The organism is Streptomyces sp. NPDC096311 (assembly GCF_044763085.1).
GTDB lineage: Bacteria > Actinomycetota > Actinomycetes > Streptomycetales > Streptomycetaceae > Streptomyces.
Genome location: NZ_JBIWFN010000016.1, coordinates 115,344 through 226,103, shown reverse-complemented (window position 1 = coordinate 226,103; position 110,760 = coordinate 115,344). Strand labels below are relative to the sequence as shown.

At 69.6% G+C, this 110,760-nt stretch carries 107 protein-coding genes and 11 pseudogenes (2 of these 118 running past the window's edge); 68 read left to right on the top strand and 50 right to left on the bottom strand.

Going from position 1 to position 110,760, the window contains the following annotated elements:
* The 5 genes from ACIRA5_RS35830 to ACIRA5_RS35810 form a co-directional block, all read right to left on the bottom strand.
* On the bottom strand, positions 1-58 hold the 5' portion of the coding sequence (locus ACIRA5_RS35830) for a hypothetical protein (RefSeq protein ID WP_403698110.1). Its footprint begins 287 nt before the window's first position; only the first 58 of its 345 coding nucleotides appear in the window; the start codon lies at positions 56-58; its stop codon lies off the left edge, out of view.
* Positions 59-117: 59 nt separating this feature from the next.
* Positions 118-615: a transposase gene (locus ACIRA5_RS35825; RefSeq protein WP_403698109.1), complete on the bottom strand. Its 498-nt coding sequence runs from the start codon at positions 613-615 to the stop codon at positions 118-120.
* Positions 612-1,346 (bottom strand): UDP-N-acetylglucosamine--N-acetylmuramyl-(pentapeptide) pyrophosphoryl-undecaprenol N-acetylglucosamine transferase, encoded by a 735-nt coding sequence (locus ACIRA5_RS35820; RefSeq protein ID WP_403698108.1) that lies wholly within the window; start codon positions 1,344-1,346, stop codon positions 612-614. The genes ACIRA5_RS35825 and ACIRA5_RS35820 overlap by 4 nt, the downstream gene beginning before the upstream one ends.
* 463 nt (positions 1,347-1,809) lie before the next feature.
* Positions 1,810-2,826, bottom strand: coding sequence for a DUF1963 domain-containing protein (locus ACIRA5_RS35815; RefSeq protein ID WP_403698106.1), 1,017 nt, complete (start codon positions 2,824-2,826; stop codon positions 1,810-1,812).
* A gap of 12 nt (positions 2,827-2,838) precedes the next feature.
* Complete coding sequence (locus ACIRA5_RS35810) at positions 2,839-3,315, bottom strand: hypothetical protein (RefSeq protein ID WP_403698104.1); 477 nt, start codon at positions 3,313-3,315, stop codon at positions 2,839-2,841.
* Positions 3,316-3,437: 122 nt separating this feature from the next.
* Between ACIRA5_RS35810 and ACIRA5_RS35805 the strand changes: the two genes are divergently transcribed.
* Entirely contained in the window at positions 3,438-3,968 is a 531-nt protein-coding gene (locus ACIRA5_RS35805) for a hypothetical protein (RefSeq protein WP_403698103.1), read from the top strand.
* Here ACIRA5_RS35805 and ACIRA5_RS35800 read toward each other — a convergent pair.
* The 9 genes from ACIRA5_RS35800 to ACIRA5_RS35760 form a co-directional block, all read right to left on the bottom strand.
* Positions 3,868-6,549 carry a discoidin domain-containing protein gene (locus tag ACIRA5_RS35800; protein ID WP_403698101.1) on the bottom strand — a complete coding sequence of 894 codons (2,682 nt, stop codon included), beginning with the start codon at positions 6,547-6,549 and terminating at the stop codon, positions 3,868-3,870. The two genes, ACIRA5_RS35805 and ACIRA5_RS35800, sit on opposite strands and share 101 nt — an antisense overlap.
* 22 nt (positions 6,550-6,571) lie before the next feature.
* Entirely contained in the window at positions 6,572-7,093 is a 522-nt protein-coding gene (locus ACIRA5_RS35795) for a DUF2264 domain-containing protein (protein WP_403698100.1), read from the bottom strand.
* Between the two features lie 103 nt (positions 7,094-7,196).
* On the bottom strand, positions 7,197-7,955 hold the full coding sequence (locus ACIRA5_RS35790) for a sugar phosphate isomerase/epimerase family protein (RefSeq protein WP_403698098.1): 759 nt from the start codon (positions 7,953-7,955) through the stop codon (positions 7,197-7,199).
* Positions 7,952-9,895 carry a DUF2264 domain-containing protein gene (locus ACIRA5_RS35785; RefSeq protein ID WP_403698097.1) on the bottom strand — a complete coding sequence of 648 codons (1,944 nt, stop codon included), beginning with the start codon at positions 9,893-9,895 and terminating at the stop codon, positions 7,952-7,954. Before ACIRA5_RS35785 ends, ACIRA5_RS35790 begins: the two co-directional genes overlap by 4 nt.
* A gap of 55 nt (positions 9,896-9,950) precedes the next feature.
* Positions 9,951-10,931: a hydroxyacid dehydrogenase gene (locus ACIRA5_RS35780; RefSeq protein WP_403698161.1), complete on the bottom strand. Its 981-nt coding sequence runs from the start codon at positions 10,929-10,931 to the stop codon at positions 9,951-9,953.
* A 47-nt stretch (positions 10,932-10,978) separates the two neighbouring features.
* Entirely contained in the window at positions 10,979-11,875 is an 897-nt protein-coding gene (locus ACIRA5_RS35775) for a carbohydrate ABC transporter permease (protein WP_403698095.1), read from the bottom strand.
* Complete coding sequence (locus tag ACIRA5_RS35770; protein WP_403698159.1) at positions 11,872-12,840, bottom strand: carbohydrate ABC transporter permease; 969 nt, start codon at positions 12,838-12,840, stop codon at positions 11,872-11,874. The genes ACIRA5_RS35775 and ACIRA5_RS35770 overlap by 4 nt, the downstream gene beginning before the upstream one ends.
* An 18-nt stretch (positions 12,841-12,858) precedes the next feature.
* Positions 12,859-14,172, bottom strand: coding sequence for an ABC transporter substrate-binding protein (locus ACIRA5_RS35765; protein ID WP_403698093.1), 1,314 nt, complete (start codon positions 14,170-14,172; stop codon positions 12,859-12,861).
* Between the two features lie 136 nt (positions 14,173-14,308).
* The gene (locus ACIRA5_RS35760) at positions 14,309-15,397 is read right to left on the bottom strand and encodes a LacI family DNA-binding transcriptional regulator (RefSeq protein WP_403698158.1); all 1,089 of its coding nucleotides are present in this window, start codon (positions 15,395-15,397) and stop codon (positions 14,309-14,311) included.
* A 289-nt stretch (positions 15,398-15,686) separates the two neighbouring features.
* On the opposite strand from ACIRA5_RS35760, the pseudogene ACIRA5_RS35755 reads away from it, so the two are divergent.
* A pseudogene (locus ACIRA5_RS35755) lies at positions 15,687-15,836 on the top strand (aromatic ring-hydroxylating dioxygenase subunit alpha); the annotation flags it as partial.
* A gap of 113 nt (positions 15,837-15,949) precedes the next feature.
* Here ACIRA5_RS35755 and ACIRA5_RS35750 read toward each other — a convergent pair.
* The gene (locus ACIRA5_RS35750; RefSeq protein WP_403698156.1) at positions 15,950-16,087 is read right to left on the bottom strand and encodes a transposase; all 138 of its coding nucleotides are present in this window, start codon (positions 16,085-16,087) and stop codon (positions 15,950-15,952) included.
* A gap of 402 nt (positions 16,088-16,489) precedes the next feature.
* Between ACIRA5_RS35750 and ACIRA5_RS35745 the strand changes: the two genes are divergently transcribed.
* The 7 genes and pseudogenes from ACIRA5_RS35745 to ACIRA5_RS35715 all read left to right on the top strand — a co-directional run.
* Positions 16,490-16,945 carry a hypothetical protein gene (locus ACIRA5_RS35745; RefSeq protein WP_403698092.1) on the top strand — a complete coding sequence of 152 codons (456 nt, stop codon included), beginning with the start codon at positions 16,490-16,492 and terminating at the stop codon, positions 16,943-16,945.
* Between the two features lie 259 nt (positions 16,946-17,204).
* On the top strand, positions 17,205-17,717 hold the full coding sequence (locus ACIRA5_RS35740) for a nitroreductase family protein (protein ID WP_403698154.1): 513 nt from the start codon (positions 17,205-17,207) through the stop codon (positions 17,715-17,717).
* On the top strand, positions 17,695-18,540 hold the full coding sequence (locus ACIRA5_RS35735) for a nitroreductase family protein (protein WP_403698090.1): 846 nt from the start codon (positions 17,695-17,697) through the stop codon (positions 18,538-18,540). The genes ACIRA5_RS35740 and ACIRA5_RS35735 overlap by 23 nt, the downstream gene beginning before the upstream one ends.
* Positions 18,503-18,889, top strand: a complete 387-nt coding sequence (locus tag ACIRA5_RS35730) for a hypothetical protein (protein WP_403698088.1) — start codon at positions 18,503-18,505, stop codon at positions 18,887-18,889. Before ACIRA5_RS35735 ends, ACIRA5_RS35730 begins: the two co-directional genes overlap by 38 nt.
* A 40-nt stretch (positions 18,890-18,929) precedes the next feature.
* Positions 18,930-19,652, top strand: a pseudogene (locus ACIRA5_RS35725) (YcaO-like family protein); the annotation flags it as partial.
* A gap of 84 nt (positions 19,653-19,736) precedes the next feature.
* Entirely contained in the window at positions 19,737-21,026 is a 1,290-nt protein-coding gene (locus ACIRA5_RS35720) for a TfuA-like protein (protein WP_403698086.1), read from the top strand.
* A 167-nt stretch (positions 21,027-21,193) separates the two neighbouring features.
* Positions 21,194-21,610 (top strand): annotated as a pseudogene (locus ACIRA5_RS35715) (hypothetical protein); the annotation flags it as partial.
* Between the two features lie 21 nt (positions 21,611-21,631).
* On the opposite strand, the gene ACIRA5_RS35710 reads toward ACIRA5_RS35715, so the two are convergent.
* The 4 genes from ACIRA5_RS35710 to ACIRA5_RS35695 form a co-directional block, all read right to left on the bottom strand.
* Positions 21,632-22,528, bottom strand: a complete 897-nt coding sequence (locus ACIRA5_RS35710; RefSeq protein ID WP_403698085.1) for an aminoglycoside phosphotransferase family protein — start codon at positions 22,526-22,528, stop codon at positions 21,632-21,634.
* Positions 22,529-22,684: 156 nt separating this feature from the next.
* Positions 22,685-22,861, bottom strand: a complete 177-nt coding sequence (locus ACIRA5_RS35705) for a hypothetical protein (RefSeq protein WP_403698083.1) — start codon at positions 22,859-22,861, stop codon at positions 22,685-22,687.
* Positions 22,862-22,968: 107 nt separating this feature from the next.
* Complete coding sequence (locus tag ACIRA5_RS35700; protein ID WP_403698082.1) at positions 22,969-23,817, bottom strand: class I SAM-dependent methyltransferase; 849 nt, start codon at positions 23,815-23,817, stop codon at positions 22,969-22,971.
* Between the two features lie 76 nt (positions 23,818-23,893).
* Positions 23,894-24,163 carry a hypothetical protein gene (locus ACIRA5_RS35695; RefSeq protein WP_403698080.1) on the bottom strand — a complete coding sequence of 90 codons (270 nt, stop codon included), beginning with the start codon at positions 24,161-24,163 and terminating at the stop codon, positions 23,894-23,896.
* Between the two features lie 347 nt (positions 24,164-24,510).
* On the opposite strand from ACIRA5_RS35695, the gene ACIRA5_RS35690 reads away from it, so the two are divergent.
* Positions 24,511-24,714 carry a hypothetical protein gene (locus ACIRA5_RS35690; RefSeq protein ID WP_403698078.1) on the top strand — a complete coding sequence of 68 codons (204 nt, stop codon included), beginning with the start codon at positions 24,511-24,513 and terminating at the stop codon, positions 24,712-24,714.
* A gap of 45 nt (positions 24,715-24,759) precedes the next feature.
* On the opposite strand, the gene ACIRA5_RS35685 is transcribed toward ACIRA5_RS35690, so the two are convergent.
* Positions 24,760-25,221 (bottom strand): hypothetical protein, encoded by a 462-nt coding sequence (locus ACIRA5_RS35685; RefSeq protein ID WP_403698076.1) that lies wholly within the window; start codon positions 25,219-25,221, stop codon positions 24,760-24,762.
* A complete protein-coding gene (locus tag ACIRA5_RS35680) occupies positions 25,214-25,960 on the bottom strand; it encodes a hypothetical protein (RefSeq protein ID WP_403698074.1) in 747 nt (248 codons plus the stop codon). The genes ACIRA5_RS35685 and ACIRA5_RS35680 overlap by 8 nt, the downstream gene beginning before the upstream one ends.
* Before the next feature lie 557 nt (positions 25,961-26,517).
* Here ACIRA5_RS35680 and ACIRA5_RS35675 point away from each other — a divergent pair.
* A complete protein-coding gene (locus ACIRA5_RS35675; protein WP_403698072.1) occupies positions 26,518-26,997 on the top strand; it encodes a hypothetical protein in 480 nt (159 codons plus the stop codon).
* Positions 26,998-27,060: 63 nt separating this feature from the next.
* On the top strand, positions 27,061-27,243 hold the full coding sequence (locus tag ACIRA5_RS35670) for a hypothetical protein (protein WP_403698071.1): 183 nt from the start codon (positions 27,061-27,063) through the stop codon (positions 27,241-27,243).
* A gap of 59 nt (positions 27,244-27,302) precedes the next feature.
* Here the strand turns inward: ACIRA5_RS35670 and ACIRA5_RS35665 are convergent, their stop codons facing one another.
* Complete coding sequence (locus ACIRA5_RS35665) at positions 27,303-28,148, bottom strand: DUF3626 domain-containing protein (protein ID WP_403698152.1); 846 nt, start codon at positions 28,146-28,148, stop codon at positions 27,303-27,305.
* Between the two features lie 371 nt (positions 28,149-28,519).
* On the opposite strand from ACIRA5_RS35665, the gene ACIRA5_RS35660 reads away from it, so the two are divergent.
* Both ACIRA5_RS35660 and ACIRA5_RS35655 read left to right on the top strand, forming a co-directional pair.
* Positions 28,520-28,651 carry a hypothetical protein gene (locus ACIRA5_RS35660; protein WP_403698069.1) on the top strand — a complete coding sequence of 44 codons (132 nt, stop codon included), beginning with the start codon at positions 28,520-28,522 and terminating at the stop codon, positions 28,649-28,651.
* A gap of 787 nt (positions 28,652-29,438) precedes the next feature.
* Positions 29,439-29,582, top strand: a pseudogene (locus tag ACIRA5_RS35655) (transposase); the annotation flags it as partial.
* 19 nt (positions 29,583-29,601) lie between these two features.
* Here ACIRA5_RS35655 and ACIRA5_RS35650 read toward each other — a convergent pair.
* Positions 29,602-29,788 (bottom strand): annotated as a pseudogene (locus ACIRA5_RS35650) (transposase); the annotation flags it as partial.
* Positions 29,789-30,023: 235 nt separating this feature from the next.
* Here ACIRA5_RS35650 and ACIRA5_RS35645 point away from each other — a divergent pair.
* The 3 genes and pseudogenes from ACIRA5_RS35645 (at position 30,024) to ACIRA5_RS35635 (ending at position 32,557) form a co-directional block, all read left to right on the top strand.
* Positions 30,024-31,550, top strand: coding sequence for an FAD-dependent monooxygenase (locus ACIRA5_RS35645; RefSeq protein ID WP_403698067.1), 1,527 nt, complete (start codon positions 30,024-30,026; stop codon positions 31,548-31,550).
* A 283-nt stretch (positions 31,551-31,833) separates the two neighbouring features.
* Positions 31,834-31,965 (top strand): annotated as a pseudogene (locus ACIRA5_RS35640) (IS5/IS1182 family transposase); the annotation flags it as partial.
* Complete coding sequence (locus ACIRA5_RS35635) at positions 31,928-32,557, top strand: transposase (RefSeq protein WP_403698151.1); 630 nt, start codon at positions 31,928-31,930, stop codon at positions 32,555-32,557. The pseudogene ACIRA5_RS35640 and the gene ACIRA5_RS35635, both read left to right, overlap by 38 nt.
* Positions 32,558-32,563: 6 nt before the next feature.
* On the opposite strand, the pseudogene ACIRA5_RS35630 reads toward ACIRA5_RS35635, so the two are convergent.
* Positions 32,564-33,101 (bottom strand): annotated as a pseudogene (locus ACIRA5_RS35630) (hypothetical protein).
* A 151-nt stretch (positions 33,102-33,252) separates the two neighbouring features.
* Here ACIRA5_RS35630 and ACIRA5_RS35625 point away from each other — a divergent pair.
* Positions 33,253-33,944 (top strand): annotated as a pseudogene (locus ACIRA5_RS35625) (IS5 family transposase); the annotation flags it as partial.
* 828 nt (positions 33,945-34,772) lie between these two features.
* Here ACIRA5_RS35625 and ACIRA5_RS35620 read toward each other — a convergent pair.
* Entirely contained in the window at positions 34,773-35,276 is a 504-nt protein-coding gene (locus ACIRA5_RS35620; RefSeq protein ID WP_403698065.1) for a hypothetical protein, read from the bottom strand.
* Positions 35,277-35,472: 196 nt separating this feature from the next.
* Between ACIRA5_RS35620 and ACIRA5_RS35615 the strand changes: the two are divergent.
* Both ACIRA5_RS35615 and ACIRA5_RS35610 read left to right on the top strand, forming a co-directional pair.
* Positions 35,473-35,568 (top strand): annotated as a pseudogene (locus tag ACIRA5_RS35615) (IS5/IS1182 family transposase); the annotation flags it as partial.
* A 766-nt stretch (positions 35,569-36,334) separates the two neighbouring features.
* Positions 36,335-37,147, top strand: coding sequence for a PaaX family transcriptional regulator C-terminal domain-containing protein (locus ACIRA5_RS35610; protein ID WP_403698063.1), 813 nt, complete (start codon positions 36,335-36,337; stop codon positions 37,145-37,147).
* 60 nt (positions 37,148-37,207) lie between these two features.
* Here the strand turns inward: ACIRA5_RS35610 and ACIRA5_RS35605 are convergent, their stop codons facing one another.
* The 7 genes from ACIRA5_RS35605 to ACIRA5_RS35575 form a co-directional block, all read right to left on the bottom strand.
* On the bottom strand, positions 37,208-37,930 hold the full coding sequence (locus ACIRA5_RS35605) for a maleylpyruvate isomerase family mycothiol-dependent enzyme (RefSeq protein WP_403698061.1): 723 nt from the start codon (positions 37,928-37,930) through the stop codon (positions 37,208-37,210).
* Positions 37,931-37,937: 7 nt separating this feature from the next.
* Positions 37,938-39,038 carry a cupin domain-containing protein gene (locus ACIRA5_RS35600; RefSeq protein WP_403698059.1) on the bottom strand — a complete coding sequence of 367 codons (1,101 nt, stop codon included), beginning with the start codon at positions 39,036-39,038 and terminating at the stop codon, positions 37,938-37,940.
* A gap of 45 nt (positions 39,039-39,083) precedes the next feature.
* On the bottom strand, positions 39,084-40,049 hold the full coding sequence (locus tag ACIRA5_RS35595; protein WP_403698058.1) for a VOC family protein: 966 nt from the start codon (positions 40,047-40,049) through the stop codon (positions 39,084-39,086).
* A 10-nt stretch (positions 40,050-40,059) separates the two neighbouring features.
* Positions 40,060-40,980, bottom strand: a complete 921-nt coding sequence (locus ACIRA5_RS35590; RefSeq protein ID WP_403698056.1) for a 3-keto-5-aminohexanoate cleavage protein — start codon at positions 40,978-40,980, stop codon at positions 40,060-40,062.
* Positions 40,981-41,026: 46 nt separating this feature from the next.
* Complete coding sequence (locus ACIRA5_RS35585) at positions 41,027-41,881, bottom strand: fumarylacetoacetate hydrolase family protein (protein WP_403698055.1); 855 nt, start codon at positions 41,879-41,881, stop codon at positions 41,027-41,029.
* A gap of 10 nt (positions 41,882-41,891) precedes the next feature.
* Positions 41,892-43,685 carry an FAD-dependent monooxygenase gene (locus ACIRA5_RS35580; protein WP_403698053.1) on the bottom strand — a complete coding sequence of 598 codons (1,794 nt, stop codon included), beginning with the start codon at positions 43,683-43,685 and terminating at the stop codon, positions 41,892-41,894.
* Positions 43,686-43,867: 182 nt separating this feature from the next.
* The gene (locus tag ACIRA5_RS35575; protein WP_403698051.1) at positions 43,868-45,883 is read right to left on the bottom strand and encodes an acetate--CoA ligase family protein; all 2,016 of its coding nucleotides are present in this window, start codon (positions 45,881-45,883) and stop codon (positions 43,868-43,870) included.
* Between the two features lie 546 nt (positions 45,884-46,429).
* On the opposite strand from ACIRA5_RS35575, the gene ACIRA5_RS35570 reads away from it, so the two are divergent.
* From ACIRA5_RS35570 to ACIRA5_RS35550, 5 genes and pseudogenes are all read left to right on the top strand, one after another.
* A complete protein-coding gene (locus ACIRA5_RS35570; protein WP_403698049.1) occupies positions 46,430-48,703 on the top strand; it encodes an FAD-dependent monooxygenase in 2,274 nt (757 codons plus the stop codon).
* A gap of 83 nt (positions 48,704-48,786) precedes the next feature.
* Positions 48,787-49,242, top strand: coding sequence for an NAD(P)(+) transhydrogenase (Re/Si-specific) subunit beta (locus tag ACIRA5_RS35565; RefSeq protein WP_403698047.1), 456 nt, complete (start codon positions 48,787-48,789; stop codon positions 49,240-49,242).
* An 84-nt stretch (positions 49,243-49,326) separates the two neighbouring features.
* Complete coding sequence (locus tag ACIRA5_RS35560; RefSeq protein WP_403698045.1) at positions 49,327-50,055, top strand: SDR family NAD(P)-dependent oxidoreductase; 729 nt, start codon at positions 49,327-49,329, stop codon at positions 50,053-50,055.
* 82 nt (positions 50,056-50,137) lie between these two features.
* On the top strand, positions 50,138-51,016 hold the full coding sequence (locus tag ACIRA5_RS35555) for an ABC transporter substrate-binding protein (RefSeq protein ID WP_403698043.1): 879 nt from the start codon (positions 50,138-50,140) through the stop codon (positions 51,014-51,016).
* A gap of 102 nt (positions 51,017-51,118) precedes the next feature.
* Positions 51,119-51,328, top strand: a pseudogene (locus ACIRA5_RS35550) (IS1380 family transposase); the annotation flags it as partial.
* 45 nt (positions 51,329-51,373) lie between these two features.
* On the opposite strand, the gene ACIRA5_RS35545 reads toward ACIRA5_RS35550, so the two are convergent.
* Positions 51,374-51,994 carry a TetR/AcrR family transcriptional regulator gene (locus ACIRA5_RS35545; RefSeq protein ID WP_403698041.1) on the bottom strand — a complete coding sequence of 207 codons (621 nt, stop codon included), beginning with the start codon at positions 51,992-51,994 and terminating at the stop codon, positions 51,374-51,376.
* A 104-nt stretch (positions 51,995-52,098) separates the two neighbouring features.
* On the opposite strand from ACIRA5_RS35545, the gene ACIRA5_RS35540 reads away from it, so the two are divergent.
* Positions 52,099-53,661: an MFS transporter gene (locus ACIRA5_RS35540; protein WP_403698040.1), complete on the top strand. Its 1,563-nt coding sequence runs from the start codon at positions 52,099-52,101 to the stop codon at positions 53,659-53,661.
* 538 nt (positions 53,662-54,199) lie between these two features.
* On the opposite strand, the gene ACIRA5_RS35535 is transcribed toward ACIRA5_RS35540, so the two are convergent.
* The gene (locus ACIRA5_RS35535) at positions 54,200-54,793 is read right to left on the bottom strand and encodes a TetR family transcriptional regulator (protein ID WP_403698038.1); all 594 of its coding nucleotides are present in this window, start codon (positions 54,791-54,793) and stop codon (positions 54,200-54,202) included.
* Positions 54,794-54,906: 113 nt separating this feature from the next.
* Between ACIRA5_RS35535 and ACIRA5_RS35530 the strand changes: the two genes are divergently transcribed.
* From ACIRA5_RS35530 to ACIRA5_RS35510, 5 genes are all read left to right on the top strand, one after another.
* A complete protein-coding gene (locus tag ACIRA5_RS35530; protein WP_403698036.1) occupies positions 54,907-55,290 on the top strand; it encodes an FAD-dependent monooxygenase in 384 nt (127 codons plus the stop codon).
* A 168-nt stretch (positions 55,291-55,458) separates the two neighbouring features.
* On the top strand, positions 55,459-55,644 hold the full coding sequence (locus tag ACIRA5_RS35525; protein WP_403698034.1) for a hypothetical protein: 186 nt from the start codon (positions 55,459-55,461) through the stop codon (positions 55,642-55,644).
* On the top strand, positions 55,641-56,399 hold the full coding sequence (locus tag ACIRA5_RS35520) for an SDR family NAD(P)-dependent oxidoreductase (RefSeq protein WP_403698032.1): 759 nt from the start codon (positions 55,641-55,643) through the stop codon (positions 56,397-56,399). Before ACIRA5_RS35525 ends, ACIRA5_RS35520 begins: the two co-directional genes overlap by 4 nt.
* A gap of 127 nt (positions 56,400-56,526) precedes the next feature.
* Positions 56,527-57,426, top strand: coding sequence for an ABC transporter substrate-binding protein (locus ACIRA5_RS35515; protein ID WP_403698030.1), 900 nt, complete (start codon positions 56,527-56,529; stop codon positions 57,424-57,426).
* A gap of 189 nt (positions 57,427-57,615) precedes the next feature.
* Complete coding sequence (locus tag ACIRA5_RS35510; protein ID WP_403698028.1) at positions 57,616-57,774, top strand: hypothetical protein; 159 nt, start codon at positions 57,616-57,618, stop codon at positions 57,772-57,774.
* Positions 57,775-57,990: 216 nt separating this feature from the next.
* On the opposite strand, the gene ACIRA5_RS35505 is transcribed toward ACIRA5_RS35510, so the two are convergent.
* The 3 genes from ACIRA5_RS35505 to ACIRA5_RS35495 are packed head-to-tail and all read right to left on the bottom strand — an operon-like array spanning position 57,991 to position 62,913.
* Complete coding sequence (locus ACIRA5_RS35505; protein ID WP_403698027.1) at positions 57,991-59,427, bottom strand: aldehyde dehydrogenase family protein; 1,437 nt, start codon at positions 59,425-59,427, stop codon at positions 57,991-57,993.
* Positions 59,428-59,476: 49 nt separating this feature from the next.
* Complete coding sequence (locus ACIRA5_RS35500; protein WP_403698025.1) at positions 59,477-60,511, bottom strand: alcohol dehydrogenase; 1,035 nt, start codon at positions 60,509-60,511, stop codon at positions 59,477-59,479.
* Positions 60,512-60,513: 2 nt separating this feature from the next.
* Positions 60,514-62,913, bottom strand: coding sequence for a CaiB/BaiF CoA transferase family protein (locus tag ACIRA5_RS35495; protein WP_403698023.1), 2,400 nt, complete (start codon positions 62,911-62,913; stop codon positions 60,514-60,516).
* Positions 62,914-63,272: 359 nt separating this feature from the next.
* On the opposite strand from ACIRA5_RS35495, the gene ACIRA5_RS35490 reads away from it, so the two are divergent.
* Positions 63,273-64,193, top strand: coding sequence for a LysR family transcriptional regulator (locus tag ACIRA5_RS35490; RefSeq protein ID WP_403698021.1), 921 nt, complete (start codon positions 63,273-63,275; stop codon positions 64,191-64,193).
* Positions 64,194-64,217: 24 nt separating this feature from the next.
* Here ACIRA5_RS35490 and ACIRA5_RS35485 read toward each other — a convergent pair whose 3' ends face one another.
* Positions 64,218-64,826, bottom strand: a complete 609-nt coding sequence (locus ACIRA5_RS35485) for a TetR/AcrR family transcriptional regulator (RefSeq protein WP_403698019.1) — start codon at positions 64,824-64,826, stop codon at positions 64,218-64,220.
* 236 nt (positions 64,827-65,062) lie between these two features.
* Between ACIRA5_RS35485 and ACIRA5_RS35480 the strand changes: the two genes are divergently transcribed.
* Positions 65,063-67,465 carry an acetyl-CoA acetyltransferase gene (locus tag ACIRA5_RS35480; protein ID WP_403698017.1) on the top strand — a complete coding sequence of 801 codons (2,403 nt, stop codon included), beginning with the start codon at positions 65,063-65,065 and terminating at the stop codon, positions 67,463-67,465.
* Between the two features lie 456 nt (positions 67,466-67,921).
* Here the strand turns inward: ACIRA5_RS35480 and ACIRA5_RS35475 are convergent.
* Positions 67,922-68,154 (bottom strand): annotated as a pseudogene (locus ACIRA5_RS35475) (helix-turn-helix domain-containing protein); the annotation flags it as partial.
* A gap of 244 nt (positions 68,155-68,398) precedes the next feature.
* Between ACIRA5_RS35475 and ACIRA5_RS35470 the strand changes: the two are divergent.
* Positions 68,399-69,262 carry a helix-turn-helix domain-containing protein gene (locus tag ACIRA5_RS35470; protein ID WP_403698016.1) on the top strand — a complete coding sequence of 288 codons (864 nt, stop codon included), beginning with the start codon at positions 68,399-68,401 and terminating at the stop codon, positions 69,260-69,262.
* 15 nt (positions 69,263-69,277) lie between these two features.
* Here ACIRA5_RS35470 and ACIRA5_RS35465 read toward each other — a convergent pair whose 3' ends face one another.
* Positions 69,278-70,156, bottom strand: a complete 879-nt coding sequence (locus ACIRA5_RS35465) for a helix-turn-helix transcriptional regulator (RefSeq protein ID WP_403698015.1) — start codon at positions 70,154-70,156, stop codon at positions 69,278-69,280.
* A 235-nt stretch (positions 70,157-70,391) separates the two neighbouring features.
* On the opposite strand from ACIRA5_RS35465, the gene ACIRA5_RS35460 reads away from it, so the two are divergent.
* The 12 genes from ACIRA5_RS35460 (at position 70,392) to ACIRA5_RS35405 (ending at position 78,140) form a co-directional block, all read left to right on the top strand.
* The gene (locus tag ACIRA5_RS35460) at positions 70,392-70,712 is read left to right on the top strand and encodes a carboxymuconolactone decarboxylase family protein (protein ID WP_403698013.1); all 321 of its coding nucleotides are present in this window, start codon (positions 70,392-70,394) and stop codon (positions 70,710-70,712) included.
* Positions 70,713-70,781: 69 nt separating this feature from the next.
* The gene (locus ACIRA5_RS35455) at positions 70,782-71,216 is read left to right on the top strand and encodes a cupin domain-containing protein (RefSeq protein ID WP_403698011.1); all 435 of its coding nucleotides are present in this window, start codon (positions 70,782-70,784) and stop codon (positions 71,214-71,216) included.
* A complete protein-coding gene (locus ACIRA5_RS35450) occupies positions 71,213-72,070 on the top strand; it encodes an aldo/keto reductase (RefSeq protein WP_403698009.1) in 858 nt (285 codons plus the stop codon). The genes ACIRA5_RS35455 and ACIRA5_RS35450 overlap by 4 nt, the downstream gene beginning before the upstream one ends.
* Before the next feature lie 153 nt (positions 72,071-72,223).
* Positions 72,224-73,246 carry a zinc-dependent alcohol dehydrogenase family protein gene (locus ACIRA5_RS35445; protein WP_403698007.1) on the top strand — a complete coding sequence of 341 codons (1,023 nt, stop codon included), beginning with the start codon at positions 72,224-72,226 and terminating at the stop codon, positions 73,244-73,246.
* A gap of 111 nt (positions 73,247-73,357) precedes the next feature.
* Entirely contained in the window at positions 73,358-74,314 is a 957-nt protein-coding gene (locus tag ACIRA5_RS35440) for an NADP-dependent oxidoreductase (protein ID WP_403698006.1), read from the top strand.
* Between the two features lie 86 nt (positions 74,315-74,400).
* Positions 74,401-75,168 (top strand): glucose 1-dehydrogenase, encoded by a 768-nt coding sequence (locus ACIRA5_RS35435; RefSeq protein WP_403698004.1) that lies wholly within the window; start codon positions 74,401-74,403, stop codon positions 75,166-75,168.
* Between the two features lie 35 nt (positions 75,169-75,203).
* Complete coding sequence (locus tag ACIRA5_RS35430; RefSeq protein ID WP_403698003.1) at positions 75,204-76,190, top strand: aldo/keto reductase; 987 nt, start codon at positions 75,204-75,206, stop codon at positions 76,188-76,190.
* 123 nt (positions 76,191-76,313) lie between these two features.
* Positions 76,314-76,622, top strand: a complete 309-nt coding sequence (locus ACIRA5_RS35425) for a DUF2255 family protein (protein ID WP_403698149.1) — start codon at positions 76,314-76,316, stop codon at positions 76,620-76,622.
* On the top strand, positions 76,532-77,197 hold the full coding sequence (locus ACIRA5_RS35420; RefSeq protein WP_403698002.1) for an SDR family NAD(P)-dependent oxidoreductase: 666 nt from the start codon (positions 76,532-76,534) through the stop codon (positions 77,195-77,197). Before ACIRA5_RS35425 ends, ACIRA5_RS35420 begins: the two co-directional genes overlap by 91 nt.
* A gap of 171 nt (positions 77,198-77,368) precedes the next feature.
* Positions 77,369-77,722, top strand: coding sequence for a cyclophilin-like fold protein (locus tag ACIRA5_RS35415; protein ID WP_403698000.1), 354 nt, complete (start codon positions 77,369-77,371; stop codon positions 77,720-77,722).
* 35 nt (positions 77,723-77,757) lie between these two features.
* On the top strand, positions 77,758-77,919 hold the full coding sequence (locus ACIRA5_RS35410; protein ID WP_403697998.1) for a hypothetical protein: 162 nt from the start codon (positions 77,758-77,760) through the stop codon (positions 77,917-77,919).
* 47 nt (positions 77,920-77,966) lie between these two features.
* Positions 77,967-78,140: a hypothetical protein gene (locus tag ACIRA5_RS35405; RefSeq protein ID WP_403697996.1), complete on the top strand. Its 174-nt coding sequence runs from the start codon at positions 77,967-77,969 to the stop codon at positions 78,138-78,140.
* A gap of 147 nt (positions 78,141-78,287) precedes the next feature.
* Here ACIRA5_RS35405 and ACIRA5_RS35400 read toward each other — a convergent pair whose 3' ends face one another.
* Positions 78,288-78,557 (bottom strand): alpha/beta fold hydrolase, encoded by a 270-nt coding sequence (locus tag ACIRA5_RS35400; protein WP_403697994.1) that lies wholly within the window; start codon positions 78,555-78,557, stop codon positions 78,288-78,290.
* A 53-nt stretch (positions 78,558-78,610) separates the two neighbouring features.
* Between ACIRA5_RS35400 and ACIRA5_RS35395 the strand changes: the two genes are divergently transcribed.
* The 6 genes from ACIRA5_RS35395 (at position 78,611) to ACIRA5_RS35370 (ending at position 84,835) form a co-directional block, all read left to right on the top strand.
* A complete protein-coding gene (locus ACIRA5_RS35395) occupies positions 78,611-78,760 on the top strand; it encodes a hypothetical protein (protein ID WP_403697992.1) in 150 nt (49 codons plus the stop codon).
* Between the two features lie 186 nt (positions 78,761-78,946).
* Complete coding sequence (gene tcuA, locus ACIRA5_RS35390; RefSeq protein ID WP_403697990.1) at positions 78,947-80,431, top strand: FAD-dependent tricarballylate dehydrogenase TcuA; 1,485 nt, start codon at positions 78,947-78,949, stop codon at positions 80,429-80,431.
* A 12-nt stretch (positions 80,432-80,443) separates the two neighbouring features.
* Positions 80,444-81,946: an aldehyde dehydrogenase family protein gene (locus tag ACIRA5_RS35385; RefSeq protein WP_403697988.1), complete on the top strand. Its 1,503-nt coding sequence runs from the start codon at positions 80,444-80,446 to the stop codon at positions 81,944-81,946.
* Positions 81,939-82,778, top strand: a complete 840-nt coding sequence (locus ACIRA5_RS35380) for an N-acyl homoserine lactonase family protein (protein ID WP_403697986.1) — start codon at positions 81,939-81,941, stop codon at positions 82,776-82,778. Before ACIRA5_RS35385 ends, ACIRA5_RS35380 begins: the two co-directional genes overlap by 8 nt.
* Positions 82,775-83,905, top strand: a complete 1,131-nt coding sequence (locus tag ACIRA5_RS35375) for an alcohol dehydrogenase catalytic domain-containing protein (RefSeq protein ID WP_403697984.1) — start codon at positions 82,775-82,777, stop codon at positions 83,903-83,905. Before ACIRA5_RS35380 ends, ACIRA5_RS35375 begins: the two co-directional genes overlap by 4 nt.
* Positions 83,906-83,971: 66 nt before the next feature.
* Positions 83,972-84,835 carry an enoyl-CoA hydratase/isomerase family protein gene (locus tag ACIRA5_RS35370; RefSeq protein ID WP_403697982.1) on the top strand — a complete coding sequence of 288 codons (864 nt, stop codon included), beginning with the start codon at positions 83,972-83,974 and terminating at the stop codon, positions 84,833-84,835.
* Here the strand turns inward: ACIRA5_RS35370 and ACIRA5_RS35365 are convergent.
* On the bottom strand, positions 84,826-85,653 hold the full coding sequence (locus tag ACIRA5_RS35365) for an SDR family NAD(P)-dependent oxidoreductase (protein WP_403697981.1): 828 nt from the start codon (positions 85,651-85,653) through the stop codon (positions 84,826-84,828). The two genes, ACIRA5_RS35370 and ACIRA5_RS35365, sit on opposite strands and share 10 nt — an antisense overlap.
* Before the next feature lie 80 nt (positions 85,654-85,733).
* On the opposite strand from ACIRA5_RS35365, the gene ACIRA5_RS35360 reads away from it, so the two are divergent.
* The gene (locus ACIRA5_RS35360; RefSeq protein WP_403697980.1) at positions 85,734-86,504 is read left to right on the top strand and encodes an SDR family NAD(P)-dependent oxidoreductase; all 771 of its coding nucleotides are present in this window, start codon (positions 85,734-85,736) and stop codon (positions 86,502-86,504) included.
* A gap of 10 nt (positions 86,505-86,514) precedes the next feature.
* Here the strand turns inward: ACIRA5_RS35360 and ACIRA5_RS35355 are convergent, their stop codons facing one another.
* Positions 86,515-87,279 carry a crotonase/enoyl-CoA hydratase family protein gene (locus ACIRA5_RS35355; protein ID WP_403697978.1) on the bottom strand — a complete coding sequence of 255 codons (765 nt, stop codon included), beginning with the start codon at positions 87,277-87,279 and terminating at the stop codon, positions 86,515-86,517.
* A gap of 94 nt (positions 87,280-87,373) precedes the next feature.
* Here ACIRA5_RS35355 and ACIRA5_RS35350 point away from each other — a divergent pair, with 94 nt between their 5' ends.
* The gene (locus ACIRA5_RS35350; protein ID WP_403697976.1) at positions 87,374-88,138 is read left to right on the top strand and encodes an SDR family NAD(P)-dependent oxidoreductase; all 765 of its coding nucleotides are present in this window, start codon (positions 87,374-87,376) and stop codon (positions 88,136-88,138) included.
* A 3-nt stretch (positions 88,139-88,141) separates the two neighbouring features.
* Here ACIRA5_RS35350 and ACIRA5_RS35345 read toward each other — a convergent pair whose 3' ends face one another.
* Positions 88,142-89,284: a CaiB/BaiF CoA transferase family protein gene (locus ACIRA5_RS35345; RefSeq protein WP_403697974.1), complete on the bottom strand. Its 1,143-nt coding sequence runs from the start codon at positions 89,282-89,284 to the stop codon at positions 88,142-88,144.
* A gap of 100 nt (positions 89,285-89,384) precedes the next feature.
* Here ACIRA5_RS35345 and ACIRA5_RS35340 point away from each other — a divergent pair, with 100 nt between their 5' ends.
* From ACIRA5_RS35340 to ACIRA5_RS35315, 6 genes are all read left to right on the top strand, one after another.
* Positions 89,385-89,831 carry a Zn-ribbon domain-containing OB-fold protein gene (locus ACIRA5_RS35340; protein ID WP_403697973.1) on the top strand — a complete coding sequence of 149 codons (447 nt, stop codon included), beginning with the start codon at positions 89,385-89,387 and terminating at the stop codon, positions 89,829-89,831.
* Positions 89,828-91,036, top strand: coding sequence for a thiolase family protein (locus ACIRA5_RS35335; protein ID WP_403697971.1), 1,209 nt, complete (start codon positions 89,828-89,830; stop codon positions 91,034-91,036). The genes ACIRA5_RS35340 and ACIRA5_RS35335 overlap by 4 nt, the downstream gene beginning before the upstream one ends.
* A 105-nt stretch (positions 91,037-91,141) precedes the next feature.
* Positions 91,142-91,888, top strand: coding sequence for a nuclear transport factor 2 family protein (locus ACIRA5_RS35330; protein ID WP_403697970.1), 747 nt, complete (start codon positions 91,142-91,144; stop codon positions 91,886-91,888).
* Positions 91,885-93,363: an aldehyde dehydrogenase gene (locus ACIRA5_RS35325; RefSeq protein ID WP_403697969.1), complete on the top strand. Its 1,479-nt coding sequence runs from the start codon at positions 91,885-91,887 to the stop codon at positions 93,361-93,363. The genes ACIRA5_RS35330 and ACIRA5_RS35325 overlap by 4 nt, the downstream gene beginning before the upstream one ends.
* Positions 93,364-93,390: 27 nt before the next feature.
* Positions 93,391-94,626, top strand: a complete 1,236-nt coding sequence (locus tag ACIRA5_RS35320; protein WP_403697967.1) for a cytochrome P450 — start codon at positions 93,391-93,393, stop codon at positions 94,624-94,626.
* Positions 94,623-96,161, top strand: a complete 1,539-nt coding sequence (locus ACIRA5_RS35315; protein ID WP_403697965.1) for a class I adenylate-forming enzyme family protein — start codon at positions 94,623-94,625, stop codon at positions 96,159-96,161. The genes ACIRA5_RS35320 and ACIRA5_RS35315 overlap by 4 nt, the downstream gene beginning before the upstream one ends.
* A gap of 50 nt (positions 96,162-96,211) precedes the next feature.
* Here the strand turns inward: ACIRA5_RS35315 and ACIRA5_RS35310 are convergent, their stop codons facing one another.
* Entirely contained in the window at positions 96,212-97,255 is a 1,044-nt protein-coding gene (locus ACIRA5_RS35310; RefSeq protein ID WP_403697964.1) for an alcohol dehydrogenase catalytic domain-containing protein, read from the bottom strand.
* 68 nt (positions 97,256-97,323) lie between these two features.
* Here ACIRA5_RS35310 and ACIRA5_RS35305 point away from each other — a divergent pair, with 68 nt between their 5' ends.
* Positions 97,324-98,316: an alpha/beta hydrolase gene (locus tag ACIRA5_RS35305; protein ID WP_403697962.1), complete on the top strand. Its 993-nt coding sequence runs from the start codon at positions 97,324-97,326 to the stop codon at positions 98,314-98,316.
* Between the two features lie 20 nt (positions 98,317-98,336).
* Entirely contained in the window at positions 98,337-99,422 is a 1,086-nt protein-coding gene (locus ACIRA5_RS35300) for a hypothetical protein (RefSeq protein WP_403697960.1), read from the top strand.
* 16 nt (positions 99,423-99,438) lie between these two features.
* Here the strand turns inward: ACIRA5_RS35300 and ACIRA5_RS35295 are convergent, their stop codons facing one another.
* Positions 99,439-100,677 carry a CaiB/BaiF CoA transferase family protein gene (locus tag ACIRA5_RS35295; protein WP_403697958.1) on the bottom strand — a complete coding sequence of 413 codons (1,239 nt, stop codon included), beginning with the start codon at positions 100,675-100,677 and terminating at the stop codon, positions 99,439-99,441.
* Between the two features lie 43 nt (positions 100,678-100,720).
* Entirely contained in the window at positions 100,721-102,169 is a 1,449-nt protein-coding gene (locus ACIRA5_RS35290; protein WP_403697956.1) for an acyl-CoA carboxylase subunit beta, read from the bottom strand.
* 88 nt (positions 102,170-102,257) lie between these two features.
* On the opposite strand from ACIRA5_RS35290, the gene ACIRA5_RS35285 reads away from it, so the two are divergent.
* The gene (locus ACIRA5_RS35285) at positions 102,258-103,988 is read left to right on the top strand and encodes an acetyl/propionyl/methylcrotonyl-CoA carboxylase subunit alpha (protein ID WP_403697955.1); all 1,731 of its coding nucleotides are present in this window, start codon (positions 102,258-102,260) and stop codon (positions 103,986-103,988) included.
* Positions 103,989-104,048: 60 nt separating this feature from the next.
* Entirely contained in the window at positions 104,049-104,810 is a 762-nt protein-coding gene (locus ACIRA5_RS35280) for a FadR/GntR family transcriptional regulator (RefSeq protein ID WP_403697953.1), read from the top strand.
* A 3-nt stretch (positions 104,811-104,813) separates the two neighbouring features.
* Here ACIRA5_RS35280 and ACIRA5_RS35275 read toward each other — a convergent pair whose 3' ends face one another.
* The 3 genes from ACIRA5_RS35275 to ACIRA5_RS35265 are packed head-to-tail and all read right to left on the bottom strand — an operon-like array spanning position 104,814 to position 107,022.
* The gene (locus ACIRA5_RS35275) at positions 104,814-105,938 is read right to left on the bottom strand and encodes a hypothetical protein (RefSeq protein WP_403697952.1); all 1,125 of its coding nucleotides are present in this window, start codon (positions 105,936-105,938) and stop codon (positions 104,814-104,816) included.
* A gap of 2 nt (positions 105,939-105,940) precedes the next feature.
* Positions 105,941-106,399 (bottom strand): acyl dehydratase, encoded by a 459-nt coding sequence (locus ACIRA5_RS35270; RefSeq protein ID WP_403697951.1) that lies wholly within the window; start codon positions 106,397-106,399, stop codon positions 105,941-105,943.
* The gene (locus tag ACIRA5_RS35265) at positions 106,396-107,022 is read right to left on the bottom strand and encodes a MaoC family dehydratase N-terminal domain-containing protein (protein WP_403697949.1); all 627 of its coding nucleotides are present in this window, start codon (positions 107,020-107,022) and stop codon (positions 106,396-106,398) included. The genes ACIRA5_RS35270 and ACIRA5_RS35265 overlap by 4 nt, the downstream gene beginning before the upstream one ends.
* A 232-nt stretch (positions 107,023-107,254) precedes the next feature.
* On the opposite strand from ACIRA5_RS35265, the gene ACIRA5_RS35260 reads away from it, so the two are divergent.
* The 4 genes in view from ACIRA5_RS35260 to ACIRA5_RS35245 are tightly spaced (at most 32 nt apart) and all read left to right on the top strand, a layout consistent with a single transcriptional unit that may run on beyond the window.
* The gene (locus tag ACIRA5_RS35260) at positions 107,255-108,877 is read left to right on the top strand and encodes an AMP-binding protein (RefSeq protein ID WP_403697948.1); all 1,623 of its coding nucleotides are present in this window, start codon (positions 107,255-107,257) and stop codon (positions 108,875-108,877) included.
* Between the two features lie 32 nt (positions 108,878-108,909).
* Positions 108,910-109,650, top strand: coding sequence for a CoA transferase subunit A (locus ACIRA5_RS35255; RefSeq protein ID WP_403697946.1), 741 nt, complete (start codon positions 108,910-108,912; stop codon positions 109,648-109,650).
* On the top strand, positions 109,647-110,303 hold the full coding sequence (locus ACIRA5_RS35250; protein ID WP_403697945.1) for a 3-oxoacid CoA-transferase subunit B: 657 nt from the start codon (positions 109,647-109,649) through the stop codon (positions 110,301-110,303). Before ACIRA5_RS35255 ends, ACIRA5_RS35250 begins: the two co-directional genes overlap by 4 nt.
* Positions 110,300-110,760, top strand: the beginning of a protein-coding gene (locus tag ACIRA5_RS35245) for a class I adenylate-forming enzyme family protein (protein WP_403697943.1). 1,084 nt of this gene lie beyond the right edge of the window; 461 of the gene's 1,545 nt are visible here — the first part of the coding sequence; its start codon is at positions 110,300-110,302; its stop codon lies off the right edge, out of view. The genes ACIRA5_RS35250 and ACIRA5_RS35245 overlap by 4 nt, the downstream gene beginning before the upstream one ends.

The window sequence follows — 110,760 nt, the reverse complement described above, 5'->3', positions numbered from 1 at the left end:
CGCCGGCTTCGTCGCCGCGCGGCAGCTCTCCATCCCACACGGCCAGGTCGTAGCTCATGTGCGAATGATCTCAGGCGCCAACCTGGCTTGGGCCGGAAGCCCCAGCGCCGGACCGGTTCACACTCGCGAGGGGCGTGGCTGGGCAAGGCGGCGGGTCATGAGCAGGGTCATCGACCAGTAGATCATCGCCTCGGCGCTGCTGGTGCGGCGCTCGAAGTCGCGCACCAGTCGGCGGGTGCGCATCAGGTGGCTGAAGAACCGCTCGACGATCCCTCGCTTGGGCAGGACCACCAAGCCGCGCATGTCGTCGCTGCGTTTGACGACCGCGATGACCAGGGTGAGAGCGGTGAGGCAGTACTCGATGAGGCTGCCGGTGTAGCCGCCGTCGGCCGAGACCAGCTCCAGCCGGTGGTGCGCGTCCACGACCCGGGCGAGCAGGGTCTGCGCGGCCGCGCGGTCGCCGGTGTCCGCAGCAGTGACCTGCACCGCGAGCAGCAGGCCGAGGGTGTCCACGACGGCGTGGCGCTTGCGTCCGTTGGTCAGTTTTCCGCCGTCGAAGCCGCGGCTGTCCGCACCGACGACGGCGTCCGCCTTGACCGACTGCGAGTCGGTCACGCCTGCGCTCGGCTCCGGGTCCAGCCTGCCTGCCGGCGGACCTTCCCTCGTAGCCGGTCGTGGAACTCGGTGGCCAAGCCGTGGTCGCGCCAGCGGACCGCGGGCTTGTCCAGGGCTTCCAGCTCGGCCAGGGTGGTGGCCCCCGCCCTGCCGATCACCAGGTCAGCCAGCCACAGAGCGTCCACCATCTCCTCGTGCAGGTACTCCAGCTGCCAGTAACGCGGTGCGGAGGCCAGGTCCGGGTCGAGGTTTCCGAGCCCGCAGATGTGGATGACGGCGAACCTGCCGGTGAGTGCGGGCAGTTGGCGACGGACGGCGTCGTTGATGCGCTGCGACCCGCTGCTGCCGCAGAAGATGAGCAGGACCGGCCGGCCGTGTGGGACACCCAGGTGTGCGCGCAGCTGTTCCGGCTGGCCGTCGTCTAGGTCGTCGCGCATGGGCAGGCCGGTGACCACCGCTGTGCGCCGCAGGCGCCGGGGTAGTTCCTGTCCGGGTTCGGCCAGGAAGAGCGCGGCGGCGAACCGGGCCAGGATCCGGTTGGCCAGCCCGAGGCTGTGATCGGACGCGTGGATGGCGAGCGGGACGCGGTTCATCCAGGCGGCGATCCCCACGGGCACCGAGACGTAGGAGCCTTTGGAGAAGATCACGTCGGGCTTCGCGCGGCGCATCGCGCGCCAAGCCGCGTAGACCCCGCGCACTACAGTGAAGGGCATCATGATGTCCTGCCCCACGACCGGAAGCGTTGAAGCCCCGCCGAGGGAACCGGCGCGAGACGGATACCGGCCTTGTCCGCCAGTTTGTGCTCGATGCTGTTCGCCCGGCCGAAGAACACCAGTTCTTCTACGCCGGCCCGGCGTAGTTCGGCGGCGACTGCCACGGCGGGCAGACCCGACCTGGTGGCCTGATCCTTACGACCATCGGTGGCTGGCTCGGCTCGTCGGAACTCGCACGCCTGACCCTCCACGACGACGGCACGGCAACCGGGCCACTGCTGAACGGTCAGGTCAGCTTTATGCTCGCACGCCCGCACATGCCATCCGCGCTGGGCTTGCTCCCCGACCTCAGCGAGGGCCTGCGACGACGGCCCGGACGACCGCGGTAACTACTCACCACACCCTTCGGGGCGTGGAGCCCGTCAGCCAGTGGCGGACACACCCAGGTCCGCCCACACGGCCCATGACTGCCTGACCTCGGTCAGGAGTCTTGTACGAGCAACCGTCCCTGCTTGGCGTCCGGCGAGACGAACGCGAACGCTGTCGGCGCAGCGCCGAGATTGAGGTAGAACGGCTGGAAGTTCGGGTTCAGCTGCAACGTCAGATGCCAGGGGCCGCCGTCGGGCCAGTCATCGCCTTGAAAGAACGCGGGCGTTCCGCCGATCTTGTCGCCGCTGATCTGCTCCCAGTAGAGATCGTGATCGTCGGGCGGCTGCCTCCCGTGGTCGCGCTGAGGACGGAAGTCGGGGTCCTCGTCCAGCTGGAGCCGGGCGGTGTACTCCGCGTCGGACCCATCCTCGGTGTGGTACAGACTGGGCCCGGTAGCCATCGGGAGCGTTGAACCGCCGTAGACACCACCCGGCTGCACGATGACCGCGTTCGCGCCCTCGTCGGGAAAGATGATGTCGGGGTCGAAGAACATCTCGTCGCCGTGCTCCGCGTGAGTCACAAAGACGTACGCGAGTTTGCCTCGCCCCGCGTCGCCGAGCACCGACCCGAGCTCGATCTGGCAGATGAAACGCATCGGCTCGTCCCATGCGTCGTTGACCGGCCACTGCGGCTCGGAAAGCCACACCGGCTGGCCCCCGAACTTGGTGACCGGGGTGGTGATCGGCACGCTCGCGGGCACGAACGCCTCGATCCTCAACGTCGGAACCATGAGCACTCTCCTCCTCGCAACGGCCCAGGAGACGGGGCACCTGGCCAGCCCAGACTGCTGACTTGCCAGCATGACTACATTCGAACTCACGTTCAAAATACCATTGGCGCTTGCTGATCCGCTTGACCGCAGGCACACCGCCGACGGAGGCAGGAGCTGCCGCGGCCGACAGAGCTGCTCCCCCGTGATCCCCAGCAGGTGTCGGCTGGTCGCCAGGATGTGCAGGTCGGGAGCGGCGCGCAGGAGCGCCTTCGCCGGCCGGGCGCACGTGTCGGTCAGATGCTCGCAGTTGTACAGCACGATCAGCGCCCGCCGGATCGGACTGCAGGACAGTTGCACGCGCGCCGTTCTTCACCCGAGTCCGACGCTGCTGAGGGCCGTGCTCCAGTCGGTGACAATGGCCTTCTGCGCGGCCGTAAGAGTGACCTTGCCGGCGCAGACCGCGGTGTGCAGCTTCGTCTCCACCGGGTCCTTCGCGTCGTTGACCCCGCCGCCCGCCTTGTGTCCCGGGTCCGGCGGCTCGACCCACAGATTCCGGGGATCGTTCGGATCGCCGCCCAGCTGCAGGCTGATCGGGTGGTCATACTCAGCATCGCCCATGCGGCCCTTGTAGCCGTACGAGGCCGCGTTCAGCGCCTTCTCCTTGCCGGTGACGGACGTGGACGGCCGGATACCGGAGGTGTAGCCGCCCTTGCGGCAAATCGTCGACTTCAGATTCTCCTGCGTGACCGCCGGAGAGACCGCGCCCGGCGTACACGCCCGATCCTCCAGCGGCTCCCCCTTCTCCTGGCGGAAGTGGCAACTGCCCGCCTGGGGCTGCTTCTGCACGGTGTACGTACTCTGCGGACCGGCCCCCACCGCGATCGCCCGCCCGGGACCCCCGCCATCCCGCGCGCCCGTACCCGACGACCCCGCCGACATCCCAGCCGGGGACACGGTCGAACCGCCCGATGAAGCAGCCGAGCCCCGGCAACCTCTCCACCGTTGCCGCCGACGGCATCGACCGCCCCTTCCTGCTGATCGGCAAGGACGGCAACGACCTGACTGCGGTGCCGTCCTGGGACGCCCTGTGGCGGCACAGCCGCGGCCGGCACCGGGGCCTGAGCCTGCGGGGTGCGGAACACGCGACGTACACCGACGCCGAAGCGCGTGCCCCGCAGATCGCCCGTCAGCTGGGACTCCCGCGGAAGACCGTCGTCGAGAACATCGGCACGATCATGCCGCGGCACGCGATGGCCGCCGAACGCGCCTACCTCGCGGCCTTCTTCGACCGCTGGCTGCGCGGCTGGGACGACGACTGCCTGTTGGACGGGCCGTCGGGCTGCTGCCCGCAGGCGCGCTTCTTCTGCCTTCCCGGCGTCCGGCGCGGAGTGGAGAGCATCATGGCCGGATCGTCAGCCAGTCCAGGGATGCGACGCGAGGGCCTCCCTTCGCGACGAGGTAGAGGGTGTGAACGCCGGTCAGGCGGTGGGGCAGGGTGATCGACTGCTCCTGCCAGGTGGTGGAGCCGGTCGCGTGCACGGGGAGGGTCGCGGCCACCGGGCCGTGCGGGGTGTCGAGCCGGAGTTGGAGCGAGCACCCGGTGGAACAGGTGGAGGCGAGCCGTACGGTGAGGTGGTCGCCGTTCACGCCGGCGCGGCGGAAGGCGATCCAGTCGCCGGAGCCCAGCACCCCGGTGGTGGCCGTAGTGCGTGCGGTCCCGTGCACGGACGTCGCCTGCTCGGTCTGAAGTGTGGCGGAGGCGTCGGGCCCGTCGCCGTACAGGCGCAGGTCGTTGACCACCCAGGGGACGGGGCCGCTCGCGGTGAGGGTGATGCGGACGAACCGGGCCGTCCGGGTCGGGAAGACCGCGTCCTGGGTGAAGGACCGGCCAAAGACCCGGGCGAGGCTGCTGCTCCAGTGCGTGCCGTCGCGGCTGACCGACACCGAGAAGCCGTTCGGCTGTCCGCTTGTGTCACGGCCCGCGTCGAGCGAGAGCCGGTCGAAGGTCTTCGGCTCGCCCAGGTCGACGGTCAGGGACTGGCCCAGGGCCTGTGCTGCGGCGGCCGTCCAGCGGGTGTTGATGTCTCCGTCGATGGCGGCGGAGGCGTCGGAGCCGTCGCTCGCGGTCGCGGTCGCGGTCGCGGTCCAGGCTCCGTGCCGGACGCGCTGTTGGCAGCCGGGGAGGTCACAGCCCGTCGACCAGATCGGCTCGCCGTGTTCGTAGGCGCCGATGTCGGGAGCGGTGCCGCGAACTTCGGTGGTGATGCCGTTGATCGTCTCGCCGGCGTCGATGGCGGGTGAGCCGTCGGTGAGCCACAGTTCACCGTTGACGGGGTCCGTGTAGCCGGCCTTGTCGGTGATGAGGTTGGAGCGGACGACCGGCAGCGGGTCGCCGATGCTGGTCGCGCTGACCGGCACCGGTCCGACGATGTTGCTGAGGTACGAGCCGGAGGCATCGGTCGCACCGCTCAGCAGCGTGGAGTTGCCGTTGATGCCCACGCCGTAGCTGGAGTTGTGGTCCTGGTTGGCGATGCTCGGGCCGGTGTGGCCGTTGAAGAAGGTGCCTCGGGTGCCAGTGTTCCAGGCGACGTTGTGGTGCAGGAGGAAGTGGCCCGAGTAGTTGTCGACGTAGAAGCCGACCTGACCGTCGGCGTCGTGCGAGGTGTTGTGGTCGACGGAGGTACCGGTGCCGTCCAGGCTGCAGCAGACGTAGAAGGGTGAGCCGTCGCGGGAGGTGCGCATCGCCTCGGACAGGTCGTTGTAGGCGATGCGGTTGCCGTGGAACTCGGTGCCGTTGAGCTGCCAGGCCGTGTCGATGGAGGCGCGTCCCGTGCGGCGGATCGTGTTGTGCGTGACCGTGTGGTCGTTGCCGTTGATCTCGATGCCTGGCGTGTAGCTGCCCATCCAGCCGACGTCGTGGATGTAGTTGTCGGTGACCGTGTTGCCGGTGCCGCGCACCAGGACGCCGTCGCCCGCGGACTGCGAGATCTCGCTGTTCTTCAGGGTGTTGCCCGTGCCGAGGATCTGCACGCCGGAGTCGAGGATACGGGAGGCGACGATGTGCCCCTCGGAGGGCGGGATCGCGAGGTCGCTGTCCGGCGGCATGGGGAGTGTCGAGAACTCGGAGATGTACGTGGCGTGCAGTGCGTCGACCACAACTCCCGTACTCGTCGCGCCCGTTCGCAGGGACGTGCCCCACAGGTCCAGGCCACGGACGGTGACGTACGAGGCCTTGGACAGATCCACTCCCCACAGGCGGTGTTTGGCGGTCGCCGTGTGTCCGGCCATGCCGCCCTTGGGCGGGACGAGGTAGAGCCGGTGGGCGGACTTGTCGTAGTACCACTCCCCCGGCTGGTCGAGGGCGGCCTTGGAGCCCACGAGGTAGTAGTTGCGGTAGTTCTGGTTGCCCATGCACAGGGGCGGACAGCGGTAGTTGCCGCCCTTGAAGTCCAGCTTGCCGGGCGAGCCGGCGGTGACCGTGCCGGTCTGCTGGGCCCAGGGGTTGGAGCCGGCCCACAGGTGCACGGTCGCGCCGGCCCAGTCGGCGTCCGGCAGGTCGGTGTCGTCGATGTGCTGGTCGGTGGAGGTGCGGTCGGCCTCGGCCCAGGCGGCGTTGAGCGGATCGGAGCCGGAGTTGGGCCAACGCCCTTCGGCCGCCCGGTCGTTGTCCAGGAACACCGCGTTGAAGTCGGGGTCGGGCGGCAGGTTCGTGTCGGCGGCGACCAGTCCGCCGCCGGCGTCCTTCCAGCCGGTCACCGGCTCGGTCCCGTCGACGGTCACCGGGCCGTCACCATACGCGGCGAGGGTGATCGGGGCCCCCTTCGTGCCGGAGGGCGGGGTCACCTGTTCGCGGTAGGTACCGCGGTGAATGAGGCAGGTGTCGCCCGGCCGAACGCGGGAGAGGCAGTCTCCGATGGTGCGCAGAGGCTTCGAGGAGGAGCCGTACGCCTGGTCGCTCCCCCAAGGGGCGACATGGTAGGTGCGGCCCTGGTCCGCTGCCTGTGGTTGTGCCTGCGCCTGCGCCGGGAAGGCCAACAGCGCTGTCACAGCGGCCAGTACCGACAGATGTCTCAGTCTCATGTCCCGTCTCCACTGATCGGTCTCAAGTCCAGGTCCCCGGTCGTCGGGGGTTGAACTGCTTGGGTGCGAACGCGAGGGCGAAGCCGCTCGCGGCCATCTCGACGATCCGCTGGTCGCGGTCACCGGGCTCGCCCCAGTACTCGGGGTGGTCGGGGTCGCTGCCGGAGGCCGGTCCACGCAACCAGAGCTCCGCGTACGGGACGTCGCCCCGGCCCGTGGCCAGCGGCGCCGGGCCCCACAGCGGGCGAGCGAGGGACACCACTTCGGTGGCGGTGTCGTCGTGGATGACGGAGTTGCCGGGCCACAGGGTGATCTCGGCGTCTTTGTACGACGTCAGGTGCGACCAGACCTCGTCGACGTTGCCGAGCGCGCCGAAGCCGAGCGGGGTGCCGGTGGTCGGGTCGTCGGCAGTGCGGGCGGGTGCCAACAGCAGCCAGGGCAGGGGCAGTCCGAAGAAGACGGCGGCGCCGGCCAGTAACAGCGCGGCGGTGACGGTGACCGGTGAGGCGGTGCGCCGACTCCGGCCCGGACGTCGTCTCTTCATCGAGAACCACCTGTCACCTCTACGCTGGAGGATTGGATTGCGATAGTTTTCGCAATCTGCGATCGCTCGGTGTGGTGCGTCAATGGGATGCGAGAGGTCCGATCTATCGGGCTGAGAGTGACCGAAGAGTACGGGCCTCTCGGGCGAGCACCCTCTCGTCGTCGTCGGGGACGAACTCCAGGAGGACGTCCAGGGGTTGGCCCGGTCCGCGCAGGCGGTCGAGGGCCGCCCGCCACAGTGCGGCGCGAAAGGAGAGCGGGTGCTGGGTGGTTGCGGGCCACCAGGAGAAGGCGTGCGCCGCAGCGACACGGTCGATCAGGCTGTCGAGGCCGGCCAGCGCGTCCACGTCGTGTACGTCGAGCGGCGGTTGCCAGTAGGTGCGGACATCGGGGCGGCCGATCTCGTCGAGCAGCCGGAGGGTCCGGTCGGCGCCGTCGGTGAGGGTGTTGCGGTGGAATTCGTACGCGAGCTGGATGCCCGCGTCGGCCGCGAGCGCCGCCGCGCGACGGGTGTCCGCGACGACCGCCGCCCTCCCCTCGGGCGCCGTCTCCTCGGTGCCCGTGGCGCCCGCCCAGATCCGGATGCGGGGCGCACCGAGCCGCACGGCCGAGCGGAGGACGCCGCCGAAGGCAGCCGGGTCGGTGTGTCCGGCCCGGTAGTAGGAGCCGTACGAGGCGACCGCGAGGCCCGCCTTCTCGGTAGCGGCGCGGACATCGGCGGCGACGGCCTCGTCTCCGGCGGGCACGTGGACGTCGCCGCCCCACTCGACGCACTCCAGCCCCGCGTCGGCCGCGGCCTTGAGGACGCCGGCCACGTCGAGGTGGCGCAGGGTGACGGAGCACAGCCCCAGGCGGAGTGTCATGACGGCACCTCGGTGACCGAGGGACTGTCCTGGGTGCCGAAGTCGATGACCGTACGGGCTCCGTCGGCCCAGCTGATCGTGACGGCGAGGCCGTTCGCCTCGGCGGTGGCCTGTCCGGCGAGGGGGGCCGGGTCGGGTTCACCCGTGAGGGAGGCGAGCGCGACGAACACCGTGTCGGAGTCCGACTCGCCGACGGTGCCGGTGAGTTCGGGGACCAGGGCCCAAGGGCCGTAAGCGGTGCCCTGAGGGGCGCGGACCGTGCGCTGCGCAGGCCAGCCGTGCAGGCCGAGCAACTGACTTGTCACCTCTGACCCGTTAAGCCGTGTCTCCGGTGTCTGTTCTGCTTCGGCTGCTGGCTCGGGTGACAGGGCGACGGCCCAGCCAGTGTGGTGGATCGGCGTTCCCGGCGGGACGCCGACCGTGCGGTGGACGCGCACTTCCAGCCTGCCTCGGGTCAGTGTGAGGCTCTCGATCCGCGTCGAGGGCAGGACGGGGCCGCCCTCGGGGAAGACCGGCCGGTGCCAGGAGGCGAGCCAGTCGGGGCCTGCGGCAAGGGGGTTGATGCGCACGCGGGCGCTGCGGGTACCGCGCGCCTGGAGCGCGATGTGGTTGTCGGGGATGTTGGCGGCACTGGTGGGGCCGGTGCGGGTGGAGTAGGCGAGACGGGCGTAGAGCGGGTTGCCGGGAGCGCGCTCCGGCTCGCGGGAGTCGAGCTTGTAACTGCCGTGGTTGTGCAGGCGGGTGAGGCCGTCCGCTCCGGTGGTCTGGATGAGCAGTCCGGGCCCGGGAAGGGCGAGCGTGCGGTCGGGCCCCTCGACGGGTGCCTTCTCCTCGGTGGCCGTCCACACCGGATGCTCGGACGGGAGCAGCAGGGCGAGGAAGCCCTTGGAGGCCCAGTACGGGGAGCCGGGTCCCGAGTAGTTCTGGAGGGTCGCCGCGTGCGGGCCATACCAGCCGAGGCCGAGGATGCCGTCCGCGCTCAGCACGCCGCGGTCGAGGAAGTGCCGCAGTGCCCCGCTGAGGATGCGGCGGGTGGCGCCGGGGGCGAGCGGGGTTTCGCCGGTGAGGGCGCCGAGGGCCACGGCGGTGCCGGCGGCGAACCGGTAGGTCAGGGAGCGTCCGTGGTGGATCGGGGCGCCGTTCGCGTCGAAGAGCAGGGCGAAGCCGTCGAGGAATTCCCGCAGCCGCGGGCCCAGTCGGCCGAGCAGGGTCCGGTCTCCGGCGAGGTGGGCGTGCAGCAGCGGGTAGAAGTGCAGGGCCCAGCCGTTGTAGTGGTCGAAGGAGCGGCCGTCGCCGTCGGAGTACCAGCCCTGTCCCTGGTACCAGCCCTCCAGCAGGCCGAGCCCGCGCTCGATCGCGTGCTGTGTCTCGGCGTCGCCCCGCCCCACGGATTCGAGGAATCCCGCGACGGTCAGCGGGAAGAGGTACCAGTTGTTGGGGGCGGGCGTGTGCCGCAGCGCGCCACGCAGCCACTGCTCGACGCGGTCCTGGTCGGCGGCGGGCAGGGTGTCCCAGGTCCAGGGCGCGGTCAGGCGCAGGGCCAGCGCCACGGATGCGGATTCCACCATGGGCTGGCCCTGGATGCCGTGGTGTCCGATCTCCGGCCAGGACTCGGCGTCGTCGCGGCCGGGGGTGCGGGTGCCGCGCGCGAGGCCGGCGGTGTAGCGCTCCAGGAAGCCGTGCGGGTCCTTGCCGGACGCGCCGGCGGTGCGGAACGCGGCGAGCAGGAACGTACGGGCGAAGCCTTCCAGGCCGTCCGAGCGCACCCCGGACTTGGACGGCGGGCCGGGCAGGTCGATCAGGGCGTGGCCGGGGGTGGTGTAGCGGAGGGCGGCGGTCAGCAGCCCGTCGGCGGCGGCTTCCCAGTGGGCGCGGGTGTAGCCGGTGTGGGGGCTGAGGGTGCTGTCCCCCGCGGGGAGGACGAGTGGACGGTCGGGCATGGCGGGGCCACGTCTCCTGTTCGTTGCGGCGGACTTCGTCAGCGGCTGCGGCGCGTCAGGCGAGGCGGGCCAGGGTTTCGGGCCGGACGGGATGGGCGAAGGGCCGACCGCGGACATACGACTCGACCTCGGCCAGCGCCAGGTCGGCGAGGCGTCGTAGCTCTCCGCCCTTCGAGCCGGCGATGTGCGGGGTGATGAGGACGTTGGCGCAGTCGAACAGGGGTGAGTCGGCGGGCAGTACCTCCGGCTCGGTGACGTCCAGGATCGCGTTCAGGCGACCGGACAGCACCTCGGCCGTGAGGGCCTTCTGGTCCACGACGGCGCCGCGCGCGGTGTTGATCAGTGTGCCGCCGGTGCGCAGCCGGGCCAGCAGCTCGCGGCTGACCAGGCCGCGGGTCTCGGGCAGCAGCGGCGTGTGCACGCTGACGACGTCGCTCTCGGCGAACAGCTCCGACAGGCCGGCCGGCTCCGCTCCGAGCGCGCGCGCCTCGGTGTCCGAGACGTAGGGGTCGTGCAGCAGCACGTTCAGTTCGTGGTGGCGCAGCAGGTCGATGACGCGGCGTCCGATGATCGAGGCGCTCAGGATGCCCACGGTGCGGCGGTAGTTGCCGGCGTCCGGGTAGCGTTCGTTCCAGTCGATGCGGCGGCGTTCGGTGCGGTAGACGCGGGCGGTGTCGAGGACGCGTTTGCCCGCGAGCAGGATCATGGCGAGGGTGTATTCGGCGACCGGCACGGCGTTGGCCGCGGCGGCGGAGGACACCGCGAGGTCGCGTTCCCAGCAGGCGGGGGTGATGTGGTTGCGTACGGTGCCGGCGGTGTGGACGACCGCGCGCAGCCGGGGCGCGGCGTCCAGCACCGCCTGGTCGACGGGCGGGCAGCCCCAGCCGGTGATGAGCAGTTCGGCGTCGGCGAGCGCGCGGTGTGCGACGGGGGTGGTGAAATCGTCCAGGACGAGCTGCGGGTCGATGTCGGTGAGGTCGGCCAGCCGGGCCCGTACGTCCGGGTCGAGGACCTGTCGTGCGGTCCTGTGCGCCATGGCTAGCACGGCGCGCGGGCGGCGACGGAACTGGTGGTCGGGGTGGGTCACTTGACGCTCCCTGCGGTCAGGCCGGACTTCCAGTAGCGCTGCAGCGTGAGGAACGCGACGATCAGCGGGACGATGGCGAGCAGCGAGCCGATGACGACGAGCGGGTAGTACTCGGGCGAGACGGTCGCCGAGCTGTTCCAGGTGTAGAGCCCCAGGCTGAGCGGATACAGGTGCTGGTTGGAGAGCATCGCCATCGGCAGGAAGAAGTTGTTCCAGATGGCTGTGAGCTGGAACAGGAAGACGGTGACGAAGCCGGGGCCGAGCATGCGCAGGCTGACCCGGACATACGTCTGCAGTTCGCCCGCGCCGTCCACCCGGGAGGCCTCCAGCACCTCGTTGGGCACGTACCCGCTGCTGAGCAGACGGGCGAGGTAGACGCCGAAGGGGTTGAACAGGACGGGGATGAAGACCGCCCAGAAGGTGTTGACCAGGCCGATGTCCGAGGCCACCAGGTACAGCGGGAGGGCCAGTACGGTCGGCGGGACCATGACGCCGGTCAGGACGAGCCCGAACATCTTCTCCTTGTGCGGGAACTCGTACTTGTCGAAGGCGTAGCCGGCGGCGACGCTGATCAGCGAGCCGATGAGGGCGCCGAGGACCGCGTACAACAGGCTGTTGAGGTACCAGCGGCCGTAGACCCCGTCCTCCATGGTGAACAGGTCGGTGAGGTTGTGCCAGAGGGAGAAGTTCCCGAGGGAGAGGATGTCGCTGCCGAAGAGCGCGTCGGCGTTCTTGGTCGAGGCGAGCAGCAGCCACAGGCCGGGCAGCACGGTGTAGAGGGCCGCGAGGACGATGACGGTGTTGGCGACGGCACGGCTGGTCAGCTTGCTCGTGTTCCTCGGACTGCTCGTGGCGATCGGCCTGTTGGCGGTGGTCAGCTGGTTCGTGGTCATCGCTTGCTCCGTTCCCGGCGGCCGGCCCAGCGCGTCACGGCGAACGACAGCGCGCAGGTGACGATGAGGAGGATGACGGAAGCCGCGGAGGCCAGGCCGTAGTTGTTACGGCGGAACGCGGCGTCGTAGATGTACATGTTCGGGGTGAAGCGGGAGTTGACCATCGGGGTGGCCTGGTTCATCAGCATGGGCTCGGTGAATAGCTGCAGCGCACCGATCAGGGCGAACATGCACACCATCACGACCGAGCCCTTGATGATGGGCACCTTCACCATGAGGGCGGTACGGATGCCGCCGGCGCCGTCGATCCGCGCCGCCTCGATCACCTCGCGGGGCAGGGCCTGCAGAGCGGCGTAGAAGATCACCATGTTGTAGCCGAGGCCGCTCCACAGAGCGATGTTGACGATCGACGGCAGGACGCTGTGCAGTCCGAGGAAGTCGATGGTGATGTCGGCCTGGGCGAAGAGCTTGATGACCGGGCTGAGGCCGGGGGTGTACAGGTACAGCCAGATCACGGCGGCGATGATGCCGGGCACGGCGTGCGGCACGTACAGCAGCATCTGCGCGGTGCGCCGCAGCCGGATCAGTCCGGAGTCGAGGAGCAGGGCGAGCGCGAGGGCGCCGACCACGACGACCGGCACGAAGATGACGCAGTAGAGGGCGATGACGCCGAACCCGGAGACGAAGCTCGGGTCGGTCAGTACCGCGAGGTAGCTGCGCAGTCCGGTGAAGACGGTCGTGCCGCCGCCGAAGCCGAGGCCCTCGTGGTCCTCGGAGAAGAGGCTGAGGCCGATGGCGTAGCCGACGGGGACGAGGAACACGGCGACGAGCAGTGCCGTGAACGGAGCCAGGAGGGTGACGCAGGCGAAAGCCTGCTGTCGGCGTCCGGCCTTGCGGGGGCGAGCCCCGCTCGCGGTCCGTGGTGTCGTCCCCGTCCGCTTTCGCGTTTTCCCTGGAGAGATCAATGTGCTCACGGGTGCACCTCAGTTGGTAGTGACCGACAGGCCGAGGCTCTTGAGGTCGGGCAGCGTCCGGCGTTCTCCTTCGCGGAGCCCGCCGATGATGGTGCCGCTGCCGGCACCGGCCTTGGCGAAGCCGTCCTCGACGGACGTGATGGTGGAGGTCATGCGCGGCCCCCACTTCCAGCGGGGAGAGATCAGCTTCGCCTGCTGCTGGAAGAGGCCGAAGATGTCCTGGCCGGAGTAGTAGCCGGTGTCCATCTCCTTGCGGGCGACGGGGACGAGGGAGGGGACGGCCGGGTAGGCGCTGCTGATGCCGCTGGAGAGCTTGGCGCGCAGGGCGTCCGGGCTGGTGACCATCCAGGTGATGAAGTCCAGCGCCTCCTTGGGGTGCCCGCTGTCCTTGGTGACGACGAAGGTCGAACCGCCCTGGGTGCCGAGCGACGGCTTGGCCGGATCCCACTGCGGGAGCGGCGCGATGGCCCACTTGCCCTTGCCTCCGGGAGTGGAGTTCATCAGCGAGCCGGCCGCCCAGGCGCCCGCGGTGTAGCCGACGGTCTCGCCGCTCTGCAGGTGCGCCCGCCACTGCTGGCTGTCCACCGGCTCGACGCGCACCAGGTCCTGGTCCACCAGGTGCTGCCAGTACGCGGCGACCTTGCGCGTCGGGGCGTCGGCCATGGAGATGCGCCAGGTGTCGTCGGAGGTCTGGTACCACTGGGCACCGGCCTGCCAGGCGAACCCGGCCATGTGCAGGGAGCCGTTGGTGAAGAAGCTGGCGATACGGGAGTGGGGTTGCGCCTTCTTCAGCTTGCGGGCCGAACTCTCGAACTCCGCCCAGGTCTTGGGGACGGGGATGCCGTACTTCGTGAACAGGTCCTTGCGGTAGAAGAACATCATCGGCTCGATGTCCACCGGCACGGCGTAGGTGTGCCCGTCGAGGGTGGTGAGGTCCAGCGCCTGCGGGAGGATCTTGCGGCGCACCGAGTCGGGCAGCAGCTTGGTGAGGTCGCGCGGCACGCCGTCGATGGCGAAGCCGGGCAGCTGGGGGTATTCGATGGTGGCGACGTCGGGGGCGTTGCCCGCGCGGGCGGCGTTGCTGAGCTTGGCGTAGCCGCCCTGGGCCCCGGAGGGGACCTGCTGGAAGTCGACCCTGACCTTGTTCTGGATGCGGTTGTACTCGTCGACGACCTGCTGGGTGCCCCGCAGCGCCGACCAGAAGGTCAGGTGGACCGGTTGTCCGGCCTGGGCCGTCCCGCTGCCACCGGTGGCGGAGCAGGCCGTGAGCAGCATGGCGAGGATCGTGAGCAGCGCCGGTACGGCGTTGCGGGTATGTCGCATGGGCCCTCCCGCTTCTTTTTACTGGGGTACGGGCATCCTGGGCGCCAAGCGAAAAAGACGTCAATAGATCGAACAGAAGAAACTCAAACGGTCAAACGAACATTCTTGCCGATGAACGGTGGCCCCTGGATCGGATTCAGACCGCGTGTGGTGCGGTGGATGCCCTGACCACGAGGTCGGGCAGCAGCTCCACGTGGCGCGTGGCACCGGGGCGCAGCCCGCCCTGCGCCATGTCGAGCCGCCGCAGCAGCAGGTCGACTCCGGTGCGGCCGAGTTCCGCCTTGGGCGGCGCGACGGCCGTGAGCGGGACCGACCCCATGTCGGCGACGACGTCGTTGTACGCGACCACCGAACAGCGGCCCGGGACGGAGATGCCCGCCGCCTGCAGCCCCCGCACCAGCACCAGCGCGTCCATGTCGCTGTGGATCAGCACCGCCGTGGCACCGCACCGCGCGACCGTCTCGGCCAGGTCGACAGCGCGCGGGTCGGCGACGAGCGGGTCGGGGCCCGCGGTGGGCGAACTGAGCATCACGCGGCACCCGTCGGCCAGTCCCCGAGCAGCCGTCTGCTCGGCGAACTCGGCACGGATGACCCGCGCGGTGGGGCTGTCGTCGCGCGCCGCCAGCACGATCCGCCGGTGGCCGAGGCCGACCAGGTGCCCGAGGGCGAGGTGGACGCCGTAGGCGTGGTCCGTGCGCACGCAGTCCACCTGGTAGATCGCGCTGGTCCGTGCGGGGCGCCGTTCGACGAGGACCGTGGGAACGTCCAGGCCGGCCAGCCACGACTGGTCCGCGTCCGCCTCGTCCTGCGTACGCCAGTGCGGTGACAGGAGCAGTCCGCGGGCCCCGTCGTCCAGCGCCTGCCGCACCGCCTCGCGCTCCGCCCCGCCGTGGCCGGCGGTGATGTGCAGGGCGAGCCGCAGGCCGGCCTTCTCCGCGGCCTCCCGCGCACCCTGCACGGCCTCGGTGAGGTAGGTGTTGCTCTCGGGAACGATCATGGCGACGGCGTCGGAGCCGGAGGCCGCCTCCTCGGGCATCGGGCGCAGCGAACGCGCCACCCCGTGCCCGCGGCGCACCTCCCCGCGCTGGGCGAGTTCCTCGACGTCGCGGCGCACGGTCACGACGGACACGCCGAGTTCGTCGGCGAGATCCGTGATGCGCGCGACCCCCCGCTCCCGCACCACCGCCGCGATCCGGGCCTGCCGTGTTTCCGCCGACTCCCGCATGTCCCCACCGTTCCCGTCCGTGTCGGCCGCCCGCTTGGGCACGGCCGCACGGCAACTCCCACGTTCGTTTTTCGCACGATCGATTTACGCGCGACGAACCCCATGATAGCGATCAATCGATCAGTGTGGGGCGGCGCCGTGATCCTCCCCGTTCCGACGCGCCAGACAGGGCGCGGGTGGCCAGGGGCCACCAGGATGGACTGAGCCATGCCTGCCGGATCGGCGGGTCGCCACCGTCCGGCACGACGCGGAACTGTCCGCGCTCATACCCCACGTGCTAAGGAAAGGGATGACCGAGACCGAACCCGTCACAACAGGGAGCGATCACCTCTCCAGGCTTCGCGATCCGCATCCCGGCACGGCCGATCTTCGGCGTATCGGGGCGCACCCTGATCACTGGTATCCCGTCGCACTGTCCCGGAGTGTGCGCAGCGGGCGGCGCGGGTCGTTGACTTGCTGTGACTTGGGGACGCCGACCACGTGGGAAAGCTCGGCATCCTCCAGGAAGCGCCGGAAGCGCGAGTCCTGTCCGTAGGCGGAATCCGCCGTCACTCAGGCGATGGGGAGCGGGGAGGCCAGGGCGCGCAGAATCATGTCGCGGGCCAGTTCGCCCTTGGTGGCGAAGACGCGCCCGTCGGGGATGCGGGCCGCTCGGCAGCGTTTCCGGTCCTCGGTCCAGGACTTCGGCAGGTAGAGCTCGCGGTCGACCAGGGCGGGGCCACGGGTGGTGGGCCTTTGTGGCCCGTTCGGCCCGCTCGGCCGGGGTCAGCAGTGTCTCAGCGAGGCGGGCGAGCTTCCTCGGGGATACGGACGTTGGCATCGGGCACTGGTGTGCTCCTCCCCACCTCTGAGGGTACGGGTACGTACCCGTACCCGTCATGCGGCGGATTCCCGTCACAACCCTGCCGCCTGACCGAATCCAGTGCCACGCCGGGACCGCGGTGATCCTCTTCCTCCCCCAAGCGGAGGTCCCCGCCCCCTCGCGGCACGCAGCTCGGTCGTAGACGTCCCATCCCGAAACGTCGGTGAGGACCGGCAGCACTCCAGGGGGGCGATCGGGGTGTGTCGGCGCCGAGGGACATAATTCAGGCTGTGGACCTGAGACCGGAGTTGTTGCCCCCGCCCGTGAGTCGGCAACGGCTGGACGAGTTGTGTCAGGAGGTCGAGCGAATCGCTGACCTGCTGACATCCCGCCCGGAGGCAGCGGACGAGGCGATCACGGCCTTCAACGCGATGACCGGTCACGATTACGAGGCTCTCGACTTCGCCGAGTACGACGGCAGCAGGAGCCTGGAGGAGTTCGCGAGGGAGGCGGCCCGGCCGGCTCGCCCCGTGGTCGCGGACATCTCCCGGGACGAGCTCGTTGAGATCGTTCGCAGACTTCTGATGGCCTCCCCGGAGAGCGACCACTATCTGCGGCTCCTGGAGTCGAACGTGTCGCATCCGCGGATGAGTGACCTGGTCTTCCACCCCGCAGACACCCTTAAGGATGCGTCTGCGGAACAGATTGTCGACGAGGCTCTGAAGTACCGCCCGATCGCGCTCTGAGCCGCAGGTCCAGACCGACGACAACGCCTTCTGCACCGTCAGTAGCTGTCTTTCAACGTGAGCGGATAAGCGCAGACGCCCGGGTCTGCGGGGCTGATGCAGAGCCCGCCGGACGACGTCTTCCAGGAAAACAGCGCAGCCACAGCGTGGCCCGGCCCACCCGACGTCCTCGACCTCACCACCAGCCCGCGACGCCGACTGACCACTCCGGACAGCGCCGCATGCACCCCCGGACTGCTCGACGAACAGGCGGTCAGTCCTGCTGTCCCACACGGCGGGCCCCCGCGAAGCCGCCGAAACAGACGGCGGCTCTCCGTCGCGCTGGTCCCCCAGCGGCGGCAACCGCGCCTCGGTCCAGCTCTTCCTGCTCACCGAGGAGCACTGGCCGGAACTGCCGGGCACCGTCTTCAAGTACGACGACGGCACCCTGATCGCGGCTCGCGCGGACAAACCGTCTCTGCCCGAACTCCTTGCAGGCACCGGCCTGGACGGACGGCCGGTGCGGGCCGCGGTGGTCGTCACCGGAGCGGTGCACCGGCTGCGGAACAAATACGGTGACTTCGCCTTCCGACTGACCCACCTCGACGCCGGCTGCGCTCTGGCACAGGCGGCGCTGGTCGCGGCTGAACTGGGCCTGAGAGCCGAGCTGGTGACCGGCGACATCGGTGACCTTGCCGGGCGGCTGGACCTCCATCCCGCCGATCAACTGGCGATCGGAATCATCGGACTCTACGGAAGGGACACCGGCGATGCCGCTGCTGGATCAGCATGACGTGATGGACGAGTTCGTCTCGCAACTCGCCGCTGCCCGGCCGGTGCCGGTGATCGGCTCGGCGGCCCGGGCGGTGCCGCTGCCGACCGATTCAGTGGGGGAGGTGCTGGCGGGCCGCCGATCGGTACGGTCCTTCGCCGACCGCCCGATCGCCGCCACCGACCTGTCCGAACTGCTGGGCACCGTACTGGCCGCCGAGCGCGACCGTTGGCCAGTACGACCGACGGACGATCTGACGGTGCTGGTGCAGGTCTACCGTGTGCGGGGGCTGGCCACCGGGTGGTACGAGGCCGCTACCGATGGAAGCCTCACCGTGGTCGCCGGGATGCCGCAGTTGCCCGATACGGCAGCGCAATTCGACGACGCCCCAGCGGTGTTGTCGTTCGGCGGCGGCCTGCGGACCGCGGTGCGTCACGCGGGTGTCGCCGGATACTCCGACCTGCTGGTGCGAGCGGCTGCACTGGCCCACAACTGCTGGCTGCTGGCGATCGCTCGCGGACTGGGCGGATGCCCGCGCGGCCGCGCGCAGTACGTGTCCACCGCCGCGTTCGTCGCCGGACACCCTGGTCATCGACACCTCCTCAGCCTGACCCTCGGCCATCCCGGACCGGAACCGGCCCGGCCCGGCCCGGCCCGGAATCCTCCGCCGATGACCGGGCAGCGGCTCGTTGAGAGCGACCGAAGCCGGGGCCGTTGGGGCAGCCACGACGGCCGACGCGCCCGGTGTCACCGAAACCGGTGTCACTGCGCCGGGTGTCGCCGTATCCGGTGTCACCGCGACCGGTATGCCCCCCCCCCCCCCCGCAAGCCCAGTATCCGATGACGAGTCCGGCAAGAAGGCGTACTTCGCGGGCACGCACCGTACGTGTCCTCCCGCGCAGACCTGGGCCCGGATCGCCCCACTGCTGACCGCCGCAGGTGTCACCCGGATCGCCGATGTGACCTGGCTGGACGACATCGGCATCCCGGTCTATCAGGCCATCAGCCCGGCGAACAACCACCTCTCGGTGTACCAGGGCAAGGGCCTGGACCACATCTCCGCGAAGGTGTCGGCGGCCATGGAAGCGATCGAACGCTGGCACGGCGCGAACCTGGACACCCGGCCCGACCACACCGTACCGCCGAAGATGTGGAGCCCGAACTGGGCTACCGGCTCGACGAACTCGCGCTGAACCGCGGCACTGCCTCAACCCGGCCACCCGGCTCGCGTGGCGTACCGCGGTACGGCTCGACGACGGTGGCCGGTCACTGGTGCCGCTGGAATGCCTGAGCCTGGACCGCCGAGTCGGGACACGCTGGCGACCGCCGCGGTTCGCCGCCACCAGCAACGGCCTGGCCAGCGGAAACACTCGCGACGAGGCGGTGGCGCACGGTCTGTACGAGGTGATCGAACGGGACGCGATCCACCGCAGCACCTCTGCCGTGCCCATGCCCGCCGTCGACCCGGCCACCGTCCCGCCGCTGGCGGCCGGGCAGCTGGAGCAGTACCGGGCAGCCGGGGTACGGGTCACGATCACCGTCCTGGCGACGCCCCTGCGCGTCCCCTGCTTCAGTGTGACCATCGTGAGCGACGGCTTCCCACTGCCGGTCTACGGCTACGGCTGCCACCTCGACGCACGGGTCGCCTTGTGCCGGGCGCTCACCGAAGCCGCCCAGGTCCGGGGGTCGGTGATCGCCGGTGCCCGCGACGATCTGGACGACCACCTCTACGCGAGGCTGCGCCGGGCCATGGCCGGTATGGCCGTGCCGGTGCCGCTGACGGGGCCGCCGGGAGAATGGCCGGTGGTCGACTTCCGCACCGTCGTTTCCGAGGTGGTGCCCGGCCACCGGGCGGAGTCCGCCCTGCTCGCCGACCGGATCAAGGCCGTCACCCGCGCAGTCCGCTCATGGTCGAGCACACCCGCCACGAAGTTGGCGTCCCGGTCGTGCAGGTGATCTGCCCAGGACTGTCGATGCCTGCCGCTCTGTGAGGCCACCTGTGTCCAAGCGCTATCTGTTCTCGGCCCCTCGGCACCCGATGTGGTGCCACCGCCCGGGATCGAGCTGCGACCGCCGGTCGCCGCCGGTGATCTGCTGGCCCTCCCGCTCGCCGCCGGCGACACCGTCGGCATCGTCGACGGCTTGTTCCACCAGGTCCGGGCGGTGCCGCACAAGGAGATCCTCGCCGTACTCGGCCGTGGTGTCTCGGTGCTGGGCGCGGCGAGCATGGGGGCCCTGCGCACCGCCGAACTCGACGTCTTCGGCATGCGCGGAGTGGGCCAGATCTACCAGGATTTCCGCCGCAGGCGCCTGGAGGCCGACGACGAGGTCGCTCTGCTGCACGGGCCGCCCGCAAGCGGCTACCGCGCCATGTCCGAACCCCTGGTCACCATACGTGCCGGTCTCGCGGCGGCGGTATGGGAAGGGGCGTGCGCACGGACAGCGGCCGAGCAGATCGTCACAGCCCTGCGCTCACTCCCCTGTGCACTGCGCTCCTACCGGCGGTTCCCCGGGCTCGCTGCGGCAACCGGCCTTGACCCGGACGAACTGGGCCGCTACCGCGCACGCAACCGTCAGGACATCAAACGCGCCGATGCGCTCACCTTGATTGAGCGACTGCGCACCGCCGACCCGAGCGGCGAGCCGCGCGTCGGCCCAGTGCCCCGTACTGTGCTCCTGGCCGAGTGGGAGAACCGGGCGCGCCGCCCGCCCGGCGTGCCCGCGGACTATCCCGACAGTCTGGCGGCGTCGCGTGTGCTGCAACTGTTCTCGCCCGGCTTTCCCGCGGTCCGCCGCGACCAGGTCCTGGCGCTACTGGCGCGTGAATGCGCCGGCTCCTGCGGTCTCCCGCCCACGGGGGACGACGCCGCGGTCACCCACGGAGTGCATCGCAGGGTCTACCCGGACCCGCACGAGCACCCGGACGGTTTCGGATTCCTGCGTTCATGGCTCACCGACGAGGAGGCGGCCTGCGGCGACCGGCACCATCAGCTGCTGCTGTTCCTGTCGCACAGCCTCGGAACCGGTCCCGGGTCCGGCTGCGACTCGGTCCTTCTCGACCTGCTGGAACCCACCGACGAATTCGCCGGGGCGATACGCACAGCCGCCTCCTGTCACCAATTCACCGACGAACTGTGCAGGAGCAGACCGGAGTTCACTCCGGATCGGATCTCGCCTCAACGGATCACTGAACTGCTGCTCGAGCGATGGGGCGTCAGCCGCACCGCCACCGATCTCCCCGCGCTAGACCGCGGGTTCAGCTCCTTCGCGGACGCGATAGACGCCGCCCGCCCGTACTACCCGCTGGGCAGGCTCACGCCGAAGACCTGACGACAGGGACGGACGTGCTGCACTGTGTCTCGCTGGGCTGTGGCCGACGATCTCTGCGCTGCTTGGCCAATGCTCCTTGAGGTCGAGGTTCTCGTGGTACAGGTTGACCGTCACACTCCGACCATGGCCCGCTCGCGGGCAGCGCCGCAACCTTCGACTGTCGCGAGCGCGTGATCAAGCAGACGCTCGGCTGGACCGCGCCTGGCTGGGTGTTTCCGCTGTGGCGTTGGGAGGCCAGGTAGGCGACGAGGTGTGTCCGTCACCCCGCCGCGGCCGACTTGTGGACCTGGCTGATCATCGCCGCGCACACCCAGCTCCGCCTCGCCCGCCCCCTTACCGAGGACCTACGCCGCCCCTGGGAACGCTCCGTGAAGACCGAACGGCTGTCCCCAGCCCGCGTCCGGCGAGGGTTTCGCAACCTCCGCCGGAGGGCGGCCCGTCCCGCAGCCGCACCGAAACCGGGCAGGCGCGGCCCTGGGCGTCCACCCGGCAGCCGCAACCAGCACAAGGCCCGCATCCAGGACGTCGGTAAGACTGCGAAACGCGTCGAAACGATCAAGGAACACGAACAGCAGCGAGGTTAAACGGCAAGCAAAGAGCGCGCATCAAACGCCCTTCAGAACACGATCAAGTGCCGCCCGGCCTACAGGTCCCCAGTTCGGCTTGCCGCCGGGAAGACCCCGATCTCCGTTCTGCCCCATGAGCATCAGGAAGAGACTCTTCATCGCGGCCAGCCCGCGGGCACGCCGGATCGCCTCCTCGTCTGCATGCGCGTACACGTCGAAGAACCGTGAGGCCGTGCCCGCGGGTAGCAGCACCCATGCGGCGGCGAGGTCCCACGCCGGGTCGCCGGCGAACATGTCACCGAAGTCGACGATGCCGGAGAGCGTTCCGTCCGAGACGACGACGTTCGCGGGATGGAGGTCGCCATGCACCCACACAGGCGGGCCCTCCCACGCCTGGGCCGCAACCGCGTCGTCCCAGACGGCCCGCACGTCGGCAGCAATGTCGTCGGGGGCAACGGCCTGGAAGAAGTTCTCGAAGCCGTCCATGCAGTTCCTGGGATGGGCACCACGGTCCGTAGCGATCGGCGCCTCGGCGGGCGCCTCCACATGGAGCGCCCGGAGGAAGCCCGCCAGCGTGTCGGTCGCGTGGGCGCCGCGGCTGATCGAGCCGTGGTCCAGCGGCTCGCCGGGAACCCACGTCATCACGGTCCAGTGCTTGGGGAAGCGCTCGGACGGTTCGCCGAACCGCACCGGAGTCGGCACCGGGAGCGGCAGGCGCGGAGCCAGCACGGGGAGCCACCGCCTCTCCTTGAGCTGGAGCTCCGGGGTGGGGTCCATGCGCTGCATGCGCACGGCCAACTCGTCCCCGAGACGCCACATCTGGTTGCCCCAGCCGCCCGCCACCTCGCGGATGGCCAGCCCTGCAAGGTCTGGATGTTGCTCCTGCAGCAGGTTGCGGACCAGGTCTGCGGTGATCTCGATCTCGGTGTCGGTCATGCGAAGTCACAGTACTGAGGCGGCAGGCGGAGCGGCTCTCGCTCCGGAACATCTCGCTGTGATTCCTTTGGCATCACCGATTCGGTTGCAGAGAGCTGCAGATCAGAGGCTTTGGGACGCCCGGCCCCCAAGTTCAGAGAAGCCTGTGTCAGATGCTCACTCCTTCGACCCGATCCGGCCCAACGGGCACGGCTCATCGACATCCGCGACAACCTCGTCGCCCGCATCACCGAGGCCGGGCGCGAAGGCTGGCTCGGCGAGGTAGAGGGCCTGCAGGTCAGCCTCGCCGACGCCCAGGACAAGCTCGAGCAGCTCAATGCCGAGGCGGCCCACCGATCCAGTGCGGTCAACGCCGCATGCCAGCCTTCGGCCAGATCGCCCTCGGCACCCGGAAGCCGAAAAAGCACTCCACAGCTGCTGACTAGGCCGCGGCCGGCAGTTCAGAGATCGGTCCCTGGCCCGCACTCGGCACGCTGTCCGACACGCAGGACACTCAGATAGCGACGTGCTGCTCGATCGCCCATCCGCGTGCGGATGCGCTCGGCGATGGCGTCGAGCAGCGGCTCACGGACATCCCGGTCGAGCCTGCGATACAGCGACAACGAGCGAAGATGATCGGCAAAGCCGTCCCCGTCGAACCACTGATCGGTTGGATACCAGCGCACGATCGTCGGGCCGAACAATCCTCCGGGATTGTCGACCAGGCCCCACCCCTCGTCGGTGGTGCGCACGTCGTCCTCCAACGGCGGATGACCCCAGCCGGGGTTCCCCGGGCAGAACCGCTCGTGGAGATCGGCGGTCTCGGCGTACACCTCAGGCTCTCCCGGCCGGCGGACAACGACGTGGCCGAGCAACGCCGTCCACCCTCCGGGACGGAGCACGTCGTGCGCTCGCCACCAGCCGATCGACGGGTCGACCCAGTGCCACGAGGACGCGGCCACAAGAACATCGAAGCGCCGACCGCGGTCGTCCCACTCCTCAAACGTCGACGTCTCAACTTCGACGTTGCGGAAGGAGGCGATCCGCTGGCGAGCAAGTGCAGCCATGTCCGCGCCCGGCTCGACGGCGGTCACAGAGCATCCGAGCGCTGCCAGCGAGCGCGTCGCCTGTCCGGTACCGCAGCCCACCTCCAGTACCGACGACCCTTCGTCCGTGCCGGTGACGGCGACAAGGTCCGCGAACAGCTCGTCGGGGTACCCGGGCCTGACACGGTCGTAGAGTTGCGGCACCTCATTGAACACCCGGCCGAGGTTCCGTGGATTCGGGTGCGCCTTCGGGTCATCAGTCACGAGCGCACAACCTATGAGGCTCGTCCATGAAGACGCCACTGGTTTGCCGGCAGCCGCTGACGTTGCCGCCGGTAGTTCAGAGAAGGTCGGTGTACAGCTTGGTGGTCAGCTGAAGCCCGCAGCCTCCGAGCAGCAGCCCGCACCAGAACGTGTCGCTCCCGTGACGGCGACGGAAGGCATCCAGCTCGATCGCCTCCAACGGCAGCATCAGCGGCTCCTCTGAGTCCGCAGCGCCCAGAACCGCCGTCTCTATCTGCCGCCTGTCACCACGCACGAAACCCCGCCTTTCATCCCAACTCAGGGTGCTACCCACGCCGTTGGCCTCGCAGACGATCGACGTGCTCACCCCGTCGTACGTAGCGGGGCAGGATGTTGCCCGCACCCGAGGGCGCGAAGTTGGGACCATCCCCGCGGGTGCGGGGAGCAGGAGCCGCTCATCGCGGGTGAACCACCCCATCGCAGCCGCCTCACCTCTCTCCGGCCTGTCGCTCATAGCTTGGCCCACTCGCACGCTCCGTGAACATCGCATCGACAACAAGGAGTTGCCCCGTGCAGTCCAACGACAACACCGGCCGTAGCCGCCAGGAGCTCGCCTACGTGCCGTTCCCGAAGGCGCCGCCCAAGAAGCCGCGGTTCACCGTGCCGCGCACCTGGTGAACGAAGGCGTGGGAAAAGGACGGAGTTCTGAGCACCATGTGGGAGGACCTCCTCAGCACCCTCGACGGCGGCTTCCGGTACATGGCCCGCTGGCTGCGGACCGTCCTCGCGGTCGCCGGGATTCCCTTCGTCGTGCTGCTGGCCAGGGGCGCCGTCGAAGTCGTCTTCCAGACGCTGCACCAGCTGCTCACCGCCGTGCCCAAAGTGCAGGTCGGCGTCGACACCTCCAATGGCGTGTAGCAGCCGATCCCGACGTCGCTGACACACCTCGGCCAAGCTGCAGCCCTACACAACCTCGGGCCCGTCAGTGGTGCCATCGGGATTCCGTCCGAAGGCGCCCGCAAGAACGGCAGGTACATCCGTCCCGGGGACGGCAGCACGCACCTGCGCCAGGACTGGCGGGAAATCCTCATCATCGACAGCGCCCTGGTACTCCTGGCGCAGCCGGTGGATGACCTCGACCAGCTCGGGTCGCAGTTGCATCCAGGCGCGAGACGTGCGGATTTCCTCCTCGACCCGGTCTATGAACCAGCGCATGACCTCACATGGAATATCCAGGTGCCGCCCGTGCGGATCGAAACAGACCGTCGGCTCCCGCGCCGGGTCCTCGTCGGGAACGACCGCGGTCACCAAGGTCCGTTGATTGCGGACGAGGTCCAGCTCCAGGTACCAGGCGTCGTCGGGCACGGAGTACATCGCGATGATCGCGTAGTCGCCGTTCGAGTACACGACCATCGTCTCAGCCATTCCTGTCGATCTTCGGCGATGTGGCGCAGACCTTGGCGTTCGGCGTCAGTCGCAGCCCGGCCATGGCAAGGAAATCGACGAGGCCGATCCAGTCGCCGTTGGTTCCGTCGTCCCAACTGGTCCAGAGTCTCGACTCCTCGCCGTCCCATGTGTCCGTGTCTTCGCTCGGATGCTGCTCGACGGTTCCCTCGCCGTGCCGGTACCGCAGGTACAGGTACTGACCCCTGGTTGTCCACGCATCCCACTGTGATGGACAGGCCCCGCACGTCTGCACCACCCGCGCAATGGACACACCCTCGAGCAGGTGAGCCTCGACAGCGCCCAGGTGCTGATCGTGGGCGATGACCAGGTCGTCGTCGAGACCGAGCAGGCGAACGCTCCCGCTGGGGAATTGAAGCGTGAGGCCGGCCGTGAACTCGACACGGCCGTCGTTGTAGCTGATCTCCCGAACCGAGCGGACCGGCTGTCCGACGAACCGGGTCAGCGGAATGTCTGATGAATCGTTGACCACCGAGACGTTGCCGTGCTCCGCCATCGCATACGGCCCGTGCGGCTGGTCGACTCGCAGCGACAGCCCGGTCCCGGGAGTGTGGAACAGTACCGGGCCCAGTTCCTCCAGGTGCAGCCACAGGTGCAGTAGCGACGATTCGTCGTCGGAGTAGTGATGCCAACCCGTGGTCACCTGCACCAGCCGCTTCCCAACCAGGTCGGCGGCAAGCAGCTCCCTAGCGTCGATCACCAGCCGATGCTCGCACGGCCTTACCACCGGCACACCCGAATTCTCGCGTCCAGTGTCCGGGGGGCCACCACAGGACCTGACCCGTTCGGTCAGGTCAGCGCTGAAGCGCGTTCACAACATCGCGCAGCATGCCGCCGGCCTTCCCGTCGCGGCCTCCACCGTCTACACGCTGTGGCTGCTCACCGACATCGTCGGCCTGGTCCTCGGCTTCCTCTCCCGGAACAACGGAGTGCGCGCGATGTGGACCGGACTCCGTCGGCCACTCGGAGATCACCCATGGACTCCTCGATGACCTGCCCCAGGACGCAGCCACGCGCCACGTCCGCGACCTGCTGGTGCACGCCTAGGTACTCCCCAAGCGACAGGAATACCTCAACCAGCTGGAACTGTGGTTCCGCAGGACCGCCCAGGACCTGCCGGCCGCACACATAGAGATCATTCGGCCCTTCGCCGAGTGGTTCGTCATCCGTGACGCCCGCCGACGCGCAGACCGCGGACGCTACTCGCTTAACGCCGCCACCGGCGACCGTAACGAGATCCGCGCTGCGATCGAGTTCATGCAGTGGCTCGACAGACAGCAGATCGAGCTCACCCGCCTCGCGCAGCCCCACCTCGACATCAGGCTCACGCAGGCCAAGACCTCCCAGCGACGGGCGAATGCCGCCTTCATCAGGTGGACGAACAAGCGCGGTCTGACCCAGAACCTGGAGTATCCCGGGCGTCCGATGAGCATGCCGGTGCTCTTCCTTGACGATGAGGAGCATGAGGACCAGATCCGTCGATGCCTGACGGATGCCTCACTGCCTCTGGAACTTCGGATCGTCGGCGCCTTGATCCGGCTCTACGGCCTGCCCCTCATCCGCATCGTCCACCTGACGACCGACCGCTTCCATCAGGACGAGCGCGGGGCCTACTTCACCTTCGACAAGAACCCCGTGCTTCTGCCGCCGACGCTGGCTCGTCTCATCGAACAGCAGATCACCACAGGCCGGTCGCGCGCAGCCCTGGGACCGCTTACCACCAGCGAGCATCCCTAACTCCTGCTACCCGGCCAGCCCGCCAGCCGCCCACGCAGCCCAGAGGCGCTGTCGGGACAACTCATGAAGCACGGCCTGCCCACCATCGCCGCCCGCAACACGGCTCTGTTCGGCATGGCCGGGGAACTACCGTCGATCATCATCAGCGACCTCTTCGGCGTCCACCGGAACACCGCGACCCAATGGGCGGCACTCGCCCAGAACAGCTGGGCCGGCTACCTCGCGGCCCTCAGGGCTACCGAGTGACGCCCCATCAGGTAATTGCTCAGCAGTCAGTCTGTCCGGCCCCGAGGCGGCGTTGCTGGTCAGCAGGCGGTGTGCTCTCCGAAGCGTGCCAGGCAGTGCCAGACCTTCTTGAGGTCCTGAAGGCCGTATCGGCCGGTGCGGGCGGCATCCCCGATGATCTTGGGGTTGAGCAGGCCATCGACGGCGATCTCAGCACCCAGGTCAACGTATTCCTGTCCCCGGTAGCTTGAGTGACGCCGTAGTTCAGCCACGCTGAGGCGGAAGCCTGGATGCCATTCGATTGGGCACGGGAGGCGGTGAGCTGCGAATTCAACCTCTGTGCCGCGATAGCTGGGGTCCAGCACCAGCGCCTCGACGTCACAGTCGAACCTGACCCGTCCGTGAATCTGTGCCTCGATGTGACAGTCCAGGGCGTCCAACTTGCCCGCCTCAGCCAGTCCGATGAGCGAGCAGCGGTCGGCTATGCCGAAGTCGGAAGGCTCGGTCGAACTGTCGGGGTAGCAGAACGTGGTGCGTCTCAGGGTCTCGGTGGTGAGTCTGAAGTACGAAGAGCCGAACCGCGGTGCTCCACCGACCGGATCACGGCGGTAGTTCAGCGCACCGTATACCGGGCGCTGGTCAGCCGGGGCCTCGTCGTACGCACCGCCAAAAATACGACTCTCCCAACGCCACCGGTCTCCACCAGGATGAGCGGTCAGACCACCGTTGCTCGTGCCTGTCACGAACTGCGACCGGTACACACCGTCTTCCACCATCTGGGCAAGGATCGGACGATCCTCTGCGGGACGATCGGGATGAAAGTGCATCGTCACCCGGAGATCCCCAGCGAGCGGCCCCCCTCCACATGAAGCCGCGACATGCAGCAGAGCCTTCTCCTGAAGCGATACGACGATGTCAGCACCCATGCGTGGAGTGTGCACGGACGGCAACGTGCAACGCACGTCAGTTTGCAAGACACCGGCAGCCTTGCTGTCGGCGTACGGCAGCGAAGGCTTTTCCACGTCAGGCAGGTTGCGGTTGACCGCGCGTATTGCCGGTCCGATCCGCCAATTGCAGCTATAGTCGCCCGCCGCCTGACATCGGCCGGCCGCAGACGGCCGAGCAACACCCGCCAGTGCATCAGAAGCTGTCCGCATTCATCCGTACGCGGCTGACGCACATCGAATAGCGCAGGGTCGGGACACCGCCTCTTCACCAGTAGGCCAGCCCTCCCACCAGCCGCCCCATCGCTGCCGGGCTCGCCGTCCTCGCCTGGAGGTTCCTGTCCGCATTCGCAATGCGCGGCCTGACCCTGCGCCGCCGTGTCCGCGCCGCACGCCCGGCCAAGGTCGTCGTCCGGCCCGAGATCCACGTCCCGGTTCCGGCACCGGCGACGCCCGTCGACAACGGCTGCTCATTCCGGAACTGACTTCCGGTCGCTCCGCCCGGTCCTCGCCCACCCGCCCCGGGCGTGCGAGGACTGGACAGGCCGACCGGCCGCCTCGCACCGCGCCCGCCGACGAACCGCCGGCGGGCGCGGTGCTTGCTGTCCACCGATCTGGCGGAACCGCTCGTGCTCATCCCCAGACCGCGCCGCCGGATGGGCCGGCCTTGCCTCCACCGGCCCGGCCTCCGCTACCCGCAGCGCCCCGACCGGCTGCCCGGCGCCTGGAGGCAGTGATACCGCGCCCCCAGAAGAAGCGCCGCCGCCGCGAGACGAAGCGGGTGCCGCGCAGCGAGGCCCTGCTGCCAACTGGAGTTCACGCGGGTTCCCCCGAGAGATACGGCCGTCACATCAGCGCAAGTACGCAGGTGAGCACTCTGCATCGGACGGAACGGCGAGCGCACGAGGTTCTCGCACTCACAGGCACATTCCGCGAGCGGAGCCAGGAACTTGCCCGTGAGTGCGGGAATTCAGAAGCCGCGCGTCAGGCAATCCACGCCTCGCCGCTTCGATGCCGGTCCAACCCCACGGCTGAGAACTCGTCCTCGCCGGCGCTTACCGCTACGCCCAACCGCCGCAGCGCCTGAGAGATCGGACTGCCAGCAGACGGAAACGGCTGGCTCTCCTCCACGTGGAGCGGTCCCAGCATGATCGTGCTGCCATCCCACACTGCCGCCCGTTGCTCGCCCACACGGCCGAAGTACTCAGCTTCCACGTAGGCCACCGGACCACCGGCTGACCAGTCAGCAAGGGTCTTCTCGCCAGCCTTGGGGCAACGCCCGTCGACTCCCAGTCCGTCAAGGCGGACGCCGTCGTCGGTGCCGAGAGCCGCGGCTTCGACGGCGGCAAGCAGATCAACGGGCGCAAGCGGCACGTCGTGGTCGACACGCTCGGCCTGCTGCTGGGCGTGATTGTCAGAGGTGGTCGCGTTCGGCGCGGACGAGCCGGAGCCGGGTGTGCGCTGCGATGACGAGCCAGGACCAGCGGTCCCCGGCCCCGGGGGTACGGATCTCCGGGGACGGGCAACAGCTCGGCGTCGCCGGGCAGCCAGTCGACTTCGAGACGGATCAACGTGCCCTCGATGATGGCTAGTTCACCGTCGTGGTCGATCCATGCATCCTTCCAACACCTCGGGCAGGCTCTGGATGGTCAGCCCGTACAACGACACGGTTTTCAACGAGCTGATAGGCGCTTTGACCGGGGTGATCGGGCGGCGTAGCCGTGGTGTCGGTGGCGTATCGGCGGCTGTCGCTCCGATGTCGGCGGCTTATCGGCGGCCTGTCGGTGGGGCCTGGCACCTTTCCAGAGATCCGGCCGGTGCCCATCCGGCTGATTGGTTTCGGAAAGAGGATCTCACGTGCATGACGTAGTGATCGTGGGCGCCGGCCCAGTTGGTCTGTTTCTTGCCTGCGAGCTTGGTCTCGCGGGCTGTTCTGTCCTGGTGCTTGAGCGGGAGCCGGAGCTCGGCTCCCCGTGGAAGTCGAACCCTCTCGGGATGCGGGGCCTGTCCGCCGCGTCGGTCGCGGCGTTCTACCAGCGCGGAATGCTGCACCCGCTGCTGACGGCATCGGGCGGCAACGACGATCCCGGCGCGAACCCCGACTCGGACGAACCGGCGCCCCCTCGCATCGCGGGCCACTTCGCCGGCATGATGCTCGATCCGGCGAAGGTCGACGTCGCCGCCCTGCCGTTCCGGCTTCCCAGCCCGGCACTGGAGGGCGTGTTCACAAGCCTCGAAGCGGTCGAGACGGTGCTGTCCGAGCGGGCATCCAAGCTCGGCGTGGAGGTCAGGCGCGGCGTCACGGTCTCAGGCGTCGCGCAGAACGATGAGAGCGTGGTCGCACAGGCCGGCGAGGACGAGTACGTGGCGCGCTGGCTCGTCGGCTGCGACGGCGGACGCAGCACGGTGCGTGGGCTCGCGGGCTTCGAATTCGTCGGCACCGAGCCCCAGTTCACCGGCTACACCATGCACGCCGCCATCGCCGATCCCGAGAAGCTGCGGCCCGGGTTCGGGTTCAACCTGACGCCGATGGGCGTGTACCTCCAGACGCCAGTGGAGGGGCACATCGGCATGATGGACTTTGACGGCGGCGCGTTCGATCGCTCGCAGCAGCCGACTCGCGACCATCTCCAGGCGGTTCTGCGCCGCGTGTCCGGCACCGACGTGACACTGAGCGACGTCCATCTCGCGTCGACCTTCACCGACCGGGCGATGCAGACGACGACCTACCGGCAGGGACGCGTCCTGCTCGCGGGCGACGCCGCGCACATCCACTCCCCCCTCGGCGGGCAAGGGCTCAACACCGGCATCGGTGACGCCATGAACCTGGGATGGAAGCTCGCGGCGACCGTGCGCGGGAACGCGCCGGACGGACTTCTCGACACCTACACCCGCGAGCGCCATCCGACCGGCGCAAAGGTGCTCGACTGGTCGCGCGCGCAGGTGGCGGTCATGAGGCCGGACCCGCATGCCCATGCGATGCAACGAGTGATCCTCGACCTGCTCGGGACCCGTGACGGAACGACCTACGTGTTCGAGAGGGTGTCGGGATCGTCGAACCGCTACGACCTCGGCAGCGAGCACCCGCTGGTCGGCCGCAGCGCCCCGGACTTTCGTCTTGAGGATGGCACTCGCCTCGGCGACCTGATGCAGGACGGACGAGGTGTCGCGCTCGATTTCAGCATCGACCGGCGCCTGCACGGTCCGGCGACGGGCTGGGTGAGCCGGATCCGGTATGTGACCGGGCCAGCGAGAAACGACCTCGGATTCGGAGCCGTGCTTGTCCGACCCGACGGCATAGTCGCCTGGGCAGGTGATCGCGCCCCTGACCGTGAAGCGTTTACGCGGGCGGCCAGCCATTGGTTCGGTAGTCCGGCAGTCTAATAAGCAGCTGTTGTCGTTCCGATCTTGAAGGGTGCGGGTCGATTGGGAGTCTCGATCGCGTGATCGCAGCAGGCCGCGGGCATGAGAACAGGGCCTCTTGGTAGCTCGGGGTTGCGAAGCCAACCGAGATTCGGGAGACCCTGTTGCCGCAGTCGTACGCGCTCGCGCTGGTGGAGTTCAACTCGGCTGCACCGACGTGTGACTGTGTCACTCACCGGTTCGGGAATGCGGCTGATCACCCGGTACGTGCTCGGCGGTATCCCTCGGACATGACAAACGCGGAATGGGCCGTGGTCCGGCCACTGCTGCCGGTGCCGGGCAGCCGGAGGCGTATTGCCACCGGGCGATACTCGGCGCGATCCGTTACCTGGTCGACGATGGCATCAAGTGGCGGACGATGCCTGCCGACTTCCCGCCGTGGGACCGGGTCTACGCGTTCTTCCGCGGCTCGCGCGACCACACCCTGGTCAAGGAGTTCCACCCGGCTGCGCGCCATGGTCCGCGAGAAGCCGGGCCGCGATGCGGAGCCGACTGCGGGTGTGATCGACTCCCAGTCCGTCGAGGCGGACACCGTGGTCGGCGCCGAGAGCCGCGGCTTCGACGGCGGCAAGCAGATCAACGGGCGCAAGCGGCGCGTCGTGGTCGACACGCTCGGCCCGCTGCTGGGCGTGATGGTCACCACCGCGGACACTGGCGACCGCACCGCCGCTCACATCCTGCTGCGGCACGTCGCCGAGCACACCACCGGCTGGCCCTGGTCTGGGCTGATGGCGGCTGCACACCGGCAGCCTCGTCGAGTGCTGCCCGGCCGCTCTCGCGCTGGTCCTGACGATCGTCAAACGCAGCGACGGCCACAAGGGGTTCGTGGTGCTGCGGAGGCGGCGCGGCACTGCCCAAGCGGTGCATCGTCGAGCGGTTCTTCGCCCACCTGCTGCGCACCCGCCGCCTGGCGCGCGACTACGAGCGCCGCACCACCAGCGCCGAGGCGATGGCCTACTGGTCGATGACCCTGCTCATGACCCGCCGACTGGCCCGGTTCACGCCCGCAGCCGACGTGAACCGATCCGGCACGGGCTCGGCCAGCCAGCCGCGCGCGACCAGGCGTTTCACCTTCGACCGCAGTGCCTCCACCCGCGCCGGCACCACTTCCATTCCGAACTCTGCGGCCATCTCCTGGCAGGTCAGTGGCCCTTGATGGAGCCTGGACCGGTCCGCGAGCGCCTTGAGGACGCGCTGGTAGTCCGCCGACAGCACCGACCAGGCCAGCCCCTGGCGCCACACCGGCACCTGCGATTTCGGCTTCGCCGCATCCTGGGACGCCGGTTTCGTGTCCGCGTCCTGCGGATCCGGGGTGATCTCCGTGTCCGCGGGGCTGCCGCCGTCAGGAGCCAGCACCCTATCGACCCGTCTTCGGGCGATCACCCATTCCTGCCATTCCTGCTCGGCCGCGACCAGCTCGGCCTGGATGCGGTCGGCCTCCTCACGCTGCCCGTCGACTCGACGACGGGCAGCCAGCACGTGCTGTTCCAGCAGTCCGACCACCGTCGGCACCCGCGACCTCCCGGAGAACGACAACCCGACAGGCCACCACTCCCACCGAATCACCGATCTCATGCCCGATCAGCGGAAACGCAGCGATCACTTCCGGAAAGACAACAGCTTCTTTAGAGGTCATCTCATTTGGCTGAGTAGGCTGTCGGCTGTGGTGGGGATCATTGAGCGGCTGGTGCCGGACGAGCTGTGGGAACTATTCCAGCCGGTCGCGCCGGAGGCGCCATCGCGGCCTCAGGGTGGCGGCCGGCGCCGGCAGGCGACCGTGAGGTGCTGGCGGCGATTGTGTTCGTGGCGACGTCGGGCTGCACGTGGCAGCAGCTGCCGAAGTCGTCGTTCGGACCGTCCGGAGCGGCAGCTCACCGACGGTTCACGGAATGGACGAAGGCTCGCGTGTGGGCCAAGCTGCACCGCCTGGTCCTCGACGAACTCGGAGCTCGCGGAGACCCGGACTGGTCTCACTGCGCGATCGATTCGGTGAACATGCGGGCCCTGAAAAAAGGGGAGTTGACGGGTCCGAATCCTGTCGAGCGGGGCAAGTACGGCTCGAAGATCCACCTGATCACCGAGCGGACCCGTCTACCCCTGTCTGCCGGCATCTCCGGTGCCAACGTCCACGACAGCCAGGCCCTGATCCCGCTCGTGAAGGGCATACCGCCGGTCCGATCCCGGCGAGGTCCCCGTCGGCGCAAGCCCGGCAAACTGCACGCCGACAAGGGTTACGACTACTCCCACCTGCGGCGATGGTTATCCCAGCGGGGTATCCGGCACCGCATAGCCCGCAAGGGAGTCGAGACCTCGCAGCGGCTCGGTCGGCACCGCTGGACCATCGAGCGCACGATGTGCGCCACGAGGCGCTCTGTTTGTATCCCCGGTTCAGCCGGGAGGGACTCGGAAGGAGGTTCCTGGGCCGGATGACTTACCTGGATCCGAAAGGTGAAGGGGACAACAACATGTCAGGAAACCAGTGACTGGGCTCAGTTGTCGGAGACGGTGTGCTGGGCGGCCCGCGCGATATGGCGAAGACTGGATTGTTTGAAGCCCAATCTCCAGCAGATGCAAGTTCTCATCCGCCGGAAGGACAGCTGAAACCGGCGCCGCACCCTGCACGGGGTTCGATCGTGCCCCCGTGCACCTCCGGGGTGCGGAGCGATGCCCAGCGAGGGCATTCAAGGAGATGAGTGGGACGCCTGTGTCGCGCTAGAACGTACAGACAGGGACGAACGTGGGATCGCCTACGGGGCGCGAGTCCTATGGCGACGGAGGCCCCGTAGTAGTCGCCGGAGTCACGACCGGCCAGGGAGGACAGGAAAACCGTCCACAGGGCAAAGGGGGCCAGGTGACTCGGACACATCAGACCCGGGAGGTATGCGAAATGCAGATCACCGAAACGGCGCTGTGTGTCCTGCGCGAGCAGCCTGAATCACTCACGCCGTAGTCACTGGAGAGCCGGATGACCGGGAAACCGTCATGTCCGGTTCGGCGGGAGGCCGCGCGTAACAGGACCTGCCACGGCAGGCACCTCGCCGCGCGGCCGACCCAACGGCCTGGCTCGCTGGATGCCGTCGTCTCCATCGTCGCTACGAGCGCAAGGCTGAGCACTTCCTCGCCGTCACGAGCCTCGCATGCACCCTGATCTGCTACCGCAGGCTTGCCAAATGAGATGACTGCTTAGTCATCGACACTGACGGACAAGGACGGCAGCTTAAGCATTTCCTGGGTTTTGGTGTTGAAGACCCAAGCCTTGGCGAAGACTTCCTCGTCTCCGATCTCGGTGTTGATCGCTGCTCTGTTCATAGTGAACGTCTGCGTCACGTTATGGTCTTGCACTCGTGGTTTGAGGGCGACCGCCTTCCCGCCGCCTTGCGCGAGGAGGTCATTCTGGGAGTCGTCTAGCTCCCATATGTCTGCCCAAGTCTGGTATGTGGTTTGATCCTCAATATTCTTTGCGGTGTAGTGGATCTTCCATGAGGCCGTCAGTATGAACACGCGACCGTCCCACCGCACGGTGAGCCTTGTACGGCTGAGTGTTGCCGCGGGGAGCACCAAGTCGGGCGCGACCCCAGCAGCGGTTCCTTGGGCGGTACGCGGCGTTGTGGCTGCCGATGCCGCGGGAACACTCCCGATCAACGTCAGTATTGCCGCCGTAGCTACAAACGTCTTTCGGACGCGCATGATGACCTACCTCGGCAAACTCTAGCCCAGCGGTATATGGATACGCCGCGCTTTCAAAAAACAAGGTCGCACCACTTGCTCCCTCGACCCGCTAGAAGTCCACACAAATCCAGGCTAGAGCGATGCGTCTAGATGCGCGACTGGTGCATGCTGACGCTAGGCGACGGGCGCTGAAAACCTCCGGGAAGCCGGACTGCGACTCCACCGCCGCTACGAGCGCAAAGCCGACCATTTCCGCGCCTTCACCAGCATCGCCTGCACCCTCATCTGCTACCGCAGACTCACCAAATGAGATGACGTCTTAGCCTTTGCCGCGAGGGGTCACGAGCGCTCCTCACCGGGCCGAACTGCCCGATGCCGTCGCGCAAGTCAGTGAGGAGTTGAGCACCGCCTCGCTACGGTCCAGAGCGGTGAAGAGGTCTCGATACAGCTCATCCGGCAATGCCCCCGCAACGAGTGCACAGGCCCGAACCAAGTCCTTGCAGCCTTGTGTCTGCCTGCCCGTGGCGAGCGCGAGGAACAGAGGGTGGGCCAGGAAGCCGTCCCCATCCTCTACGCTCCCGCAGGCCTCGACCAGTAAGAGACCTTCGTTATCTGCAACCCGTCGGAGCGCGCAGCATGACGCCGAATCCTCCTTCGAGAATCGCTCGATTCTTGGTCCGCGTCGACATTTCGCCTCATTTTCTGGGGGCCGCTCCACAGGCCGCCCCGATTTCGGGGACAAGTTTCGTGGAACGGGGGCGCCGCCGAAGCGCCGCGGGCTGCCTGGCCTTCGTCGCTCGCTCTCCGGAGCCGCACGGGGTTCCCGGCCGAGCACGTGCCCGCCCGCGCGCCGGCAGCGCATCGAGCCGCGAGTTCCACAACTGGATCTGCTCGAGCGCGGCAACATCACGGATACGTCGCCCCCTGCGATCATCGCCGGTCGTCCTCCACGCACGCGCAGAGGACGCACCTGCCGTCATAGGCCCAATCATTCGCGGCGCGATGCGGTCCATCGTCGCCTACACGCAGGCGACAGATTACATTCAGGACAAGGCTGGATGATAGAATCTCGGCTCATGCCAGACATTAAGCCCCGCGCACTCATCATTGATCTGCTCGGCGATTATGTTCGCCACCGTGGCAGCGAGATCCGCCTCAAGGCACTGGTCGCTTTGGGTGGGGAATTCGGGATCGCCGGACCGGCGATGCGGGTGATGGTGGGGCGAATGCGCGAAGAAGGCTGGTTGACCGTCAGAAGAGAGGGCCGAGAATCCATATATGGCTTGACGGTGAAATGTCTGCGGACTCTTGACGAAGGGCGCCGGCGTATCTTCAGGCAAGGGCCCCCATCCTGGACGGGCAGTTGGTCGATGGTCATCTACACGGTCCCCGAAGGGGATCGGCCGACTCGGGAACAACTTCGCAAGGACCTGTCGTGGCTCGGTTTCGGCCCTCTGGCACCGGCTACCTGGGTCTCGCCGCATCCGCGCCTGGACGACGTCGCCAACATCGGTGCCGCGCTGCCGAACGCGCGGCTCGATCTGCTGAGCATGGCTGCTCCCGACCTCGCGACCGACCGCTCTATCGCAGCACGCTGCTGGGACCTTGAAACCCTGAACCGGGACTATGAGGCCTTCATCCGGGACTTGCGGCAAACCATTCCGGAATACCGGTTGGGCCACATCGATCCGACGACGGCCTTCATCTCGAGAATCAGGCTTGTGCACGCTTATCGCCAGTTCCCGTACCGTGATCCTGACCTGCCTCGGGAACTGCAGCCCGCAGGTTGGCTCGGAGACAACGCCCGTGCCCTCTTCAACGAGGCGCACGAATTGCTGGAGGAGAAGGCGTGGACGCACTACGAAGCCGTGGTGTCGGCCATCGAATAGCCGCTCGTTGGGAGTGGTCCGGGAATCTGACCATCGATCCCCGGACCATCCGTAGCCCGATCACAGCCAGGTCGGAAGCGGCGGGGCGTTGACCGGATATCCGTTCCGGGCCTCAAGCCGCATGGGAGGCCGACCGATGAGCCAGCTCAGGATCTGCGCGGCCGTACCCTCTACCCGGTAGCGATCGGCGTCGTCATCCGCGATCGACCACGTTCTTTCCCGATCGGACGGAATCAGGAGTACCGCGGGGGGTTCCCTCCGTCTGTTGAAGTTCGCGACGGCATCGTCGAGCAGCGCGTCGACCAATGGGCGGTGGAGTTTTTCCAGCGCGAACCCAACGTTCAGATCGAACGAATGAATGAACGATTCGCGGGTTCGCAACCACGGTATTTCCGCGGCACGTACCTCACGCCCCTGCGCGGTGCGCACGAGGGCGTCCCACTGCGGCCCGCGAAGCGTGTACACGGCTTCCGACAGCCGATGGATCGCGTCGCGGCATGCGCTGATAAGCCAAACATCTTCTTTCTCCGCGTCTTTCATGATCTGTTCTTGGCGTGCGCCCGGGCTCGCGTACATCGCGCGCGGCTCGCCCGTGCGGGCCCAGTGGACCAAGTTGCCAAGGGCATCCGCATTCCCGATGAGGTGGGCGACTACGTGGCGCCTACGCCATCCGCTGAGCCTGCTCGGCGCGTCCAGGTCCAGCGAAGCATCCATCAGGGCCCGCATGAGCGCGCTTTCACCCTCGGCGAACCATACGAGCCGGTTTCTCAGGGTTGCGTCCATCGCCTGGTCAGGTCCGCGGTTGCAGGTCGGTGCGGGCGAGCCCCAGCGCCTCGTACACGGGCTCGTCCGAGAATCGGAACGCGTCGAACGAGGACGTGGCCTCGATGGTGAACGGAACCCATGAAGGCACGGCGAACAGATCGCCTCGCGTGACGACTTCACGCCTGTCGCCGAGGGTCACCGTGCCCTCGCCGTCGAACACCTGCCATACCGACGAACCCACTGTCCGGCTGGTCCGGGTGACGGTGCCGGCCCGGAGCCGGTGAAACTCCGTTCGAATGGTCCGCAGCGCGTCCGCGCCCGATGCGGGATCCGTGTATCGGACCGCGGCGTGCCCTGGCTCGACCGTGACCGGATGTCCGGCAAGCTCCAGTTCGAGCTGCTCGCTCAAAGCCCTGTCCGTGTGGATCCAGCGGTACGCCGCCAACGTCGACCGGGTTTCCGCGCGCGCACCGATCGGTGTGAGGCCCGGGTGACCCCACAGCATCTCGTTCCGCGACCGTGCCGGTGTCGCGTGGGTGCTCATCTCGTCGGGGCCGAATTCGAAGAATCCCGCGTCGAGTTGTTTCACCAACGGGATGTCGAGGCCGTCGATCCAGGCCATGGGTTGGCCGGTGCTGTTGTGGTGTTCGTGGAAGTGCCAGCTCGGCGTCAGCAGGAGGTCGCCCCGACACATCGCGATCGCGTCGCCCTCGACGTTGGTCCACACCCCCTCACCCTCGATCACGAACCGGAAAGCGGTCTGGGTATGCCGATGGGAGGGGGCCTCCTCCCAGGGTCCCAGGTATTGGATGGCGGCCCACAGCGTCGGCGTCGCATACGGCTCGTCCGGGATGGCGGGGTTTCGCAGGGCGATCGCGCGCCGCTCACCCCCGCGGCCGACCGGCACGAGCTCGCCCGCACGCTGTGCCAAGGGATACAGGGTCGACCAACGCCATACGGCCGGGACGGCGGCGGGTTCCGGACGCATCGGCATCAGTCCCTCCCGCTGCGTCCACAGCGGCGTCAGGGAGGCTGACTCGAAGTCCGCATACAGAGACCTGAGTAGTTGCGCCTCTTTCTCCGAGCTCGCCGTCGTCTCGAAGTCTGTCTGTGCCTCGTTCGGCATGACTTCCCCTCATCAGTACGTGGGCGTGAACGCGGCAGGTCGCGGTCAGCCGGTGTGAACGGAAGCGAGCATTTCGGCGACGTCCGAGGGCTCGATGAAGTCGGACGGCGGCGGCGGCCCCCAGTTGTACAGGCCCTTCGGGCCGGTGAAGACCTCCGGCCGCCACACCGCGTCATCGACGATGCAATCCATGTCGGAGTAGTACTCGGAGAAGTTGCCGGCCGGGTCGCGCAGGTACCAGAAGAAGTTCGATCCGATGTGGTGCCTGCCGAGTCCCCATGCGTGCCGAGACGGATCCTTGGTCAACATCTCGGTCGCGCCCCGGCCGACCTCATCGACATCGTCGACCTGCCACGCGGTGTGGTGCAGGAAGTCGATCGGGGCGCTCTGCACCAGGACGTTGTGGTGGTCCGAGCTGCAGCGCATGAAGGACGCCAGGCCCGGGACCTCGTCGCTGACCTTGAAGCCCAGCCCCTCGAGGAAGAAGTCGCGGGTCAGCTCCCGGTTCGTCGAACCGATGACCACGTGGCCGAGCTTGCGCGGGCGCACCCTGCCCTCCCGCGCCAACGCGGGGGCGCGGTGATCCACCCGGTCCTCGCGGCCCGGACCGTTCGTGACCGGCCAGGGTGTCGGGGTCTGGTCGATCCGCCCGGCCACGGACACCTCGACGCAGATGTTCGCGCCCGGCTCGGACGTGCGCAGGGTGTCCCCGGAGAGCTCGTGCTCGTGGTCGCGCCGTCGCAAGGACTCGCTGATCCGCGCCAGGTCGTCCTCGTCGTCGGCGGCCACGCCCAGACCGACCAGCCGGCGCCGGGGCGAGTGGACCAGGGTCAGTTGCTGACCGCCGTCGTGGGTGGCGAACCTGATGCCGTCCGTGGGGATGACAGAAGGCAGTTCGATGTCCGTGCCGCTCTCATCGACCGGGCGCAGCCCGAAGTCGTCGTAGTACCGGGCGGTCCGATCGACGTTCGGAACGCCGATCGTCAGGCCCGTCAGCCTGTGCAGTGACATGCGATTCTCCTCAACGAGCGGTTCCGCTGCCGGCTGCGGCAGACGTCGCGTTACGAGCCAGGCCCAGGATTTCCCGGGCCTCCTCGGCGGTCGCGGGCTCGAGGCCGAGTTCGGTGACGATGCGGACGGCGCGGGCCACGAGCTCCTCGTTCGTGGCCAGCCGGCCGCGGCTGTAGTACAGGTTGTCCTCGAGACCGACCCGGATGTGGCCGCCCAGCAGCAGCGCGTGCGTGGTCGCGGGCAGCTGCGCCGGCCCGATGGCGGAGACGCAGAACTCGGACCCCGGCGGCAAGCAGTCGACCATCATCTCCAGGAACTTCGGCGTGTACGGGAGCGCACCCTGGAACGCCTTGTCCATCCCCAGCACGATGTTGAAGAAGTAGGGGGCACTGTCGTATCCGGCGTTGATCAGCCGAGTGCAGTCCTGCACGATGTGGCAGGGAGACATCACCTCCCATTCGGGCTTCAAGCCCCGTTCCTTCAGCCGCGCGACGAGCTGCTCGGATCGCTGCGGTGACGTGTTGACCAGAATCTCCTGGCCGTTGAACTGCGCGAACTGCGTCTCACAATCTGCCGTGGCCATGTCGGCGCCGGCGTCGGCTCCCCGCAGCCGCTCGTCGAAGTCGAGCTCCACCAGGCCGTTTCCGACCTCCTTCAACATGTCGCCGGTGATCCCGCCGCCGGTCGAGTTGTTGACGATGATGTCGCACCGCTCGCGGATCAAGCGGTTCGTCTCTGCGTAGATCTCGGGGTCGCAGGTCGCCAGGTCGTCCGGGCGTCGCGCGTGGACCGCGACCATGCTCGCGCCGAGTTCGGCGCAGCGCGCCACGGTCTCGGCTATCTCGAGCGGCTGTGTCGGCAGATTCGGGTTCTGCGCCTTCTGCGCCATGCCCCCGGTGGGCGCGACACAGATGATGACCTTGCGGCTCATGACTCGTCCTCACTTCCATATTCCGCCGGACTCGGACTCGGGTACGTCACTTGACTCGCACCGTGTTGCGCAGCGACCCGAGGCCGGTGATCGTGACCTCGACCACGTCACCGTCCTGCAGATATCCCTTGGGGTTCATGGCCTCGCCGACCCCGCCCGGGGTGCCGGTCGCGATCAGGTCGCCCGGGTAGAGCTCGACGATCGTCGAGAGGTCACTCACCAGGCGTGCGACGTCGAACACGAGGTCGCTGGTCTCGGCGCGCTGCCGCACGTCGCCGTTCACGGTCACCGTGAGCTCGTGGTCGGATCCCTCGAAGTCGTCGCGCGTCACCAGGGTCGGGCCCCACGGGCTGGCGTCCTGCCACGACTTGCCCGCGAACCATTGCATGCTCCGCGTCTGGTAGTCACGCATCGTCACGTCGTTGAAGACCGAGTATCCGGCGACCGCGTCGAGCGCCTCGGACTCGGGGATGTCGCGGCCCCCACCTCCTATGACGACACACAGCTCGCCCTCGTAGTCCAGCCGCTCGCTCGCGATGGTCGGCACGACGACATCCGCGTACGGCGCCGTCAGCGCGCGCGGCAGCTTGTCGAAGATGGTGGGCGCCGGCGGCAGGTCCCGTCCCATTTCGAGGATGTGCGAACGGTAGTTGAGGCCGACGCAGAAGACCGCGCCCGGCTCCAGCACCGGGGCGAGCAACTCGGCGTCCTTGAAGCTGATCTCCTCACCGGGCCCGGCGGCCAGCTCGTCGAGGCCGCCGTCCAGCGCGCCGGAGCGGATCACCGCGCCGACATCGGCGAAGGCCGGGTTGCTCCGGCTTCCCAGTACCCGCGCCGTACCGTCCCCGAGGACGATCGCGGCGGCGGTGGTGTCTCCGATGGAGAGAGTGGCAAGTCGCATCAGGTGTCTCCTAGATGTCGCGAGAGAGAATTGCGGACAGTGCGTGCATCAGTTGTCCGGCCGGATCGGTCACGCCGCGGCCGAGCCACGCCACGTGACGATCCGGACGGGTCAGGACGGCGTCGGACCCGGTGGGGCCACCCGCCTGGTTCCATGCGCCGGACGCGTCGATCCAACGCGCCGCGGAGCCGGCGGGTCCGATGCTGTGAACCTGGAGAGCCCGTGCGTCCAGGGCGAGTTCGCGTGTCGCGTGTGCCGCCGCGTCCGTCCACTGCGGTACGGCGTCGGGACCGACGAACAGGGTGAAGTGGGAGCCGCCGGCGAGGTCGAGGGTCGACACGTCCGTGCCGGTGTCCCGGTCCTGCAGCCACGCGTGCGAGACGCAGGCACCCGTCCGGATGGTGGAGTCGAACACGGCTGTCGTGTCGTGTCCGCTGTCGGTTGCCTCGCCGAGCACGGCCCGGCCGCCGTAGCGGTACCCGAGCTCGACGTCCTGGCCCACGAACTCCCGGGAGGCCGCCGCGATCGCCTGGTCGACGTCCTGCCGGCGCTTGATGCCCCCCTCGGTGTCGGAGAAGAGTTCCTCCAGCGCCGCCCAGCCGCCCTGCGAGTTCTCGGCGCTCGAGACGCCCAACGCCTGGTCGATTCCGATGTGCGCGCGCCAGTTGCTGAGCGCCCGGTCCACCACGGCGGCACCGACGGGATGCCGTTCCTGCTCGTAGGTGTCGAGCAGCTCGGGACCCGCGCCGCCGCGCAGCACGAGAGCCAGCTTCCACACGAGGTTGTGGACGTCCCCGACAGCGGTGTTCAGGCCGAGCCCGCCGTTCGGCGGATGCCGATGGGCGGAGTCGCCGACGAAGAAGACCCGACCGGAGCTGTACCGGTCCGCCAGGACGCCTTCGAACGACCACCGGCTGATGGAATGGATCAGGGGCTGGAAATCCGGCAGTCCGAGCATCTCGCGCATGCGCTGGATCATGAGCTCGTCGTCGAACTGGTCGGGGTCGCCGCTGTGCAGCGCCGAGTGGTACTGCCACTCCGGCGACTTCGCGCCCCAGGCGTCCGGACCCATCGGGAGGAGTACGCCGCTGCCGAGCGAGCCCTCGCCGTCCGGATTCGTCGAGAAGGAGATGACCACCGACTCGTCCGACCAGTAGGACGAGAGATCCGCACTGAAGTGGGTGCTCACCATGTCCAGCAGATCGCGCTCGCCCTCCATCAGGATTCCGGACGCCGGCCCGAGGAAGCGGCCGCCGTCGGCGGCGATCACATACCGCGCCTCGACCTCGATGTTCTGATCCCGCTGCCGGTCGAGAACCGTGGCGTGAGCACCGTCCGACGTCTGGTCGAATGCCGTCAATTCATGATCGAACAGGATCTTCGCGCGATCGGACGACTCGGCACGGCGGCGCAGGACCGGCTCCAGACGCAACTGGGGCAGGTTCGTGGCCCGGCACGAGCTGCGCGCGGCGTACTCGTCGCCGCCCGACCACGCGTCGACCCGGCCTATCACCTTGCCGTGCAGCGCGGTGGGGCCCGTCAGCGAGGTCATCCACGCGATGTGCGACATGTTCGCCGCGGGAGCCCCGAGCGCGTAGATCTCGTCGGCGACGCCGAGGCCCCGGTAGATCTCCATCGATCTCTGGTTGATGATGTGGGCCTTGGGCAACAGGGCCGTCCGGTCGTGCCTCTCGACCAGGACGTGCTCCACGCCGGCCTGGCTGAGCAGCAGCGAAGCCGTCAGGCCGGACACCCCGCCCCCGACGATCAGTACGTCGGTCGTGGTCTTCGGACGACTTGTCATCTCAGGCACTCCTCCTGGGGGCGGCCGTCACGCGGGTGCCGACCGTCAAGAACGGCGTCCGCCATGCGAAGCGGCAAGGTCTTGCCACGTCGTCCCTCGTTTCCAGCGACGTGATCCGGTCCATGAATCCCAATCCCACGGTCACCCCTGGTGCTGCGAACGGTCGATGTTGGACATGTGTGTCAGCCCACGACAATGGAGAGCGCGGCATCTACGGCGACGACAGAACCGTCCTGACCCACCAGGACCGGATTGATCTCGATCGACGTGACGTCCGGGCTGCCCGCGAGGATGCGGCACAGGACCGTGCAGATCCGGGTGAGTCCGGCGATGTCCACCTGGGGCGCCCCGCGATAGCCCTGCACCAGCTGGGCGAGGGCCAGTTCGTCGATCATTCCGGCCACCGCGTCAGGACCGACGGGAGGCCTCCGCAGCGCAACGTCCGCGAGCAGCTCGGCGGTCACACCACCGGATCCGATCACCAGCGTCGGTCCGAACACGGGATCACGATGGGCCCCGACGAGCAGTTCGGCCGACGACGGAACCATCGCTTCGACCAGATGGCTGCTCGCCCCGATCCGTTCGAGGGACGCGACGGCCTGTTCCATCTCGCTCTCGGTGCGGACGTTCAGATGGACCCCGCCGGCGTCGGTCTTGTGATCGAGCACCGGTTCCAGCACCTTGACGACGACCGGAGCGCCGATCTTGCGCAGAGCGGCGTTCGCCTCGGCCCGGTTCACGCACACCTGGCTGTCCGGGACGGTGACCCCGGCCTCTTCCAGCACGGACTTGAGCTGCTGCTCGTTGAGGCGCTCCGTGATGACGAGGGGAGTCAGGGCCGGCGCGTCGTCCTTCGCGCGCCGCAGCCGGCCCAGCGCCCTCGCGTCGTCCCGCAGTGCGCGTACCGCCGCGACGGCCGACGCCGGCGAGTCCAGCACGGGAATCCCTTCGGCATGCAGGCGCCGGCGCGTCTCGTCGATCTGGTCGGCGAGCCCGCCGACGACGGCGACGACGGGTACCGCGTCGTGGTCGCTGTCCACCAGGCACTTCGCGAGGTCCACGGCATCGGGTTCGAGCAGCCCGTACACGGTGACCAGGTCGACGGACGGATCGGCGCCGACCGCATTCACCACCTCGGTGAACGTCTCACCCGGCCGTCCGGTGTCAACCGGGTTGAGTTGATAGGTGAGGGGCGGCAGCAGATTCGAGAGGGCGCTCGTCGTCCCCTCGCCGAGCGTGGGAATGTCGATGCCGGACGAGCGCAACCCGTCCGCGATCAGCAGTCCCGGTCCCGCCTGGGCCGTGACGAGGCCGACGCGCACGCCCGTCCCGGCTTCCGCCGGCAGGCGCGTCAGGGAGAGGGCGCTCACCGCGTCGATCAGCTGACGTTCGTCATCGACCAGGACGGCACCCGCCTGGCTCAGTGCCGCACGGGTCGTCCGCCACGACGTGGCGAGTGCCCCGGTGTGCGAGCGCGCGAAATCGCCGACGTCGGCCTGCCCTACGACCAGGGCGACCACCGGCACCCGCAGGGCGGCCCTGCTGACGGCCGCCAGGAGTGCCGGACCGTCGGGGATCGTCTCCACGTGCAGGGCGATGCACCGTACGGTGGGCGAGTCGGCAAGGTGGTCGACGACGTCCGCCGCGGTGACGTCGGCCGCGTTGCCCAGGCCAACGGCCAGCTCGACGCCGACGCCCGCGGATGACAGCGCGAAGGCCAGCGCGTGGTTCACTCCGCCGCTCGCGGCGACGAGACCGACCGTACCCGGCAGGATCTCCTCCGCCCCGCGAACGAAGCTCGCCGTCAGGGAACGGCCCGGGGCGATGAATCCCGACGTATTGGGCCCGAGGATGCGCATCCCCGTATCACCGGAGATCCGGGCGAGTTGCTCCTGCAGCTGGATTCCGGAGCCACCGACCTCCACGAAGCCCCCGGAGCAGACGACCGCGGCACGACAGCCCGTACGGGCCGCCTCCGCGAGGGCCCCGACGGTCGCCGAGGCGGGCAGGCAGGCGATCACGAGCTCGGGCGCGGAGCCCTTCGAACTCGCGGCCGCTTCGATGCTTGGGTAGAAGGCCGGATCGGAACCCGACAAGCGCGGGTTGATCAAGCTCAGTTCGCCGGTGAACGAGGCCAGCTGGCGCGCCATGGCCGCGCCGAGCTTGCCGGCGTGGCGCGATGCGCCCAGCACTGCCACCGAACGAGGTTCGAACAAGGAGTCAAGGTTTCTCACGCGACGACCTCTCCCATCAGCAAGAACGCAGAATGCGGTGCGAAAATCTGGCGGGCGCTGTTCAACATGCAACATTCTTTCGCATGGACGCTAACTGATATTGCACGTTGAAGGAAGAGACGTTTACAACCCTCCTCAATGCCGCATCATCGTGCTACGGTCTGGCGACGCAGAACCTTCAAGTGTTTCACGATGCTGGAGAAGGGGAGCAGGTCGCGCCTCTATGCCCCGTCGGGCCGCAGAGCGACACCGGCGCAGGCGTACGGCACAACACGGCACGGCACGGCACACGCAGCGCTAGCAAGCAAGCCACGTCGAACGGCACCCGCGGCTCATCCGTCCATGCCTGAACATCCACGGCGCACCCTCGTATGCCACCCTCGGGCGCCGCGTCCGGCTTGTCCTACTAACGACTGATCATGAAGCAAGTCGCGTATGTCTTGCTGTTCTGCACGGCACCCGAGAGGCGAGCGGGTCTCATGACGCAAGGTCGGAATTTAGGAGAATCGCATGAGGAAATCGGTCGCAAACGACGCGTTGCCGACGTCGACGCAGGTACTCATCGTCGGGGGCGGTCCGGTCGGAAGTGCGCTCGGCATCGAACTGTCATCTCGCGGGATCGACTGCGTTGTGGTCGAGACGAACGCGGAACTCCCGACCGTTCCCGTGAAGGCGATGCTCCTCAACTCGCGGACGCTCGAGCACATGCACCGGTGGGGTTTCGCAGATGAGCTGCGCAGTGCATCGACGACGCCCCGGGCATGGCAGAAGGGCATCACCTACGCCACTTCGCTCACGGGCAAGGAGCTCGGTCACTTCCGTGACGGATTCGAGTTCCGGGCCACGGAGGAGGGCGATGACACCGGAGAGAGCGCCCAGGTGATCATGCAGCCCGACACGGTGCGCATTCTGCGCGAGAAGCTGATCGGCTTCGGTGGCCACTACGTGGGCGGGTGGACTGTCAAGGAAATCACCCAGGACGAGTCCGGGTGTGTCGTGGAGCTGGAGCACAGCGAGACGAAGGAGAAGCGGAGCATCAGTTCCGACTATGTGGCCGGCTGCGACGGTGCATGGAGCACGGTGCTCACCTCCGCGGGCATCGAGCGCTCGGGCAGGGGCGGCATCGCGGCCGTTCTGCTCCTGCACTTCCGCGTCCCGGGGCTGCTGGAGGACACCAAGATCTCCCCCGCCGCCTTCACGAGTCTGTCGCATCCGCAGGGGGGCGCGACGATCGTTCCGATCGGCGACGACGCGTTCTGCGCCCATATCCCGGGGTTCCCGGTCGACGTCGACGTGTCGAAGATCAACACGGACGCGATCGCCCGCCGCGTCATCGGCTCCGACCGCCCGTTCGAGTTCACGTACATCGGTGCGTACAAGATCCACGAACTCGTGGCGGAGACCTACCGTGCGAACCGGCTCTTCGTGGCCGGCGACGCCGCCCACCTGCATGCCCCCGCCGGTGGCCACAACATGAACTCCGGCCTGGCGGACGCGGTGGACCTCGGCTGGAAGCTCGCGGCGGTCCTCCAGGGCTGGGCGGGCGACGGGCTCCTGGAGAGCTACACGGCGGAGAGGCGACCCATCGCCGTCAAGAACGCCGCACTGGCCTCCGCCAACATCGCCCGCCTGGTCGGCACGACGATGGCCGTCGAAGCCGAGATGTCGAGGGTCGACTTCGAGGCCCCGACCATGAAGGCCGAGACGCGGCGGCGCAAGTGGGGCGACAAGCTGTGGCAGGGCACGAGGCTGCAGTACGTCGTGCGCGGAACCACGGTCGACAACCGGTACGTGAGTGACGTGATCGTGGACGACGGTTCCGTCGTCGCACCGTGGGATTCGACGACGTACCAGGTCTCGTCCAAGCCCGGGCACCGCGCTCCGCACGTGCGGCTCACGGACGGAACGTCGCTCTACGACCAGTTCTCCAGTGGTTTCACCCTGGTGACACGAGAGGGCTTCGAGGCCGAGTCGAAGGAGTTCGAGGCCGCTGCGGAATCCCTCGGGATCCCGCTCTCGACGCTCGTCCTGACCAACCGCCGGGCCCTCGCGAAGTACGCCTCCCCGCTCGTGCTGGTCAGGCCGGACCAGCACGTGGCATGGCGCGGCGACAACACGGACTCGGCGTCGGCGGTTCTGCAGCAGGTGACAGGCCGCATACAGGGCACGGCGAACCGTGGCGAAGTCAAGATCGACAATCAAGAGGAAAGCAGGCAGAAAATGAGCAAAGAGCTCGCGACCGGCATCCCCGGCTACAAGATCGGCACCTGGACCATCGACGCGGTCCACTCGGATGTCTCCTTCACAGTTCGCCACATGATGGTGAGCAAGGTGCGCGGGCGGTTCAGCACCATCGAGGGCGGCATCGTCACCGGCGACGACGTGTTCGGTTCGAGCGTCACCGTCACCATCGACCTCGCGTCGATCGACACCAACAACCCGCAGCGTGACAACCACATCAAGTCGGCGGACTTCCTCGAGACCGAGAAGTACCCGGCGATGGTCTTCACCTCGACGGGTATCCGGGCCAAGGGCGACGACTACATCATCGACGGGACGCTGGATCTGCACGGCGTCAAGAAGGACGTCGCACTCGCGACGTCGCTCGAAGGCTTCGGGCCGGACGCGTACGGCGGGTACCGGGCGGGCTTCTCGGCCACGACCGAGATCAGCCGCGCCGACTTCGGCATCGACATCGCCATGCCGCTGGACGGCGGCGGTGTCGTCGTGGGAGACAAGATTTCGATAAGCATCGACATCGAAGCGATCCTCAACTCACAGTGAGCGGAAGACGCCGCATATCCGCTTCTGGACGAGCCAGCGTATGACCCCTGCTCCATCAACACCTCGGTGTCCGTGTGGCGCCCATGACAAGCATCGACACCGAGGTGCTGTGGGAGGCGGCGGACACCGTCGTGTTCAAGCGCTCGATGGCCGCGGGCTACACCGGGGTGCAGAACCCGCAGTTCTTCCGCGACACCTCCCAGGTGCTCTTCGGCGACGCGAAGACCATGGTGGAGGAGGTCCTGGCGCGCGATCTGACCGCGGCCGTTGTTCGTGCCGGTGCCTCCATGACAGTTCAGAGGTCTCCGGGCCGCCGACCGCGGGTCGGCGTCGTGCCGCCCCTCGGCGTGCTGCCACCACTGCCTGTATCGGGCAGAGCAATCACGTCGATCGCGGCCGTTGATCGGACGCGTTGTAGCGGCCGGCCAACGCGCGGTCGCCGCGCGAACTCGCCGGCCCGCGGCCAGTCAGCCGCGGGCGGCCGTCGACACCGTGCTGCACGGGGCGATCCGCGCAGCACACCCCGACATCGACGATGAACGATTCAAGGCGGCCACATCAACGGTCGTCGATGACGAACAGGAGATGATCCCGTGACTGAGGCGAACAGCAGAGTGGCACTCGTGACAGGTGCCAGCAGCGGAATCGGCGCAGCCACCGCGCGCCTTCTCGCTGCACGAGAAATGCGGGTGGTGGTCAACTACCTCACCACCGCCGATGCGGCCAAGCAGGTCGTGGCCGACATCCAGGCCGCGGGGGGCGAGGCCATGGCCGTGCAGGCCGACGTGCGCGAACCGGCGGCCGTCCAGCGCCTGCTCGACCAGGTCGGTGAGGCCTGGGGAAGCATCGATGTGCTCGTACACAACGCGCTCACCCCGTACGTGGTCAAGTCCTTCCAGGACATGACGTGGGAAGAGCTCGGCGGCAAGGTCAACGACGAGATGCGTGCGGGGTGGACGGTCACCAACGCCGTACTGCCTGCCATGACGGAAAAGGGTCGGGGACGCATCATCTACCTCAGTGCCGGACTGGCCCGCCGGCCCCGGCCGGGCATGATCGCACTGGGCACGGCCAAAGCAGCGTTGACCCAGTTCGCTCGCTACCTCGCCCAGGAGTTGGGCCCGCGCGGCATCACGGTCAACATAGTCGAGCCCGGACCGGTCGAGGAAACCCGCATGGCCATGAAGTTCCTCGCCGAGGAGACCAGAAAGCCTCAGGTCGCTGCGACCCCCATGGGCCGGCTGGCCAACCCGCTCGACGTCGCCCAGGTGGTCGCCTTCTTCGCCGACGACGACAACTCCTTCATGACCGGAACCACGGCCGCGGTCAACGGCGGAATGGCCATGTACTAGCCGCTGCCCGGTACCGCCTGTACAAGGCGGTACCGCGTCACACGAGGCCACAACGGCGGTCACATATCAGGGAGAGGAAATCATGCACCAAATTGATCTCGCCTACGTCGGGCGGGGCCTGCACGAGGAACTCGTCGCCTACATCGCCGACCAGGAGGGGTTCTACGCCGCCGAGGACGTCCACGTCGCCCTGCGCGACGGCACCGGCTGGGACATGGAGCGCAAGCGCCGCTCCCCCGTCATCGGGGTCGGCGGAACGCTGCTGCACCGACTGACCACCGGCACACCGTGGGTCGCTCTGCATGTCAACACCCACAGCCCACTGTTCTGGTTTCTCGGACGCGACGGCCTGACCTCACTGGCCGACCTGGCCGGCAAACGGCTGGCGGTGCACTCCCCCAAGACTCCGCCCGGATGCTTCGCCCGGATCGCGCTGCGTCAGGCCGGCCTCGACCCGGACCGCGACCTCGAAACCATCGTCCGCCCGCCCGGCGACTACGGCATGTACCTGCGCTGGCTGCACGAGGGCAAGATCGACGCCGCCTACGTCGGCAGCACCATGGCACCCGAGGCGATAGCCGCCGAGTACGGATACCAGGTACTGGCTTGGGTCGGCGACCACTTCCGGATCCCCACCGTCGGCGTGGTCGTCGACCCCACCTACATCGACCCGCAGGGCCCCGCGATCCAAGGCGTCGTTCGAGCCCAGCGGCGCGCGCTGCAGGTGATCCACGACGATCCCGACACCACGGTGCGCTACATCCAGTCGTTCTTCGGCCGACACTCCAAAGACGAAGCCCAAGCCCACTACGAGACGTTCATCGCGCCGTATTACACCACCGACGGCCGAGCCGACCTCTCCGTCGGCGCCAGCGCGATCACCGCGGTCGCCGCCGAACTCGGCGTCCCCGCCACCGTCACCGCAGCCGAGTTCTACCGCACCGCAACCACCACGGCCTGACCTCTGCGCTTCGTTTACGGTGGTGTCCGGATCTTGATCGGGACACGAAAGTGCCTGCTGAGCTGGGATGATGAGGCTTGTCCAAGGTCTCTGTCACCACCGGTGGAAGGCACTTTCTGCGTGCACACTACCGGGTCACGTCCCCAGCTGGTCGTCTCGGCGGACGGTCGCGGGGTAGTCAGCCACGCCGGGTCCCGTCTGTCGGCCGATCGCGCCGATGCCACCGGCCTGACCGCGGCGTTCACGAAGGCGCTGTGCGGGCTGCGGCCGCGTGGCACCGGGCACGACCCGGGCCGGATCGCGGTCGATCTGATCTGGTGGTGATGCTCGCCGCCGTCGAAGAAATCTTCGACATACTCACCCGTGGCTGGAACTCGCCAGGCAAGGCGATGGCCGGCCCGATTCGTCGCGAGCGGTGACGAGCAGCCCGAGGTCCGCGAAGGCATCGGTCAAAAGAGTCGCGTAGTCGCCGCAGTCGCGCTGAGATCCGGCGAGCCACTGACGCCGCACGCGCGTGAGCACCGCTGTACCGCAGGCCGCGGCAAGCGAAGCGAGGCCCTGCGGTACAGCGCGTCGTTCAAGCGCTTCGGCGAGGGCATCAGTGAGCAGAGCCCATTTCATGTGCTCTCGTTCTTGCAGCTCAGGGGTCGAGGCGATGACCCGATGCCGGAGCTCCTTGACGGTCCGGTCGCTCTCGAGCATTGGCACGACGGAAAGGAAGGCCTCGAGCAGCACCGACATCGGGGACAGCCCCGCCGACGCGCTCGACACGGCATCAACGAGCGCTGTCCGCGTCTCGGCGTCCCCGTCGAAGAGCACCTCGCGCTTGTCGGGGAAGTGGCGGAAGTAGGTGCGCTCGGTCACGCCCGCGAGAGCGGCTACGTCCGCGGCCGTGGTCCGGTCGAACCCGCGTTCCGCATAGAGATCCAGCGCTGCCCTCTGGAGTCGAAGACGCACGCCCTTCCTGCTGCCAGCCATGGGACCAGCATACCGGAGGATTGTCAGTCACTGTCTTTACGGGCTATCGTCAGTGACTGACGATAATGCCGACTGGGGCATCAAGGGCAGGGAGAACCAAGGCGATGGACAAGAAGTGGTGGACGCTCATAGCGGTCTGCCTGAGCACCTTCATGCTGCTGCTCGGCGTCACCATCGTGGTGGTGGCGCAGCCGGCGATCCAGGGCGGGCTGCATGCCTCCTTCAGTGAGGTCCAGTGGACGCTGGACGGGTACGCCCTGACCCTCGCGGCGTTGCTGCTCACCTCGGGAGCGCTGGCCGACCGGTACGGGCGCAAGAGGCTGTTCGCGATCGGGCTGACGATCTTCACCCTCGGGTCGCTGACGTGCGGCTTGGCGGCGGACCCGCTGATGCTGATCGTGTCCCGGTGCGTCCAGGGCGTAGGCGCGGCGGTCATGTTCTCCACCTCGCTGGCGCTGCTCGGCCACAGCTTCCGCGGCAGGGATCGCGGTACGGCGTTCGGCATCTGGGGCGCGGTCACCGGCATCGCCACGGCGCTCGGCCCGGTACTCGGCGGGTTGATCACGACGGACTGGAACTGGCGCGGGATCTTCCTCGTCAACGTCCCGATCGGTGTGTTCGCTCTGGCGGTGACCATCTGGCGGGTCGACGAGTCCCGCTCGCCCAAGGCCACACGGCCCGACTGGGCCGGATTCGGGCTGCTCACGGCCGGGTTGGTCAGCCTCGTCTACGGGCTCATCCGGGCCAGTGGGACGTCCTGGACGAACACCGGAGTCCTGGGCTGCCTCGCTCTTGCCTTCGTGCTGCTCGCCGCGTTCCTGGTGGTCGAGGCCAAGATCGCGCACCCGATGTTCGCCATTCGGCTGCTGCGGGTCCCGACGTTCGCGGGCGGCTCCATCGCGGGGTTCGCGATGAACGGGTCGCTGTACGCGATGCTGCTGTACCTGGTGGTCTACCTACAGGACATCCTTGGGTACTCGGCCCTGGCTGCGGGTATGCGGGTGTCGATCATCACGCTGGCCACGCTGTTCACCGCGACGGCGGCCGGGCGGCTGAGTGAGATCGTCCCGGTCCGCTGGCTCATCGGGCCGGGCCTGCTCCTGGTCGGCGCCGGCCTGTTCATGATGGCCGGGCTGACCGGCACCAGCTCCTGGACGCATCTGATCCCCGGGTTCATCATCGCGGGCCTCGGCTCCGGCATGGTCAGCCCGCCGCTGGCCTCTACCTCCATCGGCGTCGTGCCGCCGCACCAGGCGGGCATGGCATCAGGGGCCAACGCTATGTTCCGCCAGGTCGGCATCGCCACCGGCATCGCGGCACTCGGCTCAGTCTTCGCCTCACAGATGCAGTCGCACCTGGCGTCAGCGCTGCCCCCGTCGGTGGCAGGCTCCTCCGCGACGATCGCGGCAGCCGTCAGGCAAGGATCGGTCGGGCATGTGCTGGCGTCCGTCCCCGCCGCCGACCGGAAGGCCACAGTCCTCGCGATCCACTCCAGCTTCGCCTCCGGTCTCAATGACCTGCTGTACATCACAGCGGCCCTGGCGCTGGTAGGCGGGGCGCTCTCGCTGGTACTGATCAGGAGCAAGGACTTCGTGAAGCGGACAGGCACCGCCCCCGGGGCCGCCGGTGTGCAGGATTCCCCGGCATCGGCCACTGTCCAGAGCTGAGATGCCCGCGGCCCGGCCGTGGAGGGCGGGCGGGCCGCAGTGCGCTGTCGAGTCGGTCGGACAGTGCGCGGACCCGGCGTCGTACGGTCTGCGGATGTATGCCGGTCTGGCACGCGATGGTGGCGACCACGAGGCCGACGGTTTCCGGGCCAAGGGAGAAGGCCACCTCCTGCCTTGGCCCGGAAACGTCAGAACGGCTGAACACTGATAGATGGCTCTGAGCGGCTGTACTCGCTGCGCCTTGCCCGCGGCTCCGGCGGCCGTCCCGCGTCGGAGGTTGATGTTGGCGGGTCGCTCGTGGACGTCACGGTGTCCTCTTCACGGGCCAGCCGGCTTCTGCATGGGACATGCAGGGCGACCGTCGGAAAACAAGCGCGCTCCACCGCCTGGGGATGACCGCCTGTACCGCAAGGCGAGCTTCCCTCGGTGGAGTTCATCCGCGGGCTCTCGATCAAGGGAATCCGCGCACCCACCGGGCATACAGCCCCCTTCGACGCGTTCTTGGACTCCCCCGAGGAGGCAGCCTCTTCGGCGCCCGTCACGGATGCGGTGCCATCAGATAGCGCTGCACCGTCGGGGCCAGCCACGCCACGACCTCCTCTCGCGGCAACGCGACGGCGGGCGGGAACCGCAGGACGTAGCGGGCCATGGCCATGCCCAGCACCTGCGAGACGATCAGCGCGGCCCGGACCGGCGCCTGCTCCGGGTCGGGGCACACCCGCAGCGCGACCGGCATGAGCTGGTCCCGGAAGATGCCCTGCATGCGCTCGGCGCCCACCGCATTGGTCACGCCGACCCGCAGCAGCACGGTGAGGACCTCGTTCTGCTCCCAGAGGTCGAGGAAGTGGCTCACCAGGACGCGGCCCACCTCGTGCGGGTCCAGCCCGTCCGGGCCCGGCAGCCGCAGGTCGACGTCGAGGACCGCGGCGAACAGTCCTTCCTTCGAGCCGTAGTACCGCATCACCATCGACGGATCGATCCGTGCATCCTTGGCGATCGCGCGGATCGTGGCGCGCTCGTAGCCGTCGGCGGCGAAGCGTTCCCGCGCGGCGGTGAGGATGGCGGTGCGGGTGGTGTCCGAGCGGCGGGCCGCGGGGGACGGGGCGGATGTGGGGAGTTCCTTTTCGGACATGTCAACAATCGTAGGCCAACGGCTGTTGACAGTCCACAGAGGTCACCTTATGTTGGTGAACAAGCGTTGGCCTACAAGCGTTGGCCGACAAGCGTTGGCATCAGGAGGCTGCCATGAACAGCAAGGCGAAGGGCACCACCGGCCTTCCGCTGGCCGGAGACCTCGCCCCCGCCAGTCTCCCGGTCACGCTCGACGAGATGCACCCACACAAGATCAGCCATCTCTCCCGCACCTTCGTCCTGCACGCCCGCACCCTGGAGCAGCTCGACGCCCACGGTCTCGCCGACGAGCTGGAGAGTCACGGCTGGACCCTCGACCGCATTCGTCTCTTCGGCCGGCTCTCCGTCGCCCCCGACACGCTCCCCTCCCGCTTCAACCACCTGCTCGTGATCCCGCAGTACGAGATGGAAAAGGCGCTGGACCGGCGGGCGGTGCGGGTTCGTGTGCAAGGCCGCAGTGACCGCACTGCGTCAGAACGCGGAAGGCGTCACGCTTGAAGTCCTGGGGGCGGACGGGAAGGAGGGGCAGTTGGCGGACATCGAGCCCCACTTGCCGCTGGGAGCCTCTCGCGTCCGGTTTCACGCGGGTGAGCACGAGCAACCTCGCCGGCGAGTTCGGGATGAGAGAGAAGACGATCACTACTCAGAGACCTCACCCGCGGCGCGTTGGAGCGGCTGGTCACCTCCCGGCCGCCGCGCGAACTCGACTGGAGCGGGGCCGATCCGCGGCGGGCAACCGTCGACACCGTGCTCTACGGCGAGATCCGCTCGGCACACGCCGACAAGGACGACGCACAACGACGGGCGGCCACATCGACGGCCGTCGACGATGAACAGGAGATACTCCCGTGACCGCAGCGACCGACAGAGTGGCATTGGTGACAGGGTCCAGCAGCGGGATCGGTGCGGCCACCGTCCGCCTCCTGGCCGCGCAGGGCATGCGCGTGGTGGTCAACTACCTGAGCAGTGCCGCGGCAGCCGAGGAGGTCGTGGCCGGCATCGAGGCCGCGGGCGGCCAGGCCATGGCCGTACAGGCCGACGTGCGCGAGCCGGCGGCGGTCGAGAGCATGGTCGAGCAGGTCCAGGCGGCATGGGGCGGCATCGACGTGCTCGTGCACAACGCGCTCATCCCGTATGCGGTCAAGTCGTTCCAGGACATGACCTGGGAAGAACTGGGCGGCAAGCTCGACGCCGAGATGCATGCGGCGTTCGCGGTCACCAAAGCCGTCCTACCCGCCATGACCAAGCAGGGCCGGGGGAGCATCATCTACCTCGGCACCGTCCTCAGCCGTCAGCCCCGACAGGGCATGATCGCGCTGGGCACGGCCAAGGCCGCACTGGCGCAGTTCGCCCGCTACCTCGCCCAGGAACTGGGCCCACTGGGCATCACGGTCAACGTCGTCGAGTCCGGCGCGGTGGAGGGCACCCGTGTAGGGGCGAACGTGGTCGACGACGAGATGAAGCAGCGGCGGCTGGCCTCCACCCCGATGGGCCGCCTCGCGCGCCCGGGCGACGTCGCTCAAGCGGTCGCCTTCTACGCCGCCGAGGACAACACCTTCATGACCGGGACCACAGCCGCGGTGAACGGCGGACTGGTCATGTACTGACGTCCCGGTCCGGCCGTCGGTCGGACCGCATCTGACACTCCATCATTTCGGCACCACAGACCCGCCGCAACCGGGCCCGCGGCACGCGCGGGCACCTGGGCGGTGTCACGATCAAGGGAACACATTCATGCACACGATCGATCTCGCCTACGTCGGACGGGGACTGCACGAGGAACTGGTCGCGTACGTCGCTGACCAGCAGAACTTCTACGAGGACGAGGGCGTCCACGTCTCGCTGCGCGACGGCATCCCCTGGGTCGCCCCCGGCGGCGACGCCGAGCGGCTGCGACACTGCGTCACCATCGGGGTCGGAGGGACACTGCTGTCCCGACTGACCCGTGGCATCCCGTGGGTCGCGCTCACAGTCAACACCCACCGCCCGCTGTTCTGGTTCCTCGCCCGCCCCGGGGTCGAGTCCCTGGAGGACCTGGCCGGCCGGCGGCTGGCGGTACACGCCCCCCACACTCCGCCCGGGTGCTTCGCCCGGATCGTGCTGCGCAAGGCCGGCCTCGACCCGGACCGCGACGTCCAGACCGTCGTTCGCCGTCCCGGCGACTACGGCATGGACCTGCGCCGGCTGCAGGACGGCACGATCGACGCCGCCTACGTCGGCAGCACCATGGCACCCGAGGCAATAGCCGCCGAGTACGGCTGGCAGGTACTGGCGTGGGTCGGCGACCACTTCCAGATCCCCACCGTCGGCCTCGTCGTCGACCCCACCTATATCGACCCGGACGGACCCGCGGTCCAGGCCCTCGTACGAGCCCACCGGCGCGCCCTGCAGGTGATCCACAACGATCCCGACACCACGGTGCGCTACATGAGTGAGTTCTTGAGCCGGCACACCGAAGAGGAGGTCCGGGCCCACTACAAGTCCTTCTTCGAGCCGTACTACACCACCGACGGCCAGGCCGACCTCGCCGTCGGCGAGAGCGCGATCACCGCGGTCGCCGCCGAGCTCGGCGTCCCCGCCTCCGTCACCGCAGCCGAGTTCTACCGCACCGCATCGTCTGGGCAGGCGACATGACCGAGATCGACACCAGCGAGGGCAAGCTCTACCTGGCCACGGTGATCGATCCGTTCTCCCGCCGGCTGCTCGGGGCTACGCGATGGGCGCCCGGCACGACGCCGAGCCGGTAATGGCCTCACTCAACATGGCCGCGGCCACCCGGGGCGGGCGGGTCGTTCTGGCCAGTACTACCGGGCGGGTCACTGAGTGAACCGGTCGGACGGCAAGGGCACACGGGCAAAGAAGTCCGGAACGGGAGTCGTGGTCGTGGGACTGCTGGTCGTGGGAGCCTGGATGGGGTTCTTCTCGCCCGACTCCAGCAACGACCAGCCGGCGCCCGAGCCGTCGTCGCCCTCCGGGCACTGACCTTTTGGCATCCTGCTCCGTACCGGGGCGGGATGCCTACGTCCCGCGGTACCGCCTCCGGCCATCTTGGCGTCCCGCCAGACGGTCCCAGAAGGAGTGCCTTCGTGGCGGCTCGGCAGCCGGCACGGGCGGTTCAGGGCGTGCCGGTTCCTGCTCCTGGGCGCGCAGGCGTTGCCAGGCGCTGTGCCACACGTCGAGTGGAGGGCTGTGAGCCCGTCAGGACGTCGAGGACCAGAGGACCTGTGTGTCCAGGTACTCGAGCAGTCCCGCGGTGCCGTTCTCCACGCCGAGACCGGAGGACTTGTGGCCGCCGAACGGCAGGTCGGGGGCGAGGCGTGGCCCGTCGTTGATCCAGACCACGCCGGTCGCGATGCGGGCGGCGATCCGTTCGGCGGCCTCGGTGTCGCCGCTCCAGACCGATCCGCCCAGGCCGTACTCGGATGCGTTCGCCCGCTCGACGACCTCGTCGATGTCGCGGAAGCGCAGGAGCGGTACGACGGGACCGAAGGGTTCGAGCCGGACGATGTCCGCGTCGTCGGCCGGGTCGTCGACGACGGTCGGGTGGATGAAGTAGCCGGGGCCCTCCGGGATGTCGCCCCTGACGAGGAATTTCTCGCCGTCGGCGGCGGTCTTGTCGATGAGCCGGACGACCTTCTCGTACTGGACGCGGTTCTGCAGGGGGCCGAGGCTCACCCCCTCGTCCAGGCCGTCGCCCACCTTCACCTGTCCCGCCAGTTCGCTGAAGCGACGGGCGAAGGCGTCGTAGATCTCGTCGTGGACGTAGATCCGCTTCGAGGCGACGCAGACCTGTCCGCTGTTCATGAAGCCGGCCCAGAAGACCTTCTCCGCGACGACGTCCACGTCGACGTCGGGCAGCACGATGGCCGCGTCGTTGCCGCCGAGTTCGAGGGTGACCCGGGCCAGGTTGCGGGCCGCGGACGCCATGACCCGCTTGCCGGTGGCGGTCGAGCCGGTGAAGGCGACCTTGCGTACGCGGGGGTGCTCGGAGAGTTTGGGGCCGAGGTGGTCGCCGCCGCTGATGATGTTCAGCACACCGGCCGGGACCACGTGTGCCTGCGCGAGGAGTTCACCGATCCGCAGCATGGTCAACGGGGTGAAGGGGGACGGCTTGACGACGATGGTGTTGCCGGTCAGGAGCGCCGGGGCGATCTTCCACATGGCGAGCGCGACGGGAACGTTCCAGGGGACCAGCCCCGCAACGACGCCCAGCGGGACGTGCCGGATCCGGACCCGCTGCGTATCGGTCGCGCGGATCTCCTCGGCCGGAACATCCAGCTCTGCGAAGCCCTCGCACCAGTGGACGGCGGACTGCAGTTCACCGCGTGCCGCGGCGAGCGGCTTGCCCTGCTCCGTGGTGAGGAGGACGGCCAGCTCCTCCAGGTGCTCGCCGATCACGGCGGCGATGCCGCGCAGGACCGCACGGCGTTCGTCGACCGGGGTCTCGCGCCAGGTCGTGAAGGCGCGTTCGGCGGCCTCGATCGCGGCGTCGAGCTGGGCGTCGGTGGCGTCGGGGGCCTGCCCCGCGAGCTGTTCGGTCGCCGGGTTGAGGACGTCGAGCGGGGGGCCGTCGGCGGCGACGCGGCGGCCGTCGATGAGCATGCTGCGGAGGGCCGGAGCTGGGGTCTGCGTCACGGGGTGTACACCTTTCGAGGGTCGGTTCAATCCGTTGTCGTACGTCGGTTCAAGCCGTCAGGACGATGCGGCCGGGCACCGTGCCCGCGGCCAGGGCGTCGAGCGCGTCCGTCACGCCGGCGGCGGTCAGCGGGCGGCGCACGATCGGGGTCGGCGCGAGGCGGCCGGACTTCGCCAGGTCGACGACCTCCGCGAGTTCGGCGAACGTGCCGATGTAACTGCCTTGCACGGTGAGCCGCTTGGAGGGGATCGCACCGGTGGGGAGGGTCACGTCGCCGCCGAACAGGCCGACCGGGACCAGCTTTCCGTCCCGGCGCAGCACGTCGAAGCCGAGCCGGGCCGTCTGCCCGCTGTTGACCAGGTCGACGACGCCGGTGGCACCCCCGCCCGTCGCGTCGAGAATCGCCGCGCGCGTGGCCTCGCCGGAATCGGCGGCGCTGTTGACGAGATGGGCCGCGCCGAGAGTGCGGGCCATCTCCAGGCGCTCGTCGTTGATCTCGACGGCGGTGATCCGGTGCCGGCCGAGGGCGGTGAGGAGCGCGATGGCCATGAGCCCGAGGCCGCCGGTGCCGATGACGACGATCTCCTCGGGGTCGCCCACGGCGCCGAGCACCTTGGTGACGGCGGAATACGCGGTGAGCCCGGAACAGGCCAGGGTCGCGGCGAAGGCCGGGTCGATGCCGTCGATGTCGAGCAAATGGCGCTCGTGCGGTACGAGAACGGCCTCGGCGTAGCCGCCGGGGCGATGCATGCCGAGGTAGCGCATGTCGGCGCAGGCCTCGTCGCGGCCCGCCGCGCAGTGCGCGCACGTTCCGCACCCCGTCCAGGGATGGACCAGACGCGTGTCGCCGACCCGGACACCGGTGACGGCGTCGCCGACTGCGACGACCTCACCGGCCATCTCGTGTCCGGCGACGATCGGGAACGCCAGAGCGCCGGTGTCGTCGTGGCGCAGATGGACGTCGGTGTGGCACACGCCGCTGTGTGTGAGCCGCACGAGCACCTCGTGACCGCTGGGGGTCGGCGTCCGGATCTCCGACTCGCGCGCGGCGCCGCCCGCTTCCTCGAATGCGTAGACCTTCATCTTCAGGACTGTCCCTTCCACTGCGTGTCCGCCTCCTCCTCCAGGATTCCCTGGGCCAGGAGTTCGTCGATCTCCGTGTCCGTCAGGCCGAGCACCTCGCGGCACACCTGGCGGGTGTGCGCGGCCTGGCGCGGGGCCGGCCCGAGGAGGGCGTCGGGCAGGTTCCGGGCGAGGGCCGGGCGCGCCTCGGTGGGCAGCGTGTCCGGGAGTTCGGGCTGTCGCATGCGGGTGAAGTAGCCGCGGGCGGCGAGCTGCGGGTCGTCGGGGTAGTCGGCGACCCGCTGCATGGCGCCGGCGGGCACGCCCGCGTCCTGCAGCAGCCGCATCGCCTCGCGCGGGCCGTGTCCCGCGAGCCAGGACACCAGCGCCGTCTCCGTCTCGGCGCGGTGCGCCAGGCGCCCGGAGGAGGTGGCCAGCCGCGAGTCGGCCGCGAGGTCGGGCCGGTCGACGGCGGCGCACAGGCGCTGCCAGTCGCCGTCGTCGCGGACCTCGACGGCGCACCAGTCGTCGTCGCCCTTGCACGGGAACAGGCCCTGTGGCGCGTCGGTCGTGCCCGTGTTGCCGACAGGGACGACGGACCCAGGGGCGAGGGACTCGCGCAGGAACAGTTCGGCCAGCTCGGTGAGTCCGATCTCCGCCTGCGAGATGCCGACGGTTCCGCCCCGGCCGGTACGTCGCCGTTCGATGAGGCGGGCGAGGACCGCCGTGGCACCGACCCGGCCGACGACATGGTCGGGGAAGATGGTGATGGCGTCGCTGAAGGTGTCCTCACGCCCCGGTTCGGGGTAGCGCCACAGGCCGGTCAGGCCTGCGCCGGCGCGCACCAGCGGCCCGTATCCCATGCGCTTGCTCCACGGTCCCGTGGAGCCCAGGGCGCTGCTTTCCGCCAGGACCAGACGGGGGTTGACCTGGTGCAGTTCGTCCGGGCCGAGTCCGAGCGACTCCATGGTGCCGGGCTTGAAGTTGGACAGGACGACGTCGGCCTCGGCGGCCAGGCGCTTGAACAGTTCGACGCCGTGCGGGTCGCGCAGATTGAGGCCGAGGCTGCGCTTGTTGCGGTGACCCCAGGCGAAGTGGGCGGTGATGAGTTCACCCGTCATGGACTGGCGGCCGCCGTCGGGGAAGGCACGGTTCTCCACCTTGATGACGTCGGCGCCGTGGTCGGCGAGGTGGCGGCCGAACTCGGCGCCCGCGACGATCACTCCGAGGTCGAGCACCCGCAGGCCCTCCAGAGGGCGGCGGGCGGTGTCGCGAGGGGCCTGGGCACAGTCCGTTCGCTGCCCGAGGCCCGTGAACACCTCCTCGGTGTGCTCGCCGAGGTCCGGGGCCCGGTGCCGCCGTCCGGCCCGGTGCCCGTCGAGTTCGAGGAACCCGGTCGGCACCCGTCCGGTGAGGCCCGGCGCGACGTCGACGTCGGCCAACGCACCGCGGACCAGGAAGTGTTCGGTGGTGAGCACCTCGCCGGGGGTGAGCAGGGCGGCGACCGGAACACCCCGGCTCTGGCCCTGGGCCACCAGCTCGTCCTTCGAGGCGTCGCGGAACAACTCGCCTATCAGAGCGTGGATTCCGTGGGTGACGCGTCGTCGTTCCAGGAGCCCTTCGTACTTCGGATCGCTGAACTCCTCCGGCTCGCCGAGCCAGGCCCGCATGTTCCGCCACTGTCGCGGGCTGAGCACGCAGATCCGTACGTGCCCGTCCTTGCAGGGGAAGATCGGGTACAGCGCGCCGGCGTCCGGACGTCCGCGCGGCAGCTCGGCGGCCCGCTGCCCGCCCACCGCGGAGCCCCCGATGCCGTAGCCGGGGTCGAAGGTCTGGGCGACGGCCTCGTACACGGAGAAGTCGACGCGGTCGCCGGTGCCGGTCTGAAGGCGCTGGTAGTACGCGAGCAGTGCGACCCACGCGGCCTGGTACGCGGCGGACTCGGTGGCGAGGAGTCCGGGCGGGGTGAGCGGTTCGAGGCCCGGCTGTCCGGAACGGGACAGGACGCCGGCCAGGGCCAGCTGGACGCGTTCGGTGGCGGTCCAGTTCCGATAGGGCCCGGTGTGGCCGAAGTCGGTGATCGACACGATGACGAGCGCCGGGTTGCGTGCCGCGACCGTGTCGAGGCCCAGGCCGTGGCGTACGCGGCGCCCGGGCCGGTCGGATTCGAGCCAGATGTCGGCGGTGTCGAGCAGCGCGAGCAGTCGGTCGCGGTCGGCCTCGCTGTGCTCCAGGTCGAGGACGACACCGCGCTTGTTGGCGTTGCGGGTGGCGAAGTAGAGGCTCGTCCCGTCGTGCACGGGGGCCTGGCAGCGGGCCGCCATGCCGGCCGGGGGCTCGACGAGGACGACATCGGCGCCGAGGTCGGCGAGGTAGCGGCCCGCGCTCTCGCCGAGGCCGTCGGTCATGTCGACGACGCGCACTCCTCGTAGGGGTAGGGGGGCTGGGATCTGGGCTGACAGCTCCTGTGCTGGCACCACACACCTCCAAGGGGCAGGCACGCCCGGGCGCGGCCGGTTCCGGGCAGGCCGGATTCACGGCGGGCCTCGCGGGGAGGGGCCGGGCGTGGCGGTGAGTGCTGGACACGGCCCGGCGTGACGGTGCGATGCGGATGCCGGGCCGTTGCGGGTGACGGCCGTGTGAACGGTGCGTTGCCGTTCATGCTGGCACCGGGGCACGGCATTGCCCATCGCCGATTCAGGCACGTACGGATGTCGGGAGGCGCAATGTGCGCCTCCGCGCCTCGCCGCGCGGTCGGCGGGCCGGGTAGCGTACGGAAGCGATGGACATCCAGCAGATCCGGTACTTCCTGGCCGTGGCCGACGAGCTGCACTTCGCGCGGGCAGCCGAGCGGCTGCACGTGACGCCGTCGCCGCTGAGCCGCCGGGTCAAGGAGCTGGAGCGGGAGCTGGGGTCCGATCTCTTCGTCCGCGAGTACCACCGGGTGGAGCTGACCCCGTTCGGGCGGCGGTTCGTGGTGCCGGCCCGTGAGGTGGTGCGGCGGTTCGATGCCCTCAAGCGCCTCTCCCCCGATCCGGCCGCAGCCACCCGCCGCACCTGTCGGATCGGGGCGGCCACGCTCGCGGCGCCGCAGGCTCTCGACGCGGTCCTGGACGCGTTCCACGCCCAGGCCCCGGAGGTCGACCTGCCGCTCACACTCGCCGCGTCGGCCGAGCTGCTGCCCGCGCTGCAGGCGGGTGACCTGGACCTGGCGGTGGTCCATCTCCCCGTGGGGACGCCTGACTTCGAGTCCCTGCCGCTGGTCCGCGGGCGGCTCGCGATCGCCATGCGCGCCGACGACCCCCTGGCCGCGCGAGAGTCGCTCGGACTCCCCGACCTGGTGGACCGCGCGGTGGTGGCGACGTCGTCGAAGGTGCACCCTTCGGTGGTGAACGCGCTGCACCGCAGCCTGCGCGAGGCCGGCGTCACCCGCCTTGTCGAACTGCCCCACAACGACAGCGTCCAGGTCGCGGCTCAGGTGCGCCGCACCGGTGTGCTCTCCCTCACGCTGAACGGCCTCGCCCACCCTTCGGCGCGGGTCTTCGACGCCCCGGAGTACGCGGTGGTGCCGCTCGCCGAGCCGGACCTCGCCATGCACGTGGGCGTCGTGTGGTGCCCGGGGAGCGAGCAGCGGGTACGCGGGCTCACGGACGTGCTCGCCGCCCTGCGCGCGGACTTCGGGAACGCACCGCTGGAGGTGTAGGAGCGGTGGCCGGGGTGCGGCCGGTCAGTCCGTGGCCACGAGGACCGAGGCGAGGACGAAGTCGACGAACTCCTCGGCGTAGCGCGCGGACGTCTCGGACACCCGCGCGCGCAGGTGCGGCGGGGTGGCCAGGGCGTGGTTCATGGCGCCGCCGCACAGCGCGTCGAGCAGGAAGGTGACCGAGGTGTTCGCGGGCAGTTCACCGCGTGTGATGCCGCGCCGGACCATGGCGCGGGCGGCCAGGATCTGCTCCTGGGACATCGCCTCGTAGCGGTCGGCGAGTTTCGGAATCGTGCGCGCCTCCAGGCCGAGACGCAGCGCCGCACCGCCGTGCTCGCCCGCGTACAGCTCCAGTTGCTGGCGCACGAGTTGGGCCAGGTCGCCGCGGACCGTACCGGTGTCGACGTCGGCGATCCGGCCGAGCTGCAGGGTGAGGGCCTCGGCGAGCAGATCCTCCTTGTTGTTCCAGCGCAGATAGACGGAGGCCTTGCCGACACCCGCCCGACGGGACACCGCCTCAATGCTGAACGACGTCCAGCCGCCCTCGGCGAAGACGGAGACGGCCGCGTGGGCGACCCGGCGGTCGACCTCGGGGTCGCGCGGGCGCCCTGCGGCGCTCTTCGTCACGGTCATGGGCCCATCGTCCTCACGGTCATGGACCCATGTTCCTACACCGCCTTCGACGGTGGGGCACGGGCTCGGCGTTCCACGGACCGTGCCGTACGTGACATTGCCAGTTCGCGGGACGGCGTCCTATCCTCCAATTACAGAACGGTTTCCGTTCAGTATTAGCGACTCGTGCCGCGGCCCTCTCCGGCCACCGCGCCACCGCGCCGCCGCGGCCCTACCGACCCCAGGAGCGTCTCCCCATGCCCCGAGCCAGCACCGCCGCCGACGCCCTCGATCCGCGCACCCCGGTTCTCGTGGGTGTCGGCCAGTCCTCCGAGCGGATCCAGGACGCCGGCTACCGGCGCCGCTCCCCCGTGGAGCTGGCCGCCGACGCCGCCCGCGAGGCACTGGCCGACGCCGCCGCGACGGCGGGGGCACAGGCCGTGGCCGCCGCCGTCGACACGGTCGCCGGCGTACGGCAGTTCGAGATCTCCCAGCCCCGCTCGGCCGCCCCGCTCGGCCGCTCGGACAACTACCCGCGCTCCGTCGCGCGCCGGATCGGTGCCGACCCGGCGCGCGCGATCCTGGAGAAGGCGGGCGGCGACAGCCCTCAGCACCTGCTGAACGAGCTGGCCGCGACCATCGCCGCGGGTGATGCCGAGGTGGCGCTCGCCTTCGGCTCGGAGGCCATCTCCACCGTCCAGCACCTCGCGGCGTCCGAACCGGCCGATCAGCGGCCCGACTTCACGGAGCACGTCGAGGGCTCCCTGGAGGACCGCGGCTACGGGCTCAAGGGACTGGTCTCGCGCCACCTCAACGAACATGGCCTGACCGGGGCCCCGCACCAGTACGCCCTGTTCGAGAACGCGCGCCGGGCCCGTCTCGGTCTGTCCCGTGAGAAGTACGCCGCCTCGATGGGCGCCCTCTTCGCCCCGTTCACCAAGGTCGCCGCCGACAACCCGCACGCCTCCGCTCCTGTCGTGCGCGACGCGCAGGAGCTGGTCACGGTCACCGAGCAGAACAGGATGGTCGTCGACCCGTACCCGCGGTACGTGATCGCCCGCGACAAGGTGAACCAGGGCGCGGCGGCCCTGCTCATGTCGGTCGGGGCGGCGCGGCGGCTCGGGGTGCCCGAGGACAAGTGGGTGTTCCTGCACGGGCACGCGGATCTGCGCGAGCGCGATCTGATGGAGCGCCAGGACCTGTCGGTGGCACCCGCCTCGGTCAGCGCCGTACGGCACGCGCTCGACGTCGCCGGGATCGGCGTCGACGACCTGGCCACCCTCGACCTCTACAGCTGTTTCCCCATCGCGGTCGCCAACATCTGCGACGGCCTCGGGCTCGACGCCGACGACCCGCGCGGCCTTACCCTCACCGGCGGCCTGCCGTTCTTCGGCGGCGCGGGCAACAACTACTCGATGCACGCCGTCGCCGAGACCGCGCACCGCCTGCGCGCCGCCCCCGGCACCTACGGCCTGGTGGGCGCCAATGGCGGCAACCTGAGCAAGTACTCGGTCGCGGTCTACTCGACGACGCCGACCGCGTGGCACGCGGACCGCAGCGCCGAACTCCAGACGGAGATCGACGCGCTGCCCGCTCCCGTCGAGGCCCGCAGGGCCGACGGCTGGGCCACCATCGAGACCTGGACCGTGGCGTACGGACGTGACCGGTCCCCCACCGGCATCGTGATCGGACGCCTGGAGGCCGACGACCGGCGTTTCATCGCCAAGGCGGCTGACGGCGACAAGGGACTCCTCGATCTGCTCTCCGAAGGCGATCCGGTCGGCACACGGGTCTTCGCGCGCTCCTTCGGCCAGGGCAACCGGGTCGCACTCACCGAGACCCGGATGACCGCGCTGTTCCCGCCCCGGCCCGCCGTCCTGCGCGAGGCCTACGAGCACCTTCTCGTACGCCGCGACGGTCACCTCCTCGAAGTCACCATCAATCGCCCCGAGGCCCGCAACGCCCTGACCCCGCAGGCCAACGACGAGCTCGACGAGGTCTTCGACGCGTACTTCGCCGACCCCGACCTGTGGGTCGCGATCCTGACGGGCGCGGGAGACAAGGCTTTCTCTGCGGGCAACGACCTCATGCACACCGCCTCCGGCAAGCCGTCGTGGGTCCCCAAGAACGGCTTCGCCGGGCTCACTTCGCGCCCCGCGATGCCCAAGCCGGTCATCGCCGCGGTCAACGGCTTCGCGATGGGCGGCGGGCTGGAGATCGCGCTGTCCTGCCATCTGATCGTCGCCGACGCCGCGGCGCGGTTCGCGCTGAGCGAGGTCAGGGTCGGGCTGATCGCGGGCGCGGGCGGTCTGGTCCGCCTGCCGCGGGCCGTCCCGCACAAGCTGGCCACCGAGATGATCCTCACCGGCCGTCGGCTGACGGCGGATGAGGCTCTCGCGTCCGGTCTGGTCAACCGCGTCGTCGAGGCGGGCACCGCCCTGGCGGGTGCCCGCGCGCTCGCCGCCCAGATCCTTGAAGGCGCCCCCACCGCGGTGCGCGCCTCGCTGCAGGTGATGGCCGAGACGCAGGCCATCCCCGACACCTTGGAGGCGGTGACCTTCCACTCCGAGGCCCATGACGAGGTCACGCTCAGCGCGGACTTCGTGGAGGGCGTCACGGCCTTCGCGACGAAGCGCAGGCCGCGGTGGCGCAACCAGTGAGCGGGGCCCTTCAGTAGGCGGGGGATCACGCCTGCGTCGGTCCGGTTTCCCGGAACAGGCGCAGGCGTGCGCTGACACGCCGGTCGAGGAAGTCGCCTAGCGCGCCCGAAGACGGCGTTGTCGTCGCCCGCGACCATGTGGTGCGCGCCTTTGACGTCCATGTACTCGGCGTGCGGGCGGTTCTGTCCACCGGGCTCGTCCGTCATCGCAGGTCACATCGCCCGCGATCTATGAGTCGATGCATTGATGGACTGGGTCGTCCCCAGCCGAAACTCGATCTCGGAATTGCAGCCGTGGGTGTCGGGGCGGGGATGACCCGGCCCTTGCCTCGGGGGGATAGTGTGTCGGCCTTCCGGCAGGACCAGCCTTTCCCCGCGCGGCGGCAAGCCGCGCAATACCCGGCTCGGGAACGGCTCGGCGTTGCGGTGGCCGGGGCGGGTATGCGGTCCCGCGCGGCCGGGCGGGCATGGGACGGCCCCGAACCCTGGTCGGGGTCCTGCTCGGGCTGCGTGCGGTCGACCATGCCCGCCTCCCCCGAACTGCCGGTAGCGGTCGGCCCACCGCTGGGCGGTGGTCGGTGAGACCTGGAAGCGCTCGGCGGCCCGGCGCAGCGGCCAGCCGTCCTCGACGACGCATCGTGCCAGCTGTAGGCGTCCGGTCTCGGTCAGCCCTGCATCACGGTGAGGCACGAGGGCCTGCAGACGTCGCAGTCCACGTCGAGCCCGAAAAGCCCTCTCCCATTCAAGATCCCTTAGCCGAGACCTGCCGCACCCGTCCACAACCTCCCGAGACGGAACTTCCAGGACGTGCCAGCCGCTCGGTGAAGACGTACTGGCCCGGGCGGGGGCGTTCCACGGTGGCCGGGCTGCGCAGGATCCGGCCGACGGGGGGCGGCCGAGTGTGCGGGAAGTGCCGAGTGCTTAGGCTGAGTCCGTGGACAGGCAGAAGGAGATCAGGGACTTCCTGGTGTCGCGGCGGGCCCGGGTGTCGCCGCAGCAGGTGGGGCTTCCGGCGCTGGGCGGGCACCGTCGGGTGCCGGGGCTGCGGCGGGAGGAGGTCGCCATGCTGGCCGGGGTCAGTGCGGACTACTACGTGCGCTTGGAGCGCGGGCACCTGGCTAGCGCATCGGATACTGTCCTGGACGCGCTGGCCGACGCTCTGCAGCTGACTGCGGCAGAACGCTCCCATCTCTTCGACCTCGCTCGTTCGACATCGGGGCGGGGCGTCGAGGCGTCAGGGGAGCCGGTGCCGGAGGGCGTGCAACGAATCCTGGACGCGATCGGCGCGGTGCCCGCGTTCGTGTGGAGCAGGCGCCTGGACTTGGTCGCGGCGAACCATCTCGGTTACGCCCTTTATGCCCCGCTGTTCGACGGGCTGTCGGCGCGTACGGTGAACATCGCGCGGTTCAAGTTCCTTGACCCGGCGGCGCGGTCGTTCTTCCACGACTGGGAGCATTCGATCCGCAACACTGTTGCATTGCTGCGGACGGGAGCTGGGATGATGCCCGAGGACCGGGCGATGCAGAACCTGATCGCGGAGCTGTTGGGAGCCAGTGAGCCGTTCGCCGCCTGCTGGCGGGATCACGAGGTGCGGCTGCATTGGAGCGGGGTGAAGGAGTACGAGCATCCCGCCGTGGGCCGTCTCAGTCTGCCGTTCGAGACGCTGACGCTGCCGGGCAGACCGGACCTGATGCTGTCGGTCCTGACCCCTGATCCCGGTAGTGAGTCGGCGCGACGGGTGCAGTCGCTGTCCGACTGGGCCGACGCCCATCCCCTCGCGGTCATCGGCTCGCCGTAGCGACGGGCAGGGCGGTCAGGATTCAGTATCGACGCGTTCTTGTTCGGTGGCGGCCCAGGACGCGAGCAGCATGAGGGAGTCGTGGTCGGGGGTGCCGGGTTCGGCGCTGTAGGCGGTGAGGGTCAGTCCAGCGTGGCCCGGCAGCTGCATGGCGTCGAAGTCGAGGGTGAACTCGCCGACGGCCGGGTGGCGAAAGGGCTTGCGTCCAGTGTGGTGCAGGCGCACGTTGTGCTTGGCCCATGCCGCACGGAACTCGTCGCTGCGGGTGACGAGTTCGCCGATCAGGCCGGTGAGTTCGCTGTCTGTCGGCGCGCGGCCGACTTCGGTGCGCAGCAGGGAGACGGTGGTGTTGACCGAGGCGTTCCAGTCGGGGAAGTAGTTGCGGCTGGTGGGGTCGAGGAACTGGAAGCGGGCGATGTTCACCGGGGTGGGGGCCGCGGTGGTGAACAGGGGGGCATACAGGGCGCGGCCGAGGTCGTTGACGGCGAGGATGTCGAGCCGACCGTTGCGGATGAAGGCCGGTGAGCCGGTCATGGACTCCAGGACCCGCTTGAGGCTGGCGGGGACAGTGGTCTTGGCCCGGCGGGTGGCGCGGCGGGCCGGGCGCCGGCGCTGGGCGGCGGCCAGGTCGCGCAGGTGGGAGCGTTCGGCGTCATCAAGCTGGAGGGCGTGGCAGAGCGCGTCGAGGACTTCTTCGGAGGCCCCGGCGAGCTGGCCGCGTTCCAGGCGGGCGTAGTAATCGATGCTGACCCCGGCCAGGAGGGCGACTTCCTCGCGCCGCAGCCCGGGCACCCTACGGTTTCCACTGCCGAAGGCGGGCAGGCCGGCCTGCTGCGGGGTGATCTTCGCGCGGCGGGTGGCGAGGAACTCGCGGATCTCGTGGGCGCTGTCCATGCCGTCCAGGCTAGGCGGGGTGGAGCAGAGGTGGGGGGTCCTGTCAGTACCTGTAACAGCAGTGCCTTCCCCGGGGCTGTGAGCTGCGGTTTCCTCGATGGTGGCAGTGCATGCGGCCTGTGGATCGCCGGAAGGCGGCGTTGATGGAGATGCCGTCGGGCCAGCGGTGACCGACCGTGAAATGCAGCCCTCATGAACGACTATTCGTGTCCGTATCGTCCCAGGGAGTCATCCGATGGCGAAGCAGTCCGCGCCCCAGGAGCTGGTCGGCATCGCGCCGAAGCTGGTCGAGATCAGCAACGAGGTGCTGTTCGCAGACGTGTGGGAGAGGCCGGAGCTGTCGCTGCGTGACCGGAGCCTGGTCACGGTCAGCGTGCTGGCTGCCCTGTACCGCACCGAGCAGCTGCCCTACCACCTGGGCAAGGCGCTGGAGAACGGGCTGAGCGTGCAGGAACTGTCGGAGGCCATCACGCACCTGGCCTTCTACGCCGGATGGCCCAACGCCATGACGGCGATCACGCAGCTGAAGAAGATCGCCGACGAGCAGTCCGCCTGACCTCCGGCGCGACGGCGCAACGACACCCCGCACGGCCGGTGGGGCGTGCTGAATCAAAAGGAAAACGAAATGGCTAGCAACGGATTTGATCAGATCTTCCCCCTCGGGGGGAAGAACGACGCCTTCGCGCAGTACTTCGTCGGCCAGAGCTACCTGGCTCCGCTCGCCTCGGGGAGCGTTCCCGTCAGTAACGTCTCCTTCGAGCCGGGCTGCCGCAACAACTGGCACATCCACCACGGCACCGCCGGCGGCGGGGACCAGATTTTGCTGTGCACGGCGGGCAGCGGCTGGTACCAGGCCGAGGGGGAGGACCCCGTCAGCATGGAACCGGGAACGGTGGTCCGCGTCCCGGCGGGCACGAAGCACTGGCACGGCGCGAAGGGCGACTCGTGGTTCTCCCACGTCGCCTTCATCACCCCGGGCGAAGACGTCAGCAACGAATGGCTCGAACCCGTCACCGACGAGGCGTACGGCGCGCTGCCGAAGAACGGAGCGAACGCATGACCGTCCTGGACGAGACCTACACGCTGTCCAACGGCGTCGAGATCCCCAAGCTGGGGCTCGGCACCTGGTTCATCGACGACGACAAGGCAGCCGACGCGGTCCGCACAGCCGTGGAGATCGGCTACCGCAACATCGACACCGCTCAGGCGTACGGCAACGAGCGCGGCGTCGGCGAGGGCGTGCGCACCTCTGGAGTGCCCCGCGACGAGCTGTTCGTCTCGAGCAAACTCGCTGCGGAGATCAAAGACTATGACCAGGCGGTCGACGCGATCGACGGCTCTCTCGTGAAGCTGGGCTTGGACCGCATCGACCTGATGCTCATCCACAGCCCGCAGCCGTGGGACGACTTCCGCGGCGGTGGCTACGACCAGGGCAACCGCGACGCATGGCGTGCCCTGGAGGAAGCACACCAGGCCGGCAAGATCCGATCCATCGGTGTCTCCAACTTCCAGCAGCACGATCTCGCGAACATCCTGCAGGGCGCGACCGTCGTCCCGCACGTCAACCAGCTGCTCGTCCACGCCGGCAACACCCCCTCCGAGCTCCTGGCCTATTGCGAGAGCAAGCACATCCTCGTCGAGGCGTACTCGCCGATCGCCCACGGCGCGATCCTGCAGAACGCCCAGGTCCAGGCGGTGGCAGAAAAGTACGGCGCGTCCATCCCCCAGCTGTGCATCCGCTACGCCCTGCAACTGGGCGCTGTGTCGCTGCCCAAGACGGCGAACCCCGAACACATGCGGTCCAACGCCGAGGTCGACTTCGAGATCTCCAGCGATGACATGAACGTCCTGCGGGACTTGCGCGATGTGGACTACGGCGAGCACAGCGTCTTCCCCGTCTACAGCGGCAAGTGACGCCAGACGAGCGCACCCCCCCCCGTGACGGCCAGCAGTACAAGGTGGCCCTGACCACAGCCGCCCGCTGAGGTCGACCCCTCTCCCTGCGGCGCCCCGGCCCGCTCTGTCGGGGCCGGCACGTTCGTTCCAACTGAGAAAGGCAGCATCACCATGCGCGGAGCGATTCTCCACGCCCCCGGCGACGTCCGCTTCGAGGAGCGTGACGACCCGAAGATCATCGACTCGACCGATGCAGTCGTCCGCACGGTGGCGACCTGCGTGTGCGGGTCGGACCTGTGGGACTACCGCGGCATCAATCCCGTCGAGCAGCCCGTCCCGTTCGGGCACGAGTACGTCGGCATCGTCGAGGAAGTCGGCGACGGGGTGAAGAACATCAAGCCGGGCCAGTTCGTCGTCGGCTCCTTCTTCGCCTCCGACAACACTTGCCCGAACTGCCGCAACGGCTACCAGACCAACTGCCTGCACCGCGAGTTCGTCGGCGCCGGCGGCTGCCAGGCGGAGAAGATCCGCATCCCGCTGGCGGACGGCACCCTCGTGGCCACCCCCGAGGTGCCCGACAGCCAGTATGTGCCGAGTCTGCTGGCGTGCTCCGACGTGATGGGCACCGGCTGGTACGCGGCCGTTGCCGCCGAAGTCCGCCCCGGCGACACGGTCGCGGTGGTCGGTGACGGCGCGGTCGGACTGTGCGCGGTCATCGCGGCCAAGGAACTCGGCGCGGAGCGGATCATCGCCATGTCGCGGCACGAGCCCCGTCAGAAGCTGGCTCGCGAGTTCGGCGCCACCGACATCGTCACGGAGCGCGGCGACGAGGGAGTGGCCCGGATCAAGGAGATGACCGGCGGGATCGGCGCCGACCGCGTGCTGGAGTGCGTGGGCACCGAGGAGTCGATGCAGCAGGCCCTGGGCTCCACCCGGCCCGGCGGCAACATCGGCTTTGTCGGCGTCCCCCACGATGTGGCGATCGACGGCACGGAGCTGTTCTACTCCCACGTCGGCCTGCGCGGCGGCCCCGCCCCCGTGCGCGCGTTCCTGCCCGATCTGATCGACCGGGTCCTTGCCGACCGGATCGACCCGGGCAAGGTCTTCGACCTGACCCTGCCCCTGTCCGAGGTGGCGGAGGGCTACAAAGCGATGGACGAGCGCCGCGCCATCAAGACCCTCCTCAAGCCCTGATCCGTTCCGGCCACCGCCCCCACGCAGCGCGGAGAACAGCGGGCGGCCGGGCACCCGGCCGCCCGCTGTTCTCCGCGCTCGTCCTTCTTTCAGTAGCTTGGAGTCATTTCTGTGGAGGCAATCGGTCTGACCGCCTACGGGCCGCCCGAGGTGCTGCAGCCGGTGGAGATCGCCGAACCACACGCCACGGCGGGCCAGGTCTGTATCCGAGTACGTGCTGCCGGTGTGAACCCGGCCGACGTCATGCTGCGCGACGGCTCGCTCGCCGACTGGTACAAGGACCTGACGCCGCCCTTCGTCCCGGGGATGGACGTGGCTGGCACGCTGGAGGAGATCGGCCCGGACGTGGCAGAGGACTACCCGCTGCGGTTGGGCGACGATGTCGTCGCCGTCGTCGACAACCACGGCAGCCGGGGCGGATACAGCCCCTACGTGGTCGTGCCAGCAGCATCGGTCACGGCCAAGCCGGCCGGCGCCGACTATCCCGCGGCGGCATCGTTCCTGATGAACGCGCTGACCGCCCGCTGCGCGCTCGACGCACTCGACCTGCCGGTCGGTGCCACGGTGCTCGTCACCGGGGCCGCCGGAGCCGTGGGCGGCTACGCCGTCCAGCTCGCCGCAGCCGCAGGACTGACCGCTGTCGCTGTGGCTTCCCGCGCCGACGAACACCTGGTGCGGGGTTTCGGCGCCCGGAAGTTCATCGACCGCGACAGCACGATCACCGAACAGGTGAGGGAACTGGTACCAGGCGGCGTGGACGGCCTGGTCGACGCGGCGATGCTGCACGAGCGGATCACTCCCGCAGTGCGCGACGGCGGCGCCATGGCGGTGCTGCGGTTCTGGGACGGCAATCCCGGACGGGGCATCACCGTGCACCCGATCAACGTGCGTGACCACGTCACCGACCACGACACCATCGAGCGCCTGCGGGAACAGGCGGAGCAAAGAGTGCTGGCGCTCCGGGTCGCCGGCACCTTCCCGGCCGACCATGCTCCTGCCGCCCACCGCAGGCTGGAACAAGGCGGCGTACGAGGACGCCTGATCCTGGAATTCCCGGTCCGTCCGTAACAGGAGGCGGCCCTAGGGAAAACGTGCGGTTGTATGCGCACCCGCTTATTTCCCCGGGCGTTTTCGCGCCAGGGCGAGGAGAAACGATGAACCCTACGTACGACTTCACCGGCCAGGTCGCCCTGGTCACTGGTGCCGCCTCCGGCATGGGCCTGACCACCGCCCGCGCCTTCGCTGAGGCCGGCGCGTCCGTCGTCCTGGCCGATCTCGACAGCGATGCCGCCGAACGGGCGGCCAAGGACCTCACCACCGCCGGCCACCAGGCCCTCGGCGTCGGGTGCGATGTCGCCGACGAGGCCCAGGCCGCCGCCATGGTCGAACGAGCGGTCGCAACCTTCGGTCGCCTGGACATGGCCTTCAACAACGCCGGCATCCAGGCCCCGCCGACGGACGCCGCAGACGAACCGGCCGAGGAATTCGACCACGTCAACGCGGTCAACCTGCGCGGCATCTGGACCTGCCAGAAACACGAGCTGCGACAGATGCGCGCCCAGGGCTCCGGCGCGATCGTCAACTGTTCCTCCCTCGGCGGCCTGGTCGGCCTGCCCGAACGCACCGCCTACCACGCCTCCAAGCACGGAGTGATCGGACTGACCAAGAGCGCCGCGCTGGAGTACGCCCCCCGGGGAGTACGCATCAACGCGGTGTGCCCCGGCACGATCGACACCCCGATGGTCGCCACCATGCTCGAAGGCCAGGCCGAGGCCATGGCCGAGATCATGAAACAGCAGCCCATCGGCCGTCTCGGCACCGCCGAGGAGATCGCCGCAGCCGTGCTGTGGCTGTGCAGTCCCGCCGCCAGCTTCGTCATCGGCATCGCCCTGCCCGTCGATGGCGGCTTCACCGCCCACTGATGGGCCCCTTACCTGCTACGCCAAGGAGATTCGACATGCATACACGCACCCTGGGACAGGGCCTGAACGTTTCCGCCCTCGGGCTGGGCGCCATGGGCATGTCCCAGTCCTACGGCCCCAATCCTGGCACCCGGCAGGACATGATCGAAGTCCTGCGCGGCGCCGTGGAGCGGGGCGTCACGTTCTTCGACACCGCTGAGGTCTACGGCCCCTACGTCAACGAGGAACTGGTGGGCGAGGCACTGGCGTCGGTACGCGACCAAGTGGTCATCGCCACCAAGTTCGGCTGGCGCATCGAGGACGGGCAGACGACCGGTCTGGACAGCAGCCCGGACCAGATCCGGCGCGTCGCCGACGCCTCCCTACGCCGCATGCGCACCGAGACGATCGACCTCTTCTACCAGCATCGCGTCGACCCCCAGGTGCCGATCGAAGAGGTCGCGGGCGCCGTCGGTGACCTCATCACGGCCGGGAAAGTACGGCACTTCGGCCTGTCCGAGGCGTCGGCTGCCACCATCCGCCGCGCCCACGCCGTTCACCCAGTGACCGCCGTGCAGAGCGAGTACTCGCTGTGGACCCGCGATCCCGAGCCGGAGGTCTTGCCGGCGCTGGCCGAACTCGGCATCGGCTTCGTCCCCTTCAGCCCGCTGGGCAAAGGGTTCCTCACCGGCACGGTCGATGCGGCGACCACATTCACCGACGGGGACGTCCGCCGCACGATCCCGCGGTTCAGCGACGACAACCGTGCCGCGAACCAGGCGCTGGTCGACCACGTGGCCACCCTCGCCAGGGTCAAGGACGCCACCGTCGGGCAGGTGGCACTGGCCTGGTTGCTGGCCCAGCACCCGTGGATCGTCCCCATCCCCGGAACGCGCCGCATCGAACGAGTTCAGGAGAACGCGGCAGCGACCGAGGTCGCGCTGTCGGCCGACGAGATGGCCGAGCTGAACGCCGTGGCAGCGAGCATCGGTGTGCACGGGGACCGCTACAACGAACACCACATGAGCCTGCTCGACGGCTGACCCAGCACATCCCGGGTGCCGGCGTGGGCCGACGACGGGTTCCGTGTGCGGGACCCGGGGGGGGGTGTGCCAATACCTGGAACAACGGTGCCTTCCCCGCACTCGTGACCAGGAGTTTCCTGGATACGTGCGGGAGGCCCCGGCGTCCCTGGGCCTTGCACATCGGTCAACACGCGGGTCGATGCCGCCTACGAGGCCAAGTACGGCCGCTACACCGGCTACGTCGAGCCCATGGTCGCCGACCAGGCCCGCGCCACCACCCTGCGCTTGACCCCACAGGACCGACCACAACGGGTCCTCCTCCCCAGCAAGGCCCCCGTCCTACCTTTCGGAGCTTCCTCATGCCCACCCTCGCCCTCATCGGAGCCGGCCCCGGACTCGGGGCAGCCGTCGCCCGCCGGTTCGGCCGCGAAGGCTTCGACATCGCGCTGATCTCCCGCAACTCCGAGCATCTGGATCCGCTCGCCGCCGATCTGAAGCAGCAGGGCGTGCACGCACGCGGATTCGCCGCCGACGTGACCAACACGCAGGCCCTGCGCGCCGCTCTGGATGCCGCCACCGCCACCCTCGGCCCGATCGAGGTCCTCCAGTACAGCCCCGTCCCGCACAAGGTCTTCATGAAGCCCGTCCAGGACACCACCGCCGCAGACCTTCACGGGCCGCTGGCGTTCTCGCTGTTCGGACCGATGGCAGCCGTCGAGCAGGTCCTGCCCGACATGCGTGAACGCGGGCGGGGCACAGTGCTGTTCGTCAACGGCGGCAGCGCGGTACGCCCGCACCCGCAACGCGCCGGGACCTCCATCGCGTTCGCCGCCGAAAGCGCCTACGCCCACATGCTCCACGACGCCCTGGCCGGCGAGCACATCCACGTCGCCCAGCTGATCATCCCCGGCGCCATCATCCCCGGCGATGAGCACACCGACCCCGACCAACTCGCCCGCACTCTGTGGACACTGCACGAGCAGCGCGGCGGCTTCCGGCACTACGCCTCACCCATGGACACCTGATCCCCGCCATCGACGCACACGCCGCATTGCCGCGTCGGCTCTGGCCGGGGCCAGGGTCTGGGCCGTCGCAGGTTGCACCACCACCGGTTCGGGAACCAGCTCCATCCTGGCCGCATCGACAGCAGCCACCAGCGGCACACCCGCCTTCACCGCCCCTCACGGGAGGACTCCATGAACATCCGGCTGACGAGCGACACCGGCAGCTTCGACGCCGTCTTGAACGACAGCCCGGCCGCCCGCGACTTCGCCGCCCTCCTGCCCCTATCACTGACCCTGAGCGACTACGCAGGAACCGAGAAAGTCAGCGATCTGCCCAAGAAGCTGTCCACCACCGGTGCCCCCGCCGGCACCGCCGCCCAGGCCGGCGACCTCACTTACTACGCCCCCTGGGGCAACCTCGCTCTTTTCTACAAGGACTTCCGCCACTCCGACGGCCTGGTGACACTCGGCCGTCTCACCTCCGGCATCGACCATTTCGCCAGCCCCAGCGGCGACTTCAAAGTCACCATCACCGCCGCCAACTGAACCCCGGCCCATCCCATACGCACAGGAGCACCTCCATGGCACGAGTCTTCGTTCTCGGCGCCACCGGCGGAATCGGCAGCCGCCTCCCCGCTCATCTCGCCGCCCGAGGCGATGACCCCCTCTCCCTGCACCGCGCCATTCTGGAACTCACCTGCGGCGACACCCCCGTCGCCCAGGCCGTCGCCGACGCCGCCTGACCCCTGGCAGCTGCAACGCAACGCCCGCATCCTGAGGAAGAACTCCGATGCTCGGTCTCGAAGTCGTCGTCCTGCTGGGCGTTGTGCTGCTGGCCGCCCACACCCTGGCCGACCGCTTCCGCATCGCCCCGCCCGTGCTCCTGCTGATCACCGGCGTCCTGCTGGGCTTCGTCCCCGCCCTTCGGGACGTGTTCCGGCCAGAACCGCCGCTACGGGGATGACGGTGAGGAACCGGTCTCGGGTGTGGAGCCAGGACTCCACCGTGGTCCGTTCCTCGTGGGTGAGGGAGCCGATGTCGGCTTCGCATGTGCCGACGAATTCGTCGATCTGCTGGATTTCACGGCGCGGCAGTTCCAGGTTCGCCGTGCTCAAGGGGCCCGGGGTGAGCACCCTGCCGTAGGCGCTTTGCAGCGCGGCGAGTTGCTCCGCCTTCCCGGCGCGCAATCGGCGCAGCTCGGGGCGAGTTCGGGCCGGTGTCCGAGTGCGGCGAGCGAGGCGTTGCAGCCCAGTGACGCCCCGACGAGAACCGGCGCGGTGCCGAGGTGCTCGACGATCTGGACGACGTCGGCGGCGAACCGCTCCAGGCGGTACTTCCCGTCGGGCGACCAGCCGCTCTCGCCATGGCCCCGCAGGTCCACGGCGACGGGTACCAGCCCGCCTCGGCGAGCGCGCGGGCGGTCGACCTCCAGGAATGCCGTGTCTGACCGCCGCCGTGCAGGAGGACGACCGGCGCGTCACCGCGCTCCCCGTACGCGTCGGCGGCGAGGAGAACCTCGTCGGCGCCGTCGAGGGTGAGCCGGGTGACGCGCACGGCTTCGGCCTGCGGCGTGAACCGCCGTGATTGCTCCCTCGGTTGTACGTCACCCAGGGGCATGTGTGTCTCCCACCTCGACGCGATCCGGGCTCAACTCGCCTTTATCTGCAGCACGTCGCTATAGAGTACACTCAATTATCCGACGAGTGGAGCAGCTGCGAACGCCGAACAGCGCACCGCGCCACCGGCATCGACGGACGACAGGGAGTGCGAATGACGCAGACCGAGGTGCTCGTGGTCGGCGCGGGCAACGCGGCGATGTGTGCGGCACTGGCGGCGCGGGAGGCGGGCGCCGAGGTACTGGTGCTCGAGCGGGCCCCGGAGGGCGAGCGCGGCGGCAACACCGCGTTCACGGCAGGGGCCATGCGCACGGTGTACGACGGGATCGACGACCTGAGGGCACTCATCCCCGATCTGCCCGAGGATGCCGAGGACACCACCGACTTCGGCAGCTACGGCGCCGAGGCGTTCTTCGACGACATGGCACGGGTCACTGACTACCGCGCCGACCCGGAGCTGGTCGAGGTTCTCGTCGGCCGCAGCCACGAGACGCTGCACTGGATGGCAGGCCACGGCGTACGGTTCGCCCCGGCCTACGGGCGGCAGGCGTTCAAGGTCGACGGGAAGTTCCGCTTCTGGGGCGGCCTGACGGTCGAAGTCGTGGGCGGTGGCGCCGGGTTGGTCGAACGGGAGCACAAGATCGCGGCCGAGGCGGGCATCGGGGTCCGCTACAACAGCCGGGCCGTCGACCTGCTGACCGACGACTCCGGGGTGCACGGCGTACGCGCGGTCGTCGACGGTGCCACGACGGAGATCGAGGCGCGCTCCGTGGTGCTCGCCAGCGGCGGCTTCCAGGCCGACGCCGAGTGGCGCACCCGCTATCTGGGGCCCGGCTGGGACCTCGCCAAGGTCCGCGGCACCCGCTTCAACACCGGTGCGGGACACCGTATGGCGCTGGCCGCGGGGGCGTCGCCCGCCGGGCACTGGTCCGGCTGTCACGCGGTGGGCTGGGACCGCAACGCGCCCGAGCACGGCGACCTCGCGGTGGGCGACGGCTTCCAGAAGCACAGCTATCCGTTCGGGATCATGGTCAACGCCGACGGCAGGCGCTTCGTCGACGAGGGCGCGGACTTCCGCAACTACACGTACGCCAAGTACGGCAGGCGGATCCTGGAGCAGCCGCACCAGATGGCGTGGCAGGTCTTCGACCAGCAGGCGACACATCTGCTGCGCGACGAGTACCGCATCAAGGAGGCCACCCGCGTCGAGGCCCCGACGCTTCAGGAGCTGGCACGCCGCATGGACGGGGTGGACGCCGACGGGTTCCTCGCGGAGGTCGCGGCGTACAACGCGGCGGTCCGCGGTGACGTCCCGTTCGATCCGACGGTGAAGGACGGACGAGGCACGAGGGGTCTCGCCGTGCCCAAGTCGAACTGGGCGAACACGCTGACACAGGGGCCCTTCCTGGCGTTCCAGGTCACCTGCGGAGTGACGTTCACCTTCGGCGGGCTGCGGATCACCCCGCAGGCACAGGTGCGCGGCGCCGAAGGACCCGTGCTGCCGGGGCTCTTCGCCTGCGGCGAGATCGTGGGTGGGCTCTTCTACCACAACTATCCGGGCGGTACGGGGCTCACCGCCGGCTCGGTGTTCGGGCGCATCGCGGGGACCCAGGCAGCCAAATACAGCACACTCTTTTAGAGGGGAGGGGCTATGCAGACCCATGACACGCAGACGCATGGCACGCAGACGCATGGCACGCAGACATTCGGCATGCGGATCGGTGGCGCCTGGGTGCCGGCCGCCGACGGCGGCACCTTCGACTCTCTCGACCCGGCGACCGGGAATCCCTGGGCGGCGATCGCCCGCGGCTCCGCGGCCGATGTCGACGCGGCGGTGCGCGACGCCGACGCGGCGTTCCGCTCCTCCGGCTGGCCGACGCTCACCGCGACGGACCGGGGCGTGCTCCTCACCCGTCTCGCCGACCTCGTACTGGAGCACCTTGAGGAGCTGGTCGAGGTCGAGTCACGGGACAACGGCAAATCCCGCAAGGAACTGAGGACTTCACTGCGCACCATGGCCGGCTGGTACCGCTACTACGGCGGCATGGCCGACAAGGTGCAGGGCGAGGTGATCCCCGTGGACCGCGCGGCCTCGCTCAACTACACGGTCCTCGAACCGTACGGGGTCGTCGCGGCGATCCTGCCGTGGAACTCCCCGCTGCGCCTGGCGGCGTGGAAGGTGGCGCCCGCCCTCGCCGCGGGGAACGCGGTCGTGCTCAAGCCCAGTGAGCACGCCAGCGCCTCCAACCTGGTGTTCAACGAGCTGTTCACGAAGGCCGGTTTCCCGCCGGGCGTCGTCAATGTCGTCACCGGGCTCGGCCCCGAGGTGGTCCCGGATCTGGTCGCCCACCCTCTCGTGCGCAAGGTGTCGTTCACGGGTGGGGTGGGCGCCGGTCGGCTCGTCGGAGAGCTGGCGGCCCGTCATCTCACGCCCTGCACACTGGAGTTGGGTGGCAAGTCCCCCCAGATCGTGTTCGCCGACGCCGATCTGGACCGCGCGGCCGACGGGATCTGCGCCGGGGTCTTCGCCTCGGGCGGGCAGACCTGCCTGGCCGGTTCGCGGCTGCTGGTCCACGCGGCGGTGCACGACGCCCTGCTCGCGCGGATCACGGAGCGCGCCGCGCGCCTGCGGGTGGGCGATCCGGCCGACCCGGCGACCGATGTCGGCCCGGTGGCCACCGCGACGCAGTACGCGGCGATCCAGGAGCACATCGAGGCGGCCCGCGCGTCCGGCGCGGTTGCCGTCCTCGACGAACCCGACGCTACCGGGCGCTTCGCGCTGCCGACCGTCTTCGACGGCGTCGGGCGCCACGACCGACTCTTCCAGGAGGAGGTGTTCGGACCCGTGCTCGCCGTGACGTCGTTCGACACGGAGGACGAGGCGGTGGAGCTCGCGAACGACGTGCCGTTCGGCCTGGCGGCCGGGGTCTGGACCCGCGACCTCGCCCGTGCGCACCGTGTCGCGGGACGGGTGGAGGCGGGCACCGTCTGGATCAACACGTACCGCAACACGGTCCCCCAGTCTCCGTTCGGCGGCTACAAGGCCTCCGGTGTGGGGCGCGAGAGCGGCTTCGACGGGATCAGGGAGTACCTGCGGACGAAGAGCGTATGGGTCGATCTGGCCGGTCCGGCGGAGGGGAGCGGGAATGCCTGACACCGACGGACCCGGGTACCGGGTCTTCGCCCTTCGCTACGGGGCCAATCCTCGCCGACGCCGCTACGAGAACGTGATCCATCTGCAGCCGGGGGGCTGTCACGACGCGGCCATGCCCATGGACTTCTTCGTCTGGGCCGTGGTCGGCGCGGACCGCGTCGTCCTCGTCGACACCGGCTCGGGGCCCGGGACGATGACGGCGCGCGGCCACGATCACCACCGCGCGCCCCGCGCCGCCCTCGCCGACGTCGGCCTCGACGCGACGGAGGTCGACGACGTCGTCACGACCCATCTGCACTGGGACCACGCGGGCACCATCGGTGACTTCCCGCGGGCGCGGCTGCACATCCAGCGCGCCGAACTGGCGCACGCCACCGGGCCCGCGATGTGCAGCCCGTTCCTGCGCAGGCCGTACGACAGGCCCCAACTGACGCACTGGCTGGGCGCGTTGCACGAGGGCCGGGTCGTCTTCCACGACGGCGACGGCGAGATCGCGCCGGGCGTCACGGTCCACCGGGTCGGCGGTCACACCCCGGGCATGCAGGTGGTCCGCGTCGCCACCGCGCGCGGGAACGTCGTGCTCGCCTCGGACGCCGTGCACTACTACGAGAACCTCACCACCGAGAACCCGTTCCCGGTCCTGGTCAGCACCATCGACTACATCGAGGCGCTGAAAATCGTCGCGCGCCTGGCGGACGGGCCCGACCACATCGTCCCCGGCCACGATCCGCTCGTACTGCGCCGGTTCCCCCCGGCCGCTCCCGGTCTGGACGGGGCGGTGGCGCTCCACCTGTCTCCAGCCCCCCTGCCCGAAGCGGCGGTGCGGGCATGAAGATGCGTGCCGCTGTGCTGCGTACCGCGGGCGCCGAGCCGCCGTTCACGCGGAGCCGCCCCTTCGAGGTGACCGAGGTCGACCTGGCGGGACCCGGGCCCGGCGAGGTCCTCGTCCGGATCGCCGCGGCCGGGATCTGCCACTCCGACCTGTCCGCCGTCACCGGGGCCCGGCCCCGCAAGCTGCCCGCCGTGGCGGGGCACGAAGCGGCCGGCGTGGTCGAGGAGTTGGGCGAGGGCGTGACAGGACTCGCGCCCGGTGACCACGTGGTGATGGTCTTCGTGGCGAGCTGCGGCGACTGCGCCCTGTGCCTGGCCGGACGGCCGGCACTCTGCCAGGCGTCGTGGCGCTCGCGCGCCGACGGCACCCTGCCCACCGGTGCACGCAGGCTCAGCCTGGACGGTGAGCCGCTGCACCACTGGAGCGGCGTCTCCGCCTTCGCCGAGTACGCCGTCGTCACCCCGCGGTCCCTGGTCCGGATCGAGCCGGACGTGCCGCTGGACATCGCGGCGATCTTCGGATGCGCGGTGGTGACCGGCGTGGGCGCGGTGCTCAACACGGCGCGGCTGCGCCCCGGTTCGTCCGCCGCCGTCATCGGCCTCGGCGGGGTGGGCCTGAGCGCCCTGCTCGGCGCGGTCGCGGCCGGCGCGGCCCGAATCGCCGCGATCGACCTGTCCCCCGCCAAGCTCGACCTGGCGCGCGAGCTGGGGGCGACCCATGTGTACGACGCGTCCGGGCCGGACTGCGCCGAGCGGATCGTCGACGAGTTCGGCGCGGCGGACCACGTCCTGGAGTTCGCCGGGGCCGCGGCCGCCGCCCGCCTCGGGTACGCGATCACCGGGCGCGGCGGCGTCCTGGTCACGGCCGGCCTTCCCGATCCCGCTGCGCGGCTCGACCTGCCCCTGGCAGATCTGGTGGCCACCGAGCGTACCGTCAGGGGCAGTTACATGGGCAGCGCGTCGCCGCGCCGCGACATCCCCCGCTACCTGGAGCTCTATCGCGCGGGCCGACTCCCGGTCGACCGGCTCCGGTCGGCCGCCGTACCGCTCGACGACATCAACCGCGCCTTCGACCGGATGGCATCAGGCGCGTCCGTACGCGATGTCGTACGGCCGGGCGGCCACTGAGAACCCCGGCACCACGACGTCCGACCGAGAACCCCACCACCACGACGCACCCGTGAGGACCCCACCATGGACGAAGACGTGCTCTACGAGAAGGACCCGGCCACCCACATCGCCCGCCTGACGCTCAACCGCCCGGACAAGCTCAACGCGATGACCCTGCCCATGTACGAGCGCATCGTCGCCTGCCTGGACGACGTGGCCGAGGACGACGACATCAAGGTCGTCATCCTGCGCGGAACGGGCGAGAACTTCACCGCGGGCGTCGACATGAACGAGGTGTACGACTGGTACAGCACGCCGAATGATGCCGGTGAGGTCAACGGCCGCAAGCGGCGCCCCAGTCAGCGCCGCCGCCTCGTGGTCGACCGCCGGACCTCGCACGTCTACAACCGCGTCACATACCACCCGAAGGTCGTCATCGCCGAGATCCGCGGTTACGCGCTCGGCGGCGGCCTGGAGTTCCTGATGGGCTCCGACATGTGCGTGGTCGGCGACGACGCCAAGCTGGGCATGCCCGCCACCCGCTACCTGGGCCCCGTCCTCGGCGATCTCCACCTGTTCTTCCACCGCCTCGGCCCCGTTCTCACCAAGGACCTGCTCCTGACGGGCCGGATCGCACCCGCCGCCGAGCTGGCCCCGCTCGGGATCTTCACGCGGTACGTCCCCGCGGACCGGGTGCATGAGACGGCCGAGGAACTCGCCTCCCAGGTCGCGCGCATGCCGGCGGACGGGATCGTCATCGCCAAGGAGGCGTACCGGCTGGTCGAGCAGAGCATGGGAATGGGCCTGTCCGAGGTGAGCAGCTACCTCCTGCACGCGTACGGGACGAACCTCCAGTTCGAGAAGGACGAGTTCAACTTCGTACAGAAGCGGTCCTCGGAAGAGAGCCTGGCCGAGACGTTCGACAAGGCCGAGCGCTTCTACGGGTGATCACCCCTCCGCTTCCCGAGGCCGTCGAGGACGGCGCGCTCGAACTCCGCGTCACCGACGGTGTGCCGCTGGGCGAGGATGCGCGCGCCGTCCGCGCCGATCGGGACACGCAGCGGCGGATCGTCGCGGTGCACCAGGTCGGCGATGGCGGCCGCCGCCTGCTCGGCGGTGAGCGCGGCGGCACGCATGCTCTGCAGGAACCGGAAGGCGCGTTCGGTGAGTTCGCGGTACGGGGCTTCGGTGACCTCGACGGGCAGCCGGTTCGTGCCGAACGACGAGACCACGGCGGCCGGTTCGGCCACGACGACGTCCACACCGGATCCGGCGAGTTCGAGGCGGAGAGTCTCGCTCAGCGCTTCCAGGGCCGTCTTGCTCGCGGCATAGACGCCGAGCAGGGGGTAGCCGCGCTGCGCGGCCGAACTGATGTTGATCACCCGGCCCCGGCCCGCGGCCCGCATGGCGGGCAGGAACGCCTGGGCGGTGCGCAGCATGCTCCACACATTGGTGTCGAAGACCCGCCGCGCGGTGTCCGGCGGCATCGCTTCGAGCGGCGCCCAGGCGGTGACGCCGGCGTTGTTGACCAGCACGTCGACGTGGCCGGCCGCCTTGGCGGCGGCCGTGACGGACTCGTCGTCGGTCACGTCGAGCACGAGCCGTTCGGCGACCGGCAGTTCGGCCAGCGGGCCGAGCTCGCGCGCGGTGGCGACGACATGGTGTCCACGCCGCGCCAACTCCGTACAGAGCGCCCGGCCGATGCCCGACGTACACCCCGTGATCAGGACCCGTGCCGGATTCCGTTCGCTCCACCCGAGAGGCATGTACCGCTCCTTCACCATCGGCGACAACCCATCACCATTCATTTCAGTATCCTGATTTAACTGGCAGAGAGGAACCCCACATGGACGTCCAGGGCGCATCCGCGATCGTCACCGGTGGAGCCGGCGGACTCGGCGCGGCCACGGCACGGCAGTTGACGGCCCACGGCGTGAGCGTGGTGATCGCCGACCTCGCCGAGGACGCCGGCAAGGACCTCGCCGACCAGCTCGGCCCGCTCGCCCGGTATGTGCACACCGACGTCACCGACGAGGACTCGGTACGTCGAGCGGTCGACGCGGCAGGCGAGTTGGGCCCGTTGCGGATCGCCGTCACGGCGCACGGCGGGCCGGTGGCGAGCAGCCGCGTCCTCGACCGCGCGGGCGAGCCGTACGGCCTGGACGTCTTCCGCCGCACCCTCGACATCTACCTGGTCGGCACTTTCAACACGCTGCGCCTGGCCGCGGCGCGGATGGTGCGGACCGAGCCCCTCGACTCGGGCCAGCGGGGCGTGGTCGTCAATACGGCCAGCATCGCCGCGTTCGAGGGACAGGTCGGCCAGTCCGACTACGCCGCGGCCAAGGGCGGCGTAGTCGGCCTCGGCCTGGTCGCGGCCCGCGATCTCGCCCCGCTGGGGATCCGGGTGATGACGATCGCGCCGGGTACGTTTTTCACCCCCGCGTTCCGGATGAGCGAGGAGGACGCCCAGGAGCGCTGGGGCACCACGATCCCGAACCCGCGGCGCATGGGCCGCCCCGAGGAGTACGCCCGCCTGGTGTGGTCGATCGTCGACAACGACTACCTCAACGGCGAGGTGATCCGCCTGGACGGCGCGCACCGCTTCGGCTCCCGGTGACCGCTCCCCGTCAGCGGCCCGTCCACTGCGGCGGCCGCTTCTCCGCGAAAGCGCGGGCGCCCTCCTGGGCGTCCTGCGACGCCAGGATCGCCTGGATCAGCGGCTCCTGGCCGACGAAGCCCTCCTCGACGGTGCGGTCGGTCGCACTGTCGAGGATCTCCTTGGTGACCCGGACCGCGAGGGGGCCGTTGGCGGTGATGCGCCCGGCCAGGGCCAGCGCGCCCGCGAGCGCTCCGCCGGATGCCGTCAACTCGTTGACCAGACCGAAGCGATGGGCGTCGGCGGCGCTCAACGAGTCGCCCGTCAAGGCGAGTTGCATCGCCACGGCACGCGGGATACGGCGCGGCAGTCGCAGCAGGCCGCCGGCCGCGGCGACCAGGCCGCGCTTGACCTCAGGTATCCCGAACCGTGCGTCCTCGGCGGCCACGACGAGGTCGCAGGCGAGCGCGAGTTCGCAGCCGCCCGCCAGGGCCCACCCCTCGACGGCGGCGATCAACGGCTTGCGCGGCGGACGCCGGGTGATCCCGGCGAGCCCTCGGCCCGGCAGCGACACGTCCTCACCGGCCAGGAACGCCTTGAGGTCCATGCCGGAGCAGAACGTGCCGCCGGTTGTCGCGAGGACGCCGAGACAGAGGTCGTCGCGCGCGTCGAGTTCGTCGACGGCGGCGGCGATCGCCTCGCTCACCTCGCGGTTGACCGCGTTACGCGCCTCGGGCCGGTTGAGGGAGACGACGAGCACCCGTTCCCGCTGCTCGACGATCACGCTGTCTGCCATGGAGCCACTCCCGTACACAGTCGGTGGGTTACCGCCCTAGCGATATAATTGAGTGTACTTTTATCTATGTCACCGGGAAAGAAGGGGTACTGCGATGAAACTGTCGGACGGCGACGTGGCCGTGGTCACGGGAGGCGGTTCCGGGCTCGGCGAGGCGACGGCCCGCCGGCTCGTGCAGGACGGCGTACAGGTGACCGTCCTCGACCTCAAGGGCTCGCGCGGCGCCGAACTCGTGGAAGAATGCGGCCCGTTGGCGGCCTTCGTGCCGGCCGACGTCACGGACGAGGACGAGGTCGGCGCGGCGCTCGACGCCGCCGAGGCACGGGGCCCGGTGCGCCTCCTCGTCAACTGCGCGGGGATCGGCACCCCCGGTCGTGTCCTCGGCCGCGGCGGCGTGCTGCCACTGGCCGAGTTCCGGCGCGTGGTCGAGGTGAACCTGGTCGGCACCTTCAACGTCGTGCGCCTGGCCGCCGACCGGATGGCGCGCAACGAGCCGGTCGACGGCGAACGCGGGGTCATCGTCATGACGGCGTCGGTCGCCGCGTTCGAGGGGCAGATCGGCCAGGTCGCGTACGCCGCCAGCAAGGGAGGCGTGCACGCGATGACCATCACCGTCGCGCGTGACCTGGCGGACAAGCTGATCCGGGTGAACACCATCGCGCCGGGCATCTTCCTCACACCGATGCTGATGAAGCTCCCCGACGACGCACGGGCGTCGCTGGGCTCGCAGGTCCCGCACCCGGCCCGCCTCGGCGACCCGGGCGAGTACGCGGACCTCGTCGACGCGCTCGTACGCAATCCCATGCTCAACGGGGAGACGGTCCGCCTGGACGGGGCGATCCGTATGGGGCCGCGCTGAGCGTCACGGCCAGGAGCGCGGCGCCTCACCCTCGGGTTCGGGCTCCTTGAGGCCCCACTCCCTGAGCACCTCGGCGGTGTGCTCCCCCGCCGTGGGCGCCGCGCCGCCCCTGCGGGCCGGGGTGCGCGAGAAGCGGGGCGCCGGAGCCGGGAGGGGAGTTCCGGCGCCCTCCTCGTCCGCCACCAGCACGCCGCGCGCCGCGAGTTGGGGGTGCTCCGCCGCCTCCGCGAAGGAGAGGACCGGCGCCACACAGGCATCCGTGCCCGCGAAGATCTCCGTCCACTCGGCGCGCGTGCGCCCCGCGAACGCCTCGGCGAGCACGGCGCGCAGCTCGGGCCAGCGGGCGGTGTCGTGCTGCGGCGGCGCGCCTTCGAGGCCGAGAACGCGCACGAGTGCGGCGAAGAAGCGCGGCTCGACCGCGCCTACGGCCATCCACTCGCCGTCTGCCGTCTCATAGACGTCGTAGTAAGGGGCCCCGGTGTCCAGCGGATTGACGCCGCGTTCGTCGCGCCACAGGCCCGCCGCCCGCACCCCGTGCACGAACGCGGTCAGCGAGGCCGTGCCGTCCACGATCGCCGCGTCGATCACCTGGCCGCGCCCGGACCGCTCCCGCTCCCACAGCGCGGCCTGCACGCCGGCAAGGAGGAACATGCTGCCGCCCGCGAAGTCGCCGAGCAGATTGAGCGGCACCTGCGGCGGCCCGCCCACCCTCCCGATCGCGTGCAGGGCCCCGGTGACGGCGATGTAGTCGATGTCGTGCCCGGCCATCTGGCTCCACGGCCCCGTCTGCCCCCAGCCGGTCACCCGCCCGTAGACCAGGCGCGGGTTGCGCCGCAGACATACGTCGGGGCCGATGCCGAGGCGCTCGGCGACGCCGGGGCGGTAGGGCTCCAGAAGCACGTCCGCCCGGTCGGCGAGCCCCAGGAACGCCTCGACGCCCGCCCCCGACTTCAGGTCCACGAGCACCGACCGCCGACCCCGCCCCAGCACGGGCCACGGCGGGTCCTGCGGCTGGCCCGGCCGGTCGACCCGTACGACGTCGGCCCCCATCTCCGCGAGCAGCAGAGCGGTGTACGGAGCCGGGCCGAGGCCCGCCAACTCCAGTACGCGCAGCCCCTCCAGGGGCCCGCCGGCGGCAGCCGCCATCAGTTCCTCCCCGATCCGATTCGGTCGCGCAAGCGACTGTCGCTCCGTCGCGACAGGGTCTAGATTCCAGAGTAGAGGATACTTTATTCGGGAGAGATGTATGCCGTCCGATGTCCCCGCGCGTTCCGCACCCCCGGTGATCCCCTTGGTCGACTACCTCGAACTCGGCCCGCACCCACGCCTCGTGGCACGGGAGTGCCGCACGTGCTCCGCCCGCTTCTTCGACCGGCGCAACGCCTGCGCGTCCTGCGGCTCGACCGCCGGATTCGACGCGGTGCCGCTGCCCGTCGAGGGGGTGCTGCGCACGTTCACCGTGGTCTCGGTCGCAGCTCCCGGCGTTCCGGTGCCGTACGCGGCCGGGGTCGTGGACCTCGGTGGCACCAGCGTGCGGGCGAACCTCGTGAACGTGAAACCCGACCCGCTGCAACTGCGCACCGGCATGGCCGTGCGACTCGCCACGTTCGGCCTCGGCACCGATCGCGAGGGGATCACCGCGATCGGCTTCGGCTTCGAACCCGGCGAACCCCAGGAGAGGCAGAGCACGTGACGGACAGCGTCTGGATCCTCGGGATCCACATGACCAAGTTCGGCAAACACCGGGACAAGGACCTGGTGGACCTCGCCGCCGAGGCCTCGCTCGGCGCGCTCGCCGACGGCGGGGTGAGCATCAAGGACATCCAAGTGCTCGCCGCGGGCAATGTCACCGGCGGACCGGCCGGCGTCGGCCAGCGCCTGCAGAAGCAGATCGGACAGACCGGCATCCCCGTCTACAACGTCCACAACGCCTGCGCCACCGGAGCGACCGCGCTGCGCACCGCCGTCATGGCGATCAAGGCGGGCGAGGCCGACCTCGCCCTCGCCGTCGGCGTGGAACAGCTTTCGGGGGCAGGCCTGTTGGGGGTCACCGGCGGCGAACGGGCCGACGGCGAACCGTGGATCCCACAGGGCCGATACGGCAGCGTCGCGCCGATGGACGGCTGGGTGGGGACCGAGACCATGCCGGGGGTCTTCGCCCAGATCGGCCTGGAATACCTGCACCAACACCCTTATTCCGGGACGCCGTTGGAGCTGTTCGCCCGGATCAGCGAGAAGAACCACGCGCACTCCACGCTCAACCCCCTTGCCGCGTACACGAAGCGGATGAGCCTCGACCAGATCATGAACGACGTGATGGTGGCGTACCCCAACACGCGCCCCATGTGCTCCGCCAACTGCGACGGCGCCGCGGCAGCCGTCCTCGTCTCGGACGCCGCGCTGCGCCGTCTCGACCCCGAGCAGCGCAGGCGCGCGGTCAAGGTGTCCGCCTCGGTACTCACCAGCGACCCGTGGCAGGAGGCGTGCCAAGTCCTCCCGGATGTCAGCACGCTGACGCGACAGGCCGCGCGGACCGCGTACGAGACCGCCGGCATCGAGCCCGAGGACCTGGACCTGGTGGAGCTCCACGACTGTTTCGCCACCGCCGAGTTGATCCACTACGACAACTTGCTGCTCTGCCCTCCGGGTGGCGCCGTCGACTTCTTCGACAGCGGCGCCACCTGGCGGGACGGACGACTCCCGGTGAACGTCTCCGGCGGCCTCCAGTCCAAAGGCCATCCGATCGGCGCGACCGGCATCGCCAATGTCTGGGAGGTCTGCCAACACCTGCGCGACGAGGGCGGCGACCGGCAGATCGAGGGCGCCCGTGTCGGCCTCGCGCACGTGATCGGCCTGGGCCAGGCGTGCGGGGTCCACATCCTCGAACGCGCCGCCTGAGCACCCCCGTAGCCGCGTCACGAGCCCAGGAACGGACGCGTCACGAACCCAGAAGCCGACGCGTCACGAACCCAGGAACAGACGCGTCACGAACCCAGGAGCAGCATGACCGACACCGCCCCCGAGAAGTTCGCCTGTTACGTCCGCGCCCGTGCGCACCCCGGCCGCGGCGACGACCTCATCAAGGGGTACGACCCCGTGTTCGCGCAGGTCGCGGACGAGGACGGGACGGAGCTCTACTCCCTGATCCGCTCGGTCGACGACCCGGATCTGTTCTTCTGCTTCGAACTCTTCCGCTCGCGCGCCGACTTCGACGCCCACCGCGCCCGCTCCCTCGCCGGCCACGACCTGGACGAGCTCAACGCCGCGACCGCGGAGCGCGATTTCGTGTGGGGCATCCCCGTACGCACCAAGACCACCCTGGTCGGGCCGCCGCGCGAGGACCGCCAGGCCGTCGAGGACCTGATCACCGACTACGCGCGGGCGCTCGACACCCAGGACTGGGACCTTCTGCGGTCCACCTTCGCCCCCGACGCCCGCACCACGATGGAGACGGTCGGCACGTACGAGTCCTGCGACGCGCTGGTCGCCGACATCGCGCCCCGGCTCACGGACTTCGCCACGCTCCAGCACTTCGTCACCAATGTCGCCGTGCGCGTGCAGGGCGACACCGCGAGCGCCTCCAGTCACTTCGTCTCGCACCACATCCCGAAGGACGGCGCCTCGTACACCCACGGCGGGACCTTCACCTTCGACGCCGTACGCACGGCGCAGGGCTGGCGGATCGCCGCGCACACCTGCCGGCTCCTCTGGACGCTCGGCGACCCCACGCAGAAAGGGCAGGGAGCATGACCGCACAGGACGTGATCACCCAGGACGCGCTGTTCATCGGCGGCCAGTGGGTCAAACCCGAGTCGGACGCCACCATCGAGGTCGTCTCGCCGTCCACCGAAGAGGTCGTGGGGCGCGTCCCCGCGCCGTCCGCCGCGGATGTCGACCGTGCCGTGCGTGCCGCGCGCGAGGCGTTCGACCGCGGTCCCTGGCCGCGGATGTCGCCCGCGGAGCGTGCGGCCGTGATGCATCGCATCGCGGACGGCCTTGAGGCACGGGCAGACGAAATGGCCCGCATCGTGACGACCGAGAACGGTACGCCGATCAAGCTCAGCGGCCCGGCGCAGGTGCATGGGGCCATCCCACGCCTGCGGTACTACGCCGATCTCGCCGAGCGGTTCACCTTCGACGAACTACGTGAGGGCAAGCGGGTACGTGCCGCACTGCTCAAGGAGCCCGTCGGCGTCGTCGCGGCGATCACCCCGTGGAACGGACCCCTCGCACTGGCGCTGATCAAGCTCGGACCCGCCCTCGCCGCGGGCTGCACGTTCGTGCTCAAGCCGCCGCCGGAGACGCCCCTCGTCTTCACCGTCCTCGCCGAGGTCTGCGAGCAGGCGGGGCTGCCCGAGGGCGTGGTGAGCATCCTCGCCGGCGACCGCGAGACGGGTCAGCAGCTGGTGGCGCACCCCGGCGTCGACAAGGTCTCCTTCACGGGCAGCAGCGCCGCCGGGCAGGCGATCATGGCCGAGTGCGCCCGGCGGATCAAGCGGGTCAGCCTCGAACTCGGCGGCAAGTCCGCCGCGATCATCCTCGACGACGCCGACCCGGCCACCGCCGTGCAGCAGCTGCTGCCGATGGCGACGATGCTCACGGGGCAGATGTGCCTGCTCAAGTCCCGTGTCCTGGTGCCGCGTTCACGTCAGGCGGAGCTGGTGGAGGCGTTCTGCGAGGGGGTGCGGGCCCTCAAGGTCGGCGACCCGTTCGACAGCGACACGTACTACGGGCCGCTGATCGCAAAGCGGCAGCGCGACCGGGTGGAGGGGTACATCGAGGCGGGCAGGGCCGAGGGCGCCCACCTGGTCATGGGCGGCGGGCGGCCCGCGCATCTGCCCAAGGGCTGGTACGTGGAGCCGACGGTCTTCACCGGCGTGGACAACAGCATGCGCATCGCCCGCGAGGAGATTTTCGGACCAGTCACTTCGTTCCTCGCCTACGACGACGTCGACGAGGCCGTCGAGATCGCCAACGACACCGACTTCGGCCTCGCGGGCTCCGTCTACACCGGCGACCCCGCGCGCGGCTTCGCGGTCGCCCGCCGGGTGCGCGCGGGAACGTACGGCGTCAACTGCTACGACAACGACCCGTCCGTGCCCTTCGGCGGCTACAAGCAGTCCGGACTCGGACGCGAGGGCGGCCCCGAGGGCCTTGAGGAGTACCTGGAGACCAAGGCCGTCTCCCTGCCCGCCGGGTTCAGCCCGTTCCCCTCCTCCACCTGACCCCGCCGAACCGACTGGAGTCGACTGATGACGGCGACGGACCCACCCGTGTTCGAGTTCGACCACCTCTCCCCGCAGTACGCCGCCGAACCCATGGCGGTCAATCGCGCGATGCGCGAGCAGTGCCCCGTCGTGTGGACCGAGGCCCACAGCGGCTTCTGGGTCACCGCGACCTACGCCGAGACCTTCGCGGCGGGCCGGGACCCGGCGACGTACTCCTCGAAGAAGGGCCGGCACGCCGGCCTCGACCACACCGGGGTCGTCATCCCCGCCCTGCCGTCGATGCATCTGCTGCCGGTCGAGGTGGACCCGCCCGAGCTGCGCGCCTACCGCAAGGTGATGAACCCCGCCTTCTCACCGCAGGCCGTGGCCCGGCTGCTGCCGGACGTCGAGCGGTTCACCACGTGGTGCGTGGACCAGGTGATCGCGTCCGGTGCGATCGACTTCGTGGACGATCTGGCGACTCCGGTGCCCGCGATGACGACCCTGCTGATCGTCGGCCTTCCGCCCGAGGACTGGCCGCAGCACGCCAAGGCGTTCCACGGGCTCGTCTCCCACGTCCCGGGAACGCCGGGGCACGACGAGGCGATCACGGCGATAGCGGCCATCGACCGGTCGGTGTTCGACGAGATCGCCGACCGCCGGGCCCACCCGCGTGACGACCTGCTGACGATGCTCACGCAGGCCGACATCGACGGCCGACCACTGACCGACGAGGAGGTGGCCGCGATCGTGGCGACGACGCTGGGCGGCGGCGTCGACACCACCACGGCCCTGCTCGCCAACGCCTTCTCCTACCTCGGCGAACACCCCGAGCACCGGGACAGGATCGCCGAGGACGACGCGTATCTGAACTCCTTCTGTGAGGAGATGCTGCGGTATTACAGCCCGGTGCAGGGATTCGCCCGTACCGTCACCGAGGACACGGACCTCGGCGGCTGCCCGCTCGGCCGCGGCGACAGGATCTTCCTCAACTGGTCGGCTGCCAACCACGATCCGGCGGAGTTCGCCCGTCCCGAGGAGGTCGTCCCGGACCGCTCACCGAACCGGCACGCCGCGTTCGGGATCGGCCCGCACCGCTGTATCGGCGCACCGGTGGCCCGCGCCGAGTTCGGGATCGTCGTACGCGAGGTGCTGCGCCGCATGCCGGACTACACCCTCGCCCCGGGCGCCGAGCACTACACCAACATCGGCACGGTCAACGGCTGGCACCATCTACCGGCGCGCTTCACGCCGGGCAGCCCCGTCGGCGGCGCGGCATGAACGCCGGTCTGCTCGTCGCGGACCTGGTCGTCTCGGGGACACCACCGAACCGTGCGCGCCGGCCGGCCCTCGTGACCGAGGAGTCGACCGTCTCTTACGGACGGCTCACCGAGGACGCGCGCCGCTGGCAGCGCCTGCTGCATGACGCCGGGGTGCGCGGCGGCGACCGGGTGGCCGTGCTCGCGCCCAACGGGCCCGACTATCTGGGTCTGCTGTACGGGGCCTCGCTCGGCGGCGTCGTCGTAGTTCTGCTCAACACGCGGCTCGACGCGGCGTCGGTCCGCTTCCAACTGGAGGACTCCGGCAGCCGCCTGGTCGTCGTGGACCCCGCGCACCGTCAACTGGCTTCGGACGCGGGTGCGTTCGGCCTGGCGACGGTGGTGCTTGACGAGGATCACCGGCGCCGGTTCGCCGCCCTCGAACCCGCCCCCCTGGCCGCTCCGCGCCCTGACCCCGGCAGCCCGTACATCCTGCTGTACACCTCGGGGACGACGGGCCGCTCCAAGGGGTGCGTGCTCTCCCAGCGAGCCTGGGTGGCGTCGGCGACGAACCTGGTGACGGGCCTCGGCCTGAGCGAGCGTGACGTGCATGTCGGGGCGGGCCCGTTCTTCCATGTGGCGGGCCTGGGCACGGCGATGTCGGTGCTGTCCGTGGGAGGGCGGGTGGTCTTCGGCGCGAGCCGCTCCCTGGAGGATTCCTGGGAGCTGATCGCGCGGCACGGCGTCACCATCGGATCGTTCGTGGGCGGCAATCTGCTGGCCGCCGCGCGGCATCCGCTGCGTGCCACCCATGGCAGTTCGCTGCGCATCGTCACCGGTCAGGCGGGCAAGCACACGCCCGAAGAGCACCGGGAGCTGGGCACGCTGCTCCCCCATGCCTCCTTCGTCGGGATCTACGGATCGACCGAGGCCGGCAACTTCACCACCACCACGAGCCGTGCCGACGAGCTGGCCCGTCCCGGCACGGTGGGGCGGCCGCTCATCGGGTTCCGCACCGCGGTCGTCGACGCGCAGGACCGCCCGGTCGCCGCCGGCGAGCCGGGCGAGCTCGTCGTGCGCGGCGCCAGCGTCATGTCGCAGTACTGGGGCATGCGGGAGGCGACGTCGCGGACCCTGCTCGGCGGCTGGCTGCACACCGGCGACGTGATGCGCGCCGACGAGGACGGCTACCTCTACCTGCTCGACCGGCTCAAGGACATGGTCAAGTCCGGCGGTGAGAACGTCTACAGCGTCGAGGTCGAGCGGGCCCTGCGGCGCCACCCGGCGGTCCGCGACTGCGCAGTGATCGGCGTGCCCGACCAGCGGTGGGGCGAGGGCGTCAAGGCGGTGCTCGTCCTCACCGGGGGCGCCGCCGGCGGCGCCGATGCCGAGGCCCTGGACCGGTGGTGCCTCGATCGTCTCGCCGCGTACAAGCGGCCCCGCTGGTACGAGTTCGTGGAGGCGCTGCCGGTCAACGGCGCCAAGGTCGACAAGAAGCGGCTGCGGGCGGCGCACGACCCGGAGCGCGCAATCCGGCTGCCGGAACGCACCGGCTGAGGAGGGCGGCGGCCCCTCACGCCGGTCAAGGGGCCGCGCCTGTACGTCACTCAGGTTGCCGTCAGCACCACGCGCCCCGGCACCGTCCCTTCGGTCAGCGCCCGCAGCGCCTCATTGACACCCTCGGCCGTGAGCGGACGGCTGACAAGCGGGGTCTGCGGCAGTCGGCCGGACCGCGCGAGAGTCACGACCTCCCGCATCTCCTGGGGCGATCCGATGAAACTGCCCTGCAGGGTGAGCCGTTTGGCCGGCATCAGCGCCGTCGGCAGGACCATCTCACCGCGGAACAGGCCGACATGCACGAGCTTTCCGTCCTCGCGCAGGACGTCGAAGCCGAGCCGGGCCGTGGTCCCGGAGTTGACCAGGTCGATCACGGCCGTCGCCCCGCCGTCCGTCGCGGCCAGGAGCGCGGCCCGTGCTGCGTCGGATCCGGCCGCGCTGTTGACGGTGTCCGAGGCGCCGAGGCCGCGAGCGAGGGCCAGGCGCTCGTCGTTCACGTCGACGGCGACGATCCTTCGCCGGCCCCGCGCGTGCAGCACGGCGACGGCCGTCAGGCCCACTCCGCCCGCGCCGATGACCACGACCGGATCGTCGGCGCCGTCCGGACCGGGAGCCACAACCTTGGCGACCGCCGAGTAGGCGGTGAGCCCGGAGCACGCCAGCGTCGCGGCCCAGGCCGGATCGAGCCCCTCGATGTCGTGGAGGTAGCGCTCGTGCGGCACCAGGACGGCCTCGGCGTAACCGCCGAATCCGTGTATCCCGAGGAAGCGCCGCTCGGCGCAGCGGTGGTCGCCGTCCGAGGCGCAGCGCGCGCAGCTGCCGCAGCCGATCCACGGATAGACGAGACGGGCGTCCCCGACGGCTGCCGTGGTGACGTCGGGGCCGACGGCGACGACCTCGCCCGCCATCTCGTGTCCCGCGACAAGGGGGTACGTGAACGTTCCTGTCGCGGCCCCGTCCCTGAGGTGGACATCGGAGTGGCAGACGCCGCTGTGCGTCAGCCGTACCAGCACCTCGTGCCCGGACGGCTTCGGGGTCCGCACCGTCAACTCCCGTGCGGGACCGCCCGGTTCCTCGAAGGCGTAGATCTTCACCCTCATCCTCCTCGGCTCATCGGATCACGACTCTGGTGACCCTACAATGTATAGAGTATCCTTAATTCATGACCACGATGGAGGATCGCGCGGATATCCACGACCCTGAGATCTCTGCCTTCATGTCCCAACTCCCGCCGGGCGTCTTCGACTTCGACGAGTGGACCCTGGAGACCGTCGCGCAGCGGCGGGCGGCACGGGCGCAGGACGCCGTCGCGGCCCTCCCCGAGACGACGACCGTGTCGCACGAGGAGCGCGTCGATGACGACGTTCGGGTTCGGGTGTACAGCCCGCCGGCTCCCGCCGCCGCGCGTCCCTGCGTGTACTGGATCCACGGCGGTGGCTACATCTCCGGGTCCGGGCTCACGGTCGACGCGCGGCTCAACCGCTGGGCGCAGGCACTCGACTGTGTCGTCGTGTCGGTCGACTACCGTCTCGCCCCCGAACACCCGTATCCCGCACCACTCCTGGACTGCTACGCAGGTATGGAGTGGACGGTCGAGCACGCGGACCGGCTCGGCATCGACACCGGCCACATCCTGGTCGCCGGATCCAGCGCGGGAGCCGGTCTCGCGGCCGCGCTCACGCTGTTCGCCCGCGACCGCGAAGGCCCGCGCCTCGGCCTGCAGTTGCTCATCTACCCGATGCTGGACGACCGGCAGAGCACCCCTTCGAGCCGCAGGGAAGGCGCCGCGGTGTGGGGCAGGCCGGCGAATGCGCTCGGCTGGCGCGCCTACCTCGGCCCGCTCGGGGCCGAGGGCGCGGACGTGCCGGGGTACGCGGCTCCCGCCCGCGCGCAGGACCTGACCGGGCTCCCGCCCGCGTGCGTCGTGGTCGGCGGCGCGGACCTCTTCCGCGACGAGAGCGTCGCGTACGCGGCACGCCTGCTCGCCGCGGGCGTCGAGACCGAACTCCACGTCTATCCCGGCGTGCCGCACGGCTTCGAGGTCCTGGTCCCGACGGCCGACGTGTCACGGCGCTGCGACGCCGACATCACCGGCGCGCTGCGACGCGCCCTGCGACCAGCGCACATCAGCGCCTGTTTCAGGACACCCAACTAGTGATCGTGGGAGGCACGTCCATGCCGGACGACCGGTTCGAGGGAACCATTCTGGGCATCGTCGAAGGCTGTACGAATCCGGAGAGCGCGGAACTCCTCGACGACGGCGAGACATTCGTCTTCGGCAACTGCCGTCTCGACGTCGGCTTTCCGTGGTTCCGGGAGAGCCAGGGCCTGGTCTACCTGCAGGGCGAGGCGTTCATCACCCGCGCCCGGATCAGCCCGGAAGGCAAGGTGTCGGTCGAGGAACGCAAGCTGATCGACGGTCTCACCACGACCCTCGGCTGCGACATCCTGCGTACGGACACGGAGGTGTTCCCGAGCGGTACCGCCTTCACCGTCGCCGACGGCAGGCCGGTCGCCCGCCCCGACGGGTCCGGGCCTGTCCCCTCGCGGCCCCAGCTGATCGGGTTCGACCCTATGACGGGGACGATCCGCGGCCGGATCCCGCTGTGGGAAGGCTCGGCGATCGGCGACAGGTTCGAGCCGCTCGAGATGCCGAACGGGCTCGCCATCGACGCCGTCGGCAACTTCTACGTGGCCGACTGCCCGCACACCAACCCGTCCACCGACCCCGCCGCCCCGCCGCCCGTGTCACCGGCCGTCTACCGCATCCCCGTCGAGTCGCTCGGGGCGCTGGTCCGTCAGGATCCGGGCGCCGCCGACGCGGTGACCCGGGTCGTGATGCCTGGCTACGTCAACGGCTGTGCGGTCTCGCCGATCGACGGCGTGTGCTGGGCCGTCAGCTGCTCCCCCCTCGACCCGGTGGGCGGCGGAGTGTACGAACTGCCCCTGAGCGCCTTCGAGTCGGGGGTGCAGCCGCCGCCCCGCTGGCGCGACATCGGGGAGATGGACGGTGTGTGCGTGAGCCGGCGCGGCACGGTGTTCGTCACGGCGCCCATGAAGAACGAGATCCACGCCTTCACCACAGACGGCGCGCACGGCGTCGTCATCGCCAAGGGGCTGCCGACCCGTATGCCGTCCGACCTCAACGTCGTCTACCCGACGTGTCTGGACGGCGAACCGGCGCTGATGGTCGCCGACATCATGGTCGGCACCCCGCCCGGCGACTGCACGGTGTCCGTGGTGGCGGTTCCCGGTCTGTAGGGTGCGCGGACGGGGATCAACTCTCCGTACGGGCATGGACGTTGAGCGCGATGAAGTCGTCGTCGACCTGTTCGGCCACAGTGACGTGCCCGGCGGCGAACGCGCCGATCTCGTCCTCTCCGTAACCGAGTTCGCGCAGCACCTCCGCCGTGTCCGCCCCGTGGGCGGGCGCGGGCCGGGGCACGGGCGTGGCCTCGCCGTCGACGAGGACGGGCTGCCCGACGTGGACGACCGGACGCCCGCCCGCATCCCGCCCCTCGACCAGGACGCGGCGTGCGGCGATCTGCGGATCGGCCACCACGTCCTCGATGCCGTCGTGCGCGGGGCCGATGGGCAGCCGGTGCTCGACCGCGACCCGCATCCACTCGTCCTGCGTCCTGGTGCGCATGATCGCCTGCACTTCGCGGCGCAGCGGCTCGCCGTGCACCTGGTCGACGAGGTCGGGACGGTCGACGAGCGCGCAGAAGGCGGACCAGAACTTCCGTTCCTCCGGACAGAAGAGGACGAACTTCCCGTCGGCGGTCTCGTACCACTGGTATCGGGCGACGCCACGGCGCTGGGCCGGGTCCGCGACGGCCGCGGCGACCTCGGGCTGGTTGAGGTGGGCGGCGACCGCCGTCCACGCGTCGGCGAGCACCGCGGTCGCCGCGGACACGTCCAGCAGGCAACCGAGCCCTGTCCGCTCACGCCGGGCCAGGGCGGCGGCGATGTGGAAGGCCGCGTAGATGGCACCGGTGGCGGTGCCCTCGCCGCCGATCCGCAGGCTCGGCCAGCTGACCGCGCCATCGGCGGGCCGGGTCAATCCCTCCTCGTCCAGCTCGACGGGGCGTGCTCCGGCGAGGGCGTCCATCATCTGCCCGTGCACCGGCAGATCGGCGTACGGGCCGCTCGCGCCGAAGCCGGTGTTCTGGCAGTAGACGATGTCGGGCCGGTGGACGCGCACCTGCTCGTACGAGAGTCCGAGGCGCGCCGGGCGGTTCCCGGTCGCGTTGGTGACGAAGACGTCCGCGCCGGCGAGAAGCCGCCCGAGGATCCCCTGCCCTGACTCGGTGGTGAGGTCGACGCTGACGCTGCGTTTGTTGCGATTGGCCTGCTCGTGCAGATAGCGGGTCTCGTCGATGCGCAGATAGTCGCCGAGGCGCGGGCTCTCGACCTTGACCACGTCCGCGCCGAGGTCGGCGAGCATCATGCTCGTCGAGGCGCCGTTGAGCAGCATCGACACTTCCACGACGCGGTAGCCGCTGAGCAGAGCCATCAACTGTCCCGTTCTGTAGCAAGCGTTGCTCGGGTGGGGCCGGTCACCACGGCGGCACGGGCCGGTGGCTCGGCCGGGTGCCCGGCATCACCGCGGCCAGCCAGTCCGTGAGCGCGCCTCGAGTGTCCGCCGGGTCGATCATGTCGTCGACGGCGAAGAGTTCGGCCATGCGCAGGGGGGCGCCCTGACGCCGCAGCGCCGTGGCGGGGTCGGTGCCGTTCGTCCGGCCCAGGACATTGGCCGCGCCTTCGGGCCCCATCGCCCCGAACTCCGCGGTGGGCCAGGCGAGGACCATCGAGGCGCCGAGCGGCCGCCCGCCCATGGCGACGTGGGCGAGGCCGTAGGACTTGCGCAGTGTCACGGTGAAGAACGGCACTTGGGCATGGGTCAGGGTGTGGATCAGATGGGTGCTGTGACGCATCAGCGCCGTACGCTCGGCGGCCGGGCCGACGGCGAACCCGGGCGAGTCGACGAGGAACACGACCGGCAGGCCGAACGCGTCGCACAGCCGCACGAAGCGTGCGGCCTTGTCCGCCGCGTCGGCGTCGATGGCCCCGGCGAGCGCCGTCGGCTGGCTCGCCACACAGCCGACCGACCAGCCGTCGACCCGGGTGAGCGCGGTGACCAGGTTGGGGGCGAACTCCGAGCGCAGTTCCAGGAGTTCACCGAGGTCGGCGAGGTGCGCGATGACCTGTCGTACGTCATAGGGCCGACGCGGGTCGGAGGGTACGACGTCGCGCAGGGTTCGGGCGTCGGCGAGCGGGGCGGCGGACTCCAGGCGTCCTTCGAAGTAGGAAAGGTAAGCCGAGATCAGCTCGGTCATCTCGGCCTCGTCGCCGGCGAGCGCCTCGACGGCGCCGGAGGTGGCGTGCACGTCGGCGGCGCCGATCTGCTCCGGTGTGAAGCGCTCGCCGAGCGCGGCCTCGACGAGCGGTGGACCCGCCATGCCGGCCGCCGCGTTCCGCGTGGCCACCACGCAGTCGCAGAGCCCGGCGAGAACCGCATTCCCCGCGAACGCCCGCCCCGGCACCGCGCACACCGTGGGTACCTTCCCGGAGAGTCGGGCAAGGGTCGGGAAGACGGCCTCGCCACCACCGCGCGATCGCAGCGACGCCTCCTGCACACGGTGCCCCGCGCCCTCGGAGAAGAGCACCACGGGCAGTGCGCGCTCCTCGGCGAGTTGGAGGACGCGGGCGAGCTTGGTGTTGTTGACCTCGCTCTGACTGCCCGCCAGCACCGTGTAGTCGTACGACGCGACGACGACGGGCAGGCCGCGCACCCGGACGATGCCGGTGACAAGACCGTCGGCCGGGGTGTCACTCCCGGCCTCCGGGGCCCGGGCCAGTACCCCGTACTCACGGAAAGAACCGGGGTCGGCGAGCGCGTCGATGCGCTCGCGCGCGGTCCGCGCCCCCCGGGCCCGCTGCCGGGCGACGGCGTCCGGGCGTGCGGCATCGGTGGGCCTGCGACGGAGTTCATCCAAGTCGGCCATGCGCAGGAGTATAGCCACACTGCCATAATTAAGTATCCTGATTTTCCTCATACGGTCACAGGTGCATCGCACTCAGGGGAGCGTCCGCATGCTGAAGAAGGTACTGATCGCCAACCGGGGCGAGATCGCGCTCCGCATCATCCGCACCTGCCGGGAGCTGGGCGTGCGGACGGTCGCCGTGCACTCCGCGCCGGACCGCGACTCGCTCGCCGTGCGGTACGCCGACGAGGCGTACGCGCTCGACGGCACGACCGCGGCCGAGACCTATCTCGACGCGGCGGGGCTCCTTGCCGTCCTCGACCGCTCGGGCGCGGAAGGCGTCCACCCCGGGTACGGCTTCCTGTCCGAGGATCCGACGTTCGCCCAGGCCGTCATCGACCGCGGCGTCACGTTCATAGGGCCACCCCCTGCCGCGATCGCCACCATGGGCGACAAGATCAGCGCCCGGCGGGCCGCACGCGCGGCCGGGATACCGGTCCTGCCCGGCGGGGACCAGCCCCTGCAGAACGAAGGTGAGTTGACAGCGTTCGGCGCCGAGCACGGCTGGCCCATCGCCGTCAAGGCCGCCTTCGGTGGCGGCGGCCGCGGCATCCGGATCATCGCCTCTGCGACCGAGGTCCGCGAGGCGGTAGCCGCGGCTCGGCGCGAGGCCCTCGCGTCCTGCGGGCGCCCCGAGCTGTACGCCGAGCGGTTCCTCGACCGGCCACGCCACATCGAGATGCAGGTGCTCGCCGACACCCACGGCCAAGTGCTCTGGCTCGGCGAACGCGACTGCACGGTGCAGCGGCGTCACCAAAAGCTCATCGAGGAGTGCCCGGCCCCCGACCTGCCCGACGAGGTGCGCCGCGCGATGGGCGAGGCGAGCGTCCGCCTCGCCCGAGACTGCGGTTACACGGGAGTGGGCACCGTCGAATTCCTTTACCAGGACGGGGCGTTCCACTTCCTGGAGATGAACACCCGCCTGCAGGTCGAGCATCCGGTGACGGAGCTGGTCACGGGGCTCGACCTGGTCGAGTGGCAGCTACGGGTGGCGGCGGGAGAGCGTCTGACCTTCGGGCAGGGCGACATCGCCGTCACCGGGCACGCCATCGAGGTCCGGCTCAATGCCGAGGACCCCACAGGCGGCCGGTTCACTCCCGCCACCGGCCGGCTCACCCGCTTCGACCTGCCGTCGGGGCCCGGGGTGCGCTGCGACACGGGTTACGCGGCCGGGGACACGATCGGGCCGTACTACGACAGCCTGCTCGCGAAGGCCGCAGCGTGGGCGCCGGACCGCGACCGGGCCCGCGCACGCCTGACCCGGACGCTCGACGAGACCCGGATCGAGGGCCCGGCCACCGGCCTGGCGGCGCAGCGGTTCCTGCTCGGCCACCCGGACTTCACCGGCGTACGACACTGCACCAACTGGGTCGACGAGGAGCTCGACCTGTCCGGCCTGCAGACACCACCTGCTCCGGCACCACCGTCGGCGCCGCAGGAGCCGGAGGCGTCGAGCGGCCGGCGTCCACGCCGCGGCGTCCCCGCGCTCTCCACCTGGCCCCCGCGCGCGGACGGGGTGAACGGCGCCCACGCCGAGGACCTCGGCAACATCGTCGCACCGCTCGCGGGCACCGTGGTCGGCCTGGCCGTCGCGCTCGGCGACCCCGTGCGCGCCGACGACCCCGTGTGCCACGTAGAGGCGATGAAAATGGAGACCACGGTCCGCACCCCGATGGCCGGTCACGTCGCCGAACTCCTCGTCGCCCCCGGTGACCATGTCGCCCCCGGCACCCCCCTGGCCGTGATCAAAGAGGGCACCGTTCTTGGCCTGCTAGGGTAAAATTCCCGCTCCAGGCATGTGTTGAGGAAGCTTTTTTCCGGCGAGGGTGGAGTTACACGCATGGCAAGCAAGTCGGTGGCGGCAGAGCCCTCCGGGACGACGACAGCCGCCAGCCGCAGCCACACCAAGAAGCTGGCCGAGCTCACCTGCGAGAAGATCGAGATGAAGATCATCGAGATGAACTGGCCGGTGGGCGAAGTGATCGGCTCGGAGGCCGACCTGCTCGCGGAGTACGGGGTGAGCCGCGCGGCACTGCGCGAGGCCATCCGTCTGCTCGAGCACCACAATGTCGCGTACATGCGCCGCGGCCCCGGCGGCGGTCTGGTCGTCGCCGAGCCGGACCCGGACGCCATGGCGCACGCCGCGGCCGTCTATCTGCGCTACCGCAAGGTCACCCCGAAGGCGCTGTTCGAGGCGCGCACCGCCCTTGAGGTCGCCGCGGTACGCAGCGCCTGCGAGCACATCGACGAGGACGGCATCCGCAAGCTGCGCGCCGCACTGGAGCACGAGGCGCAGTTCGTGGGCGGCGAGTCCGACGCCACCATCCACGACTTCCACACCGTCGTCGCCGAACTCAGCGGCAATCCGGCGCTGCACCTGTTCGTCAACGTGCTGACCCAGCTGAGCGCGGCCGGGTTCCTCGGCGCCACCGCGATGTTCGACAAGAAGGCGGCCCGCAGCGTCCAGGCCTCGCACCAGGTCGAGGAGGTGCACCGTACGCACGAGGCCATCGCCGACGCCATCATCGCCGGGGACGCCGGGCTCGCCCAGCACCGCACGGTGCGCCACCTCAACGCGCTGGCCAGCGCGCTGGAGGAGTGACCCCTAGCTCCGTGCCCTGATCTCGTAGAGGGACCCGTCCGGCTCGTGGTACTCGCCGGTCGAGAAGCTGCGCCGCAGGCAGGAGATGTACATCCGGTCCCGGTCGAAACGCAGCTCGTTCCAGCCGCCCTGCAGACCCTCCGCGAAGACGTGCACCTGTCCCGCCGGGTCGACACGAAGGATCTTCGAGTCGTACGGCAGCGGTCCCGGCTCCGCTTTGGAGACGTGCATGAAGTTGGTGGCGCCGAAGTCGAAGAGGAACGTGTGCCCGCCGTACGGCCCGAACTCCGGCGGGGCGACCTCGGCCATCGCCCAGCCGATGTCGCGCCGGGACACCGGCTCGGTGTCGATGCGGTCGCCGTCGATGACGTAGTACTCGAGGGTGTTGTGGCCCGGGTCGTCGGTCTCGAAGCTGGTGTCGGGCATCCCGCCGAGCAGCAGCTTGCCGTCCAGTTCGGGTCCCCAGACCGCGGTGGCGTAGAAGAGGAAGTACGGCATGACGGGGCGGCCGAAGACCTCTTCGAGGACGAACAGCGGGCGGCACTCGCGGTCCGGGGTGATCTGGTAGATCACGCAGTTCATCATCGTCTGGCACAGGTACGTGCCCTCGTGCGCGGTGCCCTCGCGGCCGAAGCCGCCGATCATCATCGCCCCCGGCGTACCGCCCCCGGTGGTGCCCGCGTGCGGGATGTCGACGAACGTCTCCGGCTCGCTGTCGCCTTCGGTGATCCGGTAGAGGCGGTGTCCGCTCAGCGCGCCCTCGCGACCGCCCTTGGCCTGGCCGGGGAAGAAGATGTCTCCGCCGTAGGGCCCGAACTCGGCTGGTGCGCGGCGGATCAGATACGGCATGCCGGGCACGGCGCCCGGCTCGAAGAGCCGCGAGTGCTTCCCGTCCCGGGTCAGGCGGTGGATGGTGCCGTGGCCCGCGAACGGGACCCAGACGTCGGGATCCTTCTGCGGTCCGTGGTCGCTGAAGTAGAGCGTGCCGTCGTCCTCGACCCAGCCGAGAATCGGGTCGTAGAGGAACTGTCCGGCGTCGATCGTGACGCTGCCCTCGAAGCCGGCGTCCAACACTCGCATCCTGTAAGCGCATTCGGCCATCAACTGGGCGTGAGGCACGGTCGTCATGGTCATCCCCTCATCGAATCGTGCGGTGCCTTGCGGCCCGACACGGGAAGGCGTACGTCGACCTCGCCCGGTCCCACCGTCGTGGCGCCGTCGCTGTCCTCGGTGCGCAGGCTCAGGGTGACGAGGCCGCTCCGTTCGTCGACGGCGGTGACCCGGCCGCGGACGGTCGCGGTGCTCCCCGCCGTGTTGAAGCTGCGCATCCTGAAGCCCCTGATGGCGACGAAACGGCCGTCGGGGCCTGCCCAGTCGCGTGCGGCGCGCTCCCACATGCCCATCAGGAACAGCGTGTTGGCGTACATGTCGGGGGCGCCGGTGGCGCGGGCATGGGCGGTGTTGTGGTGGATGGAGTTGAAGTCGCGGTTGGCTCCGGCCGCCATCACCATGCGGTAGACGGGGAGCGGGAAGGCGACGGCGGGGATCTGGTCGCCGACACGGACCTCGGATGTCCGTGCCGTGCTCATTCCGCTCCTCCGTGCCGTGGGTGCGGTTCGTAGGCGTACGAGCCGTTGCGTATCCGCGCGACGACGTCGCCACGGTCGGAGACGATCTCGGACTCGTACGTGCAGAACGCTCCACGGCCCACCCGTGTCTCCTTGGGCGTGCAGGACAGCAGGCGCCGGCCGCGGCGGCCGAGTCGCTCACCCGCGATCACCGGGCGCAGGAAGTCCAGCTCCATGTCGGTGGCGAAGAAGCCCCGCACCGGCGGGATCCGGGACGCGTCCGGGTTCTCGACCGGGGAGCGGGACGGCTGGGCGTCACGGTCCCCGTCCGCTGCCGAGAACAGGGGGGGTTCCCCGGGGCTCCACATGGGCGGCAGGGAGTAGCTGATCAGGCTGGTGCTCGGGGCAACGAGACCGTCGTAGCCGTGGTGGCGCGCGACGCTCTCGTCGTAGTGGATGAGTGAACCCAATTCGATGGGTTCGAGGAAGCGGCGGACCGTTCCGGCCTCAATGCGGTCGGCTCCCCAGTGGATCTGCCGGTCGGACAGGTCGGTGCCGACGAGCGCCACCATGGGATCCCAGGCACGCACCCAGGGGGGCCGCGCGTCGGGCTCGGTTCCAGTGGGGGTCTCTCTCTTGGTCATGGATCTCCTCTGCGAGGACACTAAATCGGACGGACTCCGTTCAGCAATACCTCTGCACTATTCCGCCCCGTCACGGGACGCGACGGCACGACCATTGCTGTACGGCACCCGTCAGATTTACGGTGCCATCGACCGGGCGGCCATTGCTGCACCCTCGACGGCGAATTAGAGTGTACTGAATACATCCTGGCGGCTCTTCCCCTCCCGCGCCTTCGACACCGTGGAGCATCCCGTGCACATCGTCGATCTCCCCCGCCCGACCGACCGGGTCGTCGGTCGCGTCCTGACCGAGCAGGCCGAAATCCAGGGCGACCACCGCTGGTTGGTCTCCGACGACCGCGTGGTCACCTTCGGCGAGGCCCGCGACACGGTCTCGCGCGTCGCCACCTCCCTGTCCGGCTTCGGCGTCGGCCGCGGTGACGTGGTGGCCGTCCACATGGACGCCTCCATCGACCTCGTCCTGGCCGGCGTCGCAGCGTCCGAACTGGGCGCCAGGTTCGCGCCGATGAGCACCGACTACCACGGCGAGTTCCTCAGCCGGAACATCACCTCCTCCACCGCCCGGGTCCTGATGACCGACGCCCAGCACGCCGAGCAGTACGCGACGCTCGCCGACATCGGCCAGGTCGGGCACCTCGTCGTCGCGGGCGGCGCGGACCTCGACGCGCTGCGGCGTCCCGGCCTGGAGGTGCACACCTTCGACGAGTTGGTCGCGAGCGACCCGCTCCCCCTGCCCTCCGCCGCCCGCTACGACGACGTCCTGATGATGTGGTGGTCATCGGGCACCACCGGCGCCCCGAAGGGCATCATGCAGACGCACGCCGGACTGATGCACTCCGCCGTCCGCTGGATCGGTGACCGGGACATCCGCGAGGACGAGGTCTGGTACTCCTGCCTGCCGATGTACCTGGGCGGCGCATGGACCACCGCGCTGTGGCCATCCCTGGTCAGCGGGACGACGGCCGCGATCGATCCACGCCTTTCCGTGTCGCGGTTCTGGGATCGCGTACGGCACTACAAGGCCACGCAGATCTTCACACTCGGCGCGATGCACATGTTCCTGATGCAGGCTCCCGAGCGCCCCGACGACCGGGACAACACGGTGCGCTGCGCCGTCCCGGTGCCGATGCCGTGGAGTCAGGTGCCCGCGTTCAAGGAGCGGTTCGCGATCCCCGACGTCCAGCAGGCGTACGGGCAGAGCGAGGTGCCGTGCCGGATCTTCGCGGCGCCCGACGACGGCACGCCGTGGCGGGACAACGCGATCGGCAGGCCCGTGCCCTGGCTCGACGTACGGCTCGTGGACGAGCACGACGAGGACGTGCCCGTCGGCGAGGCGGGCGAGATCATCGTCCGCCCGAAGGAGCCGTTCACCCTCTTCGCCGGGTACTTCAACGCGCCCGAGACCACCGCTCGCACCTGGCGCAACCTGTGGCACCACACCGGGGACCTCGCGCGCGCCGAGCCGGACGGGCAGTACTTCTTCGCGGACCGCAAGAAGGACTACATCCGATACAAGGGCCGCAACATCTCCATGGCCGAGGTGGAGGCCGTGGTGGCCGGGCACCCGGACGTGGCCGAAGTCGCCGCTTTCGGGCGGCAGTCGGCGGAACTGGAGTCGGAGGCCGAGCTGGCGCTCGCGGTGGTCGCCACGGCCGGGACGAAGCCGGACGCCGAGGACCTGGCCCGGTACGTCAATGACCACGCGCCGTACTACTTCGTGCCGCGCTACATCGAGATCGTCGACGACCTGCCGCGCAACGCCCAGTTCAAGACCGACAAAGTCACCCTGCGTTCCCGGCCACTCGCCGACGACGTATGGGACCGTGACCGCGCCGGTTTCGACGTGGCCCGGTGAACACGGTGACCACAGCGGACACGGTCGGCAAAGTGACGGGGACTCAAGAAGCCGTGGCCGACATCGGCGACGGCGCGAGCCTCGCCGTGGGCGGCTTCGGGCTGTGCGGCATCCCGATGGATCTCATCCAGGCCCTGGCCGAGCACGGCGCGGGCGCACTGCGCGTCGTCTCGAACAACTGCGGGGTGGACGACTGGGGGCTCGGCATCCTGCTCGCCGCCGGCCGCATCGCCCGGATGACCTCCTCCTACCTCGGCGAACACGCCGAGTTCGGGCGCCGGTTCCTGAGCGGTGAGCTGGAGGTCGAGCTGGTGCCGCAGGGCACGCTCGCCGAGCGGCTGCGGGCGGGCGGCGCCGGAATTCCCGCCTTCTACACACCGGTCGGCGCCGGAACGGACCTGGCCACCGGAAGGATGCCACTGCGCCACGCCCCGGACGGCTCGGTCGCGGCCTGGGCACCGGCCCGCGAGACACGGGTCATCGACGGCCTCGAAGTGATCCTCGAACACGCCATCACCTGCGACTTCGCGCTCGTGCACGCCGCCGTCGCGGACACCGACGGCAATCTCGTCTTCCACTCCAGCGCCCGCAACTTCAACCCGCTGTGCGCGATGGCGGGCCGGATCACTGTCGCCGAGGCCGAGACCATCGTGCCGAGCGGCGCCCTCGACCCGGACCACATCCATCTGCCGGGCATCTTCGTCCAGCGCGTGGTACAGGCGCGGGCCACGACGCCCAAGCGGGTCGAACGACGGGGGGTGGCCGTCGGATGAGCCGGCAGACCCGGTCCCTCATCGCCGCCCGCGGCGCCCGTGAACTGACCGATGGGATGTACGTCAATCTGGGCATCGGCATCCCGACGTCCGTGCCCTCCTTCCTCGACCCGGCCCTGCGTGTCGTCCTGCACAGCGAGAACGGGCTGCTCGGCGTGGGTGGTTTCCCCTCGACGACGGACGAGGACCCCGACACCGTCAACGCGGGCAAGGAGCCGGTGACGCTGACGGCAGGGGCGTCGGTCTTCGACTCCGGACTCTCCTTCGCCATGGTGCGCGGCGGCCATCTCGACCTGGCGCTCCTCGGCGGCATGCAGGTCTCCGCCGGTGGCGACCTCGCCAACTGGCGGACGGCAGGCCGCCTCATCAAAGGCATGGGCGGCGCCATGGACATCGTCCGCGGGGCGCGCCGCGTCGTGATCCTCATGGAGCACACGACCCGCGACGGCACGGCCAAACTCGTCGAGAAGTGCACCCTGCCGCTCACCGGCCAGGGCGTGGTTCATCGGGTGATCACCGAGCTCGGCGTCCTTGACGTGACCGAGGACAGCTTCGTCCTGCGTGAACTCGCGCCGGGCGTGGGCGTCACCGACGTGCTGGACCGCACGGACGCCCCGGTCTCCGTGCGCCTCGACGACAGGGACGGGCGATGACCACCACCACACGAAGGGAACCGGGCGAGATGGATCTGGTCGAGACCGTCGACGCGGTCATGCGTCTCGACGCCGGGGCGCGGGCTCTGTGCTTCGAGGAACACTGGTACACCTGGGGCGAGTTGACCGCGTACGGCGACGGGGTACTCGGCCTGGTCGCGGGCTCGGACGTGCCGCCCGACCGTGCCGTGGGCGTGCTCCTGCGCAACGAACCGCTGTGCGTGGCCGTGCTCCTCGCCGCGCTGCGCGCCCGGCGTCCCGTGCTCACCTTCAGCGGCCTGCTGCCGGACGCGGCGCTCGCCGCCGACATACGGGGCACCCGCCCGGCCGCCCTGGTGGTCCCGCCCGCCGACGCGGACCGCGCGGGGCTCGCCGACGCGCTCGCTGCGGTCGGCGGCGTCGGTATCCGTGCTGTGGACGACCCGAGCGTCCTTCCGGGCACACGGCACGACACCGA

Coding starts and splice junctions, on each gene's coding strand:
- ACIRA5_RS35270 (WP_403697951.1), bottom strand. CDS start 106,399: ATGAGCACGGCACGGACATCCGAGGTCCGTGTCGGCGACCAGATCCCC.
- ACIRA5_RS35590 (WP_403698056.1), bottom strand. CDS start 40,980: ATGAGCCGCAAGGTCATCATCTGTGTCGCGCCCACCGGGGGCATGGCG.
- ACIRA5_RS35420 (WP_403698002.1), top strand. CDS start 76,532: ATGCCCACCCTCGCCCTCATCGGAGCCGGCCCCGGACTCGGGGCAGCC.
- ACIRA5_RS35665 (WP_403698152.1), bottom strand. CDS start 28,148: ATGGGTGCTGACATCGTCGTATCGCTTCAGGAGAAGGCTCTGCTGCAT.
- ACIRA5_RS35380 (WP_403697986.1), top strand. CDS start 81,939: ATGCCTGACACCGACGGACCCGGGTACCGGGTCTTCGCCCTTCGCTAC.
- ACIRA5_RS35580 (WP_403698053.1), bottom strand. CDS start 43,685: ATGACAAGTCGTCCGAAGACCACGACCGACGTACTGATCGTCGGGGGC.
- ACIRA5_RS35285 (WP_403697955.1), top strand. CDS start 102,258: ATGCTGAAGAAGGTACTGATCGCCAACCGGGGCGAGATCGCGCTCCGC.
- ACIRA5_RS35345 (WP_403697974.1), bottom strand. CDS start 89,284: ATGGCGGCTGCCGCCGGCGGGCCCCTGGAGGGGCTGCGCGTACTGGAG.
- ACIRA5_RS35405 (WP_403697996.1), top strand. CDS start 77,967: ATGCTCGGTCTCGAAGTCGTCGTCCTGCTGGGCGTTGTGCTGCTGGCC.
- ACIRA5_RS35280 (WP_403697953.1), top strand. CDS start 104,049: ATGGCAAGCAAGTCGGTGGCGGCAGAGCCCTCCGGGACGACGACAGCC.
- ACIRA5_RS35500 (WP_403698025.1), bottom strand. CDS start 60,511: ATGAAGGTCTACGCATTCGAGGAAGCGGGCGGCGCCGCGCGCGAGTCG.
- ACIRA5_RS35565 (WP_403698047.1), top strand. CDS start 48,787: ATGACAAGCATCGACACCGAGGTGCTGTGGGAGGCGGCGGACACCGTC.
- ACIRA5_RS35445 (WP_403698007.1), top strand. CDS start 72,224: ATGCGCGGAGCGATTCTCCACGCCCCCGGCGACGTCCGCTTCGAGGAG.
- ACIRA5_RS35605 (WP_403698061.1), bottom strand. CDS start 37,930: ATGGACGCAACCCTGAGAAACCGGCTCGTATGGTTCGCCGAGGGTGAA.
- ACIRA5_RS35395 (WP_403697992.1), top strand. CDS start 78,611: ATGCCGTGTCTGACCGCCGCCGTGCAGGAGGACGACCGGCGCGTCACC.
- ACIRA5_RS35315 (WP_403697965.1), top strand. CDS start 94,623: ATGAACGCCGGTCTGCTCGTCGCGGACCTGGTCGTCTCGGGGACACCA.
- ACIRA5_RS35780 (WP_403698161.1), bottom strand. CDS start 10,931: ATGGCGCACAGGACCGCACGACAGGTCCTCGACCCGGACGTACGGGCC.
- ACIRA5_RS35430 (WP_403698003.1), top strand. CDS start 75,204: ATGCATACACGCACCCTGGGACAGGGCCTGAACGTTTCCGCCCTCGGG.
- ACIRA5_RS35660 (WP_403698069.1), top strand. CDS start 28,520: ATGCGCGGCCTGACCCTGCGCCGCCGTGTCCGCGCCGCACGCCCGGCC.
- ACIRA5_RS35465 (WP_403698015.1), bottom strand. CDS start 70,156: ATGGACAGCGCCCACGAGATCCGCGAGTTCCTCGCCACCCGCCGCGCG.
- ACIRA5_RS35455 (WP_403698011.1), top strand. CDS start 70,782: ATGGCTAGCAACGGATTTGATCAGATCTTCCCCCTCGGGGGGAAGAAC.
- tcuA (WP_403697990.1), top strand. CDS start 78,947: ATGACGCAGACCGAGGTGCTCGTGGTCGGCGCGGGCAACGCGGCGATG.
- ACIRA5_RS35375 (WP_403697984.1), top strand. CDS start 82,775: ATGAAGATGCGTGCCGCTGTGCTGCGTACCGCGGGCGCCGAGCCGCCG.
- ACIRA5_RS35485 (WP_403698019.1), bottom strand. CDS start 64,826: ATGACCGTGACGAAGAGCGCCGCAGGGCGCCCGCGCGACCCCGAGGTC.
- ACIRA5_RS35435 (WP_403698004.1), top strand. CDS start 74,401: ATGAACCCTACGTACGACTTCACCGGCCAGGTCGCCCTGGTCACTGGT.
- ACIRA5_RS35490 (WP_403698021.1), top strand. CDS start 63,273: ATGGACATCCAGCAGATCCGGTACTTCCTGGCCGTGGCCGACGAGCTG.
- ACIRA5_RS35275 (WP_403697952.1), bottom strand. CDS start 105,938: ATGACGACCGTGCCTCACGCCCAGTTGATGGCCGAATGCGCTTACAGG.
- ACIRA5_RS35355 (WP_403697978.1), bottom strand. CDS start 87,279: ATGGCAGACAGCGTGATCGTCGAGCAGCGGGAACGGGTGCTCGTCGTC.
- ACIRA5_RS35730 (WP_403698088.1), top strand. CDS start 18,503: ATGCCCCCCCCCCCCCCCGCAAGCCCAGTATCCGATGACGAGTCCGGC.
- ACIRA5_RS35585 (WP_403698055.1), bottom strand. CDS start 41,881: ATGCGACTTGCCACTCTCTCCATCGGAGACACCACCGCCGCCGCGATC.
- ACIRA5_RS35415 (WP_403698000.1), top strand. CDS start 77,369: ATGAACATCCGGCTGACGAGCGACACCGGCAGCTTCGACGCCGTCTTG.
- ACIRA5_RS35325 (WP_403697969.1), top strand. CDS start 91,885: ATGACCGCACAGGACGTGATCACCCAGGACGCGCTGTTCATCGGCGGC.
- ACIRA5_RS35595 (WP_403698058.1), bottom strand. CDS start 40,049: ATGTCACTGCACAGGCTGACGGGCCTGACGATCGGCGTTCCGAACGTC.
- ACIRA5_RS35635 (WP_403698151.1), top strand. CDS start 31,928: ATGGCATCAAGTGGCGGACGATGCCTGCCGACTTCCCGCCGTGGGACC.
- ACIRA5_RS35805 (WP_403698103.1), top strand. CDS start 3,438: ATGAAGCAGCCGAGCCCCGGCAACCTCTCCACCGTTGCCGCCGACGGC.
- ACIRA5_RS35685 (WP_403698076.1), bottom strand. CDS start 25,221: ATGGCTGAGACGATGGTCGTGTACTCGAACGGCGACTACGCGATCATC.
- ACIRA5_RS35360 (WP_403697980.1), top strand. CDS start 85,734: ATGGACGTCCAGGGCGCATCCGCGATCGTCACCGGTGGAGCCGGCGGA.
- ACIRA5_RS35480 (WP_403698017.1), top strand. CDS start 65,063: ATGCCCCGAGCCAGCACCGCCGCCGACGCCCTCGATCCGCGCACCCCG.
- ACIRA5_RS35370 (WP_403697982.1), top strand. CDS start 83,972: ATGGACGAAGACGTGCTCTACGAGAAGGACCCGGCCACCCACATCGCC.
- ACIRA5_RS35800 (WP_403698101.1), bottom strand. CDS start 6,549: ATGAGACTGAGACATCTGTCGGTACTGGCCGCTGTGACAGCGCTGTTG.
- ACIRA5_RS35600 (WP_403698059.1), bottom strand. CDS start 39,038: ATGCCGAACGAGGCACAGACAGACTTCGAGACGACGGCGAGCTCGGAG.
- ACIRA5_RS35450 (WP_403698009.1), top strand. CDS start 71,213: ATGACCGTCCTGGACGAGACCTACACGCTGTCCAACGGCGTCGAGATC.
- ACIRA5_RS35295 (WP_403697958.1), bottom strand. CDS start 100,677: ATGGCTCTGCTCAGCGGCTACCGCGTCGTGGAAGTGTCGATGCTGCTC.
- ACIRA5_RS35765 (WP_403698093.1), bottom strand. CDS start 14,172: ATGCGACATACCCGCAACGCCGTACCGGCGCTGCTCACGATCCTCGCC.
- ACIRA5_RS35290 (WP_403697956.1), bottom strand. CDS start 102,169: ATGGCCGACTTGGATGAACTCCGTCGCAGGCCCACCGATGCCGCACGC.
- ACIRA5_RS35535 (WP_403698038.1), bottom strand. CDS start 54,793: ATGTCCGAAAAGGAACTCCCCACATCCGCCCCGTCCCCCGCGGCCCGC.
- ACIRA5_RS35735 (WP_403698090.1), top strand. CDS start 17,695: ATGCCGCTGCTGGATCAGCATGACGTGATGGACGAGTTCGTCTCGCAA.
- ACIRA5_RS35410 (WP_403697998.1), top strand. CDS start 77,758: ATGGCACGAGTCTTCGTTCTCGGCGCCACCGGCGGAATCGGCAGCCGC.
- ACIRA5_RS35340 (WP_403697973.1), top strand. CDS start 89,385: ATGCCGTCCGATGTCCCCGCGCGTTCCGCACCCCCGGTGATCCCCTTG.
- ACIRA5_RS35610 (WP_403698063.1), top strand. CDS start 36,335: ATGCCAGACATTAAGCCCCGCGCACTCATCATTGATCTGCTCGGCGAT.
- ACIRA5_RS35530 (WP_403698036.1), top strand. CDS start 54,907: ATGAACAGCAAGGCGAAGGGCACCACCGGCCTTCCGCTGGCCGGAGAC.
- ACIRA5_RS35760 (WP_403698158.1), bottom strand. CDS start 15,397: ATGCGGGAGTCGGCGGAAACACGGCAGGCCCGGATCGCGGCGGTGGTG.
- ACIRA5_RS35515 (WP_403698030.1), top strand. CDS start 56,527: ATGCACACGATCGATCTCGCCTACGTCGGACGGGGACTGCACGAGGAA.
- ACIRA5_RS35265 (WP_403697949.1), bottom strand. CDS start 107,022: ATGACCAAGAGAGAGACCCCCACTGGAACCGAGCCCGACGCGCGGCCC.
- ACIRA5_RS35795 (WP_403698100.1), bottom strand. CDS start 7,093: ATGAAGAGACGACGTCCGGGCCGGAGTCGGCGCACCGCCTCACCGGTC.
- ACIRA5_RS35710 (WP_403698085.1), bottom strand. CDS start 22,528: ATGACCGACACCGAGATCGAGATCACCGCAGACCTGGTCCGCAACCTG.
- ACIRA5_RS35670 (WP_403698071.1), top strand. CDS start 27,061: ATGAAGCACGGCCTGCCCACCATCGCCGCCCGCAACACGGCTCTGTTC.
- ACIRA5_RS35690 (WP_403698078.1), top strand. CDS start 24,511: ATGTGGGAGGACCTCCTCAGCACCCTCGACGGCGGCTTCCGGTACATG.
- ACIRA5_RS35460 (WP_403698013.1), top strand. CDS start 70,392: ATGGCGAAGCAGTCCGCGCCCCAGGAGCTGGTCGGCATCGCGCCGAAG.
- ACIRA5_RS35320 (WP_403697967.1), top strand. CDS start 93,391: ATGACGGCGACGGACCCACCCGTGTTCGAGTTCGACCACCTCTCCCCG.
- ACIRA5_RS35350 (WP_403697976.1), top strand. CDS start 87,374: ATGAAACTGTCGGACGGCGACGTGGCCGTGGTCACGGGAGGCGGTTCC.
- ACIRA5_RS35545 (WP_403698041.1), bottom strand. CDS start 51,994: ATGGCTGGCAGCAGGAAGGGCGTGCGTCTTCGACTCCAGAGGGCAGCG.
- ACIRA5_RS35540 (WP_403698040.1), top strand. CDS start 52,099: ATGGACAAGAAGTGGTGGACGCTCATAGCGGTCTGCCTGAGCACCTTC.
- ACIRA5_RS35675 (WP_403698072.1), top strand. CDS start 26,518: ATGCAGTGGCTCGACAGACAGCAGATCGAGCTCACCCGCCTCGCGCAG.
- ACIRA5_RS35250 (WP_403697945.1), top strand. CDS start 109,647: ATGAGCCGGCAGACCCGGTCCCTCATCGCCGCCCGCGGCGCCCGTGAA.
- ACIRA5_RS35300 (WP_403697960.1), top strand. CDS start 98,337: ATGCCGGACGACCGGTTCGAGGGAACCATTCTGGGCATCGTCGAAGGC.
- ACIRA5_RS35620 (WP_403698065.1), bottom strand. CDS start 35,276: ATGCGCGTCCGAAAGACGTTTGTAGCTACGGCGGCAATACTGACGTTG.
- ACIRA5_RS35570 (WP_403698049.1), top strand. CDS start 46,430: ATGAGGAAATCGGTCGCAAACGACGCGTTGCCGACGTCGACGCAGGTA.
- ACIRA5_RS35305 (WP_403697962.1), top strand. CDS start 97,324: ATGACCACGATGGAGGATCGCGCGGATATCCACGACCCTGAGATCTCT.
- ACIRA5_RS35555 (WP_403698043.1), top strand. CDS start 50,138: ATGCACCAAATTGATCTCGCCTACGTCGGGCGGGGCCTGCACGAGGAA.
- ACIRA5_RS35365 (WP_403697981.1), bottom strand. CDS start 85,653: ATGCCTCTCGGGTGGAGCGAACGGAATCCGGCACGGGTCCTGATCACG.
- ACIRA5_RS35790 (WP_403698098.1), bottom strand. CDS start 7,955: ATGACACTCCGCCTGGGGCTGTGCTCCGTCACCCTGCGCCACCTCGAC.
- ACIRA5_RS35775 (WP_403698095.1), bottom strand. CDS start 11,875: ATGACCACGAACCAGCTGACCACCGCCAACAGGCCGATCGCCACGAGC.
- ACIRA5_RS35385 (WP_403697988.1), top strand. CDS start 80,444: ATGCAGACCCATGACACGCAGACGCATGGCACGCAGACGCATGGCACG.
- ACIRA5_RS35330 (WP_403697970.1), top strand. CDS start 91,142: ATGACCGACACCGCCCCCGAGAAGTTCGCCTGTTACGTCCGCGCCCGT.
- ACIRA5_RS35785 (WP_403698097.1), bottom strand. CDS start 9,895: ATGCCCGACCGTCCACTCGTCCTCCCCGCGGGGGACAGCACCCTCAGC.